This is a genomic window from Flavobacterium sp. LC2016-12, assembly GCF_015351595.1.
Taxonomy (GTDB): Bacteria; Bacteroidota; Bacteroidia; order Flavobacteriales; family Flavobacteriaceae; genus Flavobacterium.
The window spans coordinates 57,672-173,014 of record NZ_JADKPT010000002.1 but is presented as its reverse complement, the minus strand read 5'-3'; the positions used below and the strand labels follow the sequence as shown (position 1 = coordinate 173,014).

At 33.9% G+C, this 115,343-nt stretch carries 96 protein-coding genes and 1 tRNA gene (2 of these 97 cut by a window edge); 34 read left to right on the top strand and 63 right to left on the bottom strand.

The genetic code is table 11. From position 1 onward, the window contains the following. The 4 genes from IRZ99_RS05205 to IRZ99_RS05190 form a co-directional block, all read right to left on the bottom strand. Nucleotides 1-89 carry the 5' end (the start) of an RNA polymerase sigma factor gene (locus tag IRZ99_RS05205; protein WP_194656258.1) on the bottom strand. The gene continues 475 nt to the left of window position 1, outside the view, so only the first 89 of its 564 coding nucleotides appear in the window; the start codon lies at nt 87-89; its stop codon lies beyond the left edge, outside the window. Nucleotides 90-450: 361 nt separating this feature from the next. Continuing rightward, nucleotides 451-1,107: a hypothetical protein gene (locus IRZ99_RS05200; protein ID WP_008466087.1), complete on the bottom strand. Its 657-nt coding sequence runs from the start codon at nt 1,105-1,107 to the stop codon at nt 451-453. Between the two features lie 121 nt (nt 1,108-1,228). After that, on the bottom strand, nt 1,229-1,600 hold the full coding sequence (locus IRZ99_RS05195) for a YraN family protein (protein ID WP_194656257.1): 372 nt from the start codon (nt 1,598-1,600) through the stop codon (nt 1,229-1,231). 157 nt (nt 1,601-1,757) lie between these two features. Beyond that, nucleotides 1,758-2,657, bottom strand: coding sequence for an LD-carboxypeptidase (locus IRZ99_RS05190; protein ID WP_194656256.1), 900 nt, complete (start codon nt 2,655-2,657; stop codon nt 1,758-1,760). Nucleotides 2,658-2,875: 218 nt separating this feature from the next. Here IRZ99_RS05190 and IRZ99_RS05185 point away from each other — a divergent pair, with 218 nt between their 5' ends. The 3 genes from IRZ99_RS05185 (at nt 2,876) to IRZ99_RS05175 (ending at nt 5,049) form a co-directional block, all read left to right on the top strand. After that, nucleotides 2,876-3,985 carry an endonuclease/exonuclease/phosphatase family protein gene (locus IRZ99_RS05185; protein ID WP_194656255.1) on the top strand — a complete coding sequence of 370 codons (1,110 nt, stop codon included), beginning with the start codon at nt 2,876-2,878 and terminating at the stop codon, nt 3,983-3,985. 123 nt (nt 3,986-4,108) lie between these two features. After that, nucleotides 4,109-4,648, top strand: a complete 540-nt coding sequence (locus IRZ99_RS05180; protein WP_194656254.1) for a 3-hydroxyanthranilate 3,4-dioxygenase — start codon at nt 4,109-4,111, stop codon at nt 4,646-4,648. A gap of 89 nt (nt 4,649-4,737) precedes the next feature. Continuing rightward, nucleotides 4,738-5,049 carry a hypothetical protein gene (locus tag IRZ99_RS05175; protein WP_194656253.1) on the top strand — a complete coding sequence of 104 codons (312 nt, stop codon included), beginning with the start codon at nt 4,738-4,740 and terminating at the stop codon, nt 5,047-5,049. A 2-nt stretch (nt 5,050-5,051) separates the two neighbouring features. Here IRZ99_RS05175 and IRZ99_RS05170 read toward each other — a convergent pair whose 3' ends face one another. Together IRZ99_RS05170 and IRZ99_RS05165 are read right to left on the bottom strand one after the other, a co-directional pair. Further along, nucleotides 5,052-5,342: a type II toxin-antitoxin system RelE/ParE family toxin gene (locus tag IRZ99_RS05170; RefSeq protein WP_026982583.1), complete on the bottom strand. Its 291-nt coding sequence runs from the start codon at nt 5,340-5,342 to the stop codon at nt 5,052-5,054. 56 nt (nt 5,343-5,398) lie between these two features. Then, complete coding sequence (locus IRZ99_RS05165; protein ID WP_194656252.1) at nt 5,399-6,358, bottom strand: MBL fold metallo-hydrolase; 960 nt, start codon at nt 6,356-6,358, stop codon at nt 5,399-5,401. A 181-nt stretch (nt 6,359-6,539) separates the two neighbouring features. Here IRZ99_RS05165 and IRZ99_RS05160 point away from each other — a divergent pair, with 181 nt between their 5' ends. Beyond that, the gene (locus IRZ99_RS05160) at nt 6,540-8,093 is read left to right on the top strand and encodes an aldehyde dehydrogenase family protein (protein WP_194656251.1); all 1,554 of its coding nucleotides are present in this window, start codon (nt 6,540-6,542) and stop codon (nt 8,091-8,093) included. A gap of 78 nt (nt 8,094-8,171) precedes the next feature. Here the strand turns inward: IRZ99_RS05160 and IRZ99_RS05155 are convergent, their stop codons facing one another. From IRZ99_RS05155 to aspS, 18 genes are all read right to left on the bottom strand, one after another. After that, a complete protein-coding gene (locus IRZ99_RS05155) occupies nt 8,172-11,015 on the bottom strand; it encodes a T9SS type A sorting domain-containing protein (RefSeq protein ID WP_194656250.1) in 2,844 nt (947 codons plus the stop codon). 523 nt (nt 11,016-11,538) lie between these two features. Then, entirely contained in the window at nt 11,539-12,312 is a 774-nt protein-coding gene (locus tag IRZ99_RS05150) for a Bax inhibitor-1/YccA family protein (RefSeq protein WP_194656249.1), read from the bottom strand. 164 nt (nt 12,313-12,476) lie between these two features. After that, a complete protein-coding gene (locus IRZ99_RS05145) occupies nt 12,477-13,868 on the bottom strand; it encodes an NADH-quinone oxidoreductase subunit N (RefSeq protein ID WP_194656248.1) in 1,392 nt (463 codons plus the stop codon). Nucleotides 13,869-13,931: 63 nt separating this feature from the next. After that, nucleotides 13,932-15,371, bottom strand: coding sequence for a NuoM family protein (locus tag IRZ99_RS05140; RefSeq protein WP_194656247.1), 1,440 nt, complete (start codon nt 15,369-15,371; stop codon nt 13,932-13,934). A gap of 10 nt (nt 15,372-15,381) precedes the next feature. After that, nucleotides 15,382-17,265 carry an NADH-quinone oxidoreductase subunit L gene (gene nuoL, locus IRZ99_RS05135; RefSeq protein WP_194656246.1) on the bottom strand — a complete coding sequence of 628 codons (1,884 nt, stop codon included), beginning with the start codon at nt 17,263-17,265 and terminating at the stop codon, nt 15,382-15,384. A 6-nt stretch (nt 17,266-17,271) separates the two neighbouring features. Continuing rightward, nucleotides 17,272-17,592, bottom strand: coding sequence for an NADH-quinone oxidoreductase subunit NuoK (nuoK, locus tag IRZ99_RS05130; RefSeq protein ID WP_026982591.1), 321 nt, complete (start codon nt 17,590-17,592; stop codon nt 17,272-17,274). Then, nucleotides 17,592-18,131, bottom strand: coding sequence for an NADH-quinone oxidoreductase subunit J (locus tag IRZ99_RS05125; RefSeq protein WP_035747761.1), 540 nt, complete (start codon nt 18,129-18,131; stop codon nt 17,592-17,594). The genes nuoK and IRZ99_RS05125 overlap by 1 nt, the downstream gene beginning before the upstream one ends. Continuing rightward, nucleotides 18,132-18,677, bottom strand: a complete 546-nt coding sequence (locus tag IRZ99_RS05120) for an NADH-quinone oxidoreductase subunit I (RefSeq protein ID WP_026982593.1) — start codon at nt 18,675-18,677, stop codon at nt 18,132-18,134. It abuts the gene before it with no gap. A gap of 138 nt (nt 18,678-18,815) precedes the next feature. After that, nucleotides 18,816-19,874 carry an NADH-quinone oxidoreductase subunit NuoH gene (nuoH, locus tag IRZ99_RS05115; protein ID WP_194656245.1) on the bottom strand — a complete coding sequence of 353 codons (1,059 nt, stop codon included), beginning with the start codon at nt 19,872-19,874 and terminating at the stop codon, nt 18,816-18,818. Then, complete coding sequence (locus IRZ99_RS05110; RefSeq protein ID WP_026982595.1) at nt 19,874-20,905, bottom strand: 2Fe-2S iron-sulfur cluster-binding protein; 1,032 nt, start codon at nt 20,903-20,905, stop codon at nt 19,874-19,876. Before IRZ99_RS05110 ends, nuoH begins: the two co-directional genes overlap by 1 nt. A gap of 94 nt (nt 20,906-20,999) precedes the next feature. After that, nucleotides 21,000-22,370 carry an NADH-quinone oxidoreductase subunit NuoF gene (gene nuoF / locus IRZ99_RS05105; RefSeq protein WP_194656244.1) on the bottom strand — a complete coding sequence of 457 codons (1,371 nt, stop codon included), beginning with the start codon at nt 22,368-22,370 and terminating at the stop codon, nt 21,000-21,002. A 1-nt stretch (nt 22,371) separates the two neighbouring features. Then, nucleotides 22,372-22,902: an NAD(P)H-dependent oxidoreductase subunit E gene (locus IRZ99_RS05100; RefSeq protein ID WP_026982598.1), complete on the bottom strand. Its 531-nt coding sequence runs from the start codon at nt 22,900-22,902 to the stop codon at nt 22,372-22,374. 145 nt (nt 22,903-23,047) lie between these two features. Next, nucleotides 23,048-24,286: an NADH-quinone oxidoreductase subunit D gene (locus IRZ99_RS05095; RefSeq protein ID WP_194656243.1), complete on the bottom strand. Its 1,239-nt coding sequence runs from the start codon at nt 24,284-24,286 to the stop codon at nt 23,048-23,050. Between the two features lie 25 nt (nt 24,287-24,311). Further along, complete coding sequence (locus IRZ99_RS05090; RefSeq protein WP_072970198.1) at nt 24,312-24,833, bottom strand: NADH-quinone oxidoreductase subunit C; 522 nt, start codon at nt 24,831-24,833, stop codon at nt 24,312-24,314. Between the two features lies 1 nt (nt 24,834). Further along, complete coding sequence (locus tag IRZ99_RS05085; RefSeq protein WP_029271568.1) at nt 24,835-25,383, bottom strand: NADH-quinone oxidoreductase subunit B; 549 nt, start codon at nt 25,381-25,383, stop codon at nt 24,835-24,837. A 148-nt stretch (nt 25,384-25,531) separates the two neighbouring features. After that, on the bottom strand, nt 25,532-25,897 hold the full coding sequence (locus IRZ99_RS05080; RefSeq protein WP_026982602.1) for an NADH-quinone oxidoreductase subunit A: 366 nt from the start codon (nt 25,895-25,897) through the stop codon (nt 25,532-25,534). Between the two features lie 240 nt (nt 25,898-26,137). Next, entirely contained in the window at nt 26,138-26,332 is a 195-nt protein-coding gene (locus tag IRZ99_RS05075) for a cold-shock protein (protein WP_007137066.1), read from the bottom strand. A 370-nt stretch (nt 26,333-26,702) separates the two neighbouring features. Continuing rightward, complete coding sequence (gene aspS, locus IRZ99_RS05070; protein WP_194656242.1) at nt 26,703-28,454, bottom strand: aspartate--tRNA ligase; 1,752 nt, start codon at nt 28,452-28,454, stop codon at nt 26,703-26,705. 158 nt (nt 28,455-28,612) lie between these two features. Here aspS and IRZ99_RS05065 point away from each other — a divergent pair, with 158 nt between their 5' ends. After that, nucleotides 28,613-29,611 (top strand): TlpA disulfide reductase family protein, encoded by a 999-nt coding sequence (locus IRZ99_RS05065; protein WP_194656241.1) that lies wholly within the window; start codon nt 28,613-28,615, stop codon nt 29,609-29,611. A 209-nt stretch (nt 29,612-29,820) separates the two neighbouring features. After that, nucleotides 29,821-30,168, top strand: coding sequence for a toxin-antitoxin system YwqK family antitoxin (locus IRZ99_RS05060; RefSeq protein WP_194656240.1), 348 nt, complete (start codon nt 29,821-29,823; stop codon nt 30,166-30,168). Between the two features lie 50 nt (nt 30,169-30,218). Here the strand turns inward: IRZ99_RS05060 and IRZ99_RS05055 are convergent, their stop codons facing one another. The 6 genes from IRZ99_RS05055 to IRZ99_RS05030 all read right to left on the bottom strand — a co-directional run bounded on the left by IRZ99_RS05055 (nt 30,219) and on the right by IRZ99_RS05030 (nt 37,886). Next, nucleotides 30,219-31,334: a PepSY domain-containing protein gene (locus IRZ99_RS05055; RefSeq protein WP_194656239.1), complete on the bottom strand. Its 1,116-nt coding sequence runs from the start codon at nt 31,332-31,334 to the stop codon at nt 30,219-30,221. Nucleotides 31,335-31,390: 56 nt separating this feature from the next. After that, on the bottom strand, nt 31,391-32,950 hold the full coding sequence (locus IRZ99_RS05050) for a PepSY domain-containing protein (RefSeq protein ID WP_194656238.1): 1,560 nt from the start codon (nt 32,948-32,950) through the stop codon (nt 31,391-31,393). A 2-nt stretch (nt 32,951-32,952) separates the two neighbouring features. Continuing rightward, a complete protein-coding gene (locus IRZ99_RS05045; RefSeq protein WP_194656237.1) occupies nt 32,953-33,255 on the bottom strand; it encodes a hypothetical protein in 303 nt (100 codons plus the stop codon). An 18-nt stretch (nt 33,256-33,273) separates the two neighbouring features. Continuing rightward, nucleotides 33,274-33,606, bottom strand: coding sequence for a hypothetical protein (locus IRZ99_RS05040; RefSeq protein ID WP_194656236.1), 333 nt, complete (start codon nt 33,604-33,606; stop codon nt 33,274-33,276). Nucleotides 33,607-33,792: 186 nt separating this feature from the next. Then, nucleotides 33,793-35,034 (bottom strand): 2-oxoglutarate dehydrogenase complex dihydrolipoyllysine-residue succinyltransferase, encoded by a 1,242-nt coding sequence (gene odhB, locus IRZ99_RS05035; protein WP_194656235.1) that lies wholly within the window; start codon nt 35,032-35,034, stop codon nt 33,793-33,795. 77 nt (nt 35,035-35,111) lie between these two features. After that, a complete protein-coding gene (locus IRZ99_RS05030; RefSeq protein ID WP_194656234.1) occupies nt 35,112-37,886 on the bottom strand; it encodes a 2-oxoglutarate dehydrogenase E1 component in 2,775 nt (924 codons plus the stop codon). Nucleotides 37,887-38,002: 116 nt separating this feature from the next. On the opposite strand from IRZ99_RS05030, the gene IRZ99_RS05025 reads away from it, so the two are divergent. Both IRZ99_RS05025 and IRZ99_RS05020 read left to right on the top strand, forming a co-directional pair. After that, entirely contained in the window at nt 38,003-38,554 is a 552-nt protein-coding gene (locus tag IRZ99_RS05025) for a hypothetical protein (protein WP_194656233.1), read from the top strand. Nucleotides 38,555-38,609: 55 nt separating this feature from the next. After that, nucleotides 38,610-39,011 carry a hypothetical protein gene (locus IRZ99_RS05020; RefSeq protein ID WP_194656232.1) on the top strand — a complete coding sequence of 134 codons (402 nt, stop codon included), beginning with the start codon at nt 38,610-38,612 and terminating at the stop codon, nt 39,009-39,011. Between the two features lie 39 nt (nt 39,012-39,050). On the opposite strand, the gene IRZ99_RS05015 is transcribed toward IRZ99_RS05020, so the two are convergent. Further along, nucleotides 39,051-39,404 carry a hypothetical protein gene (locus tag IRZ99_RS05015; protein WP_194656231.1) on the bottom strand — a complete coding sequence of 118 codons (354 nt, stop codon included), beginning with the start codon at nt 39,402-39,404 and terminating at the stop codon, nt 39,051-39,053. Between the two features lie 107 nt (nt 39,405-39,511). Beyond that, nucleotides 39,512-40,486 (bottom strand): polyprenyl synthetase family protein, encoded by a 975-nt coding sequence (locus tag IRZ99_RS05010; RefSeq protein WP_194656230.1) that lies wholly within the window; start codon nt 40,484-40,486, stop codon nt 39,512-39,514. A gap of 267 nt (nt 40,487-40,753) precedes the next feature. On the opposite strand from IRZ99_RS05010, the gene IRZ99_RS05005 reads away from it, so the two are divergent. From IRZ99_RS05005 to IRZ99_RS04985, 5 genes are all read left to right on the top strand, one after another. Then, nucleotides 40,754-41,275, top strand: a complete 522-nt coding sequence (locus IRZ99_RS05005) for a YceI family protein (protein WP_072970212.1) — start codon at nt 40,754-40,756, stop codon at nt 41,273-41,275. A gap of 106 nt (nt 41,276-41,381) precedes the next feature. Next, a complete protein-coding gene (locus IRZ99_RS05000) occupies nt 41,382-41,981 on the top strand; it encodes a TetR/AcrR family transcriptional regulator (protein ID WP_194656229.1) in 600 nt (199 codons plus the stop codon). Nucleotides 41,982-41,994: 13 nt separating this feature from the next. Then, nucleotides 41,995-43,329 carry a TolC family protein gene (locus IRZ99_RS04995; protein WP_194656228.1) on the top strand — a complete coding sequence of 445 codons (1,335 nt, stop codon included), beginning with the start codon at nt 41,995-41,997 and terminating at the stop codon, nt 43,327-43,329. Between the two features lie 9 nt (nt 43,330-43,338). Continuing rightward, the gene (locus IRZ99_RS04990; protein WP_194656227.1) at nt 43,339-44,406 is read left to right on the top strand and encodes an efflux RND transporter periplasmic adaptor subunit; all 1,068 of its coding nucleotides are present in this window, start codon (nt 43,339-43,341) and stop codon (nt 44,404-44,406) included. 89 nt (nt 44,407-44,495) lie between these two features. Continuing rightward, nucleotides 44,496-47,672: an efflux RND transporter permease subunit gene (locus tag IRZ99_RS04985; RefSeq protein WP_194656226.1), complete on the top strand. Its 3,177-nt coding sequence runs from the start codon at nt 44,496-44,498 to the stop codon at nt 47,670-47,672. Between the two features lie 118 nt (nt 47,673-47,790). On the opposite strand, the gene IRZ99_RS04980 is transcribed toward IRZ99_RS04985, so the two are convergent. From IRZ99_RS04980 to IRZ99_RS04955, 6 genes are all read right to left on the bottom strand, one after another. Then, on the bottom strand, nt 47,791-49,302 hold the full coding sequence (locus IRZ99_RS04980; RefSeq protein ID WP_194656225.1) for a T9SS type A sorting domain-containing protein: 1,512 nt from the start codon (nt 49,300-49,302) through the stop codon (nt 47,791-47,793). 163 nt (nt 49,303-49,465) lie between these two features. Beyond that, entirely contained in the window at nt 49,466-49,906 is a 441-nt protein-coding gene (locus IRZ99_RS04975) for a retropepsin-like aspartic protease (protein WP_194656224.1), read from the bottom strand. Further along, entirely contained in the window at nt 49,858-52,551 is a 2,694-nt protein-coding gene (locus IRZ99_RS04970) for a CHAT domain-containing protein (RefSeq protein ID WP_228519023.1), read from the bottom strand. Before IRZ99_RS04970 ends, IRZ99_RS04975 begins: the two co-directional genes overlap by 49 nt. Before the next feature lie 160 nt (nt 52,552-52,711). Further along, the gene (locus IRZ99_RS04965) at nt 52,712-54,664 is read right to left on the bottom strand and encodes a PKD domain-containing protein (protein WP_194656223.1); all 1,953 of its coding nucleotides are present in this window, start codon (nt 54,662-54,664) and stop codon (nt 52,712-52,714) included. A 110-nt stretch (nt 54,665-54,774) separates the two neighbouring features. Further along, entirely contained in the window at nt 54,775-55,752 is a 978-nt protein-coding gene (locus IRZ99_RS04960) for a hypothetical protein (protein ID WP_194656222.1), read from the bottom strand. A 132-nt stretch (nt 55,753-55,884) separates the two neighbouring features. Further along, nucleotides 55,885-56,184 (bottom strand): hypothetical protein, encoded by a 300-nt coding sequence (locus tag IRZ99_RS04955; RefSeq protein WP_194656221.1) that lies wholly within the window; start codon nt 56,182-56,184, stop codon nt 55,885-55,887. A gap of 127 nt (nt 56,185-56,311) precedes the next feature. Here IRZ99_RS04955 and IRZ99_RS04950 point away from each other — a divergent pair, with 127 nt between their 5' ends. From IRZ99_RS04950 to IRZ99_RS04920, 7 genes are all read left to right on the top strand, one after another. Beyond that, the gene (locus IRZ99_RS04950; protein ID WP_194656220.1) at nt 56,312-56,896 is read left to right on the top strand and encodes an RNA polymerase sigma factor; all 585 of its coding nucleotides are present in this window, start codon (nt 56,312-56,314) and stop codon (nt 56,894-56,896) included. Nucleotides 56,897-56,898: 2 nt separating this feature from the next. Continuing rightward, nucleotides 56,899-57,624: a tetratricopeptide repeat protein gene (locus IRZ99_RS04945; protein ID WP_194656219.1), complete on the top strand. Its 726-nt coding sequence runs from the start codon at nt 56,899-56,901 to the stop codon at nt 57,622-57,624. Nucleotides 57,625-57,927: 303 nt separating this feature from the next. After that, nucleotides 57,928-59,583: a S41 family peptidase gene (locus IRZ99_RS04940; protein ID WP_194656218.1), complete on the top strand. Its 1,656-nt coding sequence runs from the start codon at nt 57,928-57,930 to the stop codon at nt 59,581-59,583. Between the two features lie 45 nt (nt 59,584-59,628). Further along, on the top strand, nt 59,629-61,284 hold the full coding sequence (locus IRZ99_RS04935) for a S41 family peptidase (protein WP_194656217.1): 1,656 nt from the start codon (nt 59,629-59,631) through the stop codon (nt 61,282-61,284). A 266-nt stretch (nt 61,285-61,550) separates the two neighbouring features. Then, complete coding sequence (locus IRZ99_RS04930) at nt 61,551-62,330, top strand: TatD family hydrolase (RefSeq protein WP_194656216.1); 780 nt, start codon at nt 61,551-61,553, stop codon at nt 62,328-62,330. A gap of 63 nt (nt 62,331-62,393) precedes the next feature. After that, nucleotides 62,394-63,530, top strand: coding sequence for a 1-acyl-sn-glycerol-3-phosphate acyltransferase (locus IRZ99_RS04925; protein WP_194656215.1), 1,137 nt, complete (start codon nt 62,394-62,396; stop codon nt 63,528-63,530). Further along, nucleotides 63,520-64,551: an asparaginase gene (locus IRZ99_RS04920; protein ID WP_194656214.1), complete on the top strand. Its 1,032-nt coding sequence runs from the start codon at nt 63,520-63,522 to the stop codon at nt 64,549-64,551. The genes IRZ99_RS04925 and IRZ99_RS04920 overlap by 11 nt, the downstream gene beginning before the upstream one ends. 96 nt (nt 64,552-64,647) lie before the next feature. Here the strand turns inward: IRZ99_RS04920 and IRZ99_RS04915 are convergent, their stop codons facing one another. Continuing rightward, a complete protein-coding gene (locus tag IRZ99_RS04915) occupies nt 64,648-65,880 on the bottom strand; it encodes an MFS transporter (RefSeq protein WP_194656213.1) in 1,233 nt (410 codons plus the stop codon). 91 nt (nt 65,881-65,971) lie between these two features. On the opposite strand from IRZ99_RS04915, the gene IRZ99_RS04910 reads away from it, so the two are divergent. After that, nucleotides 65,972-66,847 carry a LysR substrate-binding domain-containing protein gene (locus IRZ99_RS04910; protein WP_194656212.1) on the top strand — a complete coding sequence of 292 codons (876 nt, stop codon included), beginning with the start codon at nt 65,972-65,974 and terminating at the stop codon, nt 66,845-66,847. Nucleotides 66,848-66,907: 60 nt separating this feature from the next. Next, a tRNA-Ser gene (locus IRZ99_RS04905) sits at nt 66,908-66,994 on the top strand. Between the two features lie 704 nt (nt 66,995-67,698). Here IRZ99_RS04905 and IRZ99_RS04900 read toward each other — a convergent pair. The 12 genes from IRZ99_RS04900 to IRZ99_RS04845 form a co-directional block, all read right to left on the bottom strand. Then, the gene (locus IRZ99_RS04900) at nt 67,699-69,540 is read right to left on the bottom strand and encodes an alkaline phosphatase family protein (RefSeq protein ID WP_194656211.1); all 1,842 of its coding nucleotides are present in this window, start codon (nt 69,538-69,540) and stop codon (nt 67,699-67,701) included. Nucleotides 69,541-69,673: 133 nt separating this feature from the next. After that, nucleotides 69,674-69,922 (bottom strand): T9SS type A sorting domain-containing protein, encoded by a 249-nt coding sequence (locus IRZ99_RS04895; protein ID WP_194656210.1) that lies wholly within the window; start codon nt 69,920-69,922, stop codon nt 69,674-69,676. A gap of 23 nt (nt 69,923-69,945) precedes the next feature. Continuing rightward, a complete protein-coding gene (locus IRZ99_RS04890; protein WP_194656209.1) occupies nt 69,946-71,973 on the bottom strand; it encodes a T9SS type A sorting domain-containing protein in 2,028 nt (675 codons plus the stop codon). A 111-nt stretch (nt 71,974-72,084) separates the two neighbouring features. Further along, on the bottom strand, nt 72,085-73,470 hold the full coding sequence (locus IRZ99_RS04885; protein WP_194656208.1) for a glucoamylase family protein: 1,386 nt from the start codon (nt 73,468-73,470) through the stop codon (nt 72,085-72,087). Between the two features lie 142 nt (nt 73,471-73,612). Continuing rightward, complete coding sequence (locus IRZ99_RS04880) at nt 73,613-74,434, bottom strand: LamG domain-containing protein (protein WP_194656207.1); 822 nt, start codon at nt 74,432-74,434, stop codon at nt 73,613-73,615. 45 nt (nt 74,435-74,479) lie between these two features. Next, nucleotides 74,480-75,937, bottom strand: a complete 1,458-nt coding sequence (locus IRZ99_RS04875) for a RagB/SusD family nutrient uptake outer membrane protein (RefSeq protein ID WP_194656206.1) — start codon at nt 75,935-75,937, stop codon at nt 74,480-74,482. A gap of 22 nt (nt 75,938-75,959) precedes the next feature. Then, the gene (locus tag IRZ99_RS04870; protein WP_194656205.1) at nt 75,960-78,956 is read right to left on the bottom strand and encodes a TonB-dependent receptor; all 2,997 of its coding nucleotides are present in this window, start codon (nt 78,954-78,956) and stop codon (nt 75,960-75,962) included. Between the two features lie 231 nt (nt 78,957-79,187). Further along, the gene (locus tag IRZ99_RS04865; protein ID WP_194656204.1) at nt 79,188-81,944 is read right to left on the bottom strand and encodes a histidine kinase; all 2,757 of its coding nucleotides are present in this window, start codon (nt 81,942-81,944) and stop codon (nt 79,188-79,190) included. A 378-nt stretch (nt 81,945-82,322) separates the two neighbouring features. Further along, nucleotides 82,323-82,829, bottom strand: coding sequence for a GNAT family N-acetyltransferase (locus IRZ99_RS04860; RefSeq protein WP_194656203.1), 507 nt, complete (start codon nt 82,827-82,829; stop codon nt 82,323-82,325). A 211-nt stretch (nt 82,830-83,040) separates the two neighbouring features. Further along, nucleotides 83,041-83,805 (bottom strand): SGNH/GDSL hydrolase family protein, encoded by a 765-nt coding sequence (locus IRZ99_RS04855; RefSeq protein WP_194656202.1) that lies wholly within the window; start codon nt 83,803-83,805, stop codon nt 83,041-83,043. A 67-nt stretch (nt 83,806-83,872) separates the two neighbouring features. After that, on the bottom strand, nt 83,873-84,655 hold the full coding sequence (locus IRZ99_RS04850; RefSeq protein ID WP_072970230.1) for a DUF3050 domain-containing protein: 783 nt from the start codon (nt 84,653-84,655) through the stop codon (nt 83,873-83,875). A gap of 87 nt (nt 84,656-84,742) precedes the next feature. Continuing rightward, complete coding sequence (locus IRZ99_RS04845; RefSeq protein WP_194656201.1) at nt 84,743-85,921, bottom strand: acyl-CoA dehydrogenase family protein; 1,179 nt, start codon at nt 85,919-85,921, stop codon at nt 84,743-84,745. A 143-nt stretch (nt 85,922-86,064) separates the two neighbouring features. Here IRZ99_RS04845 and IRZ99_RS04840 point away from each other — a divergent pair, with 143 nt between their 5' ends. Genes IRZ99_RS04840 through IRZ99_RS04830 form a run of 3 tightly spaced genes read left to right on the top strand, consistent with a single transcriptional unit; the run spans nt 86,065 to nt 90,555 of the window. Further along, on the top strand, nt 86,065-87,840 hold the full coding sequence (locus IRZ99_RS04840; RefSeq protein ID WP_228519022.1) for a helix-turn-helix domain-containing protein: 1,776 nt from the start codon (nt 86,065-86,067) through the stop codon (nt 87,838-87,840). Nucleotides 87,841-87,847: 7 nt separating this feature from the next. After that, complete coding sequence (locus tag IRZ99_RS04835; protein ID WP_194656200.1) at nt 87,848-89,224, top strand: lipopolysaccharide assembly protein LapB; 1,377 nt, start codon at nt 87,848-87,850, stop codon at nt 89,222-89,224. 17 nt (nt 89,225-89,241) lie between these two features. Continuing rightward, complete coding sequence (locus IRZ99_RS04830; protein ID WP_194656199.1) at nt 89,242-90,555, top strand: tetratricopeptide repeat protein; 1,314 nt, start codon at nt 89,242-89,244, stop codon at nt 90,553-90,555. A 189-nt stretch (nt 90,556-90,744) separates the two neighbouring features. Here the strand turns inward: IRZ99_RS04830 and IRZ99_RS04825 are convergent, their stop codons facing one another. Further along, entirely contained in the window at nt 90,745-90,897 is a 153-nt protein-coding gene (locus IRZ99_RS04825; protein ID WP_194656198.1) for an rSAM-modified peptide, read from the bottom strand. 260 nt (nt 90,898-91,157) lie between these two features. Here IRZ99_RS04825 and IRZ99_RS04820 point away from each other — a divergent pair, with 260 nt between their 5' ends. The 6 genes from IRZ99_RS04820 (at nt 91,158) to IRZ99_RS04795 (ending at nt 98,672) form a co-directional block, all read left to right on the top strand. After that, on the top strand, nt 91,158-92,714 hold the full coding sequence (locus tag IRZ99_RS04820; protein ID WP_194656197.1) for a vitamin K epoxide reductase family protein: 1,557 nt from the start codon (nt 91,158-91,160) through the stop codon (nt 92,712-92,714). Between the two features lie 65 nt (nt 92,715-92,779). Next, nucleotides 92,780-92,950, top strand: a complete 171-nt coding sequence (locus IRZ99_RS04815; protein ID WP_194656196.1) for a hypothetical protein — start codon at nt 92,780-92,782, stop codon at nt 92,948-92,950. 23 nt (nt 92,951-92,973) lie between these two features. After that, the gene (locus IRZ99_RS04810) at nt 92,974-93,165 is read left to right on the top strand and encodes a hypothetical protein (RefSeq protein ID WP_194656195.1); all 192 of its coding nucleotides are present in this window, start codon (nt 92,974-92,976) and stop codon (nt 93,163-93,165) included. Nucleotides 93,166-93,490: 325 nt separating this feature from the next. Further along, nucleotides 93,491-95,683, top strand: a complete 2,193-nt coding sequence (locus IRZ99_RS04805; RefSeq protein ID WP_194656194.1) for a peptidase domain-containing ABC transporter — start codon at nt 93,491-93,493, stop codon at nt 95,681-95,683. A 2-nt stretch (nt 95,684-95,685) separates the two neighbouring features. Then, on the top strand, nt 95,686-96,975 hold the full coding sequence (locus IRZ99_RS04800; RefSeq protein ID WP_194656193.1) for an HlyD family secretion protein: 1,290 nt from the start codon (nt 95,686-95,688) through the stop codon (nt 96,973-96,975). A gap of 44 nt (nt 96,976-97,019) precedes the next feature. Further along, on the top strand, nt 97,020-98,672 hold the full coding sequence (locus IRZ99_RS04795) for a S41 family peptidase (protein WP_194656192.1): 1,653 nt from the start codon (nt 97,020-97,022) through the stop codon (nt 98,670-98,672). Between the two features lie 48 nt (nt 98,673-98,720). Here the strand turns inward: IRZ99_RS04795 and IRZ99_RS04790 are convergent, their stop codons facing one another. The 3 genes from IRZ99_RS04790 to IRZ99_RS04780 all read right to left on the bottom strand — a co-directional run bounded on the left by IRZ99_RS04790 (nt 98,721) and on the right by IRZ99_RS04780 (nt 100,618). Continuing rightward, a complete protein-coding gene (locus IRZ99_RS04790; RefSeq protein ID WP_194656191.1) occupies nt 98,721-99,428 on the bottom strand; it encodes a tRNA1(Val) (adenine(37)-N6)-methyltransferase in 708 nt (235 codons plus the stop codon). A gap of 77 nt (nt 99,429-99,505) precedes the next feature. After that, nucleotides 99,506-100,030: a ribosome maturation factor RimM gene (gene rimM, locus IRZ99_RS04785; RefSeq protein ID WP_026982649.1), complete on the bottom strand. Its 525-nt coding sequence runs from the start codon at nt 100,028-100,030 to the stop codon at nt 99,506-99,508. A 15-nt stretch (nt 100,031-100,045) separates the two neighbouring features. Next, nucleotides 100,046-100,618, bottom strand: a complete 573-nt coding sequence (locus IRZ99_RS04780; protein ID WP_194656190.1) for a 30S ribosomal protein S16 — start codon at nt 100,616-100,618, stop codon at nt 100,046-100,048. 195 nt (nt 100,619-100,813) lie between these two features. Here IRZ99_RS04780 and IRZ99_RS04775 point away from each other — a divergent pair, with 195 nt between their 5' ends. After that, nucleotides 100,814-101,305 (top strand): DUF6252 family protein, encoded by a 492-nt coding sequence (locus IRZ99_RS04775; RefSeq protein WP_194656189.1) that lies wholly within the window; start codon nt 100,814-100,816, stop codon nt 101,303-101,305. Between the two features lie 133 nt (nt 101,306-101,438). After that, nucleotides 101,439-101,795, top strand: a complete 357-nt coding sequence (locus tag IRZ99_RS04770) for an RNA-binding protein (RefSeq protein ID WP_072970243.1) — start codon at nt 101,439-101,441, stop codon at nt 101,793-101,795. Between the two features lie 131 nt (nt 101,796-101,926). Here the strand turns inward: IRZ99_RS04770 and leuB are convergent, their stop codons facing one another. The 8 genes from leuB to IRZ99_RS04730 all read right to left on the bottom strand — a co-directional run bounded on the left by leuB (nt 101,927) and on the right by IRZ99_RS04730 (nt 112,243). Beyond that, the gene (gene leuB / locus IRZ99_RS04765) at nt 101,927-102,988 is read right to left on the bottom strand and encodes a 3-isopropylmalate dehydrogenase (RefSeq protein ID WP_194656188.1); all 1,062 of its coding nucleotides are present in this window, start codon (nt 102,986-102,988) and stop codon (nt 101,927-101,929) included. A 121-nt stretch (nt 102,989-103,109) separates the two neighbouring features. Further along, entirely contained in the window at nt 103,110-104,630 is a 1,521-nt protein-coding gene (locus IRZ99_RS04760) for an alpha-isopropylmalate synthase regulatory domain-containing protein (protein WP_194656187.1), read from the bottom strand. 41 nt (nt 104,631-104,671) lie between these two features. Beyond that, entirely contained in the window at nt 104,672-105,244 is a 573-nt protein-coding gene (locus IRZ99_RS04755) for an O-methyltransferase (RefSeq protein ID WP_194656186.1), read from the bottom strand. Between the two features lie 101 nt (nt 105,245-105,345). After that, nucleotides 105,346-105,942, bottom strand: coding sequence for a 3-isopropylmalate dehydratase small subunit (gene leuD / locus IRZ99_RS04750; RefSeq protein ID WP_110835950.1), 597 nt, complete (start codon nt 105,940-105,942; stop codon nt 105,346-105,348). 107 nt (nt 105,943-106,049) lie between these two features. Beyond that, nucleotides 106,050-107,444 (bottom strand): 3-isopropylmalate dehydratase large subunit, encoded by a 1,395-nt coding sequence (leuC, locus tag IRZ99_RS04745; RefSeq protein ID WP_194656185.1) that lies wholly within the window; start codon nt 107,442-107,444, stop codon nt 106,050-106,052. Nucleotides 107,445-107,940: 496 nt separating this feature from the next. Next, nucleotides 107,941-110,565: a carboxypeptidase-like regulatory domain-containing protein gene (locus tag IRZ99_RS04740; protein ID WP_194656184.1), complete on the bottom strand. Its 2,625-nt coding sequence runs from the start codon at nt 110,563-110,565 to the stop codon at nt 107,941-107,943. 3 nt (nt 110,566-110,568) lie between these two features. Further along, nucleotides 110,569-111,348 carry a GLPGLI family protein gene (locus IRZ99_RS04735; protein WP_194656183.1) on the bottom strand — a complete coding sequence of 260 codons (780 nt, stop codon included), beginning with the start codon at nt 111,346-111,348 and terminating at the stop codon, nt 110,569-110,571. 88 nt (nt 111,349-111,436) lie between these two features. Then, nucleotides 111,437-112,243, bottom strand: a complete 807-nt coding sequence (locus IRZ99_RS04730; protein ID WP_194656182.1) for a GLPGLI family protein — start codon at nt 112,241-112,243, stop codon at nt 111,437-111,439. Nucleotides 112,244-112,501: 258 nt separating this feature from the next. On the opposite strand from IRZ99_RS04730, the gene dnaE reads away from it, so the two are divergent. Further along, a protein-coding gene (gene dnaE, locus IRZ99_RS04725) for a DNA polymerase III subunit alpha (RefSeq protein ID WP_194656181.1) crosses the window boundary here: on the top strand, nt 112,502-115,343 show its 5' portion. Its footprint extends 1,697 nt past the window's final position; 2,842 of the gene's 4,539 nt are visible here — the first part of the coding sequence; it begins with the start codon at nt 112,502-112,504; its stop codon lies beyond the right edge, outside the window.

Sequence of the window (115,343 nt, the reverse complement as noted above, 5' to 3'; positions counted from 1 at the left end):
AAATCAAAAAGTTGGCGAAAGGCTTTTTCGTTCCCATTTTTGAGTTCACTAACTAATAATTGTTCGCTATGGTTTTTTGTGTCTGGCAATTTAATTAGTCTTTATTTAATTCTAATTATATCTGGCTGTCAAACAGAAGATTGTTATTTGACTTCACAGCAAATATATAAAAATATTATTCGCAACAAATTATATCTAAAAAAACTTAATTCTTATTTTTATAACGTTTTTTGAATGAATGAGACAAAAACAGTCTAAAAGTGCCCTTTTTTCAAGTAAGTGTATTTTTGACGCTTTAATAAATTGCAATTTAATTTAGAATTTATCTTTTGAGAATATTCTTATTTGCGAAAATGAAAATTTAAAGAGAATGACAAAAAACAATTTAAAAAAAAATCCTTTTGTCTTCAATTGAAGGACAAAAGGATTCTATGAAAATTAAAATATAACTTAGTTTTTAAGATCTTTAATTACTTTAAAAGCAACATCAACCTGATCTTCTCCCACTAAAATAGTGAATTCATTTGAAGTCGAAATTACCTCGTTAATAATAATTCCTTCCCATGCTAAACGCTGGAAAATGAAATAATAAATACCGGGAACTACGATGTTTTCTTTTGGTAATTTTACTGTAATTGAAGCTAAATTATCTAATTTTTGAATCAATTTTTCACGCATAAAGTGTTTTTCAACTAAATGATTTACACTGCTGCTGACAACGATATTCGTCTCATTTACACCACGAGATGAGGTGTAGAAAATATCAGATAAAGCATTAATATCAGAAATTAAATCGGCTTGTTTATTTAATACCGTTTCTGAAGCTGCAAAAGTGTAATCCGTCAACTCAGAACGAACCGTAATTTCGCCAATATTCTTGATTACTTTATTGATTTTATGATTCAGTTTAAAATCCAATTCTTCAGTAAGTCTTTTAAGTGACATTACTACAGCGCCTTGTTTTACTTCTTTGCCAAATTCACTTTCTAATTCGGTCATAATGTTCCGAGAAAGAGAGGTTAAATTAATTATTCCGAGAGATAATGCATTTAATAAAAACGGCTTTGTTTTGATGTAATTTTCGACGATTGAAGAAACGGTTTTCATAATTTTTTTTCTTTTTTTTTGTAATGTAATTGTGTTGGTTTGGTTTAATAGTGATGTTATAAATCTTTGCAAAGATAAATAAAAAAACAATTTGTTACAATTATAACAATAAAAAAATATGTTAAAAATGATAAAATGCGTCGGTAAGATGTTCAATTGCAAATGTTTCGCCGTCTTTATGGATCGCAATGATGTCAAAACGAACCTCCATCGCGTCATTAAAATCCATTTCCCTATCGTTTATGTAGGCATTTACTGCTTTTATCAGTAACTGAATTTTTTTGGGTTTTACAAAATCCTGCGGATCTCCAAAATCTAAACTCGATCTTGTCTTAACTTCAACTATGGCTAAATAGTTGTCTTTTTGTGCAATGATATCAATTTCAGCCTTTTGAAAAGTCCAGTTTCGATCTAGAATTTCATACCCATTTTCCTGAAGGTATTTTGCGGCCAGTTTTTCTCCTTCTTTTCCTAGTTCATTGTGTTCAGCCATTTTTTTGAGTTTTAGTCGCAGCTGTGCTTTGCGTGTTAGTAATTTTACGCAAAGACGCAAGGTCGCAAAGTTATAATTTACTTTGCGACCTTGCGTCTTTGCGAGATTATTATATGTGGTATTTAAGGCTTTTCAATTAATGAATAGCCAGCAGAATTTATTTCTTAAAAGTAATCGTACTTCCTGATGCATTAACGTCAATAGTAATAGTACTTCCCATAATTAAAGCTCTATTGTCCTGAATATGGCCAGCTGGGAAATTGAAGATTACAGGAATATTATATTTTTTGGTTACATCGTCTATAATTTCGACTGCATTTTTACCCCACGGAACTTCGTTATCTTTCATTTTTGTCATTCCTCCAACAACAATTCCCTTCAGGCTTTCAATGCATCCGTTGCGGCGTAGATTCATCATCATACGATCAATATGATATAAATATTCATCTAAATCTTCAATAAATAAAATTTTATCCTTACAATCTATTGCAGATGGAGATCCTAATAAACTGTACAAAATAGATAAATTTCCGCCCACTAATTCGCCAGTTGCTTTTCCGAAACGATTCATTTTGTCAGGACCAACGGAGTACGATATTGGTTCGCCAAACAAACTCGCTTTCATAGAACTAATAGCCGCCGGAGTTGCTCTCGGAATCGTTACAGGCATTACACCATGAATCGATTTATAACCCATTGTATTTAAATGGTTGTGTAAAACGGTCACATCACTAAAACCAATAATCCATTTTGGATGTTGTTTGAATTTGGTAAAATCCAATAAATCAAGCATTCTAACAGTTCCGTACCCGCCACGAACACACCAAATCGCCTTAATATTCGGATTATCCAATTGCTTCTGAAAATCAGCTGCACGTTGCTCATCTGTTCCCGCAAGCTGATGATAGTCAAGTCCAATTGTACTTCCAACAACAGCTTCTAGACCCCAGCTATGCAATAAATCTATAGTAGGTTTAAGGTTGTCGTCTATGTTTTTTCTGGCAGTTGCTAAAAGTGCTACAGTATCTCCTTTTTGTAAATAAGGTGGTGTGATCATGTTTTGTTGAGATTGACAGGTGAATGATTGTAAAGCAAAAATAAGAAATACGAATTTATAGCGTGTAAAGTGCTTCTTTAAATTTATATATATAGGGTTGATCATAAGTTGTAATTGGAATAGAATAACAAATATAGAGATTTTAAAAATTTAAATTATTGGAAATTTCCTACAAAGTGGTATTTTTGTAATTTCATTTTTTTAAATACTCAGCAATTATGCGCAACTTTCAAGCCAGAATTTATTTTATTTTTCTTCTATCAATTGTAAATTTACACGCGCAATCCAAAAAATATATCATTCACACCATTGCATTTTACAATTTCGAAAACCTCTTTGATACCAATAATGACATCAATACCAATGATGACGAATGGACGCCAACAGGAACACAGCATTGGACAGAAGAGAAATACCATCAAAAATTAAAAAATCTTTCCAGAGTTATTTCTGAAATTGGAACACCCGAAAACCCAAATGCACCAACAATTATTGGAGGTTCTGAAGTTGAAAATCGGGGAGTTTTAGAAGATTTGATTAAAGAAACAAAATTGCTCCCTTTTGATTACGGAATCATTCATTTTGATTCACCTGATAAACGTGGAATCGACGTTGCATTACTGTATCAAAAGAAATATTTTAAACCAACTTCATTTTCTAATATTCCATTGTTAATTTATAAAAATAAGGTTGTAATAAAAGAAGAGAAAAAAGAAGAAACTGATGACGAACTTGAAGATAAAACAGAAATAGTAAAAGATAATAATCGTGTTTTTACCAGAGATCAGCTTTTAATAACCGGATTTCTAGAAGGCGAGGAAATAAGTATTATCGTAAATCACTGGCCATCGCGATCGGGGGGAGAAAAAGCTTCAAGCCAATTTCGTGAAGCCGCGGGAAGATTAAACAGAAAGATTATCGATTCTCTACAGCGAATTAATCCAAATGCCAAAGTTTTTACAATGGGCGATTTAAATGATGGTCCGTTTAATAAAAGCATAAAAATAGCTTTAGGAGCAAAGGCAAAAAAGACAGAAGTTCGGGAGTTTGGTATTTTTAATCCCTTTGAAGAAATGGCAAACAAAGGAATGGGAACTATTGCTTTTCGTGATTCCTGGGATATTTTCGATCAAATCATGATGACGGAATCCGTTATAAAACCCGATTATTCCGCCTTTACGTTTTGGAAAGCAGGTATTTTTAATCGCCCTTTTTTGGTTCAGACTTCAGGTCAATACAAAGGATATCCACTTCGGCATAGTCAGACAGAAGTTGGTTTTAGCGATCACTTTCCGGTTTATGTTTATTTGATAAAAGAAAAAATTTGAAACTGTAGAGGCGCACAGCAGTGCGTCTAAACATTATCCATTATAGAAAGTGCACGCACTGCTGTGCGCCTCTACAAAAACTTTTCACTAACTTAGCTACTCAGAAACTTAGTATCTTAAAACATGTCAATAGCAAAACCTTTCAATCTTACTAAATGGATCGACGAAAACCGTCATTTATTAAAACCACCAGTTGGAAATAAGAATCTTTATGTTGATTCCGGCGATTATATCGTAATGATTGTGGCGGGCCCAAATGCCCGAAAAGACTATCATTACAATGAAACCGAGGAGCTTTTTTATCAACTTGAAGGAAGCATAAAAGTCATTATTCAGGAAGATGGCGAGCGCAAAGAAATGGAATTAAATGCCGGTGATATGTACCTGCATCCTGCAAAGATTCCGCATTCTCCAGTTCGTTCTGCGGGTTCAATAGGGTTGGTAATCGAGCGTAAACGTGCCGGAAAAGGGTATACCGACGGATTGCTTTGGCATTGCGACAATTGCAATAATAAATTATACGAAGTGTATTTCGAGTTGCACAATATCGAGAAAGATTTCTTGCCTCATTTCGAACATTTCTATAATTCTGAGGATTTAAGAACCTGCGACAATTGCGGGACTGTAATGGAATCTGATCCGAGGTTTACAGCTAAAAAGTAATATTATTCTTAAATAATTACATCGAAAATACTATTCGCATCTTTTTTGATGTATATTTGTATCATTAATGAAACAAATTAGATTTATTTATGATACAAGAAATCATTGCATATAGAAATATTGTCAATAATATTGAAGATTTAATGAATAAATCGCCATTTAAAAAAGGGTATATTATTGAAAAGGTTGGTATACCCAGCCCTACATTTTATCGTAAATTAAAAAGTCGAACATTTACTCCAGATGAAGTATTATCCATTGCAAAAATCCTTTCTCCAGAAGAGTGTTTTAGACTCGAATTATTAGCAGATATAGAACAGGCTAAACAAGAGTATGTTGAAGGCAATTTTATTACTCACGAAGAAATGTTGCTTGAATTAAAAAGAAAAAAAATAATTTAGTTTTAAAGATTAAAAATTGTCAAGGGTTCTTGACGATTGTCATGGAATCTTATTAAATGAATAAAATCGGTATTTATTATGTAGTATAATGATGTGTACTTAGAAATCAATATCTCGTTGCATTCTAAATCATATCTAAATTTTCCTATATGTGGATTTTTTGAGATTAAATCAATAGTTCGCAAAACTTCATTTACAAATTTCTGAGCAACTTCATTACTGCGATATTGTTTTAAATAATTTCGGGTAGTGTAAAAAGTGTAGTTAGCGCGTTTTGACCAGACAATATTCATTTTAATAAATTTATCTGGTAAAATTATAAAAAATAACTTACAAAAATATTTTTGACTTACAATTCAAACTTTTTCCCTTGCTCTGGATAAATAATTTGTAATCCTAAATCATTTTGACTTTTAATCTGTTCTTTAAGCGTTAAAATATTTTTAGTAGGCGGTTTCAAATGAGTCACGATAATTTTAAAACCTTTCAAAGTTCCTTTTCCAGCTAACTCTTCTAAAACGTGAAGTTCTTTCATCAAATAATTTGGAGTTAAATGCCCAAATAAAAATTGGTCCGGCTGTTCATTTGGAAAGGATACTTCAATAAAAATTCCTTTTAGTTGTTTGGCTTTTATAAGGGGCGCAATTGCTGTCCATAAATCTTTCAAATCAGTACTTTTTTCAACAGCATCAGGCCCCGTATCTCCTAAATATAAGGCATAAGCATCTCCATTTTTAATTAAAAAAGCAGTACTCTCAAAAGGATTGACATGACTTAACGGAAAAGCTTTAACCGTCATTGTAGTATTGGTGATCGGAGTTTCTTCGCCAATATTTAAAGTTTGGAAATGATATTTTTTCAAGGGTTTTCCGGGACCTATATCTCCAAAATTGGCCCAGGTTTGGTCGTTGAAATAATGGTTTTCCATCATTTCCATGCATTTATTAGTAGCGTAAACAGTCTTAGCAGAATCGGCAGGCGAATTAATAATCAAGCCCGAAACATGATCTAAATGCGCATGCGAAATGAAATACCCTTTTATATACTTTCTCAAAACTTCATTTGTTGAAACTTTGAAAACTTTATTTTCAATGGCTTTTTCAATTCCGGCATTTATAGTTCCGGCGTCTAAACTGATGTAGTCATTCGTGTTGATTGGTGCCAGTAAATAAGCCGATAGATTTTTTTCATCTATACCGCCTTTTACTCCTAAAGGAACAACCTGAAAGGAAGATTTTTGTTCTTTTTGAGAAAAAGCATTCAATGATATTAAAAGGAAACATAGCAGAATACGATTGAAAATGGTCATATCTAAATAATTTTGTATTGCAAATTTCATCAATTAAAGCGAATAAATTGGCTCATATTTCCGAAATTCATCATAAATAGCCCTAAATTTACTTTGTTTTTAATAACAGAATTGGATCAGAATTCAACTCGAAATAATATCTTTACAAAAAAATATAACAATTTTAACTAAAAAAGTTACAATGACAACAATAGCATCGCAATTTGGAATGAATGAGGCTCTGGATAAATTGGGCATCAAATTGATAAATGACGGAACATCAACAGGATTACAAAACTTTTCATCAGGAGAAATTCTGGATAGTTTTTCACCAGTTGACGGAAAATTGATTGCTTCGGTAAAAATGTCAACTCAGGAAGATTACGAAAAAGTAATGCGTTCAGCAACGGAAGCATTCAAAACATTTCGTTTAATTCCTGCGCCACAACGTGGTGAAATTGTACGCCAGTTTGGAGAAAAATTGCGTCAGAATAAAGAAGCGCTGGGTAAATTGGTTTCTTATGAAATGGGAAAATCATTGCAGGAAGGTTACGGAGAAGTGCAGGAAATGATCGATATCTGTGATTTCGCAGTGGGTTTATCAAGACAATTGCATGGTTTAACAATGCATTCTGAAAGACCAGGACACCGTATGTATGAGCAATATCATTCATTAGGAGTTGTCGGAATTATTTCGGCATTCAATTTTCCGGTGGCAGTTTGGTCTTGGAATACGGCTCTAGCATGGATTTCGGGAGATGTGTGTATCTGGAAACCTTCCGAAAAAACACCTTTATGCGGAATTGCGTGTCAAAATATTATCGCTCAGGTTATCAAAGAAAACAATCTTCCGGAAGGAATTTCATGTTTGATTAACGGAGATTACAAAATAGGAGAGTTAATGACAAAAGATACTCGTATACCTTTAATTTCTGCAACAGGGTCAACGCGAATGGGGAAAATCGTTGCACAAGCTGTAGCCGGACGTTTAGGAAAATCACTATTAGAATTAGGAGGAAATAATGCGATAATTGTAACTCCGGATGCTGATATTAAAATGACCGTTATTGGAGCTGTTTTTGGAGCTGTTGGAACTGCAGGACAACGTTGTACATCAACACGTCGTTTAATTATTCACGAAAGTATTTACGATAAAGTGAAAGACGCCTTAGTAGCAGCGTATAAACAATTACGTATCGGAAATCCGCTTGACGAAAATAATCATGTAGGACCACTTATTGATACTCACGCAGTAGAAATGTATGCGATCGCTTTAAACAAAGTGGTTGCTGAAGGTGGGAAAATTTTAGTAGAAGGCGGAGTACTTTCAGGCGATGGCTACGAAAGTGGTTGTTATGTAAAACCGGCTATTGCCGAAGCTGAAAATTCTTTTGCAATCGTGCAGCATGAAACATTTGCTCCGGTTTTATACTTAATTAAATATTCTGGTGAAGTTGATAATGCAATCGAAATTCAGAATGGTGTAGGACAAGGATTATCTTCTGCAATTATGACAAATAATTTACGTGAAGCTGAAAGATTTTTATCTGTAGTTGGATCAGATTGCGGAATCGCAAACGTAAATATCGGAACTTCTGGAGCTGAAATTGGTGGTGCTTTTGGAGGAGAAAAAGAAACGGGGGGAGGTAGAGAATCTGGTTCTGATGCATGGAAAATATACATGCGTCGTCAAACAAATACAATCAATTATACTACAAGTTTGCCTTTGGCACAAGGAATTAAATTTTATTTGTAATAAATCTTCAAACTTACATAATGTAAAAGGCTTCCAAATTTGGAAGCCTTTTATTTTTAAAAACTGTTTTTATGAGCTTTATTTTTTAAGAATGGTCTGATTGAATGAACCATCATTCGTGTACACTTTTACTAAATAAGTTCCTGCAATCAAGTTGCTTAAATCGATACTTTCAGCATCTTTACCAGCATTTTTAACTAATGTGCCAGACATATTGTAAACCTGAACTTTTTCTATTGCCTGAGTTGATTTAGTAATGTATAAAACATCAGCAACCGGATTTGGAAATAAAATTATTTTCTCAGCTTCTGGTTCTGCAACAACTTCTGTTGTTTGTGCCATACGAGCTGTACCGCCGGTATACTGTGTACTGATGTAGAACAAGTTTGCAACAGATCCTTTAGTAATAGTATTTGAACCTGCAGGAATTGAAGCCGTAACGATTCCGGCTGATGCGGTGTAAGAAACGTTGTTCACTTTAATTGTTCCCGTAAAATTAGAATCAAAAACTAAAGTTAAGGTTGAAGCACTTGTAGTTGTATAAGTAATTGAAGTACTTGATTCAATTTTTAAACGAGCTGTCAATGTTAATCCTGCATACGTTACAGATCCCGGAGTAGAATTCATGTTTCCTGTAATAGTATAAAAGGAACTTGTTTTTCCAGAAGTTGTAAAGTTGTGAATTTGATCACCGCTTGGTGTTCCGGTTGTAACCGTGATTGTCCCTGAACCTGTTGCTACTGTTCCCGTTCCGGTAGTTGCAATTGAGTAAGACAAAGTTGCTGTTGGCGTTCCGGTAATAGTAATAGTTTTAGCTGTAGAATTTTTTACAAAGCTAATTCCTGAAGCTGGTAATCCAGTAACAGTTGCATCAGTTGCAGTTCCTCCCCAAGTGAATACAATTGAACTAATAGCCGCACCACTCGCAACTGTTTGATTGTTGTTGCTAGTTGAAGTTAGTGTTTGAGTTCCTGCCGGATTAACCGTAATTGTTCCAGATCCTGTTGCAGGCGTTCCAGTACCAGTTGTGGCAATTGAGTATGATAATGTTGCCGTTGGAATTCCTGTAATAGTGATCGTTTTAGCGGTAGTATTTTTTACAAAACTAATTCCTGAAGCTGGTAATCCAGTAACAGTAGCATCTGTTGCATCTCCACCCCATGTAAATACAATTGTTGCAATGGCAGTTCCGCTTGTTACGGTTTGATTGTTATTGCCTGTAGAAGTTAAGGTTTGAGAACTTGCCGGAGGGTTTCCTTCTCCCTGTACTGCAACAAGAGTTCCCGAATAATTAGTCAATGCCGATTTAAGAGCAGTAATTACAAGTGAAGATTTGTCATCTACACTATTGTCAAAAGTCCATTTTAAATCGCCTCCTGAAACACGTCCTGCGTATTGTGTTGTTTTTGTTTTTGCGGTTGTAGGTTGGTCTACCACTAAATTTTTAACGTATAAAGAAGCATCAGTATCAAAGTTGTTATAAACATTTGCGCCAGATTTAGATTTAACAGCGCTGCTTACAGTCTCGCCCCTTGTTGTGGCTACGTAAGCATCAAAATCAGTAGTTGAACTAATTTTACCTGCAATATTGTACAAAGGATTCGGATCATTATAAGCGACAAAACGCATATCATTTGTTCCGATTGAGGCATCAAAAGTATTATTGAACGCTTTGATTGATCCACCAGCTTCACCTGAAAAGGTTCCCATTGTTCCGGCATTATTTACCTGATTCGCTTCGTCCCATATATCTGTTCCTTGTAAAGAAGTTAGCATAGGGTTTTTAGTGTTACGGAAATAATTTCCCTCAATAAACAAGGAAGATCCTAATGTTGATCCTGAACCATATTTAGAAACACCATCAAAATAGTTGTTATAAATATGGGCTGAATAGTAGCGTACACGAGGGTGACGCGAATCAGAGTGGTCAAACCAATTGTGGTGATACGTGATGTACAAACCACTTGTTGTTCCTTCGCTTAAACCAAGGAGACTTGCTTTTCCACTATCCCAAAAGTGATTGTAGGATAAGGTGATATAAGTTGAAGTTTTATTATCAAGAGCTCCGTCTCCTTTGATTTGGTCTGCATCGCTTCCCGCATTTCCATAAAACAAGTCGCAGTTATGAACCCAAATGTGATCATTAGCTTGTTGCATTCCAATATTGTCTCCTGCAGTACTATTGCAATTCATAACGCCAATATTGCTAATTTCTACGTTAGAAGCTGATTTAAGTCGGATTCCCCAGCCATTTGCGACAGCATCTGTTCCTATACCTTCTAAAGTAATATAGCTTGATGCATTATTGGCGTTTTCGATAACAATATCTCCGCCTTCCATTACAGTTAAATCAGTAACATTTCCTACCAATCGGAAAATAAACGGACGTGTGTCTTGTCCTTTTTTGATAGCGTATAAAATATTTTGTAAACCAACGCAAGGATTTGAGCTAGCACCAGTGATGTTCATCGAAATGGTGTTTTTAGTATTTGGAGTAATGTAGGCAATTACTGCATTGTCTTTCGGAGTTCCATCTGCTTTGTATCCTCCGGGAACGCGCCCGTCGGCAAAAGCAAAGCCATTACGGTCCTGTGCGGCAACAGTTAAATTACCGGTTGTTGCTCCGGTTCCTTCAACACCAGAAATTACAGGTTTTACTTTTACAGTGTAGGTTCCGGCCTGTAATCCTGGAATATCAGCTCTAAAATAACTTCCGTAACTACGAATAAGCTGATCATCAATTTTTTTGTCTGTCACCCCTTGCCCGGTGTAGTAGACGTTGTACGTCTGGGCACCGCTAACGGGCTGCCATTTTACAAAAGCCGACTCCAGCCAGCCGGATGCTTCGTTGATTTGAACTTGTTGGGCCCAAATTTGGACGGTAAGAAAAAACACAGTCAGAAAAAGTAGGTTTTTTTTCATAATTGTTTGGTTTAAGTGGTTAAATAGTTAATGTGGTTTTTTATCTTTTACATTTTATTTTTATTTGTAATCGATTACACAAAAATATATGATTTTTTCAAATTCCTAATATTTTTGCAATAAAAAATAATATTGTGTAAAAAAATATGCTTTGTATTTGTAATAATGTAATAAATTGCATTAATTGTAATTTATTACATACAAAAAATAAACCGTGAAAAGTCTTAATTTTATTAGCTTTCCTGAATTGAAGAAAGCAACTTTATTTTTGCAAAAGTCTTTTTCAATTTTAAAATCGATTATTAGGACACAATTATATTTTTGAATGAAAAAGATTACTTTTTAATTTTTTAAAGCAGTAAATTTTCATTAAAAAAGAATTTATTCGATTACTTTTTTAATGGCTTAACTTAAAAACATTCTTCTTTTTTAAGAAAGAGGATAAAATGAGGAGGTAAAATTAGCGCATAAAAAAAGCCTTTTTGAAAACTCAAAAAGGCTTTAAATATGTTGTAGTAAGTTTTTAGTCTTTGCTTGACAATTTAGATAGTAATCTTAAAAATTCAACGTATAACCAAACCAGGGTAATCATTAATCCCATAGCGCCAAACCATTCCATGAATTTTGGCATTCTTTGTTGAACTCCTTTTTCGATTTGATCAAAATCTAAGAAAAGATTTAATGCTGCAATGATAATTACAAAAACGCTAATTCCAATACTCATCATACCGTTTCCATAATGCACTGGTGTGAAATTGAAAATTAGAGAAGCTAGCCATGAAATCAAATAGTACGTTGCTATTGCCAGTGTAGAAGCAATAACTACAGATTTGAACTGCTCTGTAACTTTTACAATTTTAAATTTATATAAACCTAAGCAAACTAAGAACGTTACTAAGGTTGCGCTAACAGCGTTGACAACAATACCAGGATATTTTATTTCAAAAATAGCAGAGATTCCTCCAATAAATAGACCTTCAAATAAGGCATAACCTGGGGCTAAATAAGGAGAAAGATGGGGTTTGAAAGAAGACACAACAACCAGAATTAAACCAATAATAGCACCTCCAAAAGCGGGTACAATTGGATTCATTCCGTTAAATGCCATCCACCATGTTACCATAGCAGCAGCCGTTAAAATTAAAAATAAAATAGCTGTTTTATTGATAGTACCTGACAAAGTCATTTCCTGATTGTAATCAATAATCTTTGCTTCGTGCACTTCTTCAGCTTTTGAAACAGCATTTGATGAAAAACGCTTGTCGCTTAAAAATGGATTTTTTGAATTGAAGTTCATATTTCTAATACATTTAATTGTATTCAAATATATGGAGTTTTTTTGAAGTGCAATTGTTTGCGTTAAATTTTTAACATGAAATTTTCGTTACTTAAAAAGGCTTTAAAATAAAAAGTCCATCAAAAAAACTCTTGATGGACTTGTATTTATTTTGATGTAATTTTTTAGTTCAATAAATCTAAAACTAAAGATGGAAACAAACCTAAAACAATATTTAATACCATTGAAACGATTGCAACAGCATAGATAAGGAATGGTTTTCCGGTACGTTCCTGATTTGGTTCTTTAGAATACATTGCCAGAATTAATTTGAAATAATATCCAACACTGATGATTGAGTTGATAACAGCTACAATTACTAAAGCGATGTAACCAGATTCGATTGTTTGGTTGAATAAAAATAATTTAGCAAAGAATCCAGAGAAAATCGGAATACCAGCCATTGATAATAATGAACCAGTTAATATTGCAGCCAATAACGGATTCGTTTTTCCTAAACCATGGAAATTGGTAATATCTTCATTGTCCTGATTTTTGCAAACATATAATATAACACTAAATGCAGCAATTCCCGCTAATGCATAAGCAGCTGTATAATACAATAAAACTCCTGCTGAAGTTGCAATTGTCAATAAAGTCATCAACATGAAACCTGCATGTGAGATTCCTGAGAATGCCAACATACGTTTTACATTTACCTGACGTAATGCCATTATATTTCCAACAGTCATAGAAGCAATTGAAATGATTACTACAATAGTTTCAAAAGTTGGTAATAAATCCTGATTCTCAAGTGATGGAATTAAATTCAACGCTGAGATTAATTTGTATAAGGTTGCAATCGCTACCACTTTTGCTAAAGTACTCATTAAAGCAGTTGTCAAGGCAGGAGATCCTTCGTAAACGTCCGGAGCCCAAAAGTGAAATGGAACGGCAGCTACTTTAAACAACATTCCGATTACCATTAAAACCATTCCAATAGGAAACCAGATTGGTAATTCAGCAGATAAAGAACTTTCGCTGATTTCAACAACGTCAAAACTTCCCATTGCACCGTAAATTAAACAGATACCAAATAAGATAATTCCTGATGCGAAAGATCCCATCAAAAAGTATTTCATACCGGCTTCGTTACTTTTTAAATTCAAACGCTCACTTGCAGCAAGTACATATAAAGCAATTGATAAAATTTCGATTCCTAAGAAAAACATTGCTAAGTTTCCAAAAGATACCATTGCAACTCCTCCAGCCAATAAAAATATTTTTATAGCTACAAAATCTGAAATTTTGGTTGGGTGGTTTTCATAGAAATTATGACTCAATGCCACTAGGAAAATGGTCAGGATGATGAACAATGAAGAAAACGCAGTAGAGAATTTACTCACTGTTATCATATTGTTGTAGTAACTTTCTGTTGATCCAAATTCAGAAAAATTAAGTGCCAAAACGCCTAATAAACCAAGAATGGTAATTGGAACAATGGCTTTTCTTAAATTAAGAATTTCAAATAATAGGCAGAAAATACCCAATCCTGTTATAGCTATTAATGTATTCATTTTTGCTTTTTTGATTTAGGAAATCCAAACTACAGATGCCCTAATTTATTTTTATTTAAAATATTAATTTTTATTGATAACGTTCAAAATCGTTTCTAAGCTTGGTGTAATCAAATCTGTAATTGGTTTTGGATAAAATCCAAAGAAAATTAAAACAGCTATAATTACTACTAATGAGATTCCTTCATTAACAGTTACATCTGCAAAAGTTTTCGAATTCGTTTCTCCCAACATTACACCCTGAAACATCTTAAGCATATAATAAGCTCCTAAAATAATAGTTGTTCCACCTAAAACAGCGAAGCAAATATTGATTTGAGAAAGACTATACAAAACCGTAAATTCTCCAACGAAGTTAAAAGTACCTGGCAAAGCTACAGAAGCTAAAACCAAAATTAAAAACATAGAAGTGAATTTTGGCGACTGTGTGCGGATACCACCCATTTCTGAAATGTTTCTTGTTTCATATCTTCTATAAATGATTTCAGCTGCGTAGAATAATCCAACTACAACAAAACCGTGAGCGATCATTTGTAGAACAGCTCCACGTAAACCGTCAACAGTTAACGTATAAGTTCCCGCAGCGATTAATCCAACGTGAGCAAGAGAAGAATAGGCTAATAATTTCTTTAAATCTTTTTGTCTTAAGGCAACGATTGATCCGTAAATAACTCCGGCAATTCCTAAAGCGATAAAAATATTTTTGTATTCAATTGCTGCATTGGCTGTAATTGGTAATTGCCAGCGAATAACACTGTACAATCCCATTTTTAACATGATACCAGATAAAAGCATAGTTCCGACAGTTGGCGCTTTTTGGTACACGTTTGCCTGCCATGTATGGAAAGGAATTATAGGAATTTTAATAGCATAAGCCAAGAAAAAAGCCATAAAAATCCAGATTTCTTCTGTTTGCGACAAATTAACTTTGTATAGATCTTCGATTAAGAAACTTCCAGCTTTTTGGTATAAGTAAATGAAAGCTACTAGCATGAACAATGAACCGGCAAGTGTATAGATGAAGAATTTAACTACCGCTTTTCTGCGTTCTTCAGCATCACCATTACCCCAAATAAGTGCAATAAAGTAAATTGGAATTAAAGCTAATTCCCAGAAAATATAATATAAAAGACCATCTGCAGCAAGGAAAGTTCCTGTCATAGCAAAAGCCATAAATAAAATTAAAGCATAAAAAGCTTTAGCGTTTTTATATTCATTCCCAAAAGAAGAGAATATAATAATTGGCGTTAAAGCTACAGTCAATAAAAGCATAGCAATTGCCAATCCATCAGCATTTAAAGCAAATGAAATTTTAGGTTGTGTAATCCACGCATTAATTACACTGATGTTTTCACCAGCACAAAAATTATTTAACAAGACAACCGAACAGCCCAAAGCTGCCAAACTAAAGAACAAAGCTACTTTTGATGCTAGTTTATCGCCAGCAAAATAAGTGACAAATGCACCAATTAAAAGAATAATTAATATAAGAGAAACGTTCATAGTTATAAAATTATTGAGCTAAAAATATATAGGAAATAATGGCACAAAGACCCAAAACAAAAGCAAACAGATATAATCCGATACTTCCGTTTTGTAATTTTTTACCTTGAAAAGCCAGTTCATTAGTCACTTTGCCTAATCCGAAAACAACTGCAGATAAACCAGTTTCAACATAGTCTCTAAAGAATTTTGACAATCCATTTATAGAGCGTACAAATATTGCATCGTAAATTTCGTCTACATAATATTTGTTATATAAAACCTTGGTTAAACCAGTAATGTTTTCGTCAGCTTCAGGAACATTATCTTGTTTGAAATATTTAATATATGCAATCAAGATACCGATCAATCCACCTAAAACAGCAACTCCCATAAGAGTATATTCTGTTGTGCCTAAATGGTGCTCTTCTCCGGCTACTTTCGTGAAAAGAGGAGCCATATATTCATTTAACCAGCTGTTTCCAGGAAGACTAATAAGACCTCCAAAAGTGGCTAACAAAGCTAATATCATTAATGGGAAAGTAATTAATCCGTCACTTTCGTGTAAATGATGTTTTTGCTCTTCAGTTCCTCTAAAATCTTTAAAGAAAGTAAGGAACATCAATCGGAACATATAAAATGCCGTCATGATTGAAGCAACAGATCCAATAACGTAAAGTGGAATACTGTGGTGAAAAGCAGTCATTAAAATTTCATCTTTAGAGAAGAAACCAGAGAAAAATGGCACACCTGAAATCGCTAATGATGAAATCAACATAGTCCAGAAAGTGATTGGCATTGCTTTACGCAAACCACCCATTTTACGCATATCTTGCTCTCCGTGCAATCCGTGAATTACAGATCCTGATCCTAAGAACAAACAAGCTTTAAAGAAAGCATGTGTAATTACGTGAAAAACGGCTACTTCATAAGCACCGAATCCTAAGGCTAAAAACATTAATCCTAATTGAGAAACAGTAGAGTAGGCCAATACTTTTTTAATGTCAGTCTGAACCAAACCAATTGTTGCAGCAACTAATGAAGTTATAGCTCCAACAATAGCAATTACAGTCTGAACGTCTGGCGCTAAATCAAAAACAAAGTTTAATCTCGTTACCATAAAGATACCTGCAGTAACCATCGTCGCTGCGTGAATCAAGGCAGAAACCGGAGTTGGTCCAGCCATCGCATCAGGTAACCAGGTGTATAACGGAATTTGAGCTGATTTACCACAAGCTCCAATAAATAAACATAAAGCTGCTAACGAAAGTAAAGGTATGTTTAGATTTGTCGCTCCGGCAATCGCCGTTTTTAAAGTTGCATAATCTAAGGTGGAAAACATTGCACCAAGAATGAACATTCCGATTAATAAACCTAAATCTCCAATTCTGTTCATGATGAAAGCTTTTTTCGCAGCATCATTGTAATCCTGGTTTTTATGCCAGAATCCAATTAATAAGTACGAACAAAGTCCAACGCCTTCCCATCCAATAAATAATACTAATAAGTTACTTCCGGTTACCAATGTAATCATGAAGAATATGAACAGATTCAAATACGCAAAAAACTTATGCATATTCTCATCGTCGTGCATGTAACTGATAGAGTATAAGTGAATCAATGATCCAATTCCGGTTACAAAAAGCAACCAAAGAACAGAGAGTTGATCTAATAAAAATCCTAAATCAATATGAAGATTACTGATCTGGATCCAGTCAAATAAAGTTACCTGAATGGCTTTTCCAGTTGAAGTAATTTGATTAAAAAGTATAAGAGTAACCACAAAAGAAACTGCTACGGCAACTGTTCCGATAATACCCGAAACGGTTTTTCCTAAGCTTTTCCCGAAAAAAACATTGATTAAAAATCCTAAAAAAGGAGATAAAACTAAGACTAAAGCTAAATTGGTATCCATTTCCATTTATCCTTTTAAATTTTTTAAATTATCGATACTAATTGAGCCTAAATTTCTAAAAATAGAAACCAGAATGGCCAATCCTACCGCAACTTCTGCTGCAGCAACTGCCATCGAAAAGAACACAAAAACTTGTCCCTGTGCATCTTGATGATACGTTGAAAAAGCAACAAATAAAAGGTTAACTGCATTCAACATGATTTCGATAGACATGAAAACGATAATAGCATTTCGTCTGTACAATACACCAAAAACACCAATACAAAAAAGTACAACACTTAAAAAGATGTAGTTTTCAATACCTATTTGATTTAATATATTACCCATTATTTATTTAATTTTTCTTTTTTAGACAATAATACTGTTCCAATCATGGCTACTAAAAGTAAAATCGAAGCAAATTCAAACGGAACCATATATTCGTTCAATAATATTTTACCTAAAACCTTAATAGATTGAAAATCTTCTCCAGTCGAATCATATTCTCCAACAATTGGTTTAGAATTGATGAAAATTGTAATCAATACAATAACAATTAAACAGAAAGAAACAATAGCGCCCAAACGTGTAATTCTAGGTCTGTGAACCTGATGGCGCTCGTTTAAATTCATTAACATGATCGTGAACAGGAACAAAATCATAATCGCCCCCGAATAGACTATAATATGTACGATAGCCAAAAATTGAGAGTTTAATAATAAATAATGACCAGCAATTGAAAAGAAACAGATTACTAAATAAATAGCACTATGAATTGGATTTCTACTAAAAATGGTCAAAAATGCGGTAATCACCGTAATAAACGCTAAGAAACAAAATATAATTTGTACAGTTGTTGCGTGTGCAAAATCAGGAATATGTATCATTTAGTTAGCATTATTAAGTTGAGCATTTTTGATCGCCACATCAAGAGGCATCACTAATCTGTCTTTTCCAAAAATGAAATCTTCTCTTTCATAACTAGAAGGAACCAACACTTTTGAAGTTGTCAAATAGATAGCGTCTTTTGGACAAGCTTCTTCGCAAAGGCCACAGAAAATACATCTTAACATGTTGATTTCGTAAATCTCAGCATATTTTTCTTCTCTGTATAAATGTTTTTCATCTGGTTTGCGTTCAGCAGCTTTCATAGTGATTGCTTCTGCAGGGCATGATAAAGCACATAATCCACAAGCAGTACAGTTTTCACGACCTTGTTCATCGCGTTTCAACTGGTGTTGACCGCGATAAACCGGACTCATTTCACGTACTTGTTCAGGATAGTGAATGGTTACTTTTTTTCTGAAAAGGTGCTTAAGTGTAATAAGCAATCCTTTCACAATCGCCACAAGATACAATCGCTCCCAAAAAGTCATCTCTTTGTTCGAGACCATCTTTTTTCTACCCGATAATGATATAGTTTCTATTGACATTTTTTAATGTATGATTTACGATTCATAATTTGATGGTTAAATCAAATCCAAAATCTATTTTATTTTTAATTTGAATCTCGATAGCTATCGGGACCACCGTAAAAGGATACCGCTTCTAGCAGAGCTAGGGCTCAGTTATTAAAATCCTAAGTATGCTGCGATATCATGTCTTAAAATTACAACTCCTGTAATCATAATATTAATGATCGAAAGCGGAATTAAAATTTTCCATCCTAAGTTCATTAATTGGTCATATCTAAATCTTGGAATTGTCCAACGCACCCACATATAGAAAAAGATCCAGAAACATATTTTAGCAAACAATACTGCAATTCCTAAAACGTTAGCGATATTAACACCTACATTTTCTACCATCCATTGCATTCCTGGATAATTGTATCCTCCAAAAAACAATACAGATATAATGGTGGCAGAGATAAACATATTTGCATACTCAGCAAATAAATAGAATCCCATTTTCATGGATGAATATTCAGTATGATATCCACCAATCAACTCAGATTCACATTCTGCTAAATCGAAAGGTGTTCTGTTTGTTTCTGCAAAAGCACAAATCAGGAAAATTAAGAAAGATAATGGCTGATAAAAAACATTCCAGTTCATTCCAGCTTGCTGCTCCGAAATTTCTTTTAGGCTTAAAGTTCCAGTCATCATCAATAATGCAATCATTGATAATCCCATAGCAACTTCATAAGAAACCATCTGTGATGCCGCACGAACAGCTCCCATTAAAGAGAATTTATTGTTTGAAGCCCATCCACCAATCATTATTCCATAAACTCCAACAGAAATTACTCCGAAAACATATAATAAAGCAATATTTACATCTGTTGCCTGTAAAAGAACATCACGTCCAAAAACATGAAGTCTGTCTCCCCATGGAATTACAGCGCTTGTCATCAAAGCCGTACTCATGGCAATTGCCGGACCAACAACGAATAAAAATTTATTAGGTGTATTTGGCTCAAATTCTTCTTTTGAGAATAATTTCATACCATCAGCAAGTGGTTGTAATAAACCTCCCCATCCCGCACGGTTTGGTCCTACACGGTCCTGAAGAAAAGCCGCAACTTTACGTTCAGCCCAGGTAGAATACATCGCCATAATCATTGTTATAGCAAAGACCACCACAATTACAACACTTTTCTCTATAATAAACGTACCATCTACCATCATTAAGAAATTTTGTTGTTAGTGTTTAATGGAATTTCAGCCATACTAATTTTTTTACGGTCAATATCTCTACCCATAAGGATAGTTTTTTCAGTATCAATTTCTACTTTCTCTAATTTTTGAGTGTAGTTATTTTGGTTGATAACAGAATCTTTTTCGAATTCTCTTGGTCCTTCAATAACCCAGTCATTCACATTTTTGTGATCAAAACGACAAGAGTTACAGATGAATTCTTCCACTTCATGGTACTCATCTTTACGACCTGTTACACGTTGAATTTCTCCTCCAAACATCCAAACGGTAGTTTTTCCACAACATCCCGGAGTTGTACATTCTCTGTGTGCATTATATGGCTTGTTGAACCAAACTCTCGATTTGAAACGGAAAGTTTTATCAGTTAATGCACCAACTGGGCAAACGTCAATCATATTTCCAGAGAATTCATTATCGATAGCTTTTGAAATTCCTGTTGAAATATTAGCGTGATCTCCACGATCTAATACTCCGTGAACTCTGTTGTCTGTCAATTGATCTGCAACTTGTACACATCTTTGGCATAGAATACAACGGTTCATATGTAGTTGAATATTTGGACCAATATCTTCTGGTTCAAATGTTCTTTTTTCTTCAATAAAACGTGATTTTGGATTTCCGTGTTCGAAACTTAAATTTTGAAGATCACATTCTCCGGCCTGATCACAAACTGGGCAGTCAAGTGGGTGATTGATCAATAAAAATTCTGTTACAGATTTACGGGCTTCCGTTACTCTGTCAGAAGATTTACTGTTTACTTCCATTCCGTCCATACATCCTGTTACACAAGATGCCATTAATTTTGGCATTGGTCTTGGGTCAGCTTCACTACCTTTAGAAACTTCAACTAAACAACAACGACATTTTCCGCCGCTGCCTTTTAATTTTGAGTAATAGCACATGGCTGGGGGTACCAAATCTCCACCAATCATACGTGCAGCCTGCAGGATCGTTGTTCCTGGCTCTACGTCTATACTTTGACCGTCTATGGTTACTTTCATCTCTTATTGATTTGAATGTTGAAAGTCGGAATATTTAAAAGATTTGCTGTCCTTTTTATATTATTAACTTTATAACTTTCTGCTTTATATTTCTTTATACGATTACTTTACCGCCTACCAAATGTTTCACTTGCGAGAAAGGTTCAGCAACAAAATGATCTCTGTGTTTAATTTTTTCAGGGAAACGAACGTGATATTCAAATTCATCTCTAAAGTGACGGATCGCTGCTGCTACTGGCCAGGAAGCTGCGTCGCCAAGTGGGCAAATTGTGTTACCCTCGATTTTACTTTGAATACTCCACAATAATTCAATATCTTCTTCACGGCCCTGACCGTTTTCAATTCTCCACAAGATTTTTTCTAACCAACCAGTTCCTTCACGACAAGGTGTACATTGTCCGCAAGATTCGTGGTGGTAAAAACGTGCAAAATTCCAGGTGTTTCTTACTACACAAGCAGTGTCGTTATAAACGATAAATCCTCCAGAACCTAACATTGATCCGGTAGCAAAACCACCATCACTTAAAGATTCGTAAGTCATTAATCTGTCTTCACCATTAGCTGTTTTGAAAATCAATTCAGCTGGTAAAATTGGCACTGAAGATCCTCCTGGAACAAACGCTTTCAAAGGTCTGCTAGAAGACATTCCGCCTAAATACTCATCAGAATTCATGAACTCGTCAACACTTAATCCTAATTCAATTTCATAAACTCCTGGATTTTTAATGTGTCCCGAAGCAGAAATTAATTTAGTTCCAGTTGAACGACCAATTCCGATTTTTGCGTAATCATCTCCAGAGTTGTTGATGATCCAAGGCACAGCTGCAATAGTCTCTACATTGTTTACTACTGTTGGGTTTGCCCAAAGTCCGGAAACCGCTGGGAAAGGTGGTTTAATACGAGGATTTCCTCTTTTACCTTCCAATGACTCAATAAGTGCAGTTTCTTCTCCACAGATGTAAGCTCCGGCTCCACAGTGAACATGTAATTCTAAATCGTAACCTGTTCCTAATATATTTTTTCCTAACCAACCGGCAGCTTTTGCTTCGGCGATTGCTCTTTCTAAAATTTTGAAAACCCACATATATTCTCCACGAATGTAGATATACGAAAGGTTAGCGCCTAAGGCAAAACTTGAAGTAATCATTCCTTCGATCAATAAGTGAGGAATAAATTCCATCAAATAACGATCTTTGAAAGTTCCAGGTTCAGACTCGTCGGCATTGCAAACTAAGTGTCTTGGTTTACCTGATTTTTTATCAATAAAACTCCATTTCATTCCGGCAGGGAAACCCGCACCACCACGGCCACGAAGTCCTGATTTTTTTACTTCTTCAACAACTTCATCTGGCGTAAGTGTTTTCAAAGCTTTTTCTACAGAAGCATAACCACCATTTTGGCGATATACTTCGTAGGTTTTAATACCCGGAACATTGATTTTATCTAATAATATTTTCTGTGACATCTTATTTATCGTGTAATATTATTTTATCATCTCTACAATCAGCGATTAACTGATCGATTTTTTCTTCTGTCAATTTTTCTTTGTAGAAATCGCCTAACTGCATCATCGGAGCATATCCGCAAGCACCTAAACATTCTACTCCGGCAATAGTAAACATTCCGTCTGGAGTTGTTTCTCCCATCTTAATGCCTAATTTTTCAGAAGTATAATCCATTAAATTTTCAGCACCATTCAAACAACAACAAGAAGTCTGGCAGAATTCGAACATGTATTTTCCAATTGGTTTTTGGTTGTACATGGTATAAAAAGTAACCACTTCGTAAACCTCAATTGGTTTGATGTGCAAAATTTCAGCAACTTTATCCTGCAACTCAGTGCTCAACCAGTTATCATGCGCATCCTGCACTTCGTGCAAAACAGGCAACAAAGCTGATTTTCTTTTGTCTTCAGGATAATGACTGATCAATTCATTGATGCGAGTCATCAATGCTTCAGTCATGTTTATTTCTTGTTTGTAATGTTTTCTTTCCATTCTTATTTTGGATTTTAGATTTTAGATTTTAGATTTTTCAATCTGTATCTAGAATCAGCATTCTGCAATCTTTTTTAATTTTAGATTTCTGATTTTAAATTTTAGATTTTTCAATCTGCAATTTAAACTCTAGAATCTGCAATCTTTAGGCGTCTAACTCTCCTGCAATAACATTTAAACTTGAAAGGATAACAATTGCATCTGATAATAAAGCGCCTTTAATCATTTCAGGATATGCCTGGTAATAAATAAAGCAAGGTCTTCTGAAATGTAATCTATATGGAGTTCTGCTTCCGTCAGTAACTAAGTAAAATCCTAATTCTCCATTTCCTCCTTCAACCGGGTGGTAGATTTCTGCAACTGGTACAGGAACTTCTCCCATTACAATCTTAAAGTGATAAATTAAAGATTCCATTGAAGTGTAAACATCTTCTTTTGGAGGAAGGTAGTAATCAGGAACTTCTGCGTGATATTCATTTCCGGCTGGCATTTTATCTAAAGCCTGACGAATGATGCTTAAACTTTCACGAACTTCAGCATTACGAACACAGAAACGATCATAAGTATCACCTGATTTTCCAACCGGAACAATAAAATCGAAATCTTCGTAAGATGAATAAGGATGTGCAACACGAACGTCATAATCAACTCCGGCAGCACGTAAATTTGGACCTGTAAATCCGTAAGCCATTGCTTGCTCTGCTGAGATCGCACCAACGTTTACAGTTCTGTCAAGGAAAATTCTGTTTCTTTCGAATAAGTTTTCAAATTCTTGCCAAGCGACAGGAAAATCTCTTAAAAACACTTCTAGTTTGCGGAAAGCCTCTGGTGACCAATCTCTTTCGAAACCACCAATTCTTCCCATATTTGTTGTTAAACGAGCTCCACAAATTTCTTCGTAGATTTCGTAAACTTTTTCTCTAAATTGAAAAACGTATAAGAAACCAGTATAGGCACCAGTATCTACACCCAAAATCGAGTTACAGATTAAGTGGTCTGTAATACGAGCCAATTCCATTACGATAACTCTTAAATATTGCGCTCTTTTAGGAACTTCAATATTCAACAATTTTTCTAAGGTCATCCACCATCCCATATTATTAATAGGAGAGGAGCAATAGTTCATACGGTCTGTAAGAGGCGTAATTTGATAGAAAGGGCGATTTTCGGCAATTTTTTCGAATGCTCTGTGGATATAACCAATAGTTGGTTCAGCCTCAAGAATTCTTTCACCATCCATCAATAAGATATTCTGAAAAATACCGTGTGTTGCTGGGTGTGTTGGACCTAAATTCAGTACTGAAAGCTCGCTTCCGTCTTCGTTTAGTTTCTCCTTTATTATTTTAGCATATCGATGCTCTGGTGGTAATAATAGTTCTGACATTTTATAATGTTGAATTATTTATTTTTTAGCAATTTGTTGTTGTTCTTCCAAAGAATCTGTCGTCTTTATCCGTTCTTCCGCTGTCTTCCATTGGGAATTCTTTTCGCATTGGGAAAGAGATCATTTCGTCCATATTCAAAATACGTTTCAATTGCGGATGTCCAATAAAGTTAATTCCGAAGAAATCGTAAGTTTCTCTTTCCATCCAGTTTGAACTTAAGAAAATATTTGAAATGGTTTTTATCTCTGGTTTTTCACCATTAAGGTATACTTTGATTCTGATACGTTTGTTCTCGTACCAGTTGTGCAAATGATATACTATAGCGAACTGACGATCTGTTTCGTTGTCCGGATAGTGAATTCCACATAAATCAGTTAAAAAGTGAAAACGTAAATCAGAATCGTTTTTCAAAAAAAGAATTAAAGCAGTGATTTTATCTGCTGTTGTTTCTATTGAAAAAATATCTCTTTCTTGTTGAAAGTTAAAAACACTTGAATCAAATGTTTCTGTAAGTTTGTCTTGAATCAGGGTATTTTCTAAGGCCATCTTATGAAATATTATATGAAGCTAGTAATTCTTGGTATTCTGGAGAGCTTCTGCGTCTAACAGATTCGCTTCTTACCAATTCCTGAAGTTTCATTACTCCATCAACAATTTGTTCTGGTCTTGGAGGACATCCTGGAACGTAAACGTCAACCGGAATTACTTTGTCAATTCCTTGTAAAACAGAATAAGTATCGAAGATTCCACCTGATGAAGCACAAGCTCCAACTGCAATTACCCAGCGAGGCTCAGACATTTGTTCGTAAACCTGTCTTAAAATAGGCGCCATTTTTTTAGAAATAGTTCCCATTACCATTAACATATCGGCCTGACGAGGAGAGAAACTCACACGCTCAGAACCAAATCGTGCTAAATCGTAGTGTGAAGCCATTGTAGCCATGAATTCGATACCACAGCATGAAGTTGCAAAAGGTAATGGCCATAATGAATTGGCTCTTGCTAAACCTACAACGTCATTTAGTTTTGTAGCGAAGAAACCTTCTCCTACAACTCCTTCCGGCGGCGCAACCATATTTACATTTGAATCGCTCATTTTATTTTAGATTTTAGATTTCTGATTTTATAAATCTTGTATATCGAAATCAATATTTTAAAAGTCAATATTATATTTTGAGAAACTGTGTTTCAAATCTAAAATTCTAAATCAATCTAAAATCTAAGATCTGAAATCTAAAAATTTCTTATTCCCAGTCTAAAGCTTTCTTTTTGATGATATAGAAAAAACCAACTAAAAGAAGTGCCATGAAAACAATCATTTTTAGCATTCCTTCCATTCCTAATTCCTTGAAGTTTACTGCCCAAGGGTAAAGAAAAATTACCTCTACATCAAATAATACGAACAAAATAGCTACCAGGAAGTATTTTACTGAAAACGGAATACGGGCATTACCAACAGATTCGATACCGCACTCAAAGTTTTTGTCTTTAACTTCTGAGGTTCTTTTTGGTCCTAATTTTCCAGAAATTATGATTGTTCCTACCACAAAACCAACAGCTAAAATGAACTGCATTAAAATAGGAATGTAACTGTATTGATCAGATTGCATAAACTTAGGGTTTTTACTTAAAGAATAAGCCACAAAGATAACTTTCAACTATGTAAATCACAAGATAAAAAATGATTTAAGTATGTTGAGAAACGGTGTTTGTGTCTAATTTTTATTGATTATAAATAACAATCTCAAATTTTAATATTTTTTTAAGATTTGAGCAAAAAAAACGTCCCGATACTTCGGGACGTTCTTAAAACCATTCAGAGGCAAAAAAAATAAATTGCTATATTTTTCTTAGATTACTGCTACTTTAGCAGCAACTTTCCCTTTTCTTCCTTCTTCTTCTTCATAGCTTACACGGTCACCTTCGCGTAATTCTTCCGCGTTAATTCCTGAAGCGTGAACGAAGATATCTTTTCCTGTTTCTTCGTCTGTAATGAATCCATAACCTTTAGATTCATTGAAAAATTTTACTGTACCTGTACGCATTGTAATTGTAATAATAATTTATAATGAAGCAAATGTAAGATATAAATTCATACAAAAGACAATAAGGTGTTAATTTTTTGTAAAAATTATTGATTCACAGTCTTTTCGCTATTTATATTGCATCAAATCCTATACAGCTGTGCTTTATTTGAGAATCATTAATTCTAGTAAACGAACTAAGAAAAATTAACCTGACTTTAAGGTCATTTTGACAATTATCTTAATTTGTTCAATTATTTAGTAGTAATTATTACAAAGGCTCTTGTTTGTTATAGTTTTTAAGAATTTGTCAAAATCACAAAAGAGAAATAAAAAAAAACTGCAACTAAAAAGATAATTGCAGTTTTGTATTTTGAAACTCTGTAGAATTTTATTGAATATCAACTTTAATATGTAATTCTTTTAGTTGAGCATCATCAATTGTTGCAGGCGCATCAATCATTACATCACGTCCTGAATTGTTTTTTGGGAAAGCAATGAAATCTCTAATAGTTTCCTGTCCTCCTAAAATAGCAACAAGTCTGTCCAATCCAAATGCTAATCCTCCGTGTGGTGGTGCTCCAAATTGGAAAGCATCCATTAAGAAACCGAATTGTGCTTTTGCTTCTTCTTCCGTAAATCCTAAATATTTGAACATTAATTGTTGTGTCGCTTTGTCGTGAATACGAATTGATCCTCCTCCAATTTCATTTCCATTTAAAACCATATCATAAGCATTGGCACGAACTTTTCCTGGTTCAGTTTCCAATAATTGCATGTCTTCTGGTTTTGGAGATGTAAACGGGTGGTGCATTGCATGGTAGCGTCCACTTTCTTCATCAAGTTCCAATAATGGGAAATCTACAACCCATAATGGAGCAAATTCTTCAGGATTACGTAATCCTAAACGAGTTGCCAATTCCATACGAAGTGCTGAAAGTTGTGCGCGTGTTTTGTTTGCCGGTCCGGAAAGTACAAAAATCATGTCACCAGGTTTTGCACCTGTAATTTTTGCCCATTGTCCTAAATCGTCCTGATCATAAAATTTATCTACAGATGATTTGAAAGTTCCATCGTCATTGCATTTTGCATAAACCATTCCTGATGCTCCAACTTGTGGGCGCTTAACCCAGTCAATTAAACCGTCAATTTCTTTACGTGTATAATTTCCTGCTCCCGGAACAGCGATCCCTACTACCAATTCTGCAGCATTGAATACCGGAAAATCTTTGTGTTGTGCATACTCGTTTAACTCACCAAACTCCATTCCAAAACGAATGTCCGGTTTGTCATTTCCGTATGTTTTCATAGCATATTCGTAGGTAATTCTTGGAAATTTATCTACTTCAATACCTTTAATTTCTTTTAGTAAATGTCTTGTCAATCCTTCAAAAACATTCAAAATATCTTCTTGATCCACAAATGCCATTTCGCAATCGATTTGTGTAAACTCAGGCTGACGGTCTGCACGTAAATCTTCATCACGGAAACATTTCACAATTTGGAAATATTTATCCATTCCACCTACCATCAATAATTGTTTGAAAGTTTGTGGAGATTGTGGCAATGCATAAAATTGTCCTTCGTTCATACGGCTTGGTACAACGAAATCTCTTGCTCCTTCAGGAGTAGATTTAATTAAATAAGGGGTTTCAACTTCGCAGAAATCTAAATCAGATAGATATTTACGAACTTCCATCGCTACTTTATGACGGAATAATAAACTGTTTTTCACAGGATTTCTTCTGATATCTAAATAACGGTATTTCATTCTGATGTCTTCTCCGCCATCTGTTTCATCTTCAATTGTAAATGGAGGTGTTAAAGCTGCATTTAAAATGTTTAATTCAGAAACTAAAATTTCGATTTCACCAGTCGGAATATTTTTGTTTTTGGCTTCACGCTCAATAACAGTTCCTTTTACCTGAATTACAAATTCTCTTCCTAGTGTTTTAGCTAGTTCAAAAACAGTTTTATCAGTACGACTTTCGTCGAAAATAAGTTGTGTAATTCCGTAACGGTCGCGTAAATCAACCCAATTCATAAATCCCTTATCGCGTGATTTTTGAACCCAACCCGCTAGTGTAACTTCCGTATTAATATTTGAGGCGTTTAACTCACCACAATTATGACTTCTATACATGATCAAAATTTTAGACTGCAAAAGTAAACACAAAATTCAAATTAATATAGAAAGTGTGCAACTAGATGTGTATTAATTTGAAATATTTTGTTAATTGTTAAAATTAGGACTAGTAATTTCTTTAGATTTGGAATACTAAAAACAAACTTTAAATACCTATGAAGAAACTTTTTATTGCCGGTCTTGTCCTTTTCAGTACATTAAATGTTGTTGGACAATCTAAAAAATATGTCACTTTTGAAGCCAATATTGCCAATAGAAATGGTGATGTTATTAAGATTATCAATAATGGAAAAATTGTAAAAACAATTAATGTTAATGCAAAAGGCATTTTTAAAGATACTTTGATTGTTGATGGAGGAAGGAGCCGTTTGTCAGATGGAGTTGAATCGACGGAATTATTTTTGAAAAACGGATATGATATCAAATTGAAAATGGATGCCAAGCAATTTGATGAGTCCATTGTGTATACCGGTAAAGGAAGTTTAGAAAACAATATTTTGGCACAACGTATTTTAGCCGATGAAAAATTATATAATGACTCAGTTTTAACATTAGATGATGCTTCTTTCAATAAATTGGTTGAAGAAAAAAAGACTGCTGATCTGGCTCGATTAAATAATAAAAAATTAGATCCTGAATTTGTAAAAATTGAAACTGAAAATGGTGTTCGTGCGGTAGCTGAAATTGCAGAATATCGCAAACAAGCACAGGAAATGGCAAAAATGAACAATACGCCATCACCAGATTTTGATTATGAGAACCATAAAGGAGGAAAAACCAAACTTTCAGATTTAAAAGGAAAATATGTTTACATTGATCTTTGGGCAACATGGTGTGGACCTTGTAGAGCAGAGATTCCTTTTCTTCAAAAAGTTGAAGAAAAATATCATGGGAAAAATATTGAATTTGTAAGCGTTTCTGTTGATACTCCAAAAGATCATGATAAATGGCAAAAATTTGTAACGGACAAGCAACTTGGAGGTATTCAGCTTTTCTCAGATAATGAATGGAAATCTGCTTTTGTAACCAGTTATAATGTAACAGGAATTCCCAGATTTATTTTGATAGATCCAAAAGGTAACATTGTGGACGCTAATGCGGCAAGACCTTCATCTCCAGAACTTCAAACACAATTAGACACATTATTGAACTAATTTTTGTATGAAATTATAACGATATAGTAATTTTATAATTTTTATAAAATCCCAGTAAAACCAATGCTTCGGCGTTGGTTTTTTTGTTTTTAGGAAATCTCCAATGTTAAGTTTTTATTCAATGTTACCAAATTGTTAAGTAAAAGTTTGTTTAATGTAAACTATTAACTATATTTGATAACGATTTGATAACATTAATACCTAAAGATATGAAAAAATGTGTGATTTTAGTTGCAATGATGTTCTCTGGAATTTTAGTTGCACAAGAGGTAAAACCAGAATTAGAAGCTGTTGGAAATAAAGTAAAAGCTACTTATTACCATGAAAATGGTAAAGTACAACAAGAAGGTTTCTTTAAGGACGGTAAACTGGATGGCGTTTGGGTATCTTATGATAATAAAGGTAATAAAATTGCCGTGGGAGAATATACAGACGGATTGAAAACTGGGAAATGGATTTTCTTTAATGAAAATACTTTAAGCGAAGTTGCTTATGAAAATAGCAAAGTCAGCTCAGTTAAAAACTTACAGAAAAATGCTTTAGCTGATAGAAACTAAAGTAATTTCTAAGATACATTTAAAGAACCGCTTTTTATAAGCGGTTTTTTTTATGCCTTTAATTTTTTGCAGCTTTTTTTTCTTCTTCCATACCAGATTATAAAACCGGATACAGGAAGAGCTGCCGCAATTAAACTTACTATAAAAGCAATAATTTTTCCGGGTAAATTCAGAATTTGTCCTGTATGGATTCCGTAATTCATTTCGACAACCTGGAGTCCTAAACTTTTTTGATCATATGGATCACTCTGAAGCAGTTTTCCGTCAAGCGGATGGAAATAGTAATTGCTTTGGTGGTCGTATCTTAAAGTGTGAGGATAAGCTCCAGTACTAATTATGTCCCCTTTTTTCTGCGGAAGCAAAACAAAAAACATTTCGGCTTTTGGTTGCAATTTTGCAGTTTCAATAAAAGCACGATCAACTGCAGTTATACTATTTGTTTTAAATTTTGTAGTGTCAATTACTGGTGATTTGGTTTCTTCAGCTTTGTCTCCGCCAAAATTGAATGTTTTATAAATGCCATCACCAACCCATTCGTAGGTAAAGGTTAAACCTGTTATGGCAAGAATAAGTGCAATAAGCGAAATGTAAAAACCAGAAGTATTATGCCAGTCGTAGTTTACACGACGCCATTTTGCGGACCATTTAACGGTGAAACTTCTTTTGATATCATATTTTCGTTTGGGCCACCATTGAATAATTCCGGAGATTAATAATAAAATAAAGATGATGGTTGCTCCACCAATAATATGTTTTCCAATATAATCGGGCAGGAGTAAATACAAATGAATGTATTCAACAATAATAAAAAAGTCAGTTTTTGGATTTTCGGTTTTTAAATATTTTCCTGTATATGGATTGAAATACAGGTACAAATTTTCAGTATCAGAGTACGTATAGACAATCGCAGACCGATTTATTCCGTAATACGAAACCATACTTGCTGTATTTTCAGGAAGTATTTCTTTTGCCTTTTGCTGTAAAACAGAAGGCATCAAAAAAGATTTGTTCTGAGGTTCAACAAATCGCCATTCTTTTCTTGTAATATCTTTTATTTCATCATGAAAGCAAAAGATACAACCGGTAACACTTATTATAAAAACAATAAGCCCGGAAATTAATCCGAGCCATTTATGTAGAAAACGTATTTGTTTTTTGAAACCCATTTTTGAATAAAAGCGTAAAAGTATGCGCTAAATCAATTAAGGGCAAATTATTTTACTTATTTTTCAATAAGTACTTCTTTTTTTGGTTTTAAATGATAAGCCACGTAAAACGATATTGAAGCCAGAACAATCCAGAAAACATCAATAAAGAAAACCTGAATTTTGTTTTCCATAAAAGAAGTCCAGAACCAATTTCCTGAAACGATTCCGTTTGTAATCGGGATTAAGAAACCTAATATGCTGCCGGAAATCAGGCAAAATTTATTGGTAAAGGCATCATTCTTTTTAAGTATAAAAAAGAATGTCAGGATTAACCATCCCACAAAATAAACAGTATAAAGATTATTCTGAGTTAATGGGTAAAATATTTTGGTAACGATAAAAGCAAGCGCGGTGATTGGATACATGCTCAAACAGATAGCCAAATAAACACGAACTACACCTGCATTGAAACGTCTTTTCTTTTCTGGCATATTGTTTTTTTGTCTTGCCACTAACCAAATCATAACACCTGAAATGATCACAAAACAAGTAATAATTCCTAAAATGAAGCTGACTATTTTTAGAGCATAACCGCCATAATCACCAAAATGAATTTTGTACAAAACATTTTTCACAACATCCAGATAATTGTTATCAGTTACTGGATTTTTCTTTGCAATTTCTTTTCCATCGGCAATTCGGTAAACTACTTTTCCAATTCCGGTAAATTTTTTGTGGTTTGGTATTTCACCTTCCACTAAAACATGCATGTTAGCATCGCCGTAATTTTGAATGAAAACACGTGTAATTTCAAAATCAGACCAATTGCTTTTTGCTTTTGCAACGAGTTGATCAATGTTAAAAGGATTGGCTAGTTTTTTATTTTCAAATTTATAATCAGGATCGTTGTATTCTAATTCTTTATATAATTTATCCTGATCTCCTTTATATAATGCCATTACAGCGGGAGCCACGATTAGAAGTTTAATCATAAAAAAAGCTCCGGTCACAGCATAAACAAATTGAAAAGGTAATCCAATCATTCCTAAAGCGGTGTGAGCATCTGTCCACAATGTTTTTAATTTTTCTTTTGGACGGAAAACATAAAAGTTGGAAACAATTTTTTTCCAGTGTAATAAAACGCCGGTAACAATTGCAAATAAGAAAAATAAAGCTACAAATCCCGAAAGATAATAACCTACAGGATACGGAACTTGCGCCAGGAAATGCAATCTGTATAAAAACTCACCGAGCGAATATGATTCTTCGTAGGTAAAAGTTTTGAAGTTTTTAGTATCAAGATAAAAAAAGGAACCTTCTTTTTGTTTGGCTGGAGCCAAAGTATCTTTGGTACCTTCCATATAAATGGCAACCCTTCTTTCATTACTTGGTTTAGAAATGGTAATATTTCTTCCGTGCAATACATATTCTTTATCAAGCTTTTGCAAAGTTGCGTTGTAATCTAATTGAATTTCTTTAGTGATAGCGGTAGATTCACTTCTTTCCCAATTGATGATTTCATCTCTAAAAAAAGAAAAAGATCCTGCAAAGAAAATTACAAATAGCACAACACTAATAACGATTCCGCTAACGGTATGTGTATGAAAGTAGATATTATAATTACGATTGCTCATGCTTATTGTGCCGTTGGATTATAGGTTTGACCCAAGTAAATGAAAAGAGAAAAAACTAGCGTTAGAAGAATATAAATACCCCAAATCTTCCACCCGCTTTTTGCAAGAAAAGCGACAACCATTAAAGCAACCCAAAGGATAAAGCCACTAAAAGCCATCGTCATTAATATGTTTGCACGATTAAACCATGAAGCGAGTGCTAAATGAAAAGTAACAGAGACAAAATAGCCTCCTAGAATCGCAGCAGTAATTTTGGCAAAACGTTGCCATTTAGATTGGGTTAAATATTTTGGATTTGCTGGCATAGAGAGCTTAAGAATAATTTAGTAATAGTAAAATTCTAATAAGGCAATAATTATAAATAACAATAAAAGAGCAATGCTATTTACTTTTTTTAGAGGTTTTAATATAATAATCAAACTACCAATAGTCATTAGCTGAATAAAAAACATGAAAGTACCGCAACACAATGATTGTGTAAAAAGCCAAACGGAATAAGCAGATAAAAGAAGCAAGAGTCCCGTGATTTTAGTTTGCCTTGGATTCTTTTGCATCCATTTTTCAAAACCTAAATCATATGATAAAGCCGCTCTTTTTGACGTGTAATACAAAGTATAAAAAGCTAAAAAAACGATAAGACTTGCAATTGTTATCATGATTAAAAATTTAAAACGTGTGACTATTATTTAGAATAAATTTTAATAGTGCAAATCTAAGTTAAGAATCTAAACAAAACAAGTTATTTTTATTTATTCTAAGTAAGTTTTCTTGAATTTGGGTATAAAAAAACCTACTCATAATTTGAGCAGGTTTTTTTATATAAATTGAAAATTATTTGAAAATTACAATTCTAAAGCACGTTTAGCATCGCCGTTCATCAATAATTCTACTGGATTTTCTAAAGCTTCTTTTACAGCAACCAAGAAACCAACAGACTCACGTCCGTCAATAATTCTATGATCGTAAGAAAGTGCAACATACATCATTGGGTGAATTTCAACTTTACCGTTTACAGCGATTGGACGCTCGATAATGTTGTGCATTCCTAAAATTCCTGATTGAGGAGGGTTGATGATTGGAGTACTCAACATACTTCCAAAAACTCCACCGTTTGTAATAGTGAAAGTTCCACCAGTCATATCGTCAACAGTAATTTGACCGTCACGAGCTCTTAAAGCTAATCTTTTAATTTCAGCTTCAATTCCACGGAAAGTTAATAATTCAGCGTTACGAACAACAGGAACCATTAATCCTTTTGGTCCTGAAACTGCGATAGAGATATCAGCAAAATCGTAAGCGATTTTGTAATCACCATCCATCATTGAGTTAACATCTGGGTATAATTCTAAAGCTCTTGTAACTGCTTTTGTAAAGAATGACATGAAACCTAAACCTAAACCACCATGTTTCGCTTTGAATGCATCTTTGTATTCATTACGAATTTGGTTGATTGGTGTCATGTTAACTTCATTGAAAGTAGTCAACATTGCTGTTTCGTTTTTAGCAGCAACTAATCTCTCCGCTACTTTACGACGTAACATCGATAATTTTGTACGCTCAGATCCACGGCTTCCTCCTGTTGGAGTTCCCATAGAAGGTACTGCGTTTACAGCGTCGTCTTTTGTGATTCTTCCACCTTTACCAGTTCCTGAAACTGTTGCTGGTGCTATATTTTTTTCGTCTAATATTTTTCTTGCTGCAGGAGATGGAGTTCCAGCTGCATAACTTGTTGCTGCTGCCGGTGCCGGAGCTGCTTTTGGAGCTTCAGCTTTTACTTCTGCCTTTGGAGCCTCAGCTTTTGGAGCTTCAGCCGCAGGAGCTGCTGGAGCGTCCCCCGCAGGTTTTGCTGCATCTGTGTCAATTAAACAAACTACAGCGCCTACTGCTACTGTATCACCTTCTTCAGCTTTAAGCGTAATGATACCGCTCATTTCAGCAGGTAATTCAAGAGTAGCTTTATCTGAATCTACTTCAGCAATAGCCTGATCTTTCTCTACATAATCTCCGTCTTTTACTAACCAAGTTGCAATTTCAACTTCTTTTATTGATTCCCCTGGTGATGGGACTTTCATTTCTAAAATCATCTTATTTTTTGTTTAAGGTTTTTATGGTTTCAGGTTTCAAGTTGTTACACTTAAAACCTGAAACTTGAAACATTTTTTTATCTGAATAAATCTTTATCGAAAACCATTCTAATCGCATCTGCATGACGACGTTTAGCTCTTGTGTAACTTCCTGATGCCGGAGCAGCATAAGCTTTTAATGAAGCTAATCTCCATTTTACAAGATCGAAGTTCATTAACATAAAGCTGTAAGCTCCCATGTTTTTAGGCTCTTCTTGTGCCCAAACATAATCATCAGCATTTGGGTATTTAGCAATAATTTCTTTTAATTGTTCCACTGGTAAAGGGAATAATTGCTCGATACGAACAACTGCAACATCATTTCTTCCGTTGTTTTCTCTTTCAGCAACAATGTCATAGTAGAATTTACCTGTAACAAAAACTAAAGTTTTTACTGCTTTTTTATCTACTGTATTATCGTCAATAGTTTCCTGGAAACTTCCTGTTGCTAATTCTTCTACTGTAGAAACGCATCTTGGGTCACGCAATAAACTTTTTGGAGAGAAAACTACCAAAGGTTTACGGAAATTTGTTTTCATTTGTCTTCTCAACAAGTGGAAGAAGTTAGCTGGCGTTGTACAATCTGCAACGTACATATTTTGTCTCGCACAAAGTTGTAAGTAACGTTCCATTCTTGCAGAAGAGTGTTCTGCACCTTGTCCTTCATATCCGTGAGGTAGTAATAAAACAATACCATTTTGGTTGTTCCATTTGTCTTCACCACATGAAATATATTGGTCAATCATAATTTGAGCTCCATTAGAGAAATCTCCAAATTGTGCTTCCCAAATCGTTAATGCATTTGGATTAGCTAGTGCATATCCATAATCAAAACCAAGAACGCCGTACTCAGATAAAAGAGAGTTGAAAGCACCGAATTTTCCTTTTTTGTTTTCGATAGCATCTAATAGAATTACTTCTTCTTCAGAATCTTCCACTTTAACTACTGCATGACGGTGAGAGAAAGTACCACGCTCTACGTCCTGACCTGAAATACGAACATCAAATCCTTCTGTCAAAAGAGAACCGTAAGCTAATGCTTCAGCTGTTCCCCAGTCAATAGTATTGTTGTCGTATCCTGCTTTTCTATCCGTAACAATTTTGGTTATTTTGTTGATGAATTTCTTGTCAGACGGTAAAGTTGAGATTGTATTGATGATAGAATCCAATCCTTTTTTGTCAAAAGTAGTGTCTACTTTTTGAAGCATTTGTGTATCCGTTACCTGAACAAATCCATCCCATTCGTTTTTCATGAATGGTGTTATAATTGTCAAATCTTTTTTACGGGAAGCTTCTAAATTCTCTTCCATATTAGATTTGTATTCTTTTTCTAAAGCATTTACATAAGAAGCATCGATTACGCCGTCAGACAATAATTTCTCAGCATAAATATCTCTTGGATTTTTATGTTTTGCGATGATTTTATATAAAACAGGCTGAGTGAAACGAGGTTCGTCACCTTCGTTATGACCGTATTTTCTGTATCCTAACAAATCGATAAATACGTCACGTCCAAATTGCATTCTGTAGTCTAATGCAAAAGATACTGCGTGTACCACAGCTTCAGCATCATCAGCATTTACGTGTAATACTGGAGATAATGTTACTTTGGCAACGTCTGTACAATAAGTAGAAGAACGAGCGTCTAAATAGTTTGTAGTAAAACCAACCTGGTTATTAATTACAATGTGGATTGTTCCTCCAGTTTTGTAACCGTCAAGCTGAGCCATCTGAATGATTTCATATAAGATACCTTGTCCTGCAATTGCAGCATCTCCGTGAACGGCGATAGGTAATACTTTAGAGAAATCGTCAGCATAATATTTATCTTGTTTTGCTCTTGTAATTCCTTCAATTACAGCTCCAACCGTTTCTAAGTGTGAAGGGTTTGGTGCTAAATTGATATTAATGCTTTTTCCTGATCTTGTTTTTTTGTCAGCCGTAAGACCTAAGTGGTATTTTACGTCACCATCAAAATATTCCTGATCGTAATCTTTACCGTCAAACTCACCAAAAATATCCTGAGTAGATTTTCCGAAGATGTTTGCCAAAACGTTCAAACGACCACGGTGTGCCATTCCCATTACGAATTGTTCAACACCTTTTTCAGCAGCTTGCTCGATCAAAGCATCTAAAGCTGGAATAATAGATTCTCCACCTTCTAGTGAAAAACGTTTTTGTCCAACATATTTAGTGTGTAAGAAGTTCTCGAAAGAAACTGCTTCGTTTAATTTATTTAAGATGGTTTTCTTTTCTTCTGTAGAAAAATTAGGCTGGTTAACATTAACTGCTAATTTATCCTGAATCCATTTTACAACACCAGGATTTCTGATGTACATATATTCAATTCCAATATGTTGGCAGTAAATCGATTTAAGACGCGTTACGATATCCTGTAAAGTAGAAGGTCCAACTCCGATAGTCTTAGCCGCATCAAAAACTGTTGAAAGATCAGCAGTTGTTAATCCGAAATTCTCAATGTCTAAAGTTGGAGATGAAGTTCTACGATCACGCACCGGATTTGTTTTTGTGAACAAATGCCCGCGCGTACGGTAACCATCGATTAATTTTAATACGTTGAATTCTTTTTGAAGTTTTTCTGAAACTTTGCTGTAATCTGTGTTGTCGCTAGTCACATATTCAACAATCTGCTGAACCGGATTTTCGTCATTATAAGTTGTTTGTCCAAAGTCGAAACCTTGAAAAAAACTTCTCCAGCTAGGCTCAACGCTGTCTGGGTTAACTAAATATTGATCGTATAATTGTGCGAAAAACTCTGTATGCGCTGCATTTAAAAATGAAAACCTATCCATAATATTAGTGAATATACTTTTTGTTAAATAGAATGGCAAAAGTACAACAATCACATTTATTTAAATCTTTTTTTTACGTACTTTTACGTAAAAATTTGTTAAAAATAGATCTAACTATGAAGAAAAATCAAATTTCAATCGTTTTCAAATCTTTTTTTGTGATTATGACAGTCTTTTTTTCTAGTTATGCAAGTGCCCAGCAAAACTATGTTATAAACAACCACAATGATTTTTGGGATAAAGTTCAGTTCGGAGGTGGATTAGGTCTTGGATTTGGATCTGGATATACCGATATTTCTGTAATGCCAAGTGCAATTTATAATGTTAATGAGATTGTATCTCTGGGTGTTGGATTGCAATTTGGTTATTTATATCAAAAGAATTATTATGAATCTTTTGTGTACGGAGCAAGTTTTCTAACCTATGTAAATCCAATTCCGCAACTTCAACTCTCTGCCGAATTAGAGCAGGTGAGAGTCAATGCAGAATATGAAGCAAGCTATAATTTCCCTGCTTATTCTGATGATTTTTGGAACACCGCCTTGTATCTTGGTGCTGGTTACAGAACTGGAAATGTAACGATTGGTGCTCGCTACGATGTTTTGTATAATCCGAATAAAAGTCTTTACGGTTCTGGATTTATGCCTTTTGTGAGAGCGTATTTTTAAGAGGGGCTAAGGTTCTGAGGAGCTAAGTTGCTAAGGTTTTAATAATAAAAATACCATGAATCAGGTTTTATATTCGAATATAGTTTTAAATTATTTAAAAGATAATCATTCTGAATTTTTAGAAAATATTGATTTTAAAGAAGATCATTCGTTCGACTGTTCCATCAAAAGTATAAGTGGGAGTAGATCTTTATGGATTGCGACTTATAATTTGGAATTAACACTTGGTTTTGAAAACCATGAAAGTAAATGTGATTGGCATATTCATATCGGTGCATCTGCAGGGAATAATTTACTTGAAGAATTAAATAAATTAACAGAAGAAATTGATGGAATTTTAAATAACCAGAAAATGTTTGTTTTGGAAGAAGATATGTATCTTCCAATTCACGGAAATGACGAAGAAGATATAAAACACAAAGGAAATGTTAAGTTTTTTAACTGGAGTAAGATTTAATCTAAAAAAAACCTTAGCATCTCAGTAACTTAGAACCTTCTACTTAAAATTCTTCCGAAACCAAACCTTCTGCCATTCTCTTTTTAAAATCAAAAATGAAACCTGTTCGGCAAGAATCACCAAATCTGAACCGTCTAGTTTTTTTATTTCGATTTCAGAAACATCTATAATGTAAAGGAGGTTCAAATATTCAGCGAATTTGTACTGAATCATTCGATAGATTTTTTCGTGTAGCTGAATTTTTAATTCGTCTGGAGAAATACTTAACGGAAAATCGATTCCTTCATTGGCTAAATTAAAATCCTTGTTGATTTGTTCGATCAGGTTGAGATATAAAGTCTCTGCCTGAGCTTCTGCTAATAAGGACTCGGTATTTATTGGTGCTACAAACATATTTTTATCAATTTCAAATTTCAAAATCCAATGGCAATGTCAATTTCAATATTATTGCGACATCTGTTTAAAATTGATTTTTGCAATTGCTATTGTTATTGATTTTTTTAAACCTTACGTCCCATTAGATTTTCACCGAAAGTTCTCAAAATACTTTTCTTTTCGGCATTAATATCCATTTTTTCTAAAGTTTCAAAAGCTTTAAAAGTGTACATTTCTATCGCTTCCTGAGTCGCTTTTGAAGCTCCTGATGCATTAAAAATCGCTTTCGCAGTTTCTATTTTTTCTAAATTATCTTCTAATTGTAATTCGAATAACTGTCGTAATTCTGCTGCTTTTTCTTTAGATGAAAATTCAAGAGCTTTTAGATATAAATACGTTTTTTTGTTTTCGATAATATCTCCCCCAACTTGTTTTCCAAAGGTTTCCGGATCTCCGAAAGCATCTAAATAATCATCTTGTAACTGAAATGCCAATCCAAGATTAAGTCCAAAATCATAAATTAAATCAGCTTCTTTTTCAGAAGTTTTCGCTACAATAGCACCCATTTTCATGGCTGCAGCAACTAAAACAGCTGTTTTATATTCGATCATTTTCAGGTATTCCGAAATGGTTACATTGTTTCTTTCTTCAAAATCAACATCCCATTGTTGTCCTTCGCAAACTTCAAGGGCTGTTTTGCTGAATAATTTTGCTAAATCCCTAAAAACAGTTGGTTCGTATTGTTCGAAATACTGATAAGCCAGAATTAACATTGCATCGCCGGAAAGAATTCCAGTATTGATATTCCATTTTTCATGAACAGTTACTTGCCCTCTTCGTAAAGGTGCATCATCCATAATGTCATCATGAACCAACGAGAAATTATGGAAAACTTCAACTGCCATCGCTGCCGGAAGGGCTATTTTATAATCGGCATCAAAAACTTCTGCAGCCATTAAAGTTAGTACCGGACGCATTCGTTTTCCGCCAAGCCCTAAAATATAGGTAATAGGTTCGTAAAGATTTTTGGGCTCTTTGTCTATGCTTTGGTTTTCTAAATAACTAATGAAAAATTCCTGGTACTGACTAATATCGTGCATAAAATGAAAATCTGTTTATCGAGGCTCAAAGATACAATTCAAATATGAAATATATTACCCTAAAATTTAAATGCTAACTAAGATTTAAAATCGGGTAACATTGAACTCATTTTTAATCTGTTAAATTATTTTTAAAAAAAACTTGGAAACTTATTTGGTGTTTAGAGTTTCCTGTCTATATTTGCAATCTCAAATGGAAACCCGGAACACTTAAAAAGTTTCCATTTTAAGTTTAGATGAGTTATAACTAAACAAAACCAAATAATTATGAAAACAACATGGACCTTAGATTCTAGCCAATCAGATGTTTTGATTAAAATGAGACATTCGATTATTGCCTATTTAGGAGGAACTACAAATAAATTTGACGGTTACGTTAATATCGAAGACAATGAAATCGAAGATGCTTCGGTTGAATTTTCATTAGATGTTAATAATAAAAATGACAGTTTTCAGCATATCGATTCTCACATGCAATTGAATGATTTATTCAATGTAAACGAGCATCCGATTATCAGTTTCAAATCCACATCCTTTCAGAAGATTAATGATAATATCAATTTTTTCAAAGGTGATTTAACCATAAAAGATGTTACCAGAGTTGTAGAACTTGATGCAGAATTTATTGGTGTCAATTCATATAACGGACAGAAAAAAGTTGCTTTTGAAATTAAGGGAGATATTAAACGTCAGGACTTTGGTTTAGATTATAATGCATTTAACTTCAACGGTGGTTTAGCATTAGGAAAAGATATTAAACTTATTGCAAATCTGGAATTTAGTATATAAATCTTACATAATGAATAAATTAATGTAAAATTATTACAAATATAATGGAAACTATTTTTTCAATTTTAGTTTCCTAATTATATTTGTAATGCAATTTGAATTTAAAATGAAAGAGAAAATCATATCAAAAGCGAGTGAGTTGTTTTTAAAGCTCGGTTTTAAAAGCGTTACGATGGACGATATTGCAGGCGAAATGTGTATTTCTAAAAAAACGATTTACAAATATTTCTGTAATAAAGAAGTTTTGATTGAAGAAAGTACTTCAATGGTTCATAAACAGGTTCATGAAGTTATTGATACCATTGTTGCGAAAGATTATAATGCCATTCATGAGAACTTTGAAATTCGCGAAATGTTTCGCGATATGTTTAAAAACGCGACGGATACTTCGCCTCTTTATCAGTTGAAAAAGCATTATCCGGAAATCTATCAAAATGTAATGACACACGAAATCGATCAGTGTAATCATTACTTTAAAGACAATATCTTAAAAGGAATTAGCGAGAATTTATACAGAGCCGATTTGAATATTGATATTTATGTGAAGTTTTATTACACCCTGATTTTTCACATTAATGCAACTACGGTTTCTGAAAGAGAAGCACAAAAAATAGAATTAGAAGCTTTGGAATATCATACGAGAGCTATGGCAACCGAAAAGGGAATAATCGAATTAGAAAAACAACTTAAAAAATTTAGTACTTAATTAATCAATCTATATGAAACGAATAATTCTTATATTTTTGTGTTCAATTGGCTTGACTGCCAACGCACAAGTCAAAACCCTAACCTTAAAAGAGGCTCTTACATACGCGCTGCAAAACAAAGCGGATGCTAAAAAATCGAAACTACAGGTTGAAAATAGTGAGTATCAAATTCAGGAAATTCGCTCAAGAGCTTTACCGCAAATTTCTGGTAATGCAAGTTTAACCTATAATCCAATTCTGCAAACTAGTGTAATCGATGGAGGATCTTTTGGTCAGCCGGGAACTGCTATTCAGGCTACTTTTGGTCAAAAATGGACTTCTGGTGCGGGAATTTCTTTAAGTCAGGCGTTGTTTGATCAATCTGTTTTTACAGGTTTGAGAGCTGCTAAATCTACTCGTGAGTTTTATCAAATAAATGACGAATTAACAGAAGAACAAGTTATTGAAAGGGTAGCGAATAATTATTATGCTGTTTACGTACAACGTGAAAGATTAATTTTACTAGATAGCAATTACGTTAATACTACTAAAGTTCGCAATATTGTACAGGGGCAATTTGACAATGGTCTGGCTAAAAAAATTGATTTAGATCGTATTATTGTTAAAATGTCTAACATTGATACAGAGCGTCAACAAATTAAAAATCAAATTACTTTACAGGAAAATGCGTTGAAGTTTTATATGGGAATGCCTATAGAAGCTCAAATCGAGATCCCAAAAGAAGAATTTGAAGTGGTTCCTGCTGCCTTAACGGAAGTTCCTAATGTTGAGAACAGAACGGAATATTTGCTTTTGAAAAAACAAGAAGAATTATTAGTGTTTAATAAGAAAGCTACTGAAGCATTATATTACCCAACATTAAACCTGGTTGCGGGTTATAATTATTTAGGGCAGGGTCCTGAAATGCCTCTTTTTGGAAAACCAAGAGATGGTGTTTATTGGTCTGATTATTCTTCTATTGGATTGAATTTACATGTGCCAATCTTTACAGGTTTCGGAACTCGTGCTAAAGTAAGACAAGCAGATGTTGAAATCAGATCACTTCAGGAAGATATTAAAGACACCAAACTTTCACTTGATTTAGATTACAGAAACGCAATGGCTCAAATTGAAAATAACCTTATCACGATTAACAATCAAAGGGAAAACATGCGTTTGGCTAAAGAAATCTTAAGCGATACGAAAAACAATTACCTTCAGGGATTAGCATCATTAACCGATTTATTGGATGCTGAAAACGAATCTCTTGAGGCTCAAAATAATTTTACAAGAGCAGTTTTAAATTACAAAATTGCTGAGATAACACTAATCAAATCAAAAGGCGAACTAAAAACTCTTATTAAATAACTAATTACAATGAAGAAAACTATTATAACAATCGTAATCATAATCGCAGCCTTAGGGGTGATTGGATATGTCTTAAATAATAATAAGAAGGAGAATAAAGCTAAAACTGATATCGTTGCCGAGAAAAATGCTGCGGTTTCAGTAAAAATTTCTCCGGTAAAAACAGAAGAAGTTTCGCTAGACTTCGTTGCAAACGGAAATTTCCAACCAATTCAACAGTTGACATTTTCTGCTGAGAAATCAGGAAAAGTAATCAGCGTTTTGGCAAAAGAAGGAGATTACGTAAAAGTAGGTCAAACTTTATTGACAATGAGAGGTGACGTTATCAATGTAAATGCACAACAAGCGCAGGCTGTATACGCAAATGCAAAATCAGATTATGCTAGATATGAAAATGCTTTTAAAACAGGTGGTGTTACAAAACAACAATTAGATCAGGCGAAATTGGCTTTAACAAATGCTCAATCTAACTTAACTCAGGCTAATATTAATGTTGGAGATACAAGAGTAAAAGCGCCAATCAGCGGATTTATCAATAAAAAATACATTGAGCCAGGATCTATCTTGACAGGAATGCCGGCAACTGCATTGTTTGATATCGTAAATGTTTCTAAATTAAAATTGGTAGTTACAGTAAACGAAAATCAGGTAGCAAGTTTAAAAGTTGGAAATACTATCAGTGTAACTGCTAGTGTTTACCCGGACAAAAATTTCTCTGGAAAAATCACTTTTATTGCTGCAAAAGCAGACGAAAGTTTAAACTTCCCTGTTGAAATTGAAATTGCAAACAATACAAATAACGACCTGAAAGCAGGTATGTATGGTACTGCAAATTTTGCTTCAAACCAACAAAAACAACAGTTAATGGTTGTACCTAGAAATGCATTCGTAGGAAGTGTAAGCAGCAACGAGATTTTTGTAGCTGAAAATGGTATTGCAAAATTGAAAAAAGTAACTGCTGGAAGAATTTTAGGAGATCAGGTAGAAATCATCAACGGATTATCTGATGGCGAAAAAGTAATTACTACCGGTCAAATTAACTTACAAGACGGTAATAAAGTAGAAATTATTAAGTAATTATAGGCTGTAAGCCGTAAGCAATAAGCTTTAAGCATTTTAAAAGCGTAAAGCCTGTTGCTTATAGCCTAAAGCATAAATAAAAAAATATGAAATTAGCCGAAATATCCATAAAACGTCCGTCGTTAGTAATTGTATTGTTTACAATTCTGACACTTGGTGGATTGTTCAGTTATAGCCAGTTAGGTTATGAGCTGATCCCTAAATTTGAGCAAAACGTTATTACAATTTCTACAATTTATCCTGGAGCTTCTCCAAGTGAGGTAGAAAACACTGTAACCAAGAAAATTGAGGATGCGATTGCATCCTTAGAAAATGTCAAGAAAATTGACTCGAAATCATACGAAAGTTTATCTATCGTTTCGATTACACTGACATCAAATGCAAAAGTCGATTTCTCATTAAATGACGCGCAACGAAAAATCAATGCAATCATTAGTGATTTACCAGATGATGCTGAAACACCTTCGTTAACCAAATTCTCGCTGAGTGATTTACCAATCATGACGCTTGGTGCCAACGGAAAAATGGACGAGGCGGAGTTTTATGACTTAATTGATAAAAAAATCGCCCCTATTTTGTCTCGTGTACAAGGTGTGGCGCAGGTAAATATTATTGGTGGTGAGGAACGTGAGATTCAGGTAAATCTTGATGCATTAAAAATGCAGGGTTACGGATTATCTATTCCTCAGGTGCAACAAAATATTTTGAGTTCAAACTTAGATTTCCCAACAGGAAACATCCAAACGAGAAATCAAAAAATATTAATTCGTTTAGCGGGTAAATATAAAAGTGTTGAAGAATTAAGAAATTTAGTAGTTTCTTCTCAAAACGGAATTCAGGTTCGTTTAAGTGATATTGCAGACGTTCAGGATACTCAAAAAGTAGCAGAGAAAATATCTCGTGTAGATCAAAAAAGTGCAATTGTTTTACAAATCGTTAAACAATCTGATGCAAATGCGGTTGCAGTAAGTGAGCAATTATTGAAAACAATTGCAACTCTTGAAAAAGATTATGAAAAAAATCATTTAAAATTAGAAGTTGCAAAAGACAGTACGATTTTTACTCTTGAAGCAGCAGATTCTGTTGTTCACGATTTATTAATCGCGGTAATTCTGGTAGCATTTGTAATGTTATTCTTCTTACACAGTATTAGAAACTCGTTGATTGTAATGGTTTCTATTCCTGCCTCTTTGATTGCAACATTTATTGGTATTTATTTAATGGGATATACATTAAACTTAATGAGTTTATTAGGACTATCTCTGGTGGTTGGTATTCTTGTGGATGATGCGATTGTGGTATTGGAAAATATCTACAGGCACATGGAAATGGGTAAAAGCCGAATTCGTGCATCATACGATGGTACTGCAGAAATTGGTGGAACCGTAACTTCGATTACCTTGGTAATTGTGGTGGTATTCTTGCCTATCGCGATGAGTTCTGGTTTGGTTTCTAATATTATCACACAATTCTGTGTTACGGTAATTATATCAACTTTATTATCACTTTTAGCTTCGTTTACTATTATTCCATGGTTATCATCTCGTTTTGGTAAATTAGAGCATATCGAAGGAAAGAATTTATTTGGAAGAATTATTCTTGGTTTCGAAAGTTATTTAACACGTTTTACTAACTGGGTTTCTGAATTATTAACTTGGTGTTTAGATCACTATGTTAAAACTATTTTAGTTGTATTAGTATTGTTCTTCGGATCAACAATAGGATTAATGGGTGGAGGTTTCATTGGAGGAGAGTTTTTCGCTTCTTCTGATAGTGGAGAGTTCCTGGTTCAAATCGAAATGCCGAAAGATGCTTCGTTAGAACAAACGAACTTCATGACGCAAAAGGCAGAAGCTTATTTGAAAGCTCAGGAATATGTTCACAGTCAGATTACAACAGTAGGACAAACTTCTGAAGGATTTGGTGCGTCGCAAGCTACAGCTTACAAAGCAGAGATTGACGTAAAAATGATCGAGCAAAAAGATCGTACAGATGATGCAAACGTATACGCTGCAAAAATCAAACGTAAACTTGAAAAAGTATTGGTTGGAGCAAAAGTAAAAACGGTTCCGGTTGGTATCTTAGGTACTGCTGAAGATGCAACTTTAGGATTAATTGTAACAGGTCCTTCAACAGAAGCGGCTATGGCATTTGCTAAAAAAGCCGAAGCAGAATTACGTACTATTCCTGGAACAACAGAGATCAAATTAACAGTTGAAGATGGTAACCCTGAGATTAACGTTAAGGTAGATCGCGATAAAATGGCAGCTTTAGGGTTGACATTACAAACAGTAGGTTTAACCATGCAAACTGCTTTTAGTGGAAATACTGACGGAAAATACAGAGCTGGTGAATACGAATATGATATCAACATCAGATATAATGCTTTTGATAGAAAAAGTATTACGGATGTTAGTAATTTGATTTTCATCAATGCAGCTGGTCAGCAAATTAAATTATCTCAGTTTGCAACCATTACAGAAGGTTCAGGACCTAGCCAGTTAGAGCGTAGAGATAAATCAGCATCGGTAACTGTAAAAGGACAAAACGTTGGGGTTCCTTCCGGAACAATTGTAACACAATGGCAGGCTAAGTTAGATAAACTTGAAAAACCAGCTGGTGTTAACTATATCTGGGGAGGTGACCAGGAGAACCAATCTGAAGGATTTGGTACTTTAGGAATCGCTTTATTAGCCGCTATTATTTTGGTTTATCTTGTAATGGTGAGTTTATATGACAGTTTCGTTCACCCATTCGTAGTATTATTTGCGATTCCGCTTTCGTTTATTGGTGCGATGTTGGCATTAGCTTTAACAAACAACTCATTAAACATCTTTACCATTTTAGGTATCATCATGTTGATTGGTCTGGTATGTAAGAATGCGATCATGCTTGTTGATTATACAAACCAAAGAAGAGCAGCTGGAGAATCAATCAGAACGGCATTAATTCAGGCAAATCACGCTCGTTTACGTCCGATTTTGATGACTACAATTGCGATGGTATTTGGTATGTTCCCAATTGCATTAGCATCTGGAGCTGGAGCGGAATGGAAAAACGGATTGGCTTGGGTAATTATCGGAGGATTAATTTCTTCTTTATTCCTAACCTTAATTGTGGTTCCGGTTATTTATAACATCATGGAGAAAATAATTGCTAAAGTTAGCAAAGGAGAAAAAATCGATTACGAAGCTGAAATGGTTGCTGATTATGAGCATACAGAATTAAGTGAGGACGGTTTTAATCCTAAACATACCCATTAATTTTGATTTAATTTTAGATTGAAAAAATCCCAAATTCCGAAAGGAGTTTGGGATTTTTTATTTGACTGAAGTTCCCAAATTTGGAATTTGGGATTCATTATTTGGAATTTAATTAGGTTTATTTCTTTACAATCTTAATTGTTTTAGTTTGACCTTCTGAAATAACTTTTAAGAAATAAAATCCTGATGCAACATTTGATAAATCAATTTCTGAATGTGTGTTGTTGATTTTTTTCTCTAGAATAGATTTTCCGGAAATAGAAATTATTTCGATTTTATCAATGTTTGAAGTATTGTCAACACTCAAAACATGCTGAATAGGATTTGGATAGTATTTAAAATTGGGTAAAACAAAATCGGGAGTCGAAAGATCGCCATTTAATTTTGCCGTTACAGCAAGACGTTCTCTGCTTTCAATTCCGTTTATGGTTTGCGAAGCGTAATAGGTCGTTCCGTCAACCAGAATTGTAGTTAATGGCAAAGTAGCTTCCAAAGCTGATTTACTCATTTTTCCAGCCGCAGCATTATCACTGCTATACCATTTTATATTTTGTCCTTCAACAACAAGATCTGCTAAAGTTTGTCCAGGTTTAAATTCAAGTGTTAATTCGTCTTTTCCGTCTATCAATGGTGGTGGTGGGTCTACAGTTACATCAATTACATACACACCACAGCCATTTGTATCCCTTACTGTTATTTTATAATTTCCATAATTAGGGACTTTAAAAACAGGATTAGACTGAAAATTAATTCCTTCTAAGGAATATTCATATTGGCCACTTCCTCCAATTGCTGTAATGGTTATTGTTAGATTTTCTACAAGAACATCTGCAATTAAAGGTGTAGGTTCCGTTATATAGGTCTGAAGTAATACTTTGCATCCAGTGGCATCGGTAATTTCGACAGTATAATTTCCCGCCTCTAAATTTGCGAAAACCATTGTCGATTGCTCACTTACTATCGGTGTTCCGGAAAGATCTTTAAGAGAATAAGTAAAAGGTAAATTTCCGCCAGATGTATTTATTGTAATAGATCCATCTTTCATTCCAGAACAAGTTACATCTTTTTTTAATACTTCTGCAATGATTGGTTGATAAGCAACAAGGGCAACCATCAGTGAATAGACACAGCCTAAAGCATCTTTTGTATTTATCATGTACATTCCCGGTTCTAAATTGGTAAATACATTAGCAGAGCTATAAGAGCCTCCATTAAATGCATATTGATAAGGAGATTTTCCTCCACTTCCCATAATAGTAACAGTTCCTTCGGGGTTTATACAAGAAATTCCTTCTGTAGTTATAAGAGAAATCAAATAAGAGTTTAAAATTAAATTAAAATAATTGGTTGTAATAGTCCCAAGATTATCAATTCGGGCATAAATGGTTTTAGAATTTTCAGTACTGATATAGCCCGAAGGATTTGCAATTGCATTTGTATTGTTGTTTGCTTCTTCAAGACTTAAATGATAACTAATTGAGGTTTCAGTGGGATTTAGATTGTCTAGTAATTCAGTTTTTCGAATTGTTAAGTCAAAATTAGTATCACCAGCACAGTGTTCAATATTGGTAACCTGGGCATAAAAAACAGTAGTAAAAAAGAAAAGAAAACAAAATAATGTTTTTTTCATAGTATTAGATTTGTTAAAATGGACTTAACAAATATATACAAAAAGCGATTCTACAATTGTATAAAGAATGATTTTCTCACAAAACAACTTCACATTAAATTTTCTTTAAACATGAAATCTTGAATTATAAAGTCTTGGAATTATAAATTTCAAAAACTTAAATTTATAATTTTAGATAAAGATAATGATTATAATAATCAATAATAGCCTTGCCTTCCAATAAAACATCAGCACCAATAATACCATCAACCGCCTTTGATTTATAAGCTTCCAATGCTTCATTAACATGCGAAAGATCAAAAATTACTAAACTGAAATCTGCATTTTTCCAGCTTCCGATTTGTAAAAGATTACTGGCCGAAATTTGCGTTCGCATACCTGTTCCGCCAGCTCCTGAAGCTTTGGTTTTTGATTTTTTTGCTGTAACACTAAAAAGTTCAACACTTTCAAAACCTATACAAGTATTGGAAGCTCCTGTATCAAGAATAAAATTCCCCAAAATACCATTGATTTTTGCTTTTATCAAAAGATGTTGCGTCTTGGTAACTTTGAATTTTATTTTTTTGTAGCTCTTTTTTTTAAGAACCTCGTGAAGATTTTCCATTTTCGATAATGATTGAGTATCAAAAATAAACCAATTACAGTCAATAAACTAATGATATAATAGATATAATTTGATGTTTTTTCTTTCTGTGAGATTGAACCGTAATACACAAACGAGCTCCAGTAATAGGGAGATTTTTTAGCATTCGGAATCGATTTATCATTCAAAAAAGCAATTTTCGCATCGGCATTACCTTCAAAATAAGGAACATCATTTTTGACATTTTTATAGAAATCAGTCATAAAAACCGATGTGGTATAATCGTTTACTTTCCATAAAGAAAATAGTAAATTTTGTGCGCCGGCAAACTGAAAACCTCGCGCCACACTCATGGTGCCTTCGGCTTTATAGAGTTTACCAATTCCGGTTTCGCAAGCACTTAAAACCACTAAATCCGGATTGATGTTGAGGTTATACAATTCAGAATACAATATTTCCTGATCAGAGAATTTAATACTTGCCGGAGTTTCAACATCGCCGGAAGAAGCATGTGTACTTAAATGTAAAATGGAATAATTGGAAGCATTGTTTTTGAAATTTGAAAAACTCGCTCCTGAATTTTCTAAATATTTTCCCTTGAAATTACTTCGGATGGATTCTAATTCTTTCTTTGAATAAGTCAATTCAAAAGCCGTTTTTTCGAATATGGGAAAAACGCCCAAAACTGTTTTATGTGATTTTGAAATTGGTTTTGAATTCAGATACATATTTGCTGAATTATTATAGGCAATATTGAAATCATTGAGCAAATAATGCATTTTAGCAAAATTGGTTGTGTTTGATTCTGTGGTAATCAATGTTTCAAAAGGAAGGAAATTCAAAATTCCATCAGGAACAATGATGAGGTTTTTATAGATGACATTTGAAGGTAATTTCAACAAATCATAAACTCTTTTTCCATAATAATTATATCCCGAAACATCATTTGTAATCGCGTCTGCAGAACTGAAATAATCAATAAATTTCACAATTTCGAGCATAGATCTGTGTGCAGTATATATATGCTTAAAATTGATTCTATTATTTTGTAAAGTGAAATAAAACAGATTTTCATTTCCGATAAAATAATAAACTAAAACAGCTTTATCGTTTTCTAACTTTGAAAACAATTGTTTTAAATTACAGTTTTCAGGAATATAATCCGGGTTTTCAGATTGAATATTTTTCAGCAAAAGCATCAATTCATTTTGCTTTTTTATAAGCTGATTTATTTTTGAAATATTGGCTAAATCGCCTTTTTGCTGTTCTTTTATAATAGTGTTATTGACATTCTGAAATTGCTGTATAATTTGTTTTTCTTTCGCGGAAGCGTCTTTAATATTTGAACGATAACCTTTTAAAATTCCGGATTTTGTTTTTTCGGCCAATTGAAAAGCGTCGTCTAAATATTGTATTTTACTGTCTTCCTCATACAATCGATCATAAATCAAAAGACATTTCTCAGTACGATTGCGCGCTCTGATTTGGGTTATAATTTTAGAATTTTCATAAATTAATCCATTCATCAAAAGATCTTCGATATAAAAAGAAAGTTTGAAGGCGTCGAGAGCTTTTTTTGGATGATTTTGTTTGAATAGAATTTCTGCTTGTAAATCTAAAACATCAATTAAAACCGTTTCAGCATACAATTGATTTTGATTGGGAGAAATGTTTTTTAAAGAATAGTTGGGAATTAGAATTTTAAAAACTGCAGAAATCTGTTTCTCACTTTCATCATATTTTTGCTCATCAAAAAGCAATAAAGCTTTTTCATAATAGAGTTTTGCTACTTTTCGTGGCTGTTGGTTTTTAGTTTGAAAATACAGTTTTTCAGCTTTTGTTAAATACGAATCGGCGACTTCAAATTGTTGTCTTTGCCTATTAAGAGTTGCCAGATTTCGATAAGAATTGGATAAAGTTTCTGATTGCTCTTTTTCATTTTTAAGATAATTAACCGCCGATTCAAAAGCATTTTCGGCTTTGTCATAAATCTCCGGCCGCATCAAATTTCCAGCCGAACTTAATATATAATTATTCCCCAAATTATTCAGCAAAGTCCCTTTTTGAACATTCGATAATTTTTCTGTTTTTAAAGTGTTTTCCAATAATTCAATAGCCAAAGAAATCTTTCCGGAACTCTGATACACATTCGATAAATTCAAAATCGCAGCAAATTTCTGTTTTTGTGCATCAGAATAATTTTTGGTAGTATTGACAATAAAAAAATACTGTTTAATAGTATTCTCAGCATTATCATAATCACCTAAAACGGTGTATAAATTACCCAAAGGTTTCAGGCAAAATTCAATAATATCATAATTGGAAAGTTGCTGTTTCTGATAAATTTGCCAGGCTTTTTCATAACTCGAAATCGCTTTTTCCGTTTGCCCGAACTGATTTTCATAATAGGCTTTATTGCAGTTTAAAACCACAATTGCCAGTAATTCATCGGTAGTTTTTGGTTTGGAATTTCTCCAGAAATCAGCCTCCGTTTTCGTTAAATTCTGTAACGCTTTCGCGGAAGGATGAGCAACAAAAACATCAATTGTATTATATATTTTATCTTCCTGATGCTGTCCAAAAACATTCAGATTTATAAAAAAAAAGATTAAACCATATAAGTGATATAAGTTCATGTTAATTGATGGCGTATTTTTTTTCACCATATAAGTGATGTAAGTTCATATTAATCGTTGCGTATAATTCTAAAATCAAACTAAAGAGGTTATATAAGCTTCTATGTTACTTTTAATATAGAGAAGCATATTTCGATAATAAGTTATCCGGTTTTTAACATGAACTTACATCACTTATATGGTGAAAAAATCAAAACTTCCAAATCCCGTAAAACTGGAAATAATTAAAATTCTGTTCAAAATTAATCACATATCTCGCACCCAAACTTGGACCAATTCTGGCGAAACCAGCCGTTAAATCAAACAAAAGACCAGTCTTAATATCAGTAAAGGAGTTTTTTATTGTATTGGATGTTGTGGTTGTACTAATTAAAAAAACTTCTTTTTCAGCTTCAAAAGTTTCGGTTTTTATATTCTGATTTTGTTCTTCAGAGACATTGATATTCGCCTGAATTCCAGCACCAATTCCAATATAATTATTAATGTTATAGCGAATCAAAAGCGGAACTTCCCAATTGACATTTTTGTTTTCTGTCTCAGTAGTGGTACGCACCAATTGTCTTACTCCGTTTGCGTTTGTGTTTATTTCATTTTTAATATCAACTTCACTATCGTACTTGTTCAAAGCATTAACCCATTCTGCCTGCCAATAAAAACGATAGGATTTAAAAGGCGAAATCGTGGCGCCCACAAAATAGCTTGTCGATTTATCTAAATCAGGATATAAATTGTATCCGGCTTTTGCACCAATCGAAATTCCGGGCAAGAATCGGGTAGTGGCGTAATTGGTTATTATAGGTTCGTTTTTATCAAATATAATTGCTGTTCGGCTTCGGGTTTTTACTTTATGGAAGTCCTCTGCAAACTTCATTGAATATTTTACAAAACCTTTTGTAGAATCTTTTTCATGTACATTTTTCTGTTCACTTCCCGGCAAATAAATGTTTTTGAAAGTGAAGAAAATCTGTTTTTGTTTGATAATTGTATCCAGACAACTTACAGTTGGTTCTTCGTCTTTTGGACAAATCGGACATCTTGGATACATGTCTTCAATCTGAAATGTCTTTTTATCAAACATATCCGGAATATCCGTTTCTAACCGAATCATTCGCGCCGGACCTTCGCCGTTATTTTGAAAACGGGTTTTAAAATTCACTCTTTTAAAACGCACCAATCTGTAATTCATAAAACTTCCGTTCGATCCCATTTTGTTCGGGTCGTGAGAAGTGACAATCTCCATTTCCAGATTTTTAATTTTGTGGTTTTTATAACTTCGATTTGGAACAAAAATGCCACGCATCGTAACTGTTGCGCTGGTGTCTTTTATCATTTCGGGAGTGGTTTTAAACGTATAAAAAACATTGCGTGTTTCGCCCGGATTGGTATCATCAAATTCTAAAACCGAAACGTTATGATAGGTTTTATTAGCTTCTAATAAGGAAGCATCCAAATCTTCTTCAGTGGTTGTATTTCGGTATTTTTTGAGCTTAACTAAGTTTTCGGAGGAAGTCAGATAATTTTTAGAATCATCCAAATCATCAACAGAAGCAACTGTGTTTTCGTTTATTTCGCGTTCGTTGGCATAGGTTCTAAAATCGACCAATTCAAAATTATTGTTTTTGAATTGTTTTTCATTATAAAACAAATACAGTTTTCCGCTCGCTACATAATTCTCCAGATTTTGATAACCTACTACAACTACCATTTCCTGTTCCGGAATAGGGTCGCAGTTTTTGATGATTGCGAACCCATTTTGATCTTCTATTGATGCAATATCTTTATAATTCGTATCCGTTATATCGTTTATAGCTACTTTTTTAGGTCGTGTTGCTGGTGGTTTTCCGTTGTCATAATTGTTAGTTACAGCCAAACGGGTAGTGTATGTCCCTTTATTTTTATAGACATGTTTAGGTTCCGCTTCTTTGCTGTAGTGGCCATCGCCAAGTTCCCATAAATAGGAATAACTTGGTTTTGGCGCACCCGCAATCGGAATCAAAGGCGGCGTTTCGGGTTTATAATTAACAACGTTTCCGTTTTGAATAAAACCAATATTGGCTCTTCTGGTTATGGTGTCTTTTACTTTGGTTTGTCCTATTGAGAGAATAGAAAATAGAATAAAGAAAATAGACAAGAGTGGTTTCATAGCTAGTAGTTTTTTAGCTTTAAAATCATCAGGATTAATTTTAAAACTGGATTAAATGTAAAAAAAAGTGATGAGCAAATCACCACTTTTTCTTAAAAGTATTTTGTAAGTTACTGAATAGCATTGATTGCGGCTACCAGTTGTGCTTCTGTTCCAACCACAGTTTCTCCAAGTGTAAAGGTGTAAACATCGTTTGCGGCAACGGTAACGGCTTTTATTGCGTAGCGCCAGTTGCCATTGTCTTCCGTCACAAAAATCACGTGGCAAGCCAATCCAATCGGAATTTGACCATAGTGTTCGCTGAATAATCCGGCTGTGGTGTAAGTATCTAACTTAGCCAATGCATTTGTTCCTTCTCCGTCATAAGATAAATAAACCGCACTATTGTTGTTATCATAGCCATCGGGAGCATCAACAAGAATCGTTGTTTTAGGTCTTGGATCGCTGTAGAAGCGGTCCACATTTGTCCATCCAAAGTTTCCAAAAGTTATATAATAGTTGGCACCTTCGCCCTGAACACCGCCTTTTCCGCCATTGTCTTCTTTGTCTTCTCTCCAGGCTAGTTCACCTTTTTCGTCAATTACACCAGCCCATAAAGTCATGGCATTGTCCAAACCATCAGTTAAAGCAGTTGGGATAATCATACTCATTGAACAGGAATTTTGAAGTTCAACACCGCCCTGAGTCGCTTTGATGAAGATTTCTCCTCCGGAAATCAGTAAATTTTTCTTTCCGTCGGCCGTAATTCCCATTGTTGGTTTGTTGGTAACTAACATATTTCCTTTGTCAAAAAGTTCGATGTATTCGATAGCTACAGTTCCTATTACCGGATTTCCGTTTTTGGTTAAACAGTTTCCGTTGATGTTTACTTTAACGCCTTTTGCAGAAGTAAAGGTTACCATTCCGTCTCCGGCTGTAATAGTAAAGTTTTGGGTGTTTCTTTTAAGTCCTTTTTCGCTAATACTTTTAAATGCTGCCGAAGTTGGCGGAGAAATAATAATAGCATCGCCATCGCTGCTAGTGTCACAACTTACTAAAGTGATAACTAATAAAAATAAAAGACTAATAGTTTTAAATTTTGTATTCATGATTTCTAGTTTTTATAAATCTGTCTTGATTAGTTTCAAGTAATTTTCAGATTCTGGTTATTAATTTTAATTTTATATACTTATATCAACTCACCAATAAAATTGTTACCCCGATTTTTTATTTTTTTTAATTTATGCTGAAAGGCATTTGTCTTCAAAGAGATTTCCGTCTTCATCGACAGCAACCAGTATGTTTTTCTTTCGCGAAAGCGTAACAATTAAATACAGCCAGACAAGAGACCATAGTCCGAATGTGATGCAAGTCAGAAAGAGATGAAAAGAATGTTTGACGGCTTTTTTTTCTTTGGATAAAACCACATAAGGCAGTTTTTCATTGTGTTCGATAATGACAAAACCATTTCGTTTTTTAGCCGAAATCATTTCGTAAAATTGATCGAGATTTTGTTTGTTTGTGAATTGATACGTTTCCATTTCTCTTAATTATTTTGGTTTAAAAGATTATTGTACTCCTATATCAAATTGATTTTGTAATTGTTACCCCATGAAATGAAAGTTATTTCAGATTCTTTTTCTAAATTAGCTATCAAAAAGTTTTTTTATGGGCAACAATAAAATTCATCCTGACCAAATGTATATTGAAGGACTTGCTGCAAATGACTCTGCAATCATTCAGTCTATTTATAAAAAGTTCGTTCCAAAAGTCGTTTTTTTCGTCATGAATAATTCCGGCGATAAAGACCAGGCACAAGATATTGTTCAGGAAGTAATGATCTTGCTTTTTAATCAGGCGAAAGCCAATACCTTAAAATTAACCTGCCCGTTTGATGCTTATTTCTTTTTATTGTGCAAAAGAAAATGGCTGAATGAATTTAAAAAAACATCTAATAAAGGGGTAACAATTCATGAAGATATAGTATCTATGAATGAATCTGCACTCGATTTGATTGGACAAACAGAAGAATTTGACGAAAAACAACAGCTTTTTGACACAATGTTTCAGAAACTTGGAGACAAATGTCAGGAACTCTTAAAACTAAGTTTTTCAATTAAGTCGATGGAAGAAGTGGCTGAAAAACTCAACGTAACTTATGGTTATGTCCGTAAAAAGAAATCGTTGTGCGTAGGTCAGTTAACGCAGTGGATTCAGGAAGCTAAAAATTTTAATTCTCTAAAAAACAATTAGTCATGAACGAAGAACGCTATATATTATTTGATCAATATCTTCAAAGCGAAATGACTGCTGCCGAAAAAACTGATTTTGAAAAACAATTAGCCGAAGATCCGGAATTTGCATCAGAATTTGAAACTTTCAAAGAAGTAGAGCTTCAATTACAAAATAAATTTGGATTTGAAGCCGAAAGAGAAGCGTTTAAAGAAAATCTGAATCAGATTGCAGAAAAGCATTTCAATAAAGAAAAACCAAAAGTAGTATTGATGCGTCCGTGGTATTTAGCTGCGGCAGCCTCTGTAATTATTTTATTTGGATTGTTCTTCTTTGACTACAATCAGAATCCGTCTTTTAATGATTACAATCATCCCGGGCAAGCTCATTTTACAGAAAGAAGCACTACGGATATGCATCTTTTACAAGCTGAAAAAGCTTTTAATAGCCGAAAATTTAAAGATGCTATTCTGTTTTTTGAAATGGCTTTAAAAGACAATAAAACACCAGAAGTTCAATATTATTATGGTGTATCCTTATTAGAAACCAGTGAGTACCAAAAAGCAGAAGCTGTTTTTAACGAATTGAAAGCCACAAACCCTGTTTATAAAGACAAGTCACTTTGGAATTTAGCTATAATGAAATTGAAGCAAAAAGATTATAAAGGATGCAAGCAAATCCTGCAATCTATTTCTCAGGATTATGAGGATTATGATGAAGTTCAGGAGCTATTGGATGCCTTAGATTAGAGAATTATTTCGCAGAGATACACGAAGAGTTCTCACAGAGATTCGCAGAGTTTTAGATAGCTTTGCGATTTTTTTTTGCCACAGATTGCCACAGATTAAAAAGATGAAGCTTTGTGATCTCTGCAAGATGTAGCATATCAAATTAAATCTTTGCGAATCTCTGTGAGAACTCTTTGTGCACTTTGTGGTAAAATCCTTTTTAGCCTTTACGTAAAACCGTAATTGAATTTGAATTTTAATAACTACATTCGAATTTATTTTATGCCAAAACACCCAAACCTATTATAACCTAACGTTTATTTAATGAAAAAAATTACCTTATTTTTTCTCCTGGTTCTTTCACAAATAACCTTCGGCCAGGCCAAAATCACAGAAACTGAAAAACTTGCCGCAACTTGTAAAGTTTGGGGATTCTTGAAATATTACCACCCAGTTGTTGCAAGTGGAAAAACCAATTGGGATGAAAAACTTTTTGAAGTTTTACCAAAGATCGAAAATGCACAGACCAAAGAAGCCTATTCGCTACTTATCGAAAAATGGATAGATGATTTAGGAGTCGTACCAGTAAATAAACCTGCAGCTGATGACAAGAAGAGAGATTACTTTTATAAAAATCTGGATTTAGAGTGGACACAAAAAGACAAATTGTTTTCAAAAAGTCTTTCAAAGAAGCTTAAGTTTATTACAGAGAACAGATTTCAAGGTCCAAATTATTATGTAAATCGTGACGGAAAAGGAGTTGCACTTCAATTTGTAAATGAGCCGGTATATACTGATTTTCAATGGACAGATAAAAAATTGCGCGTATTAGCATTATTCCGTTTTTGGAATTATACAGAATATTTTTTTCCATATAAATATGTAATGGATCAGAAATGGGACGAGGCTCTGATTGAAATTTTACCCCATATTGCAAATTCTGCTTCTGAAAAAGAATTTTTAATGGCTATGCGTGAAATATCGATAAAACTTAACGATAGCCATGCTGCTATTTTTAATTCGGGAATGATGAAATACTTAGGCGGTGAAAAATATACTGCTTTCGGAACCAAATTTATAGACGATAAAGCGGTAATCACTACTGTAGCAAATGATTCTTTGGCAAAAATCGATGACTTAAAAATAGGAGATATTGTAACCAAAATTGATGGTGTAACTGTTGCAAAAAGATTAGAAGAAATTTTAAAATATGTGCAGGGGTCTAACAAGGCTGTGGCGACAGTAAATGGCGGTTTTTTGATGTTTAGCGGAAATACTGATGAAATAGAAATTGAATTTATTAGGGATAACGTCACCTCACAAAAGAAGATACATCGTTATCCAGGTGAAAAAATTAAAAGATCACCGCCAAAGACTTCACCGAAATGGGAAATTCTGGAAAATAACATTGGTTACGTAAAGATGAACAAAGTACCAAAAGAAGAAATACCAGAAATGATGGAAAAATTGAAAAACACACAGGCTATTATTTTTGATATAAGAAACAGACCAACCGATACAGATTTTCTCGTTAACGAATATTTAAATCCAGAACCCAAACCGATACTGAGATTACTTTATCCGGATTTGAGTTATCCAGGTCGTTACTACTTTAACAACGAGATGCAGGAATGTGGTAAAATTAATCCAGACTATTATAAAGGTAAAGTAGTTGCTTTGGTAGGTCCGGGAACGCACAGTTTTGGTGAACAAACGGCAATGAGCCTGCAGACCGCACCAAATGCTACTATCATTGGTACTCAGACGTCAGGTGCTGATGGACCAAATTATTACTTCAATATTATTAAAGGTTTTGATTCATCTTTTACTTCTGCAGGTGTTTTTTATCCCAATAAAAAAGAAACACAGCGTATTGGTATTGTTCCTAATATTGAAGTAAAGCCAACGATTGTAGGTGCTCAGCAAGATAAAGATGAAGTTCTGGAAAGAGCTTTATTGTTTGCTAAAAACGGAAAATAATTTTTTAAACTAACCCAAAACTATTTAAAATATAACCATTATTAAATGAAAAAAATTGCCCTCTTTTTTCTCTTAGTTCTTACACAAATTACCTTTGGCCAGGCCAAAATTACAGAAACCGAAAAACTTGCCGCAACTTGTAAAGTTTGGGGATTCTTGAAATATTATCATCCAAAAGTGGCCAATGGCGATTTCAATTGGGATCAACAACTTCTGGATATGTTGCCTAAAATAGATAAAGCACAAACGAAAGCAGAATTCTCCTTAATTCTCGAAAACTGGATTGATGATTTGGGAGTTGTGCCGGAAATCGCTCCAATTGCAGCGGTAAAAGATGTCGAATATTTTGATAAAAACTTCGATTTAAGTTGGATCAACAGTACTAAATTATTTTCTAAAAAACTTTCAAAGAAACTTAAATTTATAGAAGAGAATAGATTTCAAGGAGAGCAGTTTTACATTTATGGTGTAGATGGGGTTGGGAATGTTGGTTTGAAAAATGAAAATAAGAAGCATCCTGATTTTGCAGATAAAAACTCAAAACTTCGAATGGTATTTATGTACTGGAATTTAGTAGAATATTTTTTTCCGAGTAAATATCTAATGGATAAGAAATGGGATGTTACTTTAGAAAAAATAATACCGCTGGCAATTAAAGCAGAGAGTCAAGATGATTTTTATTTGGTAATGAGAAAAATGGTGTCTGGAATTAATGACAGTCATACAGAATTTTATACCTATTCATCTCCCAAAGTAAGAAATTATTTTCCTGGTAACGGAAAGATAATTGATGAGAAACTGGTTGTTACAGAAATTTTGGCCGATAGTCTTGCTCAGGCCGATGATATAAAAGTGGGTACTGTAATTACCAAAATAAATGATAAAACCATAAAGGAGCTTATCGCAGAAAACAGGGATTTGATTTGCGCTTCAAATGAACCTAAATATTTGGATAAACTGGCGAAGAAAATACTAAGGAGCAATACTTCAGACACAGTAAAAGTGGAATTTTTTCAAAATGAAAAGTATGTTACAAAGACAATGACCTGGTATGAGTATCATGATTCACACAGAAATGAATTTAAAAAAGGAGCACGAAAAAAGAAGGAAAAATTCAAGCTTTTAAATAATGATACCGGCTATGTTAATATGGGAGTTATAGGTGTCAAAAATATTCCCGACATGATTGAGGCACTAAAAAACACAAAAGCAATCGTTTTTGATATGAGAAATTACCCGAAAGGTACTTTTGAAGCAATAGGAAATTTTTTAAACCCTCAGGAAAAGAAATTTGCCATTTATACTCATCCGGATTTAAGTTATCCGGGAAGATGTAAATGGAGTAGCGGAACTTCAATGGGTTTTGATAATAAAGATTATTACAAAGGAAAAGTGGTTCTTTTACTAAATGAAGACGCTCAAAGTCAGGCAGAATGGACTGCGATGTGTTTTCAAACTTGTGGTCGCACTACAATTATCGGAAGCCAAACGGCTGGCGCAGACGGAAATGTTTCTATTTTTGATTTTGAGGGATTTAATACTAATTTCTCAGGGATTGGTGTTTTTTATCCAGATAAACGGGAAACGCAAAGAATAGGAATTGTTCCTGATATTGAAGTAAAACCAACAATCAAAGGAATTCAGGAAGGAAAAGATGAGGTTTTAGATCGGGCCTTGGTTTTTATTGAAACTGGGAAATAGCTTTCAAATTTAGTTTGTCATTCCGAACGAGGAATCCCCGCAAGTAACTCCGCAGAGAGAATTGCCAATCTTTGTCGAGCTTCTTGCGGGGATTCCTCGTTCCTCGGCGTGACAAGAAAATGCAAATTCTTAGCAAATAGAAACAAAAAAATCCGTGTTCATCCGCGCTTTCACGAAGTGAATCCGTATCATCCGTGTGCCATCTCATCAAGATTGGGAAAGTTTTTAATATTGTCGTAATTTTGGCTTTTTAAAAAATTTCACCATTGAATTCAACATCCATAATTACCGATACACATACCCATTTATATTCTGAAGAATTTGATCAGGATCGTGACGAAATGATGCAAAGAGCCATAAATGCAGGAGTAACTCGTTTTTTTATTCCCGCCATTGATGCCGCTGCCACACAGTCGATGTACGATTTAGAGCAAAATTATCCGGATTTTGTCTTTTTGATGATGGGTTTACATCCCACTTACGTGAAAGATAATTATGAAGAAGAATTAAAACACGTGGAAACCGAATTAGCCAGAAGAAAATTTTATGCTATCGGCGAAATCGGGATCGATTTATATTGGGATAAAACACACTTAAAAGAACAACAAATCGCTTTTAGAAGACAAATTCAATTGGCAAAACAATACAAATTGCCAATCGTAATTCATTGCCGTGAAGCTTTTGATGAAATTTTTGAAATTTTAGAAGAAGAAAAATCGGATGATTTGTTCGGAATTTTTCATTGTTTTACCGGAACGCATGAACAAGCTTTACAGGCAATATCCTATAATATGAAGCTGGGAATTGGCGGAGTTGTAACTTTCAAAAACGGAAAAATCGATCAGTTTCTAAATCAAATCGATTTAAAACATATTGTTTTAGAGACCGATTCTCCTTATTTGGCACCCATTCCGTACCGTGGAAAACGAAATGAAAGCAGCTATTTAGTCAATGTTTTGACAAAATTATCTTATATTTATAATGTTTCTGAAGAAGAAATTGCAGCAATTACAACACAAAACTCAAAAGACGTTTTTGGTATTTAATAGTCAACTAACAATACTTTAAATTTTTTTTTGTTCTTTTGCCCACCTAAATAAATATTTATAATGCAGAGATTTGATGCCATTCGACCGTTTTATGATTCAGAAATAAATGAAGCACTTCGTGATGTTGTGAATCATCCGATGATGAAAACCATGATGAACTTTACTTTTCCGGAGGTAGAAGATGAGGTTTGGAAAGAGCAGCTTAAAAAAACACATTCAATTCGTGATTTTCAATGCAACTTTATTTATAATACAATTCAAAAGGTTCTGGAGAAAAGTTCTGAAGGTCTTACAACTTCAGGATTTGAAAAACTAGAAAAAAATACTTCTTACTTATTTATTTCTAATCACCGAGATATTTTATTAGATACTACTTTACTAAATGTTTGTTTATTTGAACATGGTTTAGTTATGACAGCATCAGCCATTGGAGATAATTTAGTAAAGAAAGCTTTCTTAAGCACTTTGGCAAAACTGAACAGAAACTTTTTGGTTTTAAGAGGTTTGACGCCAAGAGAAATGCTGCAGAGTTCTAAATTATTGTCTGAATATATGGGGCAATTATTGCTTCGCGAAAACCGTTCGGTTTGGATTGCCCAGCGTGAAGGCCGTACAAAAGACGGAAATGACGAAACCAATCCGGGAGTTTTAAAAATGATCGGAATGGGTTCTGATGAAGCCAATTTGATGGATTATTTTAAGAAGTTAAAAATCGTTCCGGTTTCTATTTCATACGAGTACGATCCGACAGATGTTCTGAAAATGCCACAATTAATGGCAGAAGCAAAGAACGAGGTTTATATTAAAGAGAAAAATGAGGATTTCATGACCATTTTAAGTGGTATTATGGGAACCAAAAAAAGAATACATATTTCAGTTGGCGATGTTTTAGATACTGAAATTGACCAAATTGTTGCGGAGAATGACAACGCAAACAAACAAATTCAGGCTTTGGCGCAAGTTATCGATGATTCTATTTTGAAGAGTTACCGATTATGGCCAACAAACTTTATTGCTTACGATATTTTAAATCAGACGGATAAATTTTCTCATTTGTACAGAGAAAGTGAAAAATCACTTTTTGAGCGTCGTTTAGAAATGCGTATCGGAAGCGATAATCCTGTTACCAGACAAGGATTTCTTTGCATGTATGCGAATCCTGTAGTCAATAAATTAAAATATCAGGATGTCATCTAAAGCTAAAATACTTTTAGTTTATACCGGAGGAACCATTGGTATGAGCAAGGATTTTGAAACGGGCGCACTCAAAGCATTCAACTTTGGGAAGCTATTACAAAAGATTCCGGAAATCAAACAATTAGATTGCGAAATTGAAACCGTTTCTTTTGAACATCCAATAGATTCGTCAAACATGAATCCGGAAATGTGGACCAAAATTGCCACAATTATTGAGCAGCATTATAATGCTTATGACGGATTTGTAGTGCTTCACGGATCAGATACCATGTCCTATTCGGCTTCAGCATTGAGTTTTATGCTGGAAAATTTAACAAAACCAGTTGTCTTTACTGGTTCTCAATTACCAATTGGAGATTTGAGAACAGATGCTAAAGAAAACCTAATCACCGCAATTCAGATTGCTTCACTTCAGGAAAATGGAAAACCGGTTATTACGGAAGTTTGTCTGTATTTTGAATATAAATTATACCGAGGTAACCGAACTTCAAAAGTAAATGCAGAACATTTTAAAGCTTTTACAGCACCAAATTATCCTGAATTGGTAGAATCTGGTGTGCATCTTAAATTAAACCGACATTTATTTCTTCCCATAAAAAAAGACGCCAAACTGATTGTGCATAAGAATTTAGACAATCATGTAGCGATTATAAAAATGTTTCCGGGAATGAGCGAAGTCGTTTTGTCTTCGATTCTTGCCATTAAAGATTTAAAAGGAATTGTCCTTGAAACATATGGCTCAGGAAATGCACCAACCGAAGATTGGTTTTTGAATTTAATTGAGAAAGCCATTCAGTCTGGTTTACACATTGTAAATGTAACGCAATGTTCTGGCGGAAGTGTCAATATGGGACAATACGAAACCAGTACAGCTTTAAAATCGTTAGGAGTTATTTCAGGAAAAGATATTACTACAGAAGCCGCAATTACAAAACTGATGTATTTGTTAGGACATAATATTCAGAAGGAAAATTTTAAAACGATTTTTGAAACGGCTTTGCGCGGTGAGATTTCGTTATAAAAAGAAAAATCTCAAAAAATTAAATTCCAAATTCCAATCTAGAGATTTAATTCTCACGTTTGGAATTTGGATTTTTTTTATTGGAATTTTTAAGGTTTAATCTTTATAAGGAACCTGACAAGTTTCCAACTCTTCTTCAGAACTATGTCTTTTATAATAAACATAAACAATAACCGAAATAATACAAATGATTCCCTGAATCGCAACTGTATTTCGTGTTCCGATAATATGCGAAACATATCCAATTATTAAACTTCCCACAGGAATCATTCCCTGATAAGCCATTAAATAATAACTGATACTTCTTGAACGCATATTTACAGTGCTTTGAGTCTGTACATAAATGTTTATTGATGAGGTTTGCGCCATCATTCCGACACCGCTTAATGCCATACAAATAAGCGCCACAGTCAAACTATTTGAATAGGCTAGTATAATTACACTAAAACCTAATAATAAACTCGCAGCGATCATTATTTTGTTCATATTGTCGGCTTTTTTAAGATTGGCCAAATAGATGGCTGATAAAATGGAACCAATTCCGGCAGCACTTTCAAACCAGCTAAAAGTTTGAGCGTTCCCACTAAAAATATCTTTAGCAAAGACCGGCATCAAAGTATTGAAAGAAATTACGAATAAACTACTAACCATTAACATCAGCAGCATTTTTGCCATATCCGTTTCTTTTTTGACATACTCTAAACCTTCAACAAAATCATCCCACATTTTTAATTTGTCCGTTGCTTTAATGTGCGGTGTGATTTTCATCATCAGCAAAGAAATCAAAACCGGAATATAGCTTAAGAAGTTTCCAATAAAACAAATATCTTCACCATATTGGTGCAGAATAATTCCGGCAAGAGCTGGTCCGGCAATTCGGGCGAAATTATTTAGGGTGGAGTTAAGAGCAACTGCATTTGGTAGATCTTCTTTATCATTGACGATATCAATCATCATGGTTTGTCTACAGGTCATATCAAATGAGTTTATAATTCCCTGAAAAAGACTCAAAGCCAGAATAAAGTTGATGTTGTATATTTTTAAATAAATCAGTAAAGCCAAAGCTCCGGCTTGAAACATTGCTAAAGACTGCAATAGGATCATACTTTTATGTCTGTCGTAACGTCCAATAATACTTCCGGCAATTGGGGCCAGAAATAAAGACGGAATCATACTTAAAAAAGTAGCTAATCCCAATAAAAAAACAGAACCTGTAACGCTGTAAACCATCCAACTTACAGCTGTTTTTTGAAGCCAGGTTCCGATAACAGAAACCGATTGTCCGTAAAAGAACAATTTGAAGTTTTTTGATTTTAACGCTTTAAACATAACTCTTATTATTTTTTTACAAAGTTCGGAATTATGATTTCATTAGAAAAATTAATAATTTTACTGATAACAAGTAGTAAAACTTATCAATATGGAAATCTATCAATTGGAATATTTTATTAAAACAGCTGAGGTTTTGCATTTTACCAAAGCGGCAGAATTGTGTTTTGTAACCCAATCCGGACTTTCGCAGCAAATTAAAAAGTTAGAAGAAGAACTCGGAATGCCTTTGTTTGTAAGGATTGGTAAGAAAGTACAGCTTACTGAGGCCGGATCTGTTTTTTTAATTCATGCGAAACAAATTATAGAAAATGTTCAAAGTGGTAAACAAGCTATAGATGATTTAAACCAAATGATTGGTGGAGAATTACGAATTGGCGTGACTTATATTTTTGGACTTTTGGTTTTGCCAATCGTCGATTTGTTTGCCAAAACTTACCCACATTTAAAAATCGTGGTCGAATATGGCACAACCGAACCTTTGGAACAAAAGCTATTGAATAACGAATTGGACTTGGTTTTAGTCATTTCTTCTAATGAAATTGAACATCCGTTTCAAAAAGTACCCTTGTTTACTTCGAAGTTGGTTTTGGCGGTTTCAAAAACGCATCCGTTAGCCGTTTTAGACAAAATTTCCTTTAAGAAAATAGAAGATCTTCCGCTTATTTTACCTGTAAAAGGGTTTAATTCGAGGGAATTCCTTGATGAATTGTTTTTAAAAAACAATATGAAGCCTACCGTTTCGATTGAATTAAATGCGGTTCATGCCTTATTGCGATTAGTGGGTGATAGCGATTATTGGGCAACGATTGTAACCGGGAAAGCCCTAAAAGGCTGGGATAACATCAAAGCGATAAACATTACAGGAGTTGCAACACAAAGAGATTCTTTTATGCTAACAATCGAGGGAGCATATCAAAAAAAGGCAGTAAAATTATTTATGGAAGAATTCAGAAAAAGTATGTAAAGGATTGTGCGATTTTGTTTTTCTAACTCAATTTTTTTTGTGTTCTTTGCAGACCAATAAAGAGAGGTGTCCGAGTGGTTGAAGGAGCTAGCCTGGAAAGCTAGTATATGGGTAACTGTATCGTGGGTTCGAATCCCATCCTCTCTGCAAAAACTAAAAACCGCAATTTCATATTTCATGAAATTGCGGTTTTTTATTTAATACCATGATATCAGATAATTTACTGCTTTACACTATTTTTCTTTTTAATGTTTAAGGTATCCTGAATTTTAATAGACTGGGGATTGCGGTAATTTCCCTGATCGTTTAAAATATTCCAAAAAATCGAACTCTTCAGGATACCCATGTAAATGCCATTTTCCAATAATCGCTGTCTTGTAACCTGCTTTTTTTGAAGTAGTTTGGGAAGGTATACTGACTATTATCAAAGCGGTCATCATTCAATTCTAAAACAGTTGATATGGCGATGTTTTTCCGGTTAAGATTACCGCTCTATTGGAGCAACAAATAGAGTTGGCAGCAAAGCATTTTTGAAAATCACACCATCTTTGGCTATTCTATCTATGTTTGATATCGGAGCTAACTCGCTAATAGGATGCCCATAGGCACTAATAGCCTCCGCCGCAAAATCATCAGTCATTATAAATTATGGGGTTTTCCAAATATTTTCCTGTCACCAAATTCTTGTTTAGTGCTTCTACAAGAGTGCAGCGATGTAGTTATTAGAATAAGCAAAAACATTTTTTAAACATTAATTTTTTTTATATGAATTATTTAGACCTAATGATAATGATGTATAAAACGAATCAGGCGCTTTTCTATTCGCAGGTCGCATTGATGAATCTCAAATTTTAATTTTTAGAGAAATTTTTAGACTCGCTTCCTCTTGTATCTTGGATAGTCACTATATAAATCCCTTTTTTGTAACTGGAAACATTAATTTGATCTTGGTAAAGCCCAGTTGTAGAGTATAATGTCTTTTGCAGAACTGTTTGGCCAGTAGTAACTTTTGAGATCTTTAGGGTAGCGCTTGGGTTGGGGGATTCAAAAGTTACATTTAATAAGCTTGAAGTTGGATTTGGATAAAGAACAATGTTATAAACCGGAGGAGGCGGAGGCATAATTTCACATAGTGGCACATGACTTTTTCCATCTAAATTCCAGCCTGGCTGTATTGGAACACACATCCAGTTTAAAGCAGTAACGGCATTATCGGGTTCACGTGTTGTTGCAGCATAATCATTTACAGCGAAAGTATTAGACTGACCAGTTTGCCTTGTTACGGATCCAGTTATTGTAGCGTTATTGCTGTTTGAACTAGAGTCTGTTAAAGTTGTTCCTGAAGTCTCATCACATTTATAGTTAGCCAGTAACTGATTGTAAAACGGATGGCCTGAACTTACCGGTTTTGTTGCCCATTCTACTAAAACATCATTAGGTATTACTGAATTCCAAACCCTGATATCCCTGTAGCTACCATCGAACTTTAGACTATAGTTAGTTGTACCATCCTGATTAATAACAAATGGTAAACCTGAGTTAATACTGTTAATGTTCTGCATTTTTTCATATCCTACGACCACTCCGTCTTCATAGGCTGTCATCAATCCATCCCTGTCAAAACTCACGGCAAGATGATGCCATGTGCCAGGCTCCAAATATCCTCCTTCAATATCTAATCTGTCTGTTCCATCGCCAATATTCACTTTCCAAAATTTACCGCTTTGTGCAGCGATTACAAATCCTGCGTTGGTACCTCCGCCCCAGTTCTTGTTGCTTATTAGTGCAGGATCGCCCGTATAAGTATTGGCTTTTACCCAAAATTCAATCGTAAAATCTTGCGTTGTTCCAAATGAAAAAGGCGTTTGGTTAATTGGTTTGGCAAAAGATGTCGCCTCAAATCGAGATTCATTAAAAGTTGACGCATTACTGACAACAGTCTTGCTAAGCTGCTGCGTTGTAAAATTTGGATTTGAATAAATATTAAAAATGGTTCTTTCCTCGATAGTTCCGCCACCATGCCCGGCTAAATTTCCACCATGGTCTGTTGTAACCACAACCAGCCAGTCTTCATTGGCGTAATTGGGTCTGCTTTTCATTGCAGCAATTACAGCGGCGACATAGGTATCAGTGGTTTCTATAGTCGAAACGTATTGTGGGATTGTGGAAGAAAACCCATACGTATGACCAGCATGATCTACATCATCAAAAGCTACGAAAAGCACATCAGGATTATCATTTGTCAATGCCAGTACTGCACCATTCTTGACCTCCAGGTCTGTCGCGTAAGTGTTTTTTATATTAGCATTTTGTAGAATGGTGGTGTTTATTGGCCCCCAATGTACGCAAGAGATGGTTTTTAGACCGGAGTTGAAAGCCTCCATTCTTGAAATAAAATCGGGATAATTGGTAAAATTCGCGCCTGAAAATGTATTATCAGTAACACCATGTTTAGTATGCCAAACTCCTGAAAGCATGGTGCTCCAGCCATTTCCACTCCAGGTTTTGTAGGCGCAAAGTCCGTCAGTGCTGTAAACAGCATGGGTGAGTAAATCATCAATTGCCGGCGTATTGGCAGCAGTTAAAACATCGGCACGACAACCGTCAATTCCAATAAAAAGCACCTTTCGTACCTGGCTTTGGACATTTAAAATGACAGTTAAAGTTAAAATAAAAATAATTTTTTTTTTCATAACAAGTTTTTTATAAAGTTATTTAACCGTTCATGTAAGACATCAAAACGAAAAACAACGATAAGGGTTAGAAATTATTTATTGTAAAGCATTATAAGTTATAGGCGAATTTGAGAATTCATAAATTGCTATTTTATTGTTTTATAAATTTCTTGCAGTCACCCCTTCTTTCATCCTGAACCAGCAGAATATAAACGCCGTTATTCAATCTGGATACATCGAACTGGTCTTGAAAAATTCCGTTTTGGGAGAATATATTTTTTTCTAAAATAATTTGTCCACTAGTATTTATTACTTTCAGCTTGCCTTTTGCGCCTTGAGATTTAAAATTTAAATTCAGAAAACGCGAGGTCGGATTCGGACTCAGGTCAATTTCTAGCATATCCAAAACAGGTTTATTGGCGGTTATTTTTTTGTAATTTTTGAGATTATTTCTTCTTTGTCAGTAACTGTTTTGATAATATACATACCACCTGGAAGAGAATTTGTTTGAAGTCGAACGGAATTAGTTTTCGGTGTCTTCATTATAACTTCTTGGCCCATAATGTTATAAATGGAGATGTTCTGGATAACATCACTAGATTCAATTGTCAAATTATCTGTAAACGGATTGGGATATACAATAGTTTTTTTTATTACCTCGGCCATAACAGTTTTATTATTCGCCATCTTTTTAAGATTTGTCGGGTTTCCAAGTGAATTGTTTACTGAAAACCAATTCGTTCCAAGATATTCAGGTAAGGAAGCTAATCCGAATAACATAGTTGAAAAGTCTACTGCCTGAATATAAGAGGCTCTCGGTGTGGTGTTACTTCGCATGTATCTCCATAATACTTTTTTTGTCGGATTGCTGGGCAGGCTATATACGGCAGGTCCTGTTCCGTTATTATACAATGATAACAGATCTGACTTAGTATTAGAATAGATCGAACTAAATCCTGCGATAATATGCGGTGAAACAATTTTGTTTGGATTATTGTTTATTTGGTCTGCAGAATACCCTCCGCCTGGTATTTCTCCTGCTCCGCATCCCCATTCATAACTATTAGTTGCTCCTGAATTGGTGGCGAATAATTTATCTGAACTTAACCAGTTGTTGTAATAGCTCATATAATTGGCATCATTTTTAAAATAATTCACAAAATAGTAAGTAAACTGTGGGACAAAGCAGGAGGTGAATCCACCATCAGAAAGCGTTACATATCCATTGTAATTAGGATGAACTACGGGTGCCGTTACCGGATTTGCAAAGTAGGTATTCCAAAATGTTTGAGATTTATTATAACCCGGATTCGATGGATTTGCATTTTTAGCTAACCAGGATACCAGCATATATTCGTTAAACGGGGTGGTAAATGCAGATCCTACTTCGCCTGATTGATCCAGAACCATTGCAATTTGTGTTGGATATATTGCTTTGGTATAATCCATGGCACCCAATAAGGTATTTACATTGGCCACAATTGTAGCATTTGTAGAAAAATAATTCCTGCACATAAACAATCCCATTGCAAAAATGGCATTATCAACAGTACTATATTCTGTTGACCAGGAACCATCCGGGCCGCCAGTGTCCCACTTAAAATAACGCGGAAACATTCCCGCTCCATTTACTTTACCATTATTTTTAAAATCAATAAAGGTTTGCGTGGTGGCGATGACCTGATTTGCTGCTGTAGTATCCCAATTCACAGCATCCCCGGTTTTGGCGTACATAGCACCAGATATACATAAAGATATAAGCCCAATTCCGTTTGCCGCTATAGCAGCCGGTTTAGGTCCGGCTCCATTAAGTGCCAGGGCATCCAGATAAACACCATTTGACTGGCGGATATCCTTATAAACCTTATAACTATTTTGAAACAATTCTGTAATATAAGCCGGTTGATTAGAGTCATTGTTGATTACGATATCGTCAAAATATAAGGTGATATCCTTATTTAGTCCTACAGGATCTTTAAAATCCGGCATTAGGCTAATAGTTGTATAATTTCCGGTTAAACTACTGAAATCGAATACAAGATCCTCCCATTCATTTACTTTCGTCTGTGGATTCATACTTGCTATTTCAAGTGGCCCGTTCGGTCCTCCTTCTAATTTAAATTTGACCGGAGAAATTCGGGTTTTATAGACTTTAACGTGTACATATTTATTTATCGTTAAATCTACTGTTAGGGTCGACCAAAAACCTTCCCAGGGTAGTCCGTCTTTATCACGGAAAAATTTGCAGACTTTATTACTGGTATTAATTCCTGTTTTAAAAGGATTATTAACAACAGTCAAAGTACTAAGATCATTGGAGCCGCCTTTTATTATATTCATGGTTATTGGTGTACCCTCATAGTTTTCTATCATTTGAGAATAAAGAAAGGGGGTATTTCCTAATAACAAAAACAGCATTATGCTTCTAAAATAATTTTTAATTTTTTTCATTTTTATTTGGTTTTAGTTAGTAAATACATAGGGTAATTTAACTTTGATATTTACAGTTTTTTGTGATTAGAAAACTTTCTGTAAACCTTTAATTTGCACTTCAAAGTAATTTTAAAAACCGTGTTTGCCAGAATGGAAACCAAGAGCAATTAAGCCTTGTTTCACCTCGGGAGCATTCATGAACAAATTCCATATTAAACCAGTGCGGTAATTTTCTAACATGATTACTTCCGGCCCCTGATCAATGGCTAAATAGCGTTGGGCTGTCCATTGGAAATGTTGGCTATGGGCATCATAAAATCCTGCCACGCCCCAGGTGTCGGTTTTATAATTCTCATATAAATTATGCATAAGGGTTTTAGATTCTGCCGGGGTATAAACAATAGAACTTATTGCTGCAGTGGGCGAAATAACTCCTTTGTCATTGCTTGGCATGTGGGCATCATAACCTATTGAACCATCTGTATTTCGTGTATAAGAGGCGGTTAGACCCCAATAATTAGCTCCATAACCTTTATATTTTTTTGGATTGCTAACACAGTATAAGTAATCGATCCTGGCATGATTTACATTCAAATCCCAATAATTAGCGTATATATCTGATAGCTTGGTAGGATCTAAACCCAAATAGGAGTAATGCGCCCAAAACAAAGGGCCTCCATATTCTTCGGCTCCATTATGTTTTAGAATTAAAGGCAGGTTGTATTTTACATTAGCCGAAACAATCCCGCCACTTCTGGCCCAGCCCTGATGATACGCGGCAGGAGAAATTGGATGTGAAGGTGAAGCAGCAGCCATGACATAGGTAATCAAACATTCGTTGTACCCTTCGAGAGGAAAATTCTTTTGCCATTCATAGTTGGGGGACCAGTGCCAAAATAATTTATTCTGATTGTTTGTGTACCATTGCCAATCGACTCCTTTCCATAGATCATCGTATTTTTGTGCCAGGACTTTCTCAGTCGTTGTTCCGTTTTTAAGGTATTCGCGAACGGTTATCATTCCAGCAGCCAAAAAAGAAGTTTCTACTAAATCACCTCCATTATCCATAGTTCCAAAGGGAATAACATGACCTGTATTTCCATCTATCCAATGCGGCCATGCTCCATGAAAGCGGTCAGCTGTAGAAAGGAAATTTGCAATTTTATTTAAGCGTTCTGTACCCTGATCTCTTGTAATATACCCTCGTGACATGGCTGACACTATAGCCATTAACCCAAAACCGGAACCTCCTGTTGTAACTATATTTTGATCAAAAGCAGGATCTTGAGGATGGTATCGCTCTCTTGCCATTCCGGAATTGGTTTGAGCATATTCCCAGAAATAAGCAAAGGTTTGTTTTTGCACCAGATTCATAAGTTCCTCGTCAGATAATTTTACAACGGGCGGAGTGACAACTGGCGGAGTTACAACAGGAGGTGTAACTGTTCCGCTTTCTGAATCGGAACTACATCCCAAAAAAGAAAAAAGTATAAATAGAGCTGATAATTTTGTCATTTTTAGATTTTTTTATAATTAGTACCAATTTTGTTTGGGGCAAAACAAGCAATAAGTAGTATTGAAAAACATATTTATATTCTTAGAAATAGATAAGGAAAATAGCTTGCCATAGAAAAGTACCATGGCAAGTTTATCTGTATTATTTCTTTTTGCTGTATAAAGTGGTTACTTCAGCAGCAGTCAAAGAAGTGGAATACATTCTGAATTGGTCTAATCCACCAAGCCATGAAGACATCCAGCCGTCTGTACCACATGGACCACCGATGCTCAAAGATGTAATTTTCGAGTCGTCTAAATTGATAGCACCATGAGAACCCCAGGTTCTTGTACTCACTGCAACACCATCTTTATAGAAGGTAAGACCAGAAGTGGTCGCATCATAAACAAAAGCACAATGATGCCATGCATTATCAAAAAGCCCGGAAACACTAGAATCGCCTTCCCAGGTAAGCCAGGTGTCTGCCATATATTTGTCTACAATTACAAATTTCACGGCAGTAGCACTAGCAGAACCTTCCATTAATAAAAACATAGTACCTCCGGACCAATGTCCGTTTGAAGATTTCAGACTAAATGCAAATTCAGCACCACTTGAAGCACCATCATGTTTTTCCCAAAATGCAATAGTAAAACTGCCTGCCGTTGTAGCAAAATCATTAGGTTTAGCAAATGAAACAAATTTACCTGCTGTGCCCTGGGCTGCTTTACTTGCAGGGCCATCGATTACTGCGAATGGATTATCTGTAGGGAACTGCGCACGAATACTGTCTACAGCATTCATCAAAGGATTAGTGGTGTTGCCATCAAAAGCGACATAAAATTTTAGTGGCCCACCAACGGCATTGGCATCCGTAGGATAGTCTCCTAACGCCGGAGTATCCATTTCCTGACATCCAATAAATGCCAGTGAAATAAGCGCTATTGCAAAAGCTTTTCTAAATAGTGATTTATTAATTTTCATTGTATATATTTTTATGAGTTTGAATAGTGATTAATAATTAGGATTTTAAATTAAAATACCACCGGATTGATCTATTGCTGTTTGGGGAATTGGATAATATTTGTTTTTATCCTGGTATCCTAAACCACCTAATACAGATGTAGCCTGACCCCATCTTACTAAATCGTAAAATCTTTCGCCTTCCATTGCAAACTCTACTCTTCTTTCTTGTTTGATAGCTGCTCTTAATGTAGTCTGACTGCCTGTAATAGCAGGTAAAAGGTCACTGTTTCCTCCTCTTGCTCTGGCACGAACTTTCTCTAAATAAGAAGCCGCTTTAGGATTTCCAAGTTCATTAGCTGCTTCTGCAGCTATTAACAATACGTCTGCATATCGTATTATTTTAATGTTTTTCCAAAAATTCTTATTAACGCCATAGCTGGCGCGTATAGAAGGAGTAGTGTAAGCTTTTTTATTCCAATATTTTTGAGCCAAAGGAGGACTTGCCGGAAGTGTATTTCCAAATCCATCATCTTGTCCTGAAAACAGGATCGTTGCCGCTTTACGGGGATCACCAGTTTCGTAAGCATTAACTAAATCTGTTGTTGGTACATTGAATCCCCAGCCTAAATCCCAGGTACTTGTTCCACGAACTCCTTGTGATTCCCAGTAGTTATTGGCATAATCAGTAGTCTCCAGTCTTAAAAACTGCACTTCGAAAATGGATTCTTTAGAATTATCACCAGCTTCTGAAAACAAAGTTTCATAAGAAGATGTTAGCGCATATTGTCCTGAATCGATAACTTCTTCACTTTTTGCCAATGCCTTTGCATAATTACCCTGATACAAATACAATTTTGCTAGAAGACTATTTGCGAAACCTTTAGTAGCTCTACCCGGATAGGCCGGCCAGTTTAATGGTAAGTTTGCAGCTGCAAATTCTAAATCAGTAATAATTTGAGCATCTACTTCGGCAACTGTATTTTTTGCCTTAATACCATCACTTGGTTTTATGATCTTGTTCAAAATTATGGGTACAGAACCATAATCTCTTCGTAAATCAAAATAAGCAAATGCTCTAATTGCTTTTGCCTCCGCACTATTTACAATAGTTCCCTCATCTTTTAGGCCTGAAGCCTCGATATCCACAATCAAATCATTACAAGCATAGATCAAACTAAAATGACCATTCCAGTTACTGGCAAATTCTGTTGTAGCGTATTGGTAACTATCCATAACATTTCCTAATGTGGATGCATCAGTTGGTGTACTTCCTTTGGCAGCATCATCTGATCGTATACTCTGAAACCAGTATCTGTTCCAATCTGCAACACCTCCTTCGGTACGTATTTTTCCATACAATCCAAAAGCTTTTTCTTCAAAACCACCAGCGGCTAGATCACCGTCTGTTGCTACCCCTAAAGGCTTCATGTCAAGAAAATCATCATTATTACAAGAATGTAGTATAGGCAAAGTAAGAGCTGCTATGAATGATAATTTTATAATAAATTTATATTTTTTCATTTTTTGTATTTTTTATCTATTATTAAAAAGTAACATTTAATCCTAATGTGGTGATAGCAGGAAGTGGGTATCCTCCCGAATCTCTTCCAAATGCAATAGGAGAACCACCAGCTTCAGGGGTAAATCCGGAATTATGTTTCCATGTTACAGGATTTTGAGAATTAATAAATAATTTCAATCCCTGGATATTCGCTTTGTCCAATAATTTAGAATTAAAATTATAGGCCAGTTGAACGTTTCTTAATCTGATATAGCTTCCATCCTCAATCATATAAGTTGAATTTTGCTTGTTATATCCTGAACCATCATTCAATCTTGGTTCCCAGTTTGAAGTACCTGCACCTGTCCATCTGTCCAACCTGTCGGTTCTGTAGTTAAATTGGGCAAAAGTGGAACCATTGCCCCAGTCTCTCCATATCTCATTACCGTAAACTCCCTGAAAATCTGCAGAAAGTGAAAGGTTTTTATACGTAACGCTTCCAGAAATTCCGTACATGATGTCCGGAGTTGGATTTCCTATAATTGTTCTGTCGTCTGTGGTGATTTTTCCGTCTCCATTCACATCTTTATATTTTAAATCGCCAGGACCATAAGTACCAAGTGCACTTGCCGGAGAGCCCAAAATATCAGCATAAGATTGATACACTCCTTCAGCAATATATCCGTAGAAAGATCCAATTGGAGCACCTGCAGTCAGGATAGAAGGTCCCTCTGACACTTGAAAACCGTCCTGATATACAGATTTTACTGTGTTTTCTAAAGTCGTTAGATTCCCGCTTATTGCATATTCAAAATCAGGACTTATTTTATCATTCCATGAAGCAGAAAATTCAAATCCTTTATTTTCTATTTTTCCGGCATTGGTGTAAAATCTCTCGCTGCCCAGATCAACAAAAGTTAATAAGTTGTCAGTTGTTTTGTTAAAGTAAGTGGCTTCAATTTTTAATCTGTTTTGTAGTGTACTCATTTCCAATCCACCCTCATAAGAAGTGATCGTTTCCCATTTTAAGTTTGGATTATTTCTATAAGATAAAATATAAGCCGGAACTAATGATTCACCAAATACTGCCGATGAACCAGTTGTATAACTTGGGTAAGAAGGATAATGAATAGAAGTATATTGATTCCCTAATTTACCATAAGATCCTTTTAATTTTAATGAGTCAAAAATCCCAAGGTTTTGCATGAAATTTTCTCTTGAGATTTCCCAGGCTCCACCTACAGACCAGAAATTTTCAAATCTGTTATTTCCGGTAAAAGCAGAAGAACCATCTCTACGGAAAGAGGCATTTAAGATGTACTTTCCGTTATAATTATATAATGCTCTGGCCAAATAAGAGACTGTTCCATCTTCATATTGATCTGATCCTGATTTACTTGTTGAGGGATCGCCGTATGGGTATACATTTAAATACCACCATCTTTTATCATTAGGAATCTGATCTCCATTTATGTATTGTGAAACAGATCCGTTAAGAGAATCATATCCAAAATAATATCGTGTATAACCGGCCATTGCAGCTATACTGTGTTTTCCTAGTGATTTATTATAACTTAATAAATAATCCTGTTGTGTCTTTTGATAGTTGTTGCTGTATTGATTTACAGAAGTTTGCGAACTGCCCCCGGCATTAGTAACCTGATCGGTTTCAGCAGCATAAATGTTAAATACCGGACTATATCCACGGCCTTTATTATAACCTAAATCGGCATAATAAGCTGCTTTGAATTTTAAATCTTCAAATAATTTGAATTCAGCAAATACATTTCCGACAAATCTGGTTTCGCGATTTAATTGCGTCCCTTTTGTGCCTTTGACATATAATAAAGGGTTGCCAATTTGTGCCCCGCCAATTTGAACTGGTAATTGATTATAAACACCTAACTCAGAATTAAAGGCTTCAACAATTGGAGTAGCGTTTATTGCAGAACCAAAAGTGTGTAATTGTGCTGGTCTGGCATCAACACCACTAAATCCTACACCCAGTTTTATAACATTTGATAATTGTAATTCATTGTTTAAATTGAATGTAAATTTCTTGTATTTTTCATAATCAATTAAACCTTCGTCTTCTAAATATCCGGCACCCAAATAAAATTTATTTTTATCTGTTCCCGTTGAAACACTAATATTATGGGTAATTATAGTTGCATTATCATTTGAAATTGCATCAATCCAATCCGTGTCTCCCGTAAATTTATCATAATAAGCATATGGTGCGGCACCTTCATTTTGTCGCTGTTCATCATATAAGGTTTTAAATTGTGAAGCGTTTGTAAGTGATGGTTTTCCAACGATTGTTTTAACACCTAGTGTTGTATTATAATTGATGGTTATCTTTCCTTCTTTTGCTTTTTTAGAAGTAATAATGATAACCCCATTTGCACCACGCACACCAAAAATAGCTAATGATGATGGATCCTTTAAGACCTCTATGGATTCAATATCATTAGGGTTGATAAAATTGATATTATCTGTAAATATACCATCAACTACATACAGCGGTTTTGTATTGTATCTACTTACAGTTCCTCTGATTCTGACATCGGGCTCTACTCCTGGCTGCCCGGAATTCACAACTGAAAGACCGGTAACTTTTCCCTGAATAGAAGCTATGGGATTAGAGTTTGGTTTGTCAGCAACAAGCTTTCCTTCTACTTTTACTATAGAGCCTGTTAAGTCTCTTTTCTTTGCTGCTCCATATCCAATAACGACAACCTCTTTTAGTTGAGAGTCTTTAGATTCTTGCAACGTGATTGTCATAGCACCTGAGGTTCCATTTATTGAAACGGTATCAAATCCAATCATGCTGATTTTTAGGGCATCACCTTCTTTGGCTTTTATAATAAATTTTCCATCAAAATCGGTATAAGTGATAGTATTTGAATTAATGGCTAAAATAGTTACGCCTGGAATAGCGAATCCTTTTGGGTCAATAATTTTTCCTTTGATTACCTGACCAGACATACATGCCGGCAGCGCGATGAGTGCTAAAAGGCTTAAAATGTAATTTCTCATTATTAATATTTTGTTAAAGTTTAGTAGGTCAAAGTAAATACATAAGAAAGCCATAGTGTCCACTTTTGAAATACTACATTAGTACATCAACAAATAAAAAAACGAAAAAAACCTAATGTTTTCGGGGTATGGGAAGGGCATAAAAGAACACATCATCCGCCTATGATGTACGAATGATGTGATTTAAAAACGTAAATAATTAATATAAAAAATAAATTATCTGTAAAAAAATCAGCTTTTCTTTACAGATAATAAAAACCTGGATAGATTTTCTTCTGAGGAGAGGTTTAATTTCTTTCTCAATCGATAGCGATGAAGATCAACTCCCCTAAAAGTGATATTCATCATTGGAGCAATTTCTTTTGAGGAAAGATTCATTACCAGATAAATACAGAGTTTAATATCCTTTGGAGTCAGATTTTGATATTGCTGAGACAGATTAATAATAAATTCATTATGAATCTGATTCAGGTTTGCTTCAAATGTTTCCCATTCATGTTTATTAAGGGCATTGATTTTTATAGCTTTTTTAATTTCGCTTTTTATTTTATTAAGGTCCATGTCCTTACTCAAAATATCCTGAACTTTGTTAATCATTTCACTTTGTTTTGCGATTGAAAGGGATTTAACGGCAACCTGAGATGATTTTGATTGTAATTCCAGCTCAAGAATATGTCTTTCATATTCCTGAATATTTAATTCGTTTTCTGCTCGTAATTCGATTTCCAGAATTTTCTTCTGGTATTTCAATTCTTCTTCCTTCAATTTCAGTTTCTGAATATATTTCATTTTATTCCATCGATAATAAACAGATACTATTATGCCTATTGAAATGAGATATAATAAAATCATCCAAAAAGAAAAATACCAGGGATTTGCAATAGTGAAATTAAAATCGGCAATCGTATTATAGTTCTGCCCATCATATCCGTAAATACTAATAGTGTGGGAACCACTGTTGAGGTTATTTAAAAGGATCACTCCTTCTTTTACTGGGATAAAAGATTTGGCATTACGTAACTTATAAAATAAATCCTGTTTTGCTGTTCCGTATTTTCCTGATATTACATTTATTTTTAATTCAGAATTAAATTTTATCGTCGATCTGTCTTTTAATAATTTGTCCTTATTGAAGGCTTCAATCTTTACCTTTATATTGGGTCTGTTGCCATATTTTATGTTCAAAGAAATAAATCCGTCGTCTAGATTTACTATATAATTTTCCTTGTTATTGAAAACATATACATCATCATTAATAATTTTTCCTTTGTAATATTTCTCAGGGATACTATTCCAGACAAACTTATTTCCATTTGCATAAATATGATATAAAAGCCCCTCCTGTAACACTATAAAACTACTTTCATCAATAGTAACAATGTCTGAAATGTTTTTAAAGTTAGAATTAAATAACTCATTTTCTTCTAATTGACCTGTAATTGCATTAAAAGTGTACCAGGTATTATGAATCAAAAAAAGCATTTCATGTCGAAATTCAAATATTTTTATTCTATAATCATTTGTAATTTTATTCGCCTGGCTAATATTTTGAACTTCTGTTGTTTCGAAAGCATCGTTGTATAAAATTCGATATAATCCTCTGTATTTATCTGCGGCCCATATTTCATTTTTTCTATTTTGTGCAACATGTTTAATGGGATTTAAAAGTTTTTTAACCTCTATCTTACTAGAAAGATCATTGATTTTATTATAAATCATTACACCACTATAAGTTCCTTGCAAGTAGGAATTATAAATGCTGCTTTTTGTTAAATTCCCAGCTCCGTGTACGTTATGTAATTTCGAAAATACATTATTCTTATAAACAAATATTCCTTCATCATGGCCAATAATATATTTGTCATTTATCTTACTGATAGACCATGCCTGTCCTTCTGAATTAGGAATTAGGGAAAGCTGCTTGTCTTCATATTTAAAAACGCCATGATTGGAAGCCATTAAATATCCTTTTGGAGTACTTGCAACGGAATATACAGATCCTAAGATTCCGGAGTTATCATTAAAAATTGAAATTGGAGAATTGACTTCAATGTGCGAGATTCCGTTATCGAGCCCCAGCCACAAATCATCTTCTTTGTCAAGGGTTAAATTCAAAATTGAATTGTTTATTAAACCGTTATTTCGAGTAATGTTTTTATAAGAACCATCATTCAAATCGACGATAAAAAGTCCTTTATGTGCTGTTCCTATTACTAATTTATTGCTTTTTAAAAATCGGGCAGCATTTATATTAGCTTTTTTCAAAATGGTGTTTAATGGGTTATTCCATGAATTCATAATACCGTTTCCATTAACGAAAACACCATTTTTTCTGGTAAAGACATATATTTTGTTGTGGTATTTTTCGATACCGTGAATGACATTGTTCTCCACAGCTGACCAGCCTTTGACTTTTTGAATATGATGATCATTGGTCAACTTATAAACTCCCTTATCTACTGCAGCAATAAGTAACTGATTGTTTATTGTATAACAATAGGAAATAAGAAAGGGTAGTTTAACTTTCTTAATGTGTTTGCCATCATACCAGAAAATCCCTGTAAACGATTGAAAGTAAATTTTGTTATTAAACTTAAAAATTTTCCAAATTTCCTCATTTTCCTTTTCATCAAAAACCTTTTTTCCATTTGTAATGGAGACATAGTGCATTTTTCCTTCCTTTCGAAACCAATATCCAAATTCTTTATAAGATCCTGAGTAAATTTTATTGCCATCGGCCATTATAGATCGAATAACCGTTTTATGCGGCAACATGTTTTTCTCCCATTTCACTCCATCGTAGCGCAATAAATAATAATGATTTGCAAAATACATCGCATCGTCATTTCCTTGCGTCAAACTCCAAATGTGGTTATCACCCTGATAATTTGATTTTCCGAAATTTTCTACAAAAGGAAGCAATTCCTGAGAAAAAAGTTGCGATGAAATAATACTAAAAAGTATTACAAAGAGTGTTTTAGCTTTCAAAGTAAGGAGTGTTTTATTTCAAATGTAATTACATTTATTAATTATCCAAATGGTCTCAAATACCTTAACTTACAGGCATATTTTTCTTTTTTGAAATAAAAAAACGTTGAATAAAAGTTTTGAAGTGCTACATGAAAAGCAATCGGGGCCACATTTTTAAGCGCTCCCTAAACAATGCAGATTCTTTGCTGCTGTAAAAATATTAATTTTACAAAAGCAAAGGAATCAGGATTTTGTAACAAAATATTATAATTTTTGATAAAAATTGTAATGAAGTTATGTACTATTTCTCTTAGGTACCTTATGATCTTGTTAAAGATGTATAAAAATAGGCCCCCGAAAAAAGGTTATAAAGTTTAATTGGAGAATTTATATTTCTTAAAGCTTAATCTCAAACAAACTAAAAGAACCTTCTTTATAATGTTCAGGTAATTCTTTTGTCCATTCGATAGTGCTGATTCCCTTGTAATTGAAACCGCAACTGGTGTAATATTTATTTATTCTTTCGTTTCCACTGTGAGTGTCAAGTCTAATGTATTGTTTACCATTTTCTTTAGCATATGTTTTAGCCCATTCTACAATTTTTTTGACATAGGATTGTCCTCTGAATTTTGGATTTGTTGCAATACGATGTAAGTATATTGCAGGATCTTTAGCAGCTTCTTTCCAAATAATCAAGTCATTAAAAGTAAGTACAAAGGTGCAGGCAACTTCATTTCCTTCTTTGATAATAAAATGACGATTTTCTGTTATTTCTTTCTCGATAAGTGCTCTTTCAAAACCTCTCCAGCTTTTATTATTGACTGTTTTTTGATAGGATGTAGCTTCATTGTAGATATCGAAAACAGCATCGATGTCTTGTTTTGTAGTTTTAAAAAATTCCATTATTGAGTTGTATTCTATCGATTAATCAATACTTCAAAGGTAAATTTTTAAATTTCAATCGTCGAGGTTTCGACTTGAAAATCTAAAACTTCTCGTTTAGCCCCGATAGAAACGGCATCCTTTTGTGTCCGCCACTGCGGACACAAAAGAGATAGTGGATAGCGGGACGAGTGGTCTTTTGAAAACGGATCTTTTGCTCCTTAAAAAAATCTCAATTCTGTAAAGCCATTTTGACCTGAGGCAGTATACGGTCAACAAACATCTTATAAGCTGTTTCTGAAGGATGTAAGCCATCAGAGGCGACTAAACTAGTATTGCTTAAGCCTGTTCTTGTAATATCAGTAATAGAAATGAAAGTTACACCTTTGCTTATACAGTACCTCTCAGCAGAAGTGTTGTATTGATCTATCTCATTCGAAATTTTCATTCGGTTTTCGTAAGCATAATTAGCTGCAAAAGGAGTGTAGGCATAATCTGGAATGGAGAGTACAATGACATTGTTTTTATCGCCTTTGGCCAGAGCGATTGCTTTGTTTAATAATTGTGGAAATTCTTTTTCATAGACAGAAAAATCCATATGCTGATACTGATTATTAACTCCAATCAATAACGTAACCAAGTCATAATTTGGTTCTGGATTTTGAGTATTTACTGCCGAAATTAAATTCGAAGTTGTCCAGCCGGTTGTGGCAATTACTTTTAAAGAAAAATTGGTTCCCGGATAAATTGTTTGTAAACTTGATTTGAGTTGTTCAGGATATCGGCAGGTTTCGCATACGCTTTGACCAATAGTATAACTGTCGCCTAAGGCTAAATAATTGATAGATTGTGCTATTGGAGTTGTTGGAACCTGTGTGGTTGGAGGTTTAACAGGAGGTGGAGTAACAGCAGTGCCAGAGCCAGAGTCTTCAGCACTACAGCTTAACAAAAAGATGCAGAATATAACGATAACTATTTGTTTGAAATGTGGTTTCATAATTTGGATAAATTAGATTCTTGGTCATCTTAAACAAATAGTTACGTTAAATATATTGATTTGGTTTTTATACCATTTCTGCTTTCATAACTATTTCTTCTTCAATGGCATTCCAAAGTCCGATTCGTTTTTCTAAGGCAAGAATTGAGATTTCTTCTACTTCTTTCCATTTTTGAGCATCATCTTCGCATAGATCTGTGATCATCTGCATTGCCATTGGTCCGTGTTCATCAGCATCCAATTCTATGTGTCTTTCAAAATAGTAAAGTAATTTGCTTAGATCCGTTTCTGGTAGATTTTTTTGAAAGTTTTTTAAGATTGCAGTAAACATACTCGGAATTAAATCTTCTCTTCCAAAAGTAAAAGCAGCAGCAATTTCATGTGGTTTTCCTTGTTCGATAACTCTAAAGGTAAAATCTAAAAAGGCTTTTACATCAGGATGTAGCGAGCTCTGTTTTATGGCAACAAAAATATTATGCAGCGAATGTACTTCTGATAAAAATTTATTGATTCCAGTAGTGTCAGCACCACAATCTTCCATGGCTTCAAGGTACATTTCGTAATGACTTTGTCTTCTTCCGTCAATCGTTAAATCAGTTTCTTCGGCAAGAACGATTTCATTGATCAAATATCTTGTTTCAGGATTTTTCGTAGCAAACCAGGGTGTTGTTGTGCAGGTAAGTTTGGCTTGTAAAGCTTTTAGTAGTGACATAAAATCCCAAACGGCAAATACATGATTTTCTAAGAAAATATGTAAATCATCAATGCTTTGGATTTTGTTGTATAAAGAATGTTGTAATAGTTGTTCTTTTTGAGGTTGAATGCTATTGTTTATAGTTTCAATATTCATTTTTGGAATTTTTGTGCAAAGATAAAAAGCTTCTCGGTTAGAAGAAGCTTTTAGTATTGTTTTTGTATATAATTTAATAATTGTTTATTATTTAAATGCTGGAATTCCAGTAACATCCATTCCGGTAATCAATAAATGAATGTCGTGAGTACCTTCATAAGTAATAACGCTTTCAAGGTTCATCATGTGTCGCATAATCGAATATTCGCCGGTAATTCCCATTCCGCCTAACATTTGTCTGGCTTCACGGGCAATATGAATGGCCATATCGACATTATTACGCTTTGCCATCGAAATTTGAGCTGTGGTAGCTTTTCCTTCGTTTCTCAAAACTCCTAAACGCCAGGTTAATAATTGTGCTTTGGTGATTTCGGTAATCATCTCGGCTAGTTTTTTCTGTTGCAATTGCGTTCCTCCAATTGGTTTTCCAAACTGAATTCTCTCTTTAGCATAACGTAAAGCAGTATCATAACAGTCCATTGCAGCTCCAATTGCGCCCCACGCGATGCCGTATCGGGCAGAATCTAAACAGCCAAGCGGTGCTCCTAATCCTGATTTATTTGGTAAAAGATTTTCTTTTGGAACTTTCACATTATCAAAAATCAATTCACCAGTTGATGATGCACGTAGCGACCATTTATTATGCGTTTCGGGAGTTGTAAAACCTTCCATTCCACGTTCAACAATTAAACCGTGAATTCTTCCAGTTTCATCTTTAGCCCAAACAACAGCGATATCTGCAAAAGGAGCATTCGAAATCCACATTTTGGCACCATTTAGAAGATAATGATCTCCCATATCTTTAAAATTGGTAATCATGCTTCCCGGATCAGAACCGTGGTCAGGCTCGGTTAAACCGAAACAGCCCATGAATTCTCCTGTTGCAAGTTTTGGCAGGTATTTCATTCGCTGTTCTTCGTTTCCGTATTTCCAAATAGGATACATCACCAAAGAAGATTGCACAGATGAAGTCGATCGTACACCAGAATCACCACGTTCGATTTCCTGCATAATTAAGCCATAAGAAATCTGGTCTAATCCTGCACCACCATATTCATGTGGAATATAAGGTCCGAAGCCACCAATTTCTCCAAGTCCTTTTATAATTTGTTTTGGAAATTCAGCCTTTTGAGCGTACTCTTCTATAATTGGAGAAACTTCTCTTTTAACCCATGCACGTGCAGATTCGCGAACTAATTTATGTTCGTCTGTCAATAGATCGTCAAGGTTGTAATAATCTGGAGCTTGGAATAAATCTGGTTTCATTTTTGATAGTTTTACTAAAACAAATTTACGCAATAAAAATATAACAAAACAACGTTAAATTGTTATATTTTTTTAATTTCGTAACAAAATTAACAACAAAGTAGCAAATTAATTTTAGTTTATTGAAAATTTAAGCGTTATTTTTGAAATCCAAAAACACATTAATGAGGCTAATCATCTCTTTTCTACTACTTTTTGTTCTTAATATTGGTTTTGCTCAGAAAAAACAAATTAGTGAACAGGAATATTTACGATTACAGGATAAAATTCGACTTCATTTTAATGCAAATGTCGACAGTGCACTTGTATATGCCTACCAAATGGAGAAGTCTGATAACAATAAACACCTAGCCTTTGCAAATAGTGTTATGACCATTTTCTTTCAAAAAAAGGGTAATACAAAAGAATCGCAAAAAAGATATAAAGCAGCATTTTATTATCTGGAAAAAATGCCAGAATCTCGCGACAAAACGCAGATGAAATCGTATGTCTATAATTATGCTGGTATAGTGGAGCACTGGAAAGGTGACTTTAGCAAAGCACTCGAACATTATCAAATGGCCTTGAAGTTTTCTACTGAAATAGATGATACTAAGCAAATTATTAAGATTAACGGCAATATTGCAATACTAAATGAGGCAGTAGGTAATTATCAACTGTCTATTAAAAATCTAAAAAAGCTTATTACATTTATTGATGCAAAGGAAGGTGCTTTTACTAAAATAGAATTGTTGAATCATAAAAGTAATTTTAATCGCGCTTTAGGTAGTGCATATGAAAGTTACTTCATGAAGAATTTGACTAAAAAATATCTGCTTGATTCTGCGGAGTATTATTATAAGAAAACAATCAATTATTCTCAAAATTTCGCTGAAAATAAAATTTCTGCTCAATTGAGTTTAGGAAATGTATACAGTTGGAAAAACGATTTTAAGAATGCTGAAAAGACGTATTATGACGTTATATTTTTGGCACAGCAAAATAATTCGATAACTACTTTGTGTATAGCAAATTACAACTTAGGAGATATTTACTATTCGACCAAAAAATATGATAAAGCCCTGGTCTTTTTTAAAAAATGTGATTCACTTGCATTAATATCAAAAGATAATACTATTGATTATTTGAAGTCTAATTTTTATCAGGCCAAAATCTATAATATTCTTAAAAAACCTGATTTAGCTTATAAGCATTCTAAAATCTATCTAGATAATTATGAGCAATATGAAGCAAAAATAAGTGAGGAAGCTTTAGAAGTAAATTACAAGCAAGGAGTTGATGATTTGGCAGTTGAAATGGTTTCTATCGAAAAAAAATATAAAAATGAAGTTTTTTTAAATAGGGGGCTTAAAGTTTTTTATGTTTTAATGTTTGTAGGTATCGTCTTTTTATTAATAAAAAATATAAGAGACAAAAATAAAGCCCATAAAAAGATGAATGCTTTAATTGAAGAATTTAAAGCAAACATTGAAAAGAAAAATAATCCTGAAGTTGCAGTATTAGAAAAGGAAGAAGCGATACTCGAACACGAAGAAATTCATCTCAAAAAAGAGAATGTCAATTTAAGCATTGATGAAGCAAAAGAGAATAAAATAGTTGAAAAATTATTAGCGCTCGAGAATAAATTAGAGTATTTAAATGCTGATTTTACATTGCCTTATGTGGCAAAAAAAATAAAGACAAATACAACTTATTTATCATATGTAGTAAATAAAAGGTTTGGCAAATCTTTTGGGGAATATTCTAACGAACTAAAAATTAACTACGTAATCAATGAAATGATTACCAATCACATGTATAGGAAATACTCGACACAGGCTATTGCAGAAAGTGTAGGTTTTAAAAATGCGGTTTCATTTGCAAAATCTTTCCGTAAAAGAACAGGTGTATCTCCAGCACAATTTGCCAGTAATATTTAGTTTCATAATGTTTTCTATTACCCCAATCTTTTTAAAAACAATTTCAACAAGATTTATTATCTGTTTGCTGTTCTTCTTTGTTTTCAACCCAGCATTTGCTCAGCAGAAAAGCACATTGATTGAGGATGACTATGAAACATTAAAGCACAAAATCCGACTCTACTTTAATTCATCAGACAATCGTGCCATGATGTATGCCGAACAAATGGCAAAATCCAGCAATTATGAACATTTAGCTTTTGCAAATGGCGCAATGGCTGTTTTCTTTCAAACTAAAGGCAATACAAAAGAATCCCAAAAAAGATATAAAAAAGCACTTTATTATCTGGAAAAAATGCCGGAATCCCATGATAAAATACAAATGAAGTCATATGTCTATAATTATGGAGGTATAGCAGAATGGACAAGAGGAAATTATAGTAAAGCGCTTGAAAATTATCAAACAGGTCTCAAATTTTCAAATCTAATACATGACGTCAAACAGATCGTTAAGATTGAAGCTAATATTGCGTTGCTTAATGAGGCAGTTGGGAATTATCAATTAACCATTAATCACTTAAAACACCTTAATGATTTTGTTGCTAAAAATGAAGAGGTTTTTACTAAGGATGAATTATTGAATTATAAAAGTAATAATAATTATGGCTTAGGAAGAGCTTATGAAAGCTACTTTATAAAAAACGTAAGTAAAAAATATTTGTTAGATTCTGCAGAATATTATTATAAAAAAACTATCAATTATTCTCAGAATCCTTCAATCACTAGAATATCGGCAGAGTTAAGTTTGGGTAATGTTTATAATTGGAAACTTGATCATAAAAGTGCCGAAAAGATTTATTATGATGTCTTGTTTTTGGCACAACAAAATGATCTAAAAGATGTTTCGTGCGTGGTTTATTATAATTTAGGAGATATTTATCATACAATTAAAAAATATGATAAAGCATTGGTCTACTTTAAAAAATGTGAATCACTTGCAGCCATAACAAAAAACAATACTATTGATTATTTGAAATCTAATTTTTATCAGGCAAAAATTTATACTATTCTTAAACAATCAGATTTAGCTTATAAACACTCTAAGATTTATTTGGACAATTATGAGAAATACGAAGCTAAAATAAGCAAGGAAGCTCTGGAGGTAAATTATAAGCAGGGCAATAATGATTTAACTGCTGATATGCTTTCTATTGAAAAAAAATATAAAAAAGATCTTTTTTTGAACAGGGTTCTTACTGTGTTTTGTGTGCTTTTATTTTTAGGGATATCATTTCTTTTGATAAGAAATGTAAGGGCAAAAAATAAAGCCTTGAAAAATATGGATGTCTTAATTGCGAAATCTAAAACGGAAAAGGTGGAATTGAGTAATAAAATAGAAGGTTAATTCTCAAAATAAATTTTATGAAGCGAATTTACTGTTTCCTGTTCTTTTTTGTCTTTACTGCTACATTTTCTCAACAGAAAAATGCATTGATTGAGGACGATTATGAAACTTTGAAAGATAAAATCCGTCTTTACTTTAACTCCTCAGTTGATCGTTCTCTAGTCTATGCTGAGCAAATGGCAAAATCCAGCAATTATGAACATTTAGCTTTTGCAAATGGCGCAATGAGTAGTTTATTGCAATTAAAAGGTGAAACACATAAATCTAAAGAAAAATACAAGTTGGCACTTGGTTATTTAGCTAAAGTACCTGAGTCTAAAGAAAAAAAACGTGTTACAGCTGACGTTTACAATTATGGAGGATTAACAGAATGGTACAGAGGAAATCATGCTGCTGCCTTAGAAATATTTCAATCAGGAATTAAAGTTTCTTCGCAAATAGGAGATATTAGCCAGATTGTAAAATTCAAGGCCAATATCGCATTGCTCAATGAATCTGTTGGGAATTACCAATTAGCAATCAAAAACGACCGAGAAATTATTGACTTTTTAGATAAAAATGAAAATCTGTTTACTAGTGCAGAACTTTTAAGTAGGAGGAGTAATGTATATCTTGGTTTAGGAAGTGCTTATGAATCGTATTTTATAGATAAACGAAGAATGAAACTGTTAGATTCTTCTGAATATTTTTATAAAAAGGCAATAGAATATTCTGGAAACTTTCCTTATACCGAAGCAACTTCAAGATTAAGTTTAGGAAATATTGCGAGTTGGAGAAAAGATTACAAAAGTGCAGAGAGAATATATTTTGAGGTTGTAAATCTGGCCCTAAAAAATAAACAGTTTGATTTATTAAGCTCTGCTTATTATAATCTAGGGGATCTTTTTCAATCAAATGGACAATACTACAAAGCATTGCCTTTTTTAAAAAAAACGGATTCACTTCAGGTTTTACACCATTCAAATGAAATCTCTTATTTAAGATCTAATTACTATCAGGCAAGAATTTACAATAAGCTGAATATGCCTGAACTTGCTCATAAGCATTCTAGAATTTATCTGAATCTTTTAGATAAATTGGAGGGAAAATTAAATGAAGAAAGATTAAAGGTAAATTATAAACAGGGAGAAGACAATCTTACAGCCGAAATGCTTTCTATTGAGAAAAAATATAAAAAAGATGCCTTTTTGAATAGCATGCTAAATGTGTTTTATGTGATTTTGTTTGTTGGGATTGTCTTTTTGCTCATTAAAAACATAAGAGATAAAAAGAAATCCTATAAAAAGATGATTGCATTAATTTCTGATGTTTCGAAAAATAATAAAAAATAAGAATCAGTCTGTTGGTGGAATTATCTCCGTAAAACAAGAGTTTATTTTTATGAAATGCTGATACAAGTGTTTTTACAAAATAATATTGCAAATTACGCTAGAGTATTCTGGTGTAATTTGCAATATTATTTTAGTAGAATTTACATTGATTATGTTGTTTTAGAGTTTTAGCTCTAAATAGGACATTTATTAACTAAGTCCCCCTCTGCCATCTTTTCCAGGATCAACCACTATTGGTGGTGTAGGTGCTTCTTCTCCATCTCCTCCTCTAACCATTTTTTGTTGGTTTGTAGATAATTTTTCTGCTTCAAAATCTTCGAATTTTAATTTCATATTTGCCATGATATTGTGTATTAGAATTATTACATATCAAAACTAGGTAAAAAGGAAAACGCTTGATCGAGAATGCGGTTTTGAGAATTTTTTGAAAAGACTTTAAGGGTTAGTTAATTGTAAATCAATAATTTAAATGTTTGATTAAGGCTGATATAATTTATAAATTGTATGTAGTATAATTGATAAAATGTGTGCCTGTAACGTTTTTTTTTGGATAAAAACACTAATCTTTGTAGTGTAATTATGATTTTAAACGATCCGAAAAGATGTTAAAACTTGTCCAAAAATTTCTACAAATAAATAGATACTCAGAGATAAAAAATGAGTTTAAGGATTTGTTTCTTTCTCATCCAAATTATCCAAGTTTATTTGCGATAACAGATTCGTTAGATCTTTTATCAATAGAGAACGCCGCAATAAGAGTTCCGAAAGAACAAATAGTAGATTTGCCAGCAAACTTCTTAGCTTATTTTCAGGACGAACTTATATTAGTAGAAAAGGCCAAAAATGATGTACGTGTTACAACAGAGAAAAAAGGACCGCATAAAATGGCTTACGAAAAATTCCTTTTAGACTGGAATGGCGTAATTGTAGCGATCGAACCAAATAATGTAATTGCAAGAGAAAATTTAAAAGTAGAATATAATTGGTTAAAATATTCTCTGCCTCTTTTTCTTTTAATGGGCTTGTCGTTTTTTTATAATACATATAGTTTGTTTAGTCTTGCTTTTTTAACAACATCTATATTAGGTCTTATCGTTAGCATACTTATTGTACAGGAGAAGTTAGGTTTTAAAAATACTATGATTTCGAAATTTTGTAATCTGAGTTCTAATTCTTCATGTAATTCTGTAATTAATGCTAATGAAGGAACTGAAAACAGATTGATTAATTTTTCAGATTTGCCACTGATTTTTTTCGGTTCAAGTTTGATTGCAATTTTAGTAAAGCCTTTTGATTCGGCAATATTTATCGGGTTTTTAAGTTTACTGGCTATTCCTGTTATAGTATCGTCTATTTGGATTCAGAAATTTGAGATTCAAAAATGGTGTGTAATGTGTCTGGTAGTTTCGTTCTTAATTTTTATGCAAAGTGCAATATGGTTTGGATCAGACTTTTTTACATTGACTTTTGCGTTTGAGAGTATGTTTCCATTTTTGTTTTCTTTGGCTCTTCTTGTACCAATGTGGCTTATTGCAAAACCAATGATAAAAAGCATGCTGAAAAGTGATAACTCACTTAAAGAACTGAAAAAATTCAAAAGGAATTATTCATTATTAAACTTCCTGTCTCGAAAAGTTATAAATACAAATGGATTTGATGATTTAAGAGGTTTGAATTTTGGTAACAGAAATGCAGCAGTAAAACTATCTGTAATTATAAGTCCAAGTTGTGGTCTATGTAACACCACATTTCAGGAAGCATTCGATTTGGTATTGAAATTTCCGGATAGAATATTTTTAAAGGTTTTGTTTAATATCAACCCAGAGAATACCGATAATCCTTATAAAGCAGTTGTAGAAAGACTTTTGACAATAAACAGATCGACACCAGGAAAAACGGTAGAAGCTATTTCAGACTGGCATATTAAAAAAATGAGTCTTAAAAAATGGCTTAAAAAATGGCATGTCGAATCAGTAAGCATGATGATTAATCAGGAGATTAATAAACAATATGAATGGTGTTCGAAAAATAATTTTAATTATACACCGGTTAAAATTGTAAATGAAAGATTATTCCCGAACGAATATGAGCTGAACGAGCTGAAATATTTTCTAAATGATTATGTAGAAGATATGGAAATTCTCGAAAAAATCGCCTAACAGGTGAAAATCAGACAGAATCTTCAAATGTCTTAAAAAGATTGAAGTCTAAAAACTTAGAACTTATGTTAAAGAATATTTTAAACCTTGAAGGAACTCAGGAATTAACAGCAAATGAGCAAAAAATGATCATTGCTAATAATGTAAAAGAAGCATCTCCAAGATGCGAGGCCTGGATTAATGAAGAAGATTGTACATCATATTCTGATCGGAGAGAGTTGTGGCAATTAAATTGATTAAAAATTAAAACATAACGTATATGTTAAAGAAAATTTTAAATCTGAAAAATGCTCAGCATATAAGTAAAAGTGAGCAAAAAACAATAAAAGGAGGAATTCCTGAATGTTGGATTTATGCGATAGAAGCGGGATGTGTTTTAGTGCCAGTTGGCGAACCTTGCCCCGTAGATAAAATGCCGGGTATTTGCGATACAAGTCGCCTTTGCTGTTAATTTAATTTTTTTTGCAAGTATACAATATAAAGCCTTATCAGAAATTTAGTCATGTTTTTTTTTGAATTTGTAGGCGCTCGATCGTGGAACATTGAGCAAATATCCCAACATTGATGATTGGTGTCGGGATTCTCAGGAAATTGGTCGCTGTGTTAATTTTATTTGGTTAGGGTTAGCCAGTGCCATGTCCTAGAGAAAAAGTTGTATCGCTAATTTTTTATTTTTTAGATACTTAACAGAGTAGATTTATTTCTTCTCTGTTTTTTTTTACTATTAAATCAAAAAATATAATGTTAAATTGCTACTGAAAAAAATAAAATAGAAATTGAAAAAATTTACCCATTTTAAACAAGCTGATATTAAAGATTGTGGGCCAACATGTTTAAAAATTATTGCAAAACATTATGGTAAAACAATCAATATTCAGGATTTGCGAGACATTAGTGAAACAACTCGCGAGGGGAGTAATTTGCTTTTTTTAAGCGATGCCGCAGAGAAAATTGGCTTTAGGACTTTAGGGGTAAAATTAAATTTAGAAAGATTAGAAGAGGCGCCTTTGCCATGTATTTTGCATTGGAATAAAAACCATTATGTCGTTCTCTATAAAATCAGGAGAAATACATATTATATTTCAGATCCGGGTTTTGGACTCATTGAGTACAATAAAGAAGATTTTATAAAATTCTGGATTGGAAATAATGCCGATAATGAGACAAAAGAAGGGATTGCATTGTTGATGGAAGCAGCACCAAAATTCTTTCAGTCTGACTTTGATAAGGAAGAAAATAAAGGATTAGGTTTTAAATTGTTGTCACAATATGTATTGCGGTATAAATCATTTCTCACGCAGTTAAGTATTGGTTTGGTTGCTAGTAGTTTATTAATGCTTATTTCGCCATTTTTAACCCAAAGTATCGTTGATGTTGGTATACAGAACCAAAATCTTCGTTTCATTTATTTAATTCTTTTTGCGCAATTATTTCTTTTTGCGGGTAAAACAGGTTTAGAATTGATCAGAAGCTGGATATTGCTTCATCTTTCTACCCGAATCAATATTTCGCTTATTTCAGATTTCTTTATTAAGCTGATGAATTTGCCCATTTCTTTTTTTGATGTCCGAATGACAAGTGATATTATGCAGCGGATTAATGATCATCGACGTATTGAGAGAATTCTGACTACTTCCTCTTTGAATGTTCTTTTTTCAACGATTAATATGGTCGTTTTGGGTGCAGTTCTGGCCTATTTTAACCTGAAGATATTCCTCGTGTTTTTTATTGGAAGTTTATTGTATTTTGGATGGATTACTTTGTTTTTGAAAAGGAGAGAAATTTTAGACTACAAACGCTTTGCAGAGGTATCTCAGGAACAAAGCAAGGTGATGGAGCTTATAAATGGCATGCAGGAAATAAAACTACATAATGCCGAAAAACAAAAACGCTGGGGTTGGGAATATGTGCAGGCACGACTTTTCAGGGTTTCAATAAAAGGATTGGTTTTAGAACAAACCCAAACCATCGGCTCTTCTTTTATTAATGAATTAAAAAACATTTTCATCATATTTCTTTCGGCTAAATTGGTTATCGATGGGTCAATTACACTCGGAATGATGCTGGCAATAAGTTCCATCGTAGGAAGCTTAAACGGACCAATAACACAACTTATAGAATTTGTCCGGGAATTACAGGATGCCAAAATATCATTAGCAAGGTTATCTGAAATTCATGAAAAAGAAGATGAAATACAACAGGAAATGCATCAGACAAATGAAGTTCCGGTTGATTGTGATCTTACCTTAAAAAACGTTTCTTATCGCTATTTGGGGTCAGATATTCCTGTTTTGAATGATTTGAATTTGACAATTCCGGCTAATAAAGTAACAGCGATTGTAGGCGTGAGCGGAAGTGGTAAAACTACGTTGATGAAATTACTTCTTAAGTTTTACGAGCCCGAAAAAGGGGAAATAAATATTGGAAATGCCCAGCTAAAAAATATTTCACAAAAGGCCTGGCGATCGAATATTGGCGCCGTGATGCAGGAAGGTTTTATTTTTAGTGATACGATCGCCAATAATATTGCTTTTGGAGTTGATAAAATTGATAAAGAACGGTTGGTATACGCAGCAGATGTGGCCAATATAAAAGAATACATCAGTGGTTTGCCATTGGGATACAATACAAAAATTGGAGCGGAAGGAGTGGGAATGAGTAGTGGACAAAAACAACGCCTACTCATTGCCAGAGCAGTTTACAAAAATCCGGAAATACTGTTTTTTGATGAGGCAACATCAGCTTTGGATGCTAATAATGAAAAAGCAATTATGCAAAAACTCGATGTGTTTTTCAAGGACAAAACAGTTATCGTAATTGCCCATCGATTGAGTACGGTAATGAATGCTGATCAGATTGTGGTTTTAGATAAAGGAAAGATCATTGAAATTGGAAACCATTCAGCATTGGTAGAACAAAAAGGAAATTATTTTGAGTTGGTTAAAAATCAATTACAGTTAGGAAATTAATTATGGCTGAAGATACATTCGAATTAAGAAGTGAAGAAGTTCAGGACATTCTCACGAAGGTACCACATTGGATGATCCGCTGGGGAACTGTTTTGATATTCGCCATTATTTTTATGCTCTTTTTTGTTTCATGGTTTATAAAATATCCAGATGTTGTAAACACAGAGATTGTAATTACGACTAATATTCCGCCTGAGAAAATTGTATCAAAATCATCGGGTAGAATTGAAGTTATTTTGGTGAAAAATAAAGCTTTAGTATCAAAGGGTACTACACTGGCAATTATAGAAAACACGGCAAATTATAAAGATGTTTTTTTATTAAAAAGCATAGTTGAAAATTATAATGTCAACGATTCAAAAAAAGCATTTCCGTTTGCTGTTTTAAAAAATAGTCAATTAGGAGAAATTGAAAGTGCTTTTGCTGTTTTTCAGAAGGATTATGAGGCTGACAAATTAAATGAAAATTTACAGCCTTTTGAAGTCGAAAACAGAGCACAAATTTCTGAAAAGATTCAGATTAAGGAAAGATTGGATATTTTGCAACAGCAAAAAGTACTTAATGAAAGTGAATTACAGCTTCAGAAAAATGAAATTGCCCGTTTTGAAACGCTGTTTAATAAAGGAATTATCTCAGCGCAGGAAATGGAAGCTAAAAAACTGGGCTATCTTCAGGCGCAAAAGAATTATAAGGGCTTATTAACATCGATTTCTGAATTGAGGTCCTCATTGATAGATAATACAAAATTGAGTCGGAATTCGCAGATAAGTGGCACTAAAGAAGAAGTTAACCTTGGTCGTAATATGGCGCAGTCCTTTTATCAGCTTAAAAAAGTGATAAAAGATTGGGAACTGGCTTATACACTAAAATCATCAATCAGCGGTGTGGTTACTTTTTTGCAGGTCTGGAATGAAAATCAGACTATAAATGTGGGAGATAATGTTTTTTCTATTATTCCTGATGCAAAGAATGGTTTCATCGGAAAGGTAAAGGCTCCGGCACTGAATTCAGGTAAAATAAAAGTAGGTCAAAAAGTGAATATCAGATTGGCCAATTTTCCGGACAGGGAATTTGGTGTACTAAAAGGCAAAATTCAGAATATTTCTCTCGTTCCGGATAAAGATGGAAACCTGCTTTTGGATGTTGCGCTTCCAAACGGATTACAGACTTCTTATAATAAGCAAATTGTATTTCAGCAGGAAATGAAAGGAAGTGCTGAAATTGTTACTGAAGATTTACGATTAATTGAAAGAATTTTATATCAATTTAAGAGTATATTTGAACAAGTTTAAAATTAACCCAAAGACTAAATAATTAACCTAACCACTTTTTTCTTATGAAGAAGACACTGCTTCTTGTCCTTGTATTATTATTTCAAAATGCATTTTCAAAACCCATTACCGAAACTCAAAAACTAGCAGCAACCTGCAAAGTTTGGGGTTTTCTAAAATATTACCATCCAAATGTTACTGACGGAAGTAAAAATTGGGACGAACAATTGTTTCAAATTTTGCCAAAAGTAGAGGAAGCACAAACTGCCGAAGCTTTTTCGTTGGTAATCGAAAATTGGATAACTTCTTTTGGTGAAGTAAAAGCTTATAAAATTTCGACACCAACTTTAAAAAAGGAATATTTTGATAAAAACTTTGATTTGTCATGGTTTTCAAAAAATGATTTATTCTCGAAATCTCTTTCGAAAAAATTAAAATTTATTGAAGAAAATAGAATTCAGGGTAAGCAGCTTTATGTTGATTACGAATTGAATACAGGAAATATACCTTTGCAGTTTAACAACGAAATAAAGTATGCCGATTTTAAATGGACAGATAAAAATTTGCGTCTTCTGGCATTGTTTAGATATTGGAATTATATAGAATACTTTTTTCCGTACAAATATCAAATGGATGAAAATTGGGATAAAGTATTAATTAATATGCTTCCAAGATTTTATGCGCCGGAATCTGAGAAAGATTTTGTTTTGGCAATGCGTGAGATTTCTATAAAGCTTAATGATACGCATGCATCAACTCAAATGTCTCAATTATTTGATTATTTTGGAGATAAATTTATACCTGCGGATGTCAAAATTATTGACGAAAAAGCAGTTGTCATTAGTTTAAAAAACGATTCATTAGCAAAAGTAAGTGATTTAAAAATAGGTGATGTAATTATAAAAGTTGACGGAAAAACTATTGCTGAACTTTTAAAAGAAAATGGGAAATATGTTGAAGGATCAAATGAACCATCTGTTTTAAGAAATGCATATTGGACAATTTTTAATGGAAAAACACCATCAGTTGAAATTGAATTTATCCGTGAAGGAAAAACGGCGATTAAATCCATAAATCGCTATAAATACCAAGATTTAAAGATTCAGTTTCCGGAGCAGGAAAAATGGAAAATTTTGGAAGGAAATATTGGTTATGTTAATTATGGTGAGGTTGAAGAAAAAGATGTTCCCGATTTAATTAAAGCCCTTAATAATACTAGCGCGATTATTTTTGATAATAGAATGCGTCCGCACGATGTTATGTTCACTATTTCAGAATGGCTTAATCCGGAACCTAAAGAGTTTGCTAAATTTTTAGATCCCGATATAAATTATCCTGGACGTTATTATTGGAGAGAAGGAATCGAAAAATGTGGCAAAAACAATCCAGATTACTACAAAGGTAAAGTAATTGTTTTGCTTGATGAAAAAGCAGTAAGCCATGCTGAAATGAATGCTATGAGTTTACAAACTGCTCCAAAGGTAAAAGTAATAGGAAGCCAAACCGGCGGTGCTGACGGTGGGAAATATGGATTTTCAATCATTAAAGGTTTTTACACAACATTTACTTGTTATGGGGTTTTTTATCCAAATAAAAAAGAAACCCAACGCATTGGTATCGTTCCCGATATCGAAGTGAAGCCTACGATTTTGGGTATCCAGCAAGGTAAAGATGAGGTTTTGGATCGAGCAATTTTGTTTGCTAAAAACGGGAAGTAAAGATTATGTAGTCTTTGTCAAAGTTTCAAACTTTGACAAAGATGCTTTTTACATCTTCAAATAAAACTCCTTTGTCAATTCAATATATTCAGGAGTGTAAACGTGTCTGTCAATTTCGATAATTAATTTATCGATTTCAATTTCATTGGTTTCATTTCGACTAAAAGCCAATAAACTGCGCTTGATTTCAGATTTTGGAGTTCCCTTTACACGCGTAATTTTGATCGGATATAATTCGGATTCTTTTGCCAAAGCGATAAATTTTTCTTCTTCTTTGAAAGGAATAATTAAAGCGAATATTCCATGTTCGGAAAGTAATAAATCGGCTGCTTCTACCAGCTCTTCAAAAGGCATTGCATCCTGAAAGCGGGCTAAATCACGCTGTTCATTTTCGGTTTTATAATCTTCCGCATAAAAAGGCGGATTCGAAACAATCAAATCATATTCGTCTTCAGGCTCTTCAATAAATTCATCTAAGCCGGCATGAAAACAAAATAAACGATCTCCCCAAGGCGAGTTTTCAAAATTATCGACCGCTTGTTCATAAGCCTCTTCGTCAATTTCAAGAGCATCAATTTGTTCCGCATGAGTTCGCTGGGCAAGCATCAAAGCGATAATTCCTGTTCCTGCACCAACATCTAATATACTAAAAGGATTGTGGCTTACTGGAGCCCAGGCACCAAGTAAAACACCATCAGTTCCGACTTTCATAGCACAGCGATCTTGATTAATTGAAAACTGTTTGAATTGGAACATATCTGTTATAATTGTAGATTAAAGATTTTTGATTCAGAAGAAAACTGAATACTTAAAACTGTAAACTGATCACTTTTTTAAAGGTACATTTCCACAAGCCCTTCAGGCAAGTTCATAATGACTTTTTTATTCTCGCGGTCAATTTTAACCAGGAAATGATCGATCATCGGAATTAACATTTCGACTTCGCCATTTAAAACTTCAAAAAGAGGTTGTGCTGTAGTATCGTTTACAGCAACGATTTTTCCAAAAACGCCTAAACGCTGGTCTTCGATTTCAAAACCAATAACTTCGTGGAAATAAAATTTGTTGCCGGAAAGTTTTGGCAACATACTTAAAGGAAGATAAATAGCATTGCCCATAATAGCATCTGCATCTTCTTCGGTATTCATATCTTCAAAACGAATTCTAAGAAAATCGTTTTTGTGTAAAGAACTTTTTTCAATAAAAAAAGGAACCAAGTGTTTGTTGCATTCAACAAACACTGATTCCAGATTTTCGTATAACTCAGGTTCATCCGTGTCTAAATAAGCCAGAACTTCACCTTTGAAACTAAATTTTTTAGCGATTTTACCTAAATAAAAACATTCTTCTTTACGCATTCTCGCTAGCTAAAATTATGCTTCAGTTGTTTCGTTATTTTCTTCAGCAGCAGGAGCTTCTTCAGTAGCAGTTTCTGCTTCTACTTCAGCAACTTCTTCTTCAACTGCAGGAGTTGCAGCAGCGATAGCGTCAGCTTCAGCCTGAGCTGCAGCAGCTAAACGTTTAGCGTTAACTTCTTGTTCTGCTTTAAAAGCTTTAGCTTTAGCATCAGCTTGCGCTTTTGTTAAACCGTCTTTTTTAGCATCAACTTTTCCAGCTTTAGCTTCTAACCAGGCAGCTAATTTAGCATCAGCTTGCTCTTGAGTTAAAGCACCTTTACGAATACCTCCATCAAGGTGGTGTTTCAATAAAGCACCTTTGTAAGAAAGAATTGCTCTAGCAGTATCAGTTGGTTGTGCACCATTGTGTAACCATTTTACAGCGCTGTCAAGGTTTAATTCAACAGTTGCAGGGTTAGTGTTTGGATTGTAAGTACCGATTTTTTCTAAGTATTTACCATCTCTTTTTGAGCGTGCATCTGCAGCTACAACCCAGTAAAAAGGTTTTCCTTTTTTACCGTGTCTTTGTAATCTAATTTTTACTGACATAATCTTATGATTAAATTTTGAGGTACTCGACCTCTGTTAATTAAGGGCGCAAAGATATAATTTTTTTATGAATTATGCGTTCCAAACAGTATTAAATATATTTAAGGTGAATTTTTATCATTTTTAGACGGTTTTAGGACCCCTTTTTTAAATATTTATTTCAAATAAGGTACTTTTGCAGCAAATTCATTCTATATGAAAAAAATCTTTTATTTTTTATCACTTCTTTTTATCCTCTCATCTTGTACCGAGGATATAAAATTCAATAATCCGGCCTTTCAGGGCTTAAAAGACAACGTTTTTTGGAAATCTAATGGGTATGTAGCAAATTCAGCAACAAATGAAAACATTGTTATTGAAGGAACTCTAGGTTATGAAAAAGTGATTTTACAAATACCATCTTCTGAAGTGCAAACATATGTTCTTGGAATAGATGATGTTGCAATGGCATCTTATTCAAATACTTTTCCCGGACAACTGGAGGAATTTAGTACAGGTGAAAATAAAGGCAATGGTCAGATTGTAGTTACAGAATTTAATAGTGAGACAAATACAATTTCAGGAACATTTAAATTTACCGCTCTTAATAAGGATGAAACTGATGCTGAGAACCCTAAAGTTACTTTTACAGAAGGTGTTTTTTATAAAGTTCCTGTTTCGCCGACTAGTAACTTCGTAGTAAATTAATTTTTAATTTGCGATAGATTGATTTTAGTGGTTTCTGCTTTTTTAAATCAAAATAAAAACATAAATAAACTAATATATAGTAGATTAGAGAAAAATAAGATTACATTTGCTACATTATTATAAATAAGTACATATGAACATTTTTGTTGGAAGCCTTCCATTCAGTATTGAGGAAGCAGATTTAAGAGAGTCTTTCGAGGCTTACGGAGCAGTAGATTCAGTTAAAATCATTACTGATAAATTTACAGGAAGAAGCAAAGGTTTTGGTTTTGTTGAGATGCCAAACGATGCTGAAGCTCAAAAAGCAATTGATGAATTGAACGGAGCTACTGTTCAAGGTCGTGCAATTGTTGTTAATAAATCTGAACCGAAACCTGAAGGTGAAAGAAGAAGCTTTAACAATAACAGCCGTGGTGGAGATTCACGCGGAGGTTATGGTGGAGGAAACAACCGTGGTGGAAATGACCGTGGTGGTAGAGGAGGATATTAATATTTTTTTCTAAATATATAAAAGGGATCAACGAAAGTTGATCCCTTTTTTTTGTTTAAATGTTTCAAGTTTCAGGTTTCAGGTTTCACGTTCCAGTAAACTTGAAACCTGAAACCTGAAACAAAAACAAACTATAAGTTAGCAACAAGCCAATCTCCAACTTCGCTGGTTTTGTATGCTTTAGTTCCTTTTGCAGCTAAATCTTCAGTAACAATCCCTTGCTCTAATGATTTGTTTACAACCGTTCTAATTGCTTCAGCTTCGTCTTTTAATCCGAAAGCATCTTCGAACATCATCGCTGCAGATAAAATAGTCGCTAATGGGTTAGCAATATTCAATCCTGTTGCCTGAGGGTAAGATCCGTGGATTGGTTCGTATAGTGAAGTATGCTCTCCAACAGAAGCAGAAGGCATTAATCCCATAGAACCTGAAATTACAGAAGCTTCGTCTGTTAAAATATCTCCGAATAAGTTTTCAGTAATCAATACATCATAAGAGTTTGGCCATTGAACCAAACGCATTGCAACAGCATCAACGAACTCATAAGAAACAGTAACTTCCGGATAATCTTTTTCCATTGCCTGAACAGTTTCTCTCCATAAACGTGAAGTTTCCAAAACGTTTGCTTTATCAACACAACACAATTTTTTACTTCTTGTCATTGCTAATTCAAAACCTTTTTTAGCTAAACGCTGAACTTCAGCTCTTGTGTAAACACAGTTATCAAAAGCAGTTTCTCCGTTGTCTTTTCTTCCTTTTTCTCCAAAGTAGATTCCGCCAGTTAATTCTCTTAAGAAAACCAAATCAGTTCCTTCGATTCTTTCTCTTTTTAAAGGAGAATTGTCAATTAAAGATGGAAAAGTAAAAGTTGGGCGTACGTTAGCGAACAACCCTAATTTTTTACGCATCAATAATAATCCCTGCTCCGGACGAACTGGTGCGCTTGGATCGTTATCGTATTTTGGGTGACCAATTGCCCCAAACAAAACAGCATCAGCTTTCATACAAATTTCATGCGTTTCATCAGGATAAGGAACTCCAACGGCATCAATTGCACAAGCTCCGGTAAGCGCTGGCGTCCAGGTTATTTCGTGATTGAATTTTTTTGCAATAGCATCAGATACTTTTACAGCTTCATTGATTACTTCCGGTCCGATTCCGTCACCGGCTAAAAGGGCTATGTTAAATTTCATTATTTTTAGTATTTTGTTTGTTATTAAGGTTCAAAGTGGCAAAGGCTCAAAGGTTCAAAGTTTAAAAAGATAAAGAGAGAAAGCCTTTGTTTCTCTGTAACTTTGAACCTTTGTTCCTTTTCTAAGCAATTACATTCAACATCTTTTGTGTCGCAATAATTGCTGCAACCGTTTGATCTGAATCTAAGCCTCTTGTTTTAAATTCTTTTTCGTTGTTTACCCAGGTGATGATTGTTTCACATAAAGCGTCAGAACTACTTCCTGGTGGAATTCGCACTGCATAATCAATCAATTTTGGGAGCGTTAGTTTTTTGCTTTTGTAGATTTTAGCTAAAGCATTCATAAAAGCATCAAACTGGCCATCGCCTTGTGCATTTTCTTCGATGATTTCATCGCCGAATTTCAAGCATAAAGTTGTTGATGGACGCATTCCTTTTGAGTGAACCAATATATAGGACTCAATTTTTATCTTTTCTTCGTAAGTATGACTGTCCAAAACATCAGAAATAATGTATGGCAAATCTTCTTTGGTAACCGTTTCTTTTTTATCACCTAATTCGATGATTCTTTGGGTAACTAATTTTAAATCTTCCTGATTTAATTTCAAACCTAATTCCTGAAGATTTTTCTCAATATTGGCTTTTCCAGATGTTTTTCCTAAAGCGTATTTTCGTTTTCTTCCAAAGCGTTCCGGAAGTAAATCATTAAAGTATAAATTGTTTTTATTGTCACCGTCAGCGTGAATTCCGGCAGTTTGCGTGAAAACATTATCACCAACAATTGGTTTGTTGGCAGGAATTCTATATCCGGTAAAAGTTTCAACAAGCTTGCTTACAGTATATAAGGAAGTCTCCTTAATATTGATGCTAACTTCCGGTAAATAGTCATTTATAACAGCAACAGTACTTTCCAGTGGCGCATTTCCTGCTCGTTCGCCCATTCCGTTTACGGTTACGTGAAGTCCATTTATGCCTGCTTTTATCGCTTCCATAACATTGGCAACGCTTAAATCATAATCGTTGTGTGCGTGAAAATCAAAATGAATTGTTGGATATTTTGCTCTGATTTTTGAAAGAAATTCGAAAGTCAGGGACGGAATTAAAACGCCCAAAGTATCGGGTAATAAAATTCTTTTTACAGGCTGAGTAGCTAAAAAATCCAGAAACTGAAAAACATATTCAGGAGAATTTCGCATTCCGTTGCTCCAATCTTCCAGGTAAACATTGGTTTCAATATTATTTTCTTTCGCTAAAGCGATGATTTGTGCAATTTCAGAAAAGTGTTGTTCCGGAGTTTTTTTTAATTGATGCGTTAAGTGATTCATTGAACCTTTGGTTAATAAATTTTGCACTTTAGCGCCTGCTTTTTTCATCCATTCAATCGAAACTCCACCGTCTACAAAAGAAAGAACTTCAATACGATTAATATATCCCCGTTCTTCAGCCCAGGTTGTAATGCCTTTTACGGCTTGAAATTCTCCTTCACTTACGCGAGCTGAAGCAATTTCGATTCTATCAATATTTAATTCCTCCAACAATAATTGTGCAATGGTTAATTTTTCTGCAGCAGAAAATGATACTCCTGAGGTTTGTTCACCATCACGAAGCGTCGTATCCATTATTTCAATTTTTCTTTTTTCCATTATAATATTGTTTGCTTTTAAAGCATGAGTAATCTTAATATTTATATTTTGGTTATCAGAATTAATCCGGTAGACCAACACATTTTTGTTAATTGAATGTCCGTTCTGTTTTCTAAATCCTGAATCAGTTTTTCAACATTTTTGTCATGATTTACTGGCCAGTTTTTTTGAGGAAGCATATCATCTATTAAATAGATACCGCCTGAATTCAATAAGTTTAGAGTTTCGTCTAAAACGACATATTTCCCAGGCCATGCATCAGCAAAAATCAAATCAAATTTTGAATCTGTATAATTCAAAATCCATTGTTCCGCATCTTCACAAACGAATGAAACATTTGATTTCTGAAAATATTTTTTTGCAATGTCTTGGTATTCTGCTGAATTATCAATTGAAATTAAGTTTGAATTTTCGCTCATTCCTTCAATCATCCACGCAAGTGATAATCCGGTTCCGGTTCCTAATTCTAAAAAGCGACCGTCTTTTTTTGTTGCTGTTAATGTTCGAAGAAAACTTCCTGTTTGTAAATCAGACGGCATTGAAAACGCAATTTTTTCAGAATCAGTTTTGATTTCCGAATAAAATTTTGGCAATACAATGTTGTTGTCATTCATTTTTTAGAAAGAGTTTCTGATTCAAAAATTAAAATCAAAAGCAGTTACAAAGCCCAACTATAGAATTGAAACTTACGTAACTGCATTTAAGTTGGTTGTGTTTAGTAAGGAAGCTTATCGGCGAAAGCCACAATATCTTCCTTAATATTTTGTAAATAATCAATGTCATCAAAACCATTGATCATGTTGTTCTTTTTGTAACCGTTAATTGCAAAAGACTCTGATTGACCTGTTGCCAATAAAGTAATCGTTTGGTTTGGTAAGTTGATTTCTAATTGGGTATTAGGATCAGCTTCGATTGCTTTAAAAATTGTATCAGCAAATTCAGGGCTAACCTGAACTGGCAAAACACCAATATTTAAACAGTTTCCTTTAAAGATATCAGCAAAGAAACTTGAAACTACCGCTCTAAAACCGTAATCGTAAACTGCCCATGCAGCGTGTTCTCTTGAAGATCCTGAACCGAAGTTTTTTCCTCCAACCAGAATTTTTCCGCTATAAGTTGAATCGTTTAAAACGAAGTCAGCTTTTGGAGAATCATCTCCGTTATATCTCCAGTCTCTGAAAAGATTATCTCCAAAACCTTCACGTTTTGTAGCTTTTAAGAAACGAGCCGGAATGATTTGATCTGTATCTACGTTCTCAATTGGCAGTGGCACTGCACTGCTGGTAAGTATATTAAATTTATCGTATGCCATTTAATTTTAGATTTTTGGATTTTAGATTTTAGATTTTCTGAAAATGAGAATCTATGTTAAACCTAAAAGCAATTTTATTGATTTTTTGAAATTGTTATTGCCATTGACTAGAACAGCTCTCTTGGATCTGTCAATTTCCCTGTAACAGCAGCAGCGGCAGCCATAATTGGACTCGCTAATAATGTTCTTGAACCAGGACCTTGACGACCTTCAAAGTTTCTGTTTGATGTACTCACCGCATATTTTCCAGCTGGAACTTTATCATCGTTCATTGCTAAACAAGCTGAACATCCTGGCTGACGTAATACAAAACCAGCTTCAGTTAAAATATCTAAAATACCTTCTTCCTTAATTTGAGCCTCAACAACGTGAGAACCCGGAACTAACCAAGCGGTAACATTATCTGCTTTTTTTCTTCCTTTTACAATTTCCGCGAAAGCTCTAAAATCTTCAATACGTCCGTTTGTACAACTTCCTAAGAAAACATAATCAATTGGTTTTCCAATCATCACGTCATCTTCGTGGAAGCCCATGTAAGCAAGTGATTTCTTGTAAGTTTCCTCACCACCTTCAACTTGGTTAGCGTTTGGAATATGTTTTGAGATACCAATTCCCATTCCAGGGTTAGTACCATAAGTAATCATTGGTTCAATGTCTGAAGCTTTGATGTTTAATTCAGCATCAAAAACAGCATCGGCATCCGTTTTAAGTGTTTTCCAGTATTCAACAGCTTTAGTCCAGGCTTCGCCTTTTGGAGCATATAATCTTCCTTCAAGGAAATCAAAAGTGGTTTGGTCAGGAGCGATCATACCTCCACGGGCACCCATTTCGATACTTAAGTTACAAACGGTCATACGTCCTTCCATTGTCATGTTTTCAAAAACATCTCCAGCGTATTCAACAAAATAACCTGTACCTCCAGAAGTAGTTAATTGTGCAATAATATAAAGTGCAACATCTTTTGGACCGACACCTTTGCTCAATTGACCGTTTACGTTGATACGCATTTTCTTTGGTTTAGGCTGCATAATACATTGTGTAGAAAGCACCATCTCAACCTCAGAAGTTCCGATACCAAAAGCAATAGCTCCAAAAGCACCGTGAGTAGAAGTGTGAGAATCTCCACAAACAATAGTAGCACCTGGCAAAGTAATTCCGTTTTCAGGACCAACTACGTGTACAATTCCATTTTTAATGTGACCTAATCCCCAGTGCGAAATTCCATATTCAGCAGCATTATCTTCAAGCGCTTTAAGCTGATTTGCAGATAGTGCATCTTCAACTGGTAAATGTTGGTTTATGGTTGGTGTATTGTGATCTGCAGTTGCAAAAGTACGCTCTGGGTAAAGAACCTTAACGCCTCTGGCTTTTAATCCTAAAAAAGCAACAGGACTCGTAACTTCATGAATGAAATGACGGTCAATAAAAAACACATCTGGTCCATCTTCAATTTTACGCACTACATGTGAATCCCATACTTTGTCAAATAATGTCTTACTCATTTTTTATTTTTTTTAATTGTAATTTCTATAATCACAGCAATCTTCTGATAATAGCAAAACAAAAGTAAAAAAAGATACAAAGTGGTCAATTTCAATATTTCATTATATACGATACCCAAACTAAAATACAAATTGCTATTCGTATTTATACGTTTAATTTTGGCCGGAAAATGAAAGATAAATTGGTTTTGTTTTTCTTTTTCTCGTTAATTTTGATTGAATTGCTTTTAATTTTAATAGTTTGCAAATTTATCTCAAAATCAATACAAAATGCAGTATTTTCTTTTAAAAAATGTAACAAAATGAATAAAAATAGTAATAATTGTTAGTTTTGGATTCTCTTTTAGGATTTAAGAAGTTGTCAATTAATATGATTTTAAAGCCTAAAAAATCAATTTAGAATGGATATTGGTAAGTTCAATTTTAATTCAAATACTACGACATCCAAGAAGTGTATTTTTATGAAAATTTAGGAAAGAAAAGGGAAAATGAAGTTTTAAAATCGATACTTTACGGTTGCTAATAAATATCTTGGAACAAGTCTTATCGTTGATTTGTAAGAAGTATAATTGTCTAATGTTACCAGTGTAAATTCATTTTGATTTGAAATATTATTAAATAACAATCTATAAGAGAATCTGCTTTTTTCTGGCGTACAATTAACTATGAGATTAATGAAAGTGTAATTTTTGGAATTCATTTCATAAAAAGTACTATTAAATTCAGCCAGCCATGTTTTTGAAATTTTATAATTGCAATTGATGAAAGCATCTTTTGTTTCATTAGACGTAATGATGCTGTTGAAGTTTGTTTGATAATAGTTATAGTTAAACCCAAAGTCAAAATTGACAGGAATGTTATAATAAGTGGTTGCCGAAAAAGTATATAGACTATTATAACTTTTTAAATTAGAAAATTCCTGACTGTTTACTTTTGTTGGATTGTTGCTCCAGTTTTGGCGTGTTTCTAATTTCGTTGCCCATTTTAATTTTCTAAAATAGTTAACAAGACTAAAATTACCATTAAAGCTTTCGCCACCTTCTGTGATAATGTAATTTTGAAAGTTGAAATTCTCAGTTATTTCATTTTCGCTATTGAGTGTCTTTTTCGATTTGATGTACGATAAATTAGTGTCGATTGAAAATCTTTTTTCGTCGTTGTAAAAGGCATGAGAAAATGAAATAATTTTATTTTGTAAGAAATCGACAGTTATGATTCCTTTCGTAAAAGTTCTATAATCTGTAAGAAGATAGTCAGTTGTAAGGAAATTAATTTCTGGAAATGAATTATTTTTAGCATAAGAAATACTAAAATTTCCTATACTTGTTTTTTCTAGTTTAAAAGTGAAATTTGGATTTAGAAGAGAGTAGTTTTTCTCAAAATTATTTCTTCTAAAATTGTTTTGAATGTATTTTAAATTGGCTGTAAAATTTGCTTTTACGCTAAAATTGTATCGAACTGCCCCATCCAAAGAAAAGAAAGACTGCTTTAATTTAGTATTAACTTCATAGTCTGTATTATTGTTTTGGTCAATAAAAAAATTAGAGAAAATAGATTCGTTGCTTTTTTCATATTGAAAAGTTAGTGCTGTTTCTAAGGTTCTATATTTTGAAATCAATTTGTTTTTTATTCCAAAATATTGGTTTTTATTATCTGTATTTTGTTTAATTAATGCGTTGGGATTTGTTTGTAAAAATTCATTTAGAAATGGAGATTTTAGATTGTTTTTCTCATTCAAATTATCATTTCCAAAATAGAAATAATTATGCAGTATAGTTCTGTTTGTTATGCTGTACGTGTGATTGAAATGATTGTAAAAAGTTTGATTTTTATTATTTGAACTCTGATTTATAACTGCATTATTAAATAGTAAATTAGAATTTATGGTGTTTGGGTTGTTTTTGTAAATAAAAAGATTGGTAAGATAATTGTCGTCGTTACCTAAGTATTTCAATTCTATTTCACCTGAAGAAAGCGATTTTTTGCTGATATAAGCATTAGCTTCATTATTAATTATCGGAGTTTCGCCAACATTATAAATCGTTTCAGAAATGGAATTCTGAATTTGATTATCATTAGTAAAATAGCCAACTCCTCGAATGGTTAACGAAGGTTTTATTTTTGAAGTAAAGCTTAATGAATTGAAAAATGCTTTGTTAAAAATGCTTTGTGATTTACTAAAAGAGCTGTTTTCATTACTATTGATAGTATATTGTTTTTTTGCAGCCTTTTCAATTCTATCTTCTCCAAAAACGCTGGAACTTATAATTGCATCTTGGATTAATGAACTTGCTTTTTCTCCGGAATTATTATAATCGGCAAGATAAAAAAGCTTTATTTTCTTTTTTAGAAGACCAAGGTTTATGCCCTCTTTCCAGCGATTTTCTGAAACTATTCCGGCACCGGCAGTAATATTTCCAAACCAAATATTTTGTTTGTCTTTTTTTAGTTTCAAATTCAGGGCGACTTTGTCTGAATTATTCATTTTTTTTAAGATGGGGTTGTCCTCAAATGCATCGATAATTTGCACTGCATCTAATACTTTGCCATCTAAGTTTTTGGATAGTAATTTATAGTTTTTATCAAATAAGTCTTCTCCTTCAATGAGTAATTTGTCAATTGATTTACCATGTGCTTTTATAGAACCATCCTTTTGGACTTCAATTCCGGGTAGTTTTTTTAGGACATCTTCGACTGTTTGCTCAGTATTATTTAGGAAGGAAGAAACTTTTATAGTGGTGGTATCTTGATCTCTTTTTATTTTTTTATAGGATTCGATCACTACTTCTTTAAGGTTTTCTTCTTTGGATTCTAAAGTAATGGAGTGTTGGATACTCGTTTTGTTTTCAATTAGTATGGTGCTTCTTTCTTTGGTAAATCCTAAACTTGAAATTTCAATAATTATTGATTTGTCTTTTGGCTGGTCAATTTCCAATTCGTAGTAACCATTTTCATTGGTAAAGCAATATGATAAAGTGTTGTCATTACTATCCATAATAACAACAGAAGCACTTTCGATGCCTCTGTTTGTATTATCTTTTATGATTCCTGAAACTTTTGTATTTTGAGAAAATAATAAAACGGGGAGTATCGCCAGTAAAACGATAAGTAGTTTCTTCATTTGCTAAAACTCAATAAATAGATCTGAAATTTTTGGTTCGTTAAAGTAAACACCAGAGAATTTTTTTTGTGCCATTTTTTGTTTGGCATCCTGCTTGTCTCGTGTTTCTTTTTGAAAAACCTGAAACTCTTCAAAAGTTATAAAATTCATTTTTTTAGGGAGACTAATATATTTTACAGTTTCTTTAGAGTTTGTCGGGTATTCAATACTTTTAAAATACCATTTGTACATTTTCTTATCGTCACTAACTTCCAAAATAAGGCCAGGTAATCCTTGAAATTTCCATGGTCCGAATGGCACAGCTATTTCAGGATTATACCATGCCGTATAATTACGTCCTCTAAAGAAAGTCGAGGCTTTTTTACACGTAAAATTCCCTATTTTTTTTGTTTCGTTAATAAGTTTCCAGTTTATTTTAGGTACAATTTCCTTTACGTGAACTTTTTTTCCATCAATATAACTAGACCACATTGTTTTTTTTGGAATATTATACACAGTTTCTGACCCTGAGGAACTGGTAGGCAAGCCAGAGTTTATGCCCATGGTTTTTGTGTCATCATTTACAATTATTTTCTCTTCTTTTTTTGTCTCGGCTTTTTCTAAACTATCTTTTGCTGTGACATAATAAGATTGGTCTTTGCTAAAGATCATGTAAGAATTGAAATCAAGAGAATAAGGGGCTCCTTCTGCGGTCGTACGATAGCCATAATAAACAATACCTTTATTTTGAGCGGTACTTATCAAAAAATTTAGAAAGGCTAGAAGGATTATTATTTTTTTCATTTTTAGAAAGCTTTATGCTGTTTTTCAATTTGTTAATAAGCTTTAAACTTTAGGTTTATGAAAGCGTAATTAAAAAAAGTTTAAAATTTCATTCTGTAATTTCTTTGAAATTTTGCTCTATTGTTCCCTTTTCTGATGGAGATGAAGTTGGAACTTCTTTATCTGCCATTAACATTCGTTCGTAAACTCTTTGCAAATGATCGTTACAGAATTTTATATAACCTTTTCGATCCATCCAATTTATAGTTTTTTTGTCTGTGCTTTTTATAAAATCAATAGGAGTTTTATTGGTAGTCGGATATTCAATACTTTTAAAATAGTAATTAATTTCCTGACTGCTATCATAAGCTTCAAGAATTAAACCAGGTAAGCCTTGTAATTTCCATGGTCCGTAAGGTAAGGGAATTTCGTTAGTGTACCATGCAATATATTCTCTCCCTCTAAATTGTGTAATAGCTTTGTTACATGTGAATCTTCCTATTTTTTTAGTTTCATTTTGAAGATCCCATTTAAATAAAATTTTTTTTTCAGCAACATATTGAAAGCCATTTTTTAAAAAACTACTCCAAACACTATCTTTTTGTAAACTGGTAAATACCTGGCTTCCGTTTTCTGTTGCAGGTAGCCCGGCTGTATAAAGTGTAGTTCCTCCTTGTCTATTTGGGAAATTATTCATTAATGCATCTAAAGAGTCTTTTTGGCTCACATAACTGGATTCTTTTTTATTAAAAACTAAAGTTGCCAGGCGTTCTTTACCATTTTTACTTCCAAAGTAACTGCTTTCAATTTGTCCGTAATAAACGATTCCTTTATTGCTGTTTTGTGAGAAGCATAAATGTTGAAATAATAATAAAATTAATATCGTTTTGGTAAATTCTTGTTGATTTGAAGACATCTGGTTTCTCGGTGTTATAAATGTAAAGAAAGAAAATTTAGAAAGACATTATTTGTTTTAACAAAAATTTAACGTGTATTATCTTTGAAAATAACGATCCAATAATAGTTGATTGATCTATTTTCTTTCCCAAAAAAAAGCGTAAATTTGGACTTCCTCCATATTCTATATATCGTTTTTCATAGTCCATATAATCAATGATTTACAATGGTAAGAATTGGAATTTGGAATTTATAAAATTGCCTTTTTAGAAAACGTATGTATTTAATATTCGATACCGAAACAACCGGATTACCAAAACGCTGGGACGCCCCAATTACCGATTCTGACAACTGGCCTCGTTGTATTCAGATTGCATGGCAGCTCCATGACGAAATGGGACAGCTTATAGAGCATCAGGATTATTTGGTAAAACCGGACGGATTTAATATTCCGTATGATGCCGAACGTATTCACGGAATTTCGACTGAATTGGCTGAAGCCGATGGAATCACGCTGGTCGAAGTTTTGGAGAAATTCAATATTGCTTTAAGCAAAACCAAATTTATTGTGGGTCAGAATTTAGGTTTTGACGTCAATATTATGGGAGCCGAATTTCATAGAATGGGTGTGGATTCTCCAATGAGTACGATGCCGGTTTTGGATACTTGTACCGAAGTTACTGCTTCATTATTAAAACTTCCCGGAGGTCGTGGAGGAAAATTCAAATTGCCAACATTAACAGAATTACACGAATACCTTTTTAATAAACCTTTCGCGGAAGCGCACAATGCAACTGCCGATGTTGAGGCAACTACGCGTTGTTTTTTAGAATTAATTAGAAGAGAGGTTTTTACCAAAGAAGAATTAGATGTTCCGAAGGATTATTTCAAAGAATTTCAGGAAAGAAATCCAGAGGAATTTCCGTTAATCGGATTAAAACACATCAATTTAAAAGCGGCTTCTGATAAAATCAGAGAGCAAATTAAAGCTTTACAGGTTGATGATGTACAAACAACGGTTTCAGCTTCAGACAGAGAAGATTTTAAAGCGGCAAAATATGCGCATTTACATAATCATACGCAGTTTTCGGTTCTTCAATCGACTATAGGTATTGCAAATATTGTTGCGGCTACAGCCAAAAACGGAATGCCGGCCGTTGCCATGACCGATACCGGAAACATGATGGGGGCTTTCCATTTTGTGAGCGCTGTCATGAACCACAACAAAGCGGCATCCGGAAAGAATAAAGCTTTAGTTGAAGCTGGAGAGGAACCAACAGAAACCGAAATAAAACCAATCGTAGGTTGTGAATTTAATGTCTGCGAAAATCACTTAGATAAAAGTAAAAAAGACAACGGAAACCAGGTTGTGTTATTGGCCAAAAATAAAGCCGGTTATCACAATTTGGCAAAAATGTCGTCGATCGCTTTTACAGACGGTTTTTATTATGTTCCGAGAATTGATCGGAATATCATCGAAAAATACAAGGGAGATATCATGGTTTTGTCCGGGAATTTATACGGAGAAATCCAAAGTAAAATTCTGAACATCGGTGAAAACCAGGCCGAAGAAGCTTTGATTTGGTGGAAAGAACAATTTGGAGATGACTTTTATCTGGAAGTCATGCGCCACAATCAGGAAGATGAAAATCGTGTAAACAAAACCCTGATTGAGTTTTCTAAGAAACATAATGTCAAGTTAATCGCGACAAACAATACTTATTATTTAAATAAAGAAGATGCCAATGCACACGATATTTTATTGTGTGTAAAAGACGGTGAAAAACAGGCAACGCCAATTGGTCGTGGCCGTGGTTACCGTTATGGATTACCCAATCAGGAATACTATTATAAGTCGGAAGAAGAGATGAAAAAACTCTTTTCTGATCTTCCTGAAGCTATTATCAACATTCAGGAGATTGTCGACAAGGTTGAAGGATATTCACTTTATCGTGATGTATTACTTCCAAAATTTGATATTCCGGAGGAATTTGTTGTTGCTGAAGACGAAGCTGATGGTGGTGTTCGAGGTGAAAATAAATATTTGCGACACCTTACTATGGAAGGTGCCAAAAGAAGATATGGTGAAATTACAGAATCGATTCAGGAACGTTTGGATTTTGAGTTACTAACGATTTCAAATTCCGGATATCCGGGTTACTTTTTGATCGTTCAGGATTTCATCGCCGAAGCCAGAAAAATGGATGTTTCGGTAGGACCGGGACGTGGATCTGCTGCCGGTTCAGCGGTAGCCTATTGTTTAGGAATTACAAACATTGACCCAATTAAGTACGATTTGCTTTTTGAGCGTTTCCTTAATCCGGATCGTGTATCCATGCCCGATATTGATATCGATTTTGATGACGAGGGTCGTGGTCGTGTTATGGATTACGTAATTAATAAATACGGTAAAAATCAGGTTGCTCAAATTATTACTTATGGTAAAATGGCAACCAAATCAGCAATTCGTGATACGGCGCGTGTATTGGATTTACCATTGTTTGAAGCCGATAGAATTGCCAAATTGATTCCGGCAATGATGCCGTCAAAGTGGAATTTGGCGCGTTTTATTTCTGAAAACGAAGATGAGGTTAAAAAAGCGCTTCGTTCAGATGAGTTTGATAATGTAAAAGAATTGATCGCTATTGCCAATGAGGATGATTTAGCCGGAGAAACGATTCAACAGGCAAAAATCCTTGAAGGATCGATGCGAAATACAGGAATTCACGCCTGTGGGGTAATCATTACACCATCGGATATTACGAATTTCGTTCCCGTTACCACCGCAAAAGATTCCGACTTATATGTAACACAGTTTGATAACTCGGTTGCTGAAAGTGCCGGATTGCTGAAAATGGACTTCCTGGGTCTGAAGACCCTTACATTGATAAAGGATACGGTTAAACTGGTAAAATACAGAACCAATATTGATCTGGATCCTGATACATTTCCTATTGATGATCCGGAAACGTACGCACTTTTCCAAAGAGGAGAAACGGTTGGAATCTTCCAGTACGAGTCGCCCGGAATGCAGAAATACATGAAAGATCTGAAGCCGACGGTTTTTGGAGATTTAATTGCGATGAACGCCTTGTACCGTCCGGGACCTTTAGAATATA

Coding starts and splice junctions, on each gene's coding strand:
- IRZ99_RS05200 (WP_008466087.1), bottom strand. CDS start 1,107: ATGAAAACCGTTTCTTCAATCGTCGAAAATTACATCAAAACAAAGCCG.
- IRZ99_RS05195 (WP_194656257.1), bottom strand. CDS start 1,600: ATGGCTGAACACAATGAACTAGGAAAAGAAGGAGAAAAACTGGCCGCA.
- IRZ99_RS05190 (WP_194656256.1), bottom strand. CDS start 2,657: ATGATCACACCACCTTATTTACAAAAAGGAGATACTGTAGCACTTTTA.
- IRZ99_RS05185 (WP_194656255.1), top strand. CDS start 2,876: ATGCGCAACTTTCAAGCCAGAATTTATTTTATTTTTCTTCTATCAATT.
- IRZ99_RS05180 (WP_194656254.1), top strand. CDS start 4,109: ATGTCAATAGCAAAACCTTTCAATCTTACTAAATGGATCGACGAAAAC.
- IRZ99_RS05175 (WP_194656253.1), top strand. CDS start 4,738: ATGATACAAGAAATCATTGCATATAGAAATATTGTCAATAATATTGAA.
- IRZ99_RS05170 (WP_026982583.1), bottom strand. CDS start 5,342: ATGAATATTGTCTGGTCAAAACGCGCTAACTACACTTTTTACACTACC.
- IRZ99_RS05165 (WP_194656252.1), bottom strand. CDS start 6,358: ATGACCATTTTCAATCGTATTCTGCTATGTTTCCTTTTAATATCATTG.
- IRZ99_RS05160 (WP_194656251.1), top strand. CDS start 6,540: ATGACAACAATAGCATCGCAATTTGGAATGAATGAGGCTCTGGATAAA.
- IRZ99_RS05155 (WP_194656250.1), bottom strand. CDS start 11,015: ATGAAAAAAAACCTACTTTTTCTGACTGTGTTTTTTCTTACCGTCCAA.
- IRZ99_RS05150 (WP_194656249.1), bottom strand. CDS start 12,312: ATGAACTTCAATTCAAAAAATCCATTTTTAAGCGACAAGCGTTTTTCA.
- IRZ99_RS05145 (WP_194656248.1), bottom strand. CDS start 13,868: ATGAATACATTAATAGCTATAACAGGATTGGGTATTTTCTGCCTATTA.
- IRZ99_RS05140 (WP_194656247.1), bottom strand. CDS start 15,371: ATGAACGTTTCTCTTATATTAATTATTCTTTTAATTGGTGCATTTGTC.
- nuoL (WP_194656246.1), bottom strand. CDS start 17,265: ATGGATACCAATTTAGCTTTAGTCTTAGTTTTATCTCCTTTTTTAGGA.
- nuoK (WP_026982591.1), bottom strand. CDS start 17,592: ATGGGTAATATATTAAATCAAATAGGTATTGAAAACTACATCTTTTTA.
- IRZ99_RS05125 (WP_035747761.1), bottom strand. CDS start 18,131: ATGATACATATTCCTGATTTTGCACACGCAACAACTGTACAAATTATA.
- IRZ99_RS05120 (WP_026982593.1), bottom strand. CDS start 18,677: ATGTCAATAGAAACTATATCATTATCGGGTAGAAAAAAGATGGTCTCG.
- nuoH (WP_194656245.1), bottom strand. CDS start 19,874: ATGATGGTAGATGGTACGTTTATTATAGAGAAAAGTGTTGTAATTGTG.
- IRZ99_RS05110 (WP_026982595.1), bottom strand. CDS start 20,905: ATGAAAGTAACCATAGACGGTCAAAGTATAGACGTAGAGCCAGGAACA.
- nuoF (WP_194656244.1), bottom strand. CDS start 22,370: ATGTCACAGAAAATATTATTAGATAAAATCAATGTTCCGGGTATTAAA.
- IRZ99_RS05100 (WP_026982598.1), bottom strand. CDS start 22,902: ATGGAAAGAAAACATTACAAACAAGAAATAAACATGACTGAAGCATTG.
- IRZ99_RS05095 (WP_194656243.1), bottom strand. CDS start 24,286: ATGTCAGAACTATTATTACCACCAGAGCATCGATATGCTAAAATAATA.
- IRZ99_RS05090 (WP_072970198.1), bottom strand. CDS start 24,833: ATGGCCTTAGAAAATACCCTGATTCAAGACAAACTTACAGAAACATTT.
- IRZ99_RS05085 (WP_029271568.1), bottom strand. CDS start 25,383: ATGAGCGATTCAAATGTAAATATGGTTGCGCCGCCGGAAGGAGTTGTA.
- IRZ99_RS05080 (WP_026982602.1), bottom strand. CDS start 25,897: ATGCAATCTGATCAATACAGTTACATTCCTATTTTAATGCAGTTCATT.
- IRZ99_RS05075 (WP_007137066.1), bottom strand. CDS start 26,332: ATGCGTACAGGTACAGTAAAATTTTTCAATGAATCTAAAGGTTATGGA.
- aspS (WP_194656242.1), bottom strand. CDS start 28,454: ATGTATAGAAGTCATAATTGTGGTGAGTTAAACGCCTCAAATATTAAT.
- IRZ99_RS05065 (WP_194656241.1), top strand. CDS start 28,613: ATGAAGAAACTTTTTATTGCCGGTCTTGTCCTTTTCAGTACATTAAAT.
- IRZ99_RS05060 (WP_194656240.1), top strand. CDS start 29,821: ATGAAAAAATGTGTGATTTTAGTTGCAATGATGTTCTCTGGAATTTTA.
- IRZ99_RS05055 (WP_194656239.1), bottom strand. CDS start 31,334: ATGGGTTTCAAAAAACAAATACGTTTTCTACATAAATGGCTCGGATTA.
- IRZ99_RS05050 (WP_194656238.1), bottom strand. CDS start 32,950: ATGAGCAATCGTAATTATAATATCTACTTTCATACACATACCGTTAGC.
- IRZ99_RS05045 (WP_194656237.1), bottom strand. CDS start 33,255: ATGCCAGCAAATCCAAAATATTTAACCCAATCTAAATGGCAACGTTTT.
- IRZ99_RS05040 (WP_194656236.1), bottom strand. CDS start 33,606: ATGATAACAATTGCAAGTCTTATCGTTTTTTTAGCTTTTTATACTTTG.
- odhB (WP_194656235.1), bottom strand. CDS start 35,034: ATGATTTTAGAAATGAAAGTCCCATCACCAGGGGAATCAATAAAAGAA.
- IRZ99_RS05030 (WP_194656234.1), bottom strand. CDS start 37,886: ATGGATAGGTTTTCATTTTTAAATGCAGCGCATACAGAGTTTTTCGCA.
- IRZ99_RS05025 (WP_194656233.1), top strand. CDS start 38,003: ATGAAGAAAAATCAAATTTCAATCGTTTTCAAATCTTTTTTTGTGATT.
- IRZ99_RS05020 (WP_194656232.1), top strand. CDS start 38,610: ATGAATCAGGTTTTATATTCGAATATAGTTTTAAATTATTTAAAAGAT.
- IRZ99_RS05015 (WP_194656231.1), bottom strand. CDS start 39,404: ATGTTTGTAGCACCAATAAATACCGAGTCCTTATTAGCAGAAGCTCAG.
- IRZ99_RS05010 (WP_194656230.1), bottom strand. CDS start 40,486: ATGCACGATATTAGTCAGTACCAGGAATTTTTCATTAGTTATTTAGAA.
- IRZ99_RS05005 (WP_072970212.1), top strand. CDS start 40,754: ATGAAAACAACATGGACCTTAGATTCTAGCCAATCAGATGTTTTGATT.
- IRZ99_RS05000 (WP_194656229.1), top strand. CDS start 41,382: ATGAAAGAGAAAATCATATCAAAAGCGAGTGAGTTGTTTTTAAAGCTC.
- IRZ99_RS04995 (WP_194656228.1), top strand. CDS start 41,995: ATGAAACGAATAATTCTTATATTTTTGTGTTCAATTGGCTTGACTGCC.
- IRZ99_RS04990 (WP_194656227.1), top strand. CDS start 43,339: ATGAAGAAAACTATTATAACAATCGTAATCATAATCGCAGCCTTAGGG.
- IRZ99_RS04985 (WP_194656226.1), top strand. CDS start 44,496: ATGAAATTAGCCGAAATATCCATAAAACGTCCGTCGTTAGTAATTGTA.
- IRZ99_RS04980 (WP_194656225.1), bottom strand. CDS start 49,302: ATGAAAAAAACATTATTTTGTTTTCTTTTCTTTTTTACTACTGTTTTT.
- IRZ99_RS04975 (WP_194656224.1), bottom strand. CDS start 49,906: ATGGAAAATCTTCACGAGGTTCTTAAAAAAAAGAGCTACAAAAAAATA.
- IRZ99_RS04970 (WP_228519023.1), bottom strand. CDS start 52,551: ATGGTGAAAAAAAATACGCCATCAATTAACATGAACTTATATCACTTA.
- IRZ99_RS04965 (WP_194656223.1), bottom strand. CDS start 54,664: ATGAAACCACTCTTGTCTATTTTCTTTATTCTATTTTCTATTCTCTCA.
- IRZ99_RS04960 (WP_194656222.1), bottom strand. CDS start 55,752: ATGAATACAAAATTTAAAACTATTAGTCTTTTATTTTTATTAGTTATC.
- IRZ99_RS04955 (WP_194656221.1), bottom strand. CDS start 56,184: ATGGAAACGTATCAATTCACAAACAAACAAAATCTCGATCAATTTTAC.
- IRZ99_RS04950 (WP_194656220.1), top strand. CDS start 56,312: ATGGGCAACAATAAAATTCATCCTGACCAAATGTATATTGAAGGACTT.
- IRZ99_RS04945 (WP_194656219.1), top strand. CDS start 56,899: ATGAACGAAGAACGCTATATATTATTTGATCAATATCTTCAAAGCGAA.
- IRZ99_RS04940 (WP_194656218.1), top strand. CDS start 57,928: ATGAAAAAAATTACCTTATTTTTTCTCCTGGTTCTTTCACAAATAACC.
- IRZ99_RS04935 (WP_194656217.1), top strand. CDS start 59,629: ATGAAAAAAATTGCCCTCTTTTTTCTCTTAGTTCTTACACAAATTACC.
- IRZ99_RS04925 (WP_194656215.1), top strand. CDS start 62,394: ATGCAGAGATTTGATGCCATTCGACCGTTTTATGATTCAGAAATAAAT.
- IRZ99_RS04920 (WP_194656214.1), top strand. CDS start 63,520: ATGTCATCTAAAGCTAAAATACTTTTAGTTTATACCGGAGGAACCATT.
- IRZ99_RS04915 (WP_194656213.1), bottom strand. CDS start 65,880: ATGTTTAAAGCGTTAAAATCAAAAAACTTCAAATTGTTCTTTTACGGA.
- IRZ99_RS04910 (WP_194656212.1), top strand. CDS start 65,972: ATGGAAATCTATCAATTGGAATATTTTATTAAAACAGCTGAGGTTTTG.
- IRZ99_RS04900 (WP_194656211.1), bottom strand. CDS start 69,540: ATGAAAAAAAAAATTATTTTTATTTTAACTTTAACTGTCATTTTAAAT.
- IRZ99_RS04895 (WP_194656210.1), bottom strand. CDS start 69,922: ATGCTAGAAATTGACCTGAGTCCGAATCCGACCTCGCGTTTTCTGAAT.
- IRZ99_RS04890 (WP_194656209.1), bottom strand. CDS start 71,973: ATGAAAAAAATTAAAAATTATTTTAGAAGCATAATGCTGTTTTTGTTA.
- IRZ99_RS04885 (WP_194656208.1), bottom strand. CDS start 73,470: ATGACAAAATTATCAGCTCTATTTATACTTTTTTCTTTTTTGGGATGT.
- IRZ99_RS04880 (WP_194656207.1), bottom strand. CDS start 74,434: ATGAAAATTAATAAATCACTATTTAGAAAAGCTTTTGCAATAGCGCTT.
- IRZ99_RS04875 (WP_194656206.1), bottom strand. CDS start 75,937: ATGAAAAAATATAAATTTATTATAAAATTATCATTCATAGCAGCTCTT.
- IRZ99_RS04870 (WP_194656205.1), bottom strand. CDS start 78,956: ATGAGAAATTACATTTTAAGCCTTTTAGCACTCATCGCGCTGCCGGCA.
- IRZ99_RS04860 (WP_194656203.1), bottom strand. CDS start 82,829: ATGGAATTTTTTAAAACTACAAAACAAGACATCGATGCTGTTTTCGAT.
- IRZ99_RS04855 (WP_194656202.1), bottom strand. CDS start 83,805: ATGAAACCACATTTCAAACAAATAGTTATCGTTATATTCTGCATCTTT.
- IRZ99_RS04850 (WP_072970230.1), bottom strand. CDS start 84,655: ATGAATATTGAAACTATAAACAATAGCATTCAACCTCAAAAAGAACAA.
- IRZ99_RS04845 (WP_194656201.1), bottom strand. CDS start 85,921: ATGAAACCAGATTTATTCCAAGCTCCAGATTATTACAACCTTGACGAT.
- IRZ99_RS04835 (WP_194656200.1), top strand. CDS start 87,848: ATGTTTTCTATTACCCCAATCTTTTTAAAAACAATTTCAACAAGATTT.
- IRZ99_RS04830 (WP_194656199.1), top strand. CDS start 89,242: ATGAAGCGAATTTACTGTTTCCTGTTCTTTTTTGTCTTTACTGCTACA.
- IRZ99_RS04825 (WP_194656198.1), bottom strand. CDS start 90,897: ATGGCAAATATGAAATTAAAATTCGAAGATTTTGAAGCAGAAAAATTA.
- IRZ99_RS04820 (WP_194656197.1), top strand. CDS start 91,158: ATGTTAAAACTTGTCCAAAAATTTCTACAAATAAATAGATACTCAGAG.
- IRZ99_RS04815 (WP_194656196.1), top strand. CDS start 92,780: ATGTTAAAGAATATTTTAAACCTTGAAGGAACTCAGGAATTAACAGCA.
- IRZ99_RS04810 (WP_194656195.1), top strand. CDS start 92,974: ATGTTAAAGAAAATTTTAAATCTGAAAAATGCTCAGCATATAAGTAAA.
- IRZ99_RS04800 (WP_194656193.1), top strand. CDS start 95,686: ATGGCTGAAGATACATTCGAATTAAGAAGTGAAGAAGTTCAGGACATT.
- IRZ99_RS04795 (WP_194656192.1), top strand. CDS start 97,020: ATGAAGAAGACACTGCTTCTTGTCCTTGTATTATTATTTCAAAATGCA.
- IRZ99_RS04790 (WP_194656191.1), bottom strand. CDS start 99,428: ATGTTCCAATTCAAACAGTTTTCAATTAATCAAGATCGCTGTGCTATG.
- rimM (WP_026982649.1), bottom strand. CDS start 100,030: ATGCGTAAAGAAGAATGTTTTTATTTAGGTAAAATCGCTAAAAAATTT.
- IRZ99_RS04780 (WP_194656190.1), bottom strand. CDS start 100,618: ATGTCAGTAAAAATTAGATTACAAAGACACGGTAAAAAAGGAAAACCT.
- IRZ99_RS04775 (WP_194656189.1), top strand. CDS start 100,814: ATGAAAAAAATCTTTTATTTTTTATCACTTCTTTTTATCCTCTCATCT.
- IRZ99_RS04770 (WP_072970243.1), top strand. CDS start 101,439: ATGAACATTTTTGTTGGAAGCCTTCCATTCAGTATTGAGGAAGCAGAT.
- leuB (WP_194656188.1), bottom strand. CDS start 102,988: ATGAAATTTAACATAGCCCTTTTAGCCGGTGACGGAATCGGACCGGAA.
- IRZ99_RS04760 (WP_194656187.1), bottom strand. CDS start 104,630: ATGGAAAAAAGAAAAATTGAAATAATGGATACGACGCTTCGTGATGGT.
- IRZ99_RS04755 (WP_194656186.1), bottom strand. CDS start 105,244: ATGAATGACAACAACATTGTATTGCCAAAATTTTATTCGGAAATCAAA.
- leuD (WP_110835950.1), bottom strand. CDS start 105,942: ATGGCATACGATAAATTTAATATACTTACCAGCAGTGCAGTGCCACTG.
- leuC (WP_194656185.1), bottom strand. CDS start 107,444: ATGAGTAAGACATTATTTGACAAAGTATGGGATTCACATGTAGTGCGT.
- IRZ99_RS04740 (WP_194656184.1), bottom strand. CDS start 110,565: ATGAAGAAACTACTTATCGTTTTACTGGCGATACTCCCCGTTTTATTA.
- IRZ99_RS04735 (WP_194656183.1), bottom strand. CDS start 111,348: ATGAAAAAAATAATAATCCTTCTAGCCTTTCTAAATTTTTTGATAAGT.
- IRZ99_RS04730 (WP_194656182.1), bottom strand. CDS start 112,243: ATGTCTTCAAATCAACAAGAATTTACCAAAACGATATTAATTTTATTA.